The organism is Glaesserella parasuis, assembly GCF_017352235.1.
GTDB lineage: Bacteria > Pseudomonadota > Gammaproteobacteria > Enterobacterales > Pasteurellaceae > Glaesserella > Glaesserella parasuis.
On the sequence record NZ_CP071487.1, the window covers coordinates 861,150 to 976,492 of the forward strand.

A 115,343-nucleotide genomic window follows, 5' to 3' on the forward strand; every position below is an offset into this window, starting at 1 on the left:
ATCAGCTTCCATTCTCTAGAAGACAGAATGGTAAAGCAGTTTATGCGTAAGCAGAGCAAAGGCGAGACGGTGCCGAAAGGTCTGCCGATTTTAGAAAGTGAGTTAAATAAGAATATTCCTTTAAAAACCGTCGGCAAAGCGATTATGCCAAGTGAAGCGGAGATTGAAGCCAATCCACGCTCACGCAGTGCGGTGTTAAGAGTTGCGGAGAAAAGATAATGTCGAGTGAACGCTATCCTTTACGTCAAGTGATTTTAGACGATTTAACTAGCCATAATAAAGTGGCGTTATTGCTACTTGTTGGGGTGGTGATTAGTGCTGTTGCAACGATTTGGATTACGCACCAAACACGTTTATTAACAGCAGAGCAGGGAAAATTATTGCAAGTAAAACAGAAGCTTGAAAATCAGTATGTTCATTTGCAATTAGAAGAAAATTCAAAAAGTCAGAAGTTTTTAGTCGAAGCTGTTGCTGAAAAATTTGGATTACAACCAGTTAAAAAAGAACAAGAAATCATTTTAGTGGAATAAAAATGAAAAAATCAGTGAAATATAACCCTAAAAATAAAAATACGATGGGAGATGAATTAAAAGAGGTAGATATTTCACCCCAGCCTAGTTTTTTGCCTGCCCGATTTGGATTTGTTTATCTGTTTATCGGTGTAATGGCCTGTGCCTTGATCGGTCAAAGTTTTTTCTTACAAGTCACTGATTCAGAACGTTTAATCAAAGAAGCAAATGATCGCTCTTTACGGACAAAAGAGCTTCCTTTTACAAGGGGGAAAATTTTAGATAGAAATGGGCGAGTGCTTTCAATTAGTGTGCCGATGTATTCAATTACGATTGATCCTAAAGAATATTTTGATACTAAACTTCGTCGTAATAAATCGTTATGGCGAGTTTTGGCTATGGAAATGGAGGCTTCAGCCAGTAAAATTGAAGCTAGTGTGAATCGTTTTATTAAAGAAAAACCACAGAATAAAGAAAATAAATATGATCCTAGAGCGATTTTAAACAATAAAAGTGAGGATTATTGGACATTACTCGCTCGTGCAACTGCATTAGATTACAACGTATTAATTCAACGCATACGCAATAATCCAAATTCTATGTTTTTACATTTGGAAAATGAGTATGCTCAGCTTGAACGCCAAAAAATGCAAGAGTTAGCCAAAGCATTAGGTATGAAATACAGCGTAATGATGGATAAACTTTATGCTTCAGCAAATCAACGTTTTTTATATATTTCTCGTCACGAATCAGATGTGATAGGAGATTATGCTCGAGCATTAAAAATTGATGGGCTTGTATTAAAAGCAGAAACTCGCCGTTTTTATCCTCTTGCAGAAGAAATTTCCCAATTAATCGGCTTTACCGATGTTGATGATAAACAAGGTTCGGAAGGAATAGAACGTAGTTTTGATAGCTTATTAGTGGGCAAAAACGGTAAACAGGTTATCCGCAAAGATGCTCGTGGCAATGTGATTGAGCATATTCGCGATGAGAAAAAATATGATCCGCAAGATGTGATGTTGAGCATTGATGAAGAACTTCAATCTATGGTTTACCGTGAAATCAAAAAAGCGGTGATTGAAAACAAGGCAGAATCAGGCACGGCTGTTTTAGTGGATATTCAAACGGGTGAAGTGTTAGCGATGGCAAATGCACCGTCTTTTAACCCAAATAACCGTGCAGAATTCAAATCTGAATTAGCGCGTAACCGAGTGATTACCGATACTTTTGAACCAGGTTCAACAGTAAAACCACTAGTGGTATTAACGGCACTGCAAAATAAAGTGACTTATCCAAGTGAAGTCATTAGCACAAGACCTTTTGTCGTTAATGGACATACGATTAAAGATGTTGCTCCTCGCGATAGTTTAACGCTGACGGGGATCTTACAAAAATCAAGTAATATTGGGGTCAGCCGTTTAGCATTAAGAATGCCATCAACCGCATTAGTCGAAACTTATAGCAAGGTCGGTTTTGGTAAAGATACAGGCTTAGGGCTTGGTGAACAACGTGGTACAAACGGGGATCGTAAACGTTGGGCGGATATTGAGCGTGCGGCCATAGCATATGGTTATGGTTTAAACGTAACACCGCTACAATTAGCCCGAGCTTATGCAACTTTAGGAAGTTTTGGGGTTTATCGTCCTCTTTCTATTACGAAAGTCGATCCGCCGGTGTTAGGTGAGAGAGCTCTACCTGAAAAGATAACGCGTGATGTCGTGAAGATGATGGAAAGCGTTGCGCAAAAAGGTGAAGGTGGAGAACGTGCAATGATTGATGGCTATCGTGTGGCGGTAAAAACAGGTACAGTCCGTAAGTTAGAAAAAGGGCAATACGTTAAAAAATATTTTGCCTACACTGCAGGTATTGCGCCTGCAAGTAATCCACGCTTTGCATTAGTCGTGTTGACCAACGAACCTAAAGCAGGCAATTACTATGGTGGTGCCGTATCCGCGCCATTATTCTCCAAAATTATGGGGTATACGTTAAAAGCGTATAATATTAAACCGGATAATCTTTCAGAAACTCATTAAGTGATTATAGTATGAAACGTTTACTTTCATTTTTCCCGGTACTTGAAAGCTGGGCAGAATTAAAAACCTTAAACAAAATGACCTTAGATAGTCGCCAAGTTGAAAAGGGCGATCTGTTTGTTGCCTTAAAAGGACATCAAGTCGATGGTCGTCAATTTATTGAAAAAGCGATTGAACAAGGAGCTGCTTTAGTTTTAGCCGAAGCGGATGATGATGTGCAAGCGGTAAGATTGGCAGAAAAATTTGCAAAAAATCATGAAAATCAGACCGCTTGTGTGCTGGAAGTGCCGAATTTACCGAAGCAACTTTCGGCGATTGCTGGAGCGTTCTATGGCAATCCGTCAGAAAAATTAACCCTTGTCGGCATTACAGGTACCAACGGCAAAACCACTACTGCACAGCTTTTTGCACAATGGCGAAACTTGCTTGGCGGTAAATCAGCGGTGATGGGAACCATCGGCAATGGGCTATACGGGCAAGTACAAGAAGCGGTAAACACCACGGGTTCTGCCGTTGAAATTCAACGCAACCTTGCGAACTTTGTCGAATTGGGGGCAGATTTCTGTGCAATGGAAGTCTCTTCTCACGGCTTGGCTCAATATCGTGCTGAAGCGTTAGACTTCGACTTGGCGATTTTCACTAACTTAAGCCGTGATCACCTTGATTATCACAACACAATGGAAGAATACGCCCAAGCGAAATTCCGCTTATTTGGCGAGCTTTCATCAAAACAACAAGTGATCAACGCTGATGATGAAATTGGGCGTGAATGGTTAGCAAAATTGCCTGAAGCCGTCGCTGTCAGCACCGACAGCCAATTCCAACCACAACAATCCCGTTGGATTAAAGCCAAAACGGTACAGTTTACTTTACAAGGTGCGACCATTGAATTTGAAAGTAGCTGGGGCAACGGCGAACTCAAAAGCCGTTTAATCGGGGCATTTAATGTCAGCAACTTATTAACTGCTTTCGCTGGTCTATTAGCTTTGGGCTACGATTTGCAAAAATTAGTCGAAACCGCACCGCTATTAAACGGCGTATGCGGACGAATGGAATGTTTAATCAGCGAAGAAAATCCTGAAGAAAGTCCGATGGTCATTGTTGATTATGCCCATACTCCTGATGCCTTAGAAAAAGCCTTAGAGGCTGCCCGTTTACATTGCGAAGGCGAATTATGGTGTGTCTTTGGTTGCGGTGGTGATCGTGATACAGGCAAACGCCCATTAATGGCACGCATTGCTGAACAGCTAGCGGACAGAGTGATTGTAACTGATGACAACCCACGCACCGAAGATCCTGATGTGATTTTTAACGATATTATGAAAGGTTTCCGCAAGCCAAAAGCGGTGCAGTCTATGCATATCCGTCAATATGCGATTGAACAAGCAATCGCCCAAGCCGAGCCAAAGGATGTGATTTTGATTGCTGGTAAAGGACACGAAGATTATCAAATTATTGGCACGAAGAAATATCACTTTTCGGATCAAGAGTGGGCGAGGAAGTTTTTGGGGTAGTTGGAATTTAATCTATTGCACAAAATAATTTGTAGATACCATAAGACACAACAAATTTTATTTCATAAATGTGTCTAAATTAAATGCTGTCTGTTTTTGCAAAACAGCCTGTGCAATAGTGACTAATTTACGCATTAAAGCCGTGATAATCACCATTTTAGGTTTGCCGCATTCAAGCAATCGCAGCACAAACGAGCGATATACGCTGTTTTTGTAGCTGCCAAAGGCAAAGTTCATTGCAGGGCAAAAGAGTGCCTTACGAATGTCGGATTGCCCGATTTTTGAAATACCAATAACGGTATTTAAACTTTTCCCCGAACTTTTAATCATCGGGGTTAAACCTGCAAAAGTGGCGGCTGCTTTCGCGTTTTTAAAACGATTTCCATCACCTAAATGGGCAATCAGTTGAACGGCGGTTGCAAAGCCAATAGCAGGAATAGTGCAAAGTAATTTTACATTGTTTTTCAATGTATTATCTGCATTAATGCACTGTTTAATTGTTTTTTCCAAAGCCTTAATTTGCGCTTTGATGAAGGCAATCATCTGCTGTGTTGAAGCAATGCAATCGCTGTCAAGCAACATTGTTAGCCGTGTTTTTTCTTGTGCCAACTGTTTTTTCAGGTGGTCAAGTTGGCGATTTTTACGCAACAATTCCCGTTGAGCAGGTGAAATTGGCTGATAAATCGGTAATTTATGACGCTTTTCATCGGCATAATCAGCAAGCATTTTTGCGTCGATTTTGTCGGTTTTAGAGCGTAAATTATCGGTTTTCGTGAAATTTGCACTGCATTTAGGGTTAATCACGCTAACGGTGATTTGCTGTTGGAACAGAAAATCTGCCAAAGCTTCGTGATAAATATTGGTGGCTTCCATCACGCAGTGAAAAGTTTCACCAAATGTATTGAGCCATTGCATAAGTGATTGAAATCCTTCTGGATTATTTTTAAACACTTTATGCTTATGTTTGCCATTTTGTAATTTAATGGCAACATCAAATTTAGCTTTGGCAATATCAATGCCAACGTAATATAATGGGTTATCCATTTGACCTCCAAACCTTGTGAATGCGGGCTACGGAAAACGTGCCTGAGATACCATTCGGGGTGATAGTGGATGAGAAAGTAGGCTTATATCTACACTACGTGCTTAATGGCACAAGGGGCGAAGCAACTCTACTTTCTCTATAACCCCATTATGAAGGTACTCGTAATGGGGTTTTCTTTTGCCCATATTCTAATACAAGGGGCAAATTACATTTGCCCCAAAAGCAATCATAAGGAAGAGGGGCTAATGTAATTAGCCCCTACAAAAGTAGATTTTAAATAGTCAAAATAATTTATAAGTAAATAAAGATGATAAAACAAACCACCCAACAACTCGCTCAAACCCTAAAGGGTAAACTACTCGGTAGTGGCGAGGTTGTTGTTGAAAACATCAGTACAGACACCCGTCAAGCGGTCGAAAAAGGTTTATTTTTTGCCTTAAAAGGCGAAAAATTTGATGCTCACGATTATGTAGAAAAAGCGATAGAACAAGGCTGTGTGGCGTTAGTCGTTGAGAGTGAATTGGCGGTGAATGTACCGCAAATTATTGTGGAAGATACTCGCTTGGCATTAGGGCAGTTAGCAAAATGGCTGAAAGCGGAAATTAACCCAAAAACTGTGGCAATTACGGGCTCTTCAGGCAAAACCACCGTCAAAGAGATGACTGCAAAAATTTTGCAAAAAGTGACCGCTTGTGAAGATCAGGTGCTTTATACCTTTGGTAATTTAAACAATGACTTAGGTGTACCATTGACCTTATTACGTTTAACCCCTGAGCATAAATTTACCGTGGTTGAACTGGGGGCGAACCACATCGGCGAAATTGCTTATACCACCGAAATTGCACAACCTGATGCCTGTTTAGTGAATAACGTGGCATCTGCTCATCTTGAAGGATTTGGCTCGTTGGCAGGTGTGGCTCAAGCTAAAGGTGAAATTTATCGTAGCTTGAAGGCTGGTGGTAAGGCGATTGTGAATTTAGCTCATTACTATCCAGAATGGCAGAAAGAGATTGGCGATCACGAGTTACAGTCGTTCTGCTACACCGGCGAAGATAAAGACAGCTATGCAGATTTTTGGGCGGAAAATGTTGAGTTACACCTCAATGGTTCACGCTTTACCTTACATACGCCACAAGGCGAAATTGAGATCAACTTGCCTTATCTAGGCGAACATAATGTGAGTAATGCGTTAGCGGCAACAGCACTCGCAATGGCAGTCGAGGCGGATTTAACTGCGGTTAAAGCTGGATTGGAACAGCGTTCAGCGGTTAAAGGGCGTTTGTATCCGATTGAAATTAAAGAGAATGTACTGTTTATTGATGACAGTTACAATGCCAATGTGGACTCAATGAAATCTGCGGTATCAGTGTTAAAACAGTATCCGGCTTTCCGCATTTTTGTGGTGGGTGATATGGCGGAACTTGGCAAAGACAGCCCAGCTTGTCACCAAGAAGTCGCTGATTTCGTTAAACAGGCGAAGCTCGATTTAGTGGTCAGCTTCGGCAAAGAGAGTGAGGTGATTAGCGGTAATTCAGCTCACCACTTTAATGATAAAACAGCAATGGCGGCGTTTTTGCTCCCGAACATTTTGCAAAAAATCGAACAAGATCAACCGCTTGTATTATTAGCAAAAGGCTCTCGTAGCCAAAAAATGGAAGAAGTAATTGCTTCCTTATGTCGTTCTTTTGATGTTTCTTTTTAAGGATTAGCTTATGTTAGTTTGGCTTGCTGAATATCTGGTGCAATACAACACCGTGTTTAACGTGGTGTCGTACATTACTTTCCGTTCTATTATGGCGTTATTGACAGCGTTAATTATCGGCTTGTGGATTGGACCAACGGTCATTCGCCGTTTACAAATTCTCAAATTTGGACAGGAAGTTCGCCACGATGGTCCTGAAAGCCACTACAAAAAACGGGGTACACCAACGATGGGCGGTATTATGATTTTATTAGCTATCTGTGTGAGTACGTTGTTATGGGCGGATCTGCGTAACCCCTATGTCTGGTTTGTGCTATTTATCCTATTTGGTTATGGGGTTGTCGGTTTTGTAGATGATTATTGGAAAATAGCCCGTAAAAATACCGATGGCTTGATTGCTCGTTGGAAATATTTTTGGCTATCGGTGATTGCCTTAGTATCTGCTTTTGGTATGTATGCGATTGGTAAAGATACCGCTGCTACCCAGTTAGTTGTTCCTTTCTTTAAAGATGTGATGCCACAGCTTGGCTTATTCTATATTGTTCTCACCTATTTTGTGATTGTCGGAACCAGTAATGCAGTGAATTTAACCGACGGCTTAGATGGCTTGGCAATTGTGCCGATCATTATGGTCGCAGGGGCATTTGCATTAATTGCGTGGGCAACGGGGAACTATAATTTTGCACAATATCTGCACATTCCTTATATCAAATATAGCAGTGAATTAGTGATTTTATGTACGGCAATTGCAGGGGCAGGTTTAGGTTTCTTATGGTTTAACACTTACCCAGCACAAGTCTTTATGGGGGATGTCGGTTCATTGTCACTTGGCGGTGCATTGGGGGTGATTGCCGTATTAGTTCGCCAAGAATTATTACTAGTGGTGATGGGCGGTGTCTTTGTGGTTGAAGCCTTATCGGTGATTTTACAAGTTGGATCGTACAAACTTCGCCAAAAACGTATTTTCCGTATGGCACCGATCCACCACCACTTTGAACTTAAAGGCTGGCCGGAACCACGTGTTATCGTGCGTTTTTGGATTATCACCTTAATGTTGGTGTTAATTGGATTGGTGACGTTGAAATTACGTTAATTAATGTAGCAACTGTGTTTACACACAAAAAAGTTATTCAATTTTGACCCACAGATTCTGTGGATAAGTAGCGTGTAGCATCCCATTTTTCATTGCGTCTAACCAACGCATTCATAATGGTTAGCAGTTTACGCATACACGCCATAATAGCGACTTTCTTCGCTTTGCCTTTTGCAACCAATCGGGTGTAAAAGGCTTTAAAAACAGGTTCAAAGCGAATTGCCGATAGTGCTGCCATATATAAGGCATTACGAACAATCGCTCGACCACCATAGCAAAAGGATTTTCCTTTCCATTGACCGCTTTCCTGTGGATGCGGAATAACGCCAACGAGTGAGGCAATTCTTTTGCTGCTTAGCTTGCCTAATTCCGGCAGGCTTGACATCATCACGGCGACGCAATTTTTGCCAACGCCTTTGATGTCTGAGATAAGGTCAGCTTTATCACTAAAATGCTTACTTTGGTCGTCGATATCTTTATCAAGTTCGGCGATTAATTTATCAAGCATTTCAATGTGTTGTTGGATATTGTCCAACTGGGTTTCGTGGCTTTGTTGCAAACGATTTAGCTCTGCTACTCGCATATCGACAAGCTGACGACGGCGAACCACAAGGGCTTCCAGCTGTTCTTCTTGCTCAGAAAGCGGAACATACAACTGATGCTCTACTTCGCCTTTAAGCTCACAAGTGAGCCCATAGAAAGCGAGATTAACCGCATCTTTTGCATCGGTTTTGGCTCTCGTTTGAGATTTTGCAAACTCACTGGCTTTCAGTGGATTAGCAATAAATACACGATAACCTGCTCGAGCAAGGGCTTTTGCCACGGGGATTTCTAATCCACCCGTTGCTTCAAGCGTTATCAGAGCCACATTAAACTGGCTTAAATAGTCCAAGGTATGTTGAATACCTTTGGCGTTATTGGTTTCGGTTTTGGTCTTTTTCTGATGGGAAAAACCAATCACGAAATTGCGTTTAGCAACATCAATACCACAATAAATCGGAGCGTTCATCGGTAACCTGCCTTGTATTCGGGTTTATATTTCAACTGTTCGGTTTTGCTGATGAAGTTATCCACGCCTACGCTACAGAACGAGTTTTAGCTCTAGGGACACCCAAGCTGTGGATAACGTTATGGTTTATGTTGCTAGTTTACTATAATTTTAATATACAAGGGACACACTGCGTGTGTCCGTTACAGTTTTACCAATCGAGGAATAATGAAAATAAAGCGGACACACGCAGTGTGTCCCTACATCTGAAAATACCGTTTCTAGAGAACAACAAAATGCAAAATCAATATCAAGGCAAAACCATCACGATTATCGGCTTAGGCACAACAGGCTTATCTTGTGTCGAATTTTTTGCGGACAAACAGGCTCAAGTGCGAGTGATTGATACCCGTGCAAATCCTGCTGGGGTAGATAAATTATCGAGGGATATTCCACTGCATACAGGCAGTTTAAACCTTGAGTGGTTATTAAGTTCTGATTTAATTGTGATTAGCCCAGGACTTGCCTTAGCAACGCCAGAAATTCAGCAAGCTATTCAAGCAGGTGTGGAAGTGGTTGGCGATATTGAGTTGTTCTGCCGTGAAGCAAAAGCACCGATTATTGCGATTACAGGGGCAAATGGTAAAAGTACGGTAACGACTTTGACAACGGAAATGGCAAAACAAGCAGGTATCAAAGTCGGTATGGGCGGTAACATCGGCGTGCCTGCCTTGAGCTTATTGAAAAGCGATTACGAACTTTATGTATTGGAATTATCAAGCTTCCAGTTGGAAACGACTTATTCCTTAAAAGCGAAAGCAGCAACCATTTTAAATATCAGTGAAGATCATATGGATCGTTACAATAACTCCGTTGAAGAATATCGTGCAGCAAAATTGCGTATCTATCAAAATGCGGAAAATATTATTGTAAATGGCGAAGATCCACAAACTTTCCCAGAGCAAGCGATCAGATCTTTGAAAAAATTTGCAGAAAAAGATGCAGAATATACCGCTTGTAATGGTGAACTCTATTCTGGCGATGAAGCAGTTATTGCGATTAATGAGCTGAAAATCACGGGTCGTCACAATGTGATGAATGCCTTGGCTTCAATGGCATTGGCGGAAGCGGCTGGTGTTGCTCGTTCAGGGATTGTGAAAGCCCTACAAAGCTATTCAGGATTAGATCACCGTTTCCAGCTAGTACCGACGAATGATGGCGTACGCTGGATTAACGACTCAAAAGCCACGAATGTCGGCAGTACTGTGGCTGCATTAAATGGTTTACAAGTCGAAGGAACGCTTTATCTGTTGTTGGGTGGCGATGGGAAAGATGCTGATTTTTCTGAGTTAAAACCTTTTATTAATCAGCCAAATACAGTCTGTTACTGCTTTGGAAAAGATGGGGCGGAACTTGCCGCTTTAACTCAAAATAGCGTTTTAGTGGAAACAATGACACAAGCTGTCGCACAAGTTCGTTTACTATTAAAATCAGGCGATATGGTGCTACTTTCACCAGCCTGTGCCAGTTTAGATCAGTTTAAAAATTTTGAAGAGCGTGGCAGACAGTTTGTGGCGTTGGCTCAAGGGGTTATCTAATGCTAGAAAAAATTCGGATTGAGTGGGATAAGTGGACAAGATTAACGCCTGTTAATGCACTCTATGATCGAACATTGGTGTGGTTATTTCTCGCATTGCTGATCATTGGATTTGTTATGGTGACTTCAGCCTCTATTCCTGTGAGTAGTCGGCTACACGAAGACCCCTTCTATTTTGCGGTGCGAGATGGTTTTTATGTTATCGCATCTATTTGTGCTTGTACTTTCTTTGTTCAAATTCCAAGTAAACATTGGGAAAAGTATAATGGTTGGTTATTTATTTCAGCCCTACTTTTGCTTGCAATTACATTGTTTGTTGGAAAAACAGTAAATGGGGCAACACGCTGGATCCCTATCGGTCCTATTAATTTCCAGCCTGCAGAATTAGCAAAATTTGCGGTGATTTGTTACTTTGCGAGCTTCTATGTAAGAAAATTTGATGAAATGCGACAAAAAAGCATTAGTTTCATTCGCCCTATGGTAATCCTGATTTTATTTAGCTGCTTGTTGCTGGCTCAACCTGATTTGGGAAGTATAGCGGTGCTTTTTGTGCTGACATTTGCAATGCTTTTTATTATGGGGGCGAAAGTCTTACAGTTTATTTTTCTTGGTATCACAGGCGTTGTAGTCTTTGCTCTATTAGTTTTAACATCGGAATATCGCTTAAAACGCGTAACTTCTTTTATGGATCCTTTTGCTGATGCTTATGGCGATGGTTTCCAACTATCTAACTCACAAATGGCTTTCGGGCAAGGTGAGATTTGGGGACGAGGCTTGGGTAACTCCGTACAAAAATTAGAATATTTACCCGAAGCACACACTGACTTTGTAATGGCTGTTATTGCTGAGGAGTTTGGATTAGTTGGAATTGTTGTCGTTGTGCTATTATTACTCGCTTTAACTTTTAGAGCTTTAAAGGTTAGTCGGGAAGCGTTAATGTTAGAAGAGCGATTTAAAGGTTTTTTTGCTTTTGGTATTGCAATTTGGATTTTTATTCAAGGCTTTGTAAACCTTGGTGTTGCTTCGGGGTTACTGCCGACCAAGGGCTTAACTTTCCCATTGGTAAGCTATGGTGGTTCAAGTTTAGTGATTATGGCGATTGCAATTGCGGTATTAATTCGGATTGATTACGAAAACCGCTTGGATCGAATTGGTCATGCACATTTCAGCGATGATTAATATTGGAAAATAATATGACAAAAAAATTATTGGTAATGGCTGGCGGAACTGGCGGACATGTTTTCCCGGCGATTGCTGTGGTAAGAGAATTACAACAACAAGGCTGGGAAATCCGTTGGCTTGGTACCAAAGATCGTATGGAAGCAGATCTTGTGCCAAAACACGGTATTCCGATTGAGTTTATTCAAATTTCAGGATTAAAGGGCAAAGGGATCAAAGCATTACTTACTGCCCCTTTTGCGATCTTAAGGGCGGTACTTCAAGCGAAAAAAATTATTAACGCGTACAAGCCCGATGCAGTACTCGGAATGGGCGGTTATGTATCCGGACCTGGCGGTATTGCAGCGAAATTATGTGGTGTGCCTGTGATTTTGCACGAACAAAATGCGGTGGTAGGTTTAACGAATGTATGGCTTTCTAAAATTGCTCGACGTACTTTACAAGCATTTCCAACGGCGTTTCCAAATGCGGAAGTGGTGGGAAATCCTGTTCGCCAAGATCTATTTGAAATTGCACCGCCTGAACAACGTTTTGCTGAAAAAGGCTATCCGATCAATATCTTAGTGATGGGCGGTAGTCAGGGGGCATTGGTGATCAATAAAACCGTGCTGGAAGTAGCGAAAGTGTTAGGACAAAACGTATTTATTAGTCATCAAGTCGGCAAAGGCAAATTAGCCGGTGTGGAAGAAGTTTATCAAGCAACAGGTAACGGCATTGCTAGCGAATTTATTGATGATATGAAAGCCGCTTATGAATGGGCGGATTTGGTGATTTGCCGTTCTGGTGCTTTAACTGTATGCGAGATTGCTGCAGCAGGATTGTCTGCGATTTTTGTGCCGTTTCAACATAAAGATCGCCAACAATTTTTAAATGCAGAGTACCTTGCACAAGTAGGTGCTGCAATGATTATTGAACAGCAGGATTTTACCCCTGAAAGTTTATTAAAAGCATTAGAGCCGTTAATTGCCGACCGTCAAAAACTGACGGAAATGGCAATAAAAGCAAGAGCGAAAGCCACACCATTAGCCGCAAAACGAGTGGCAGAAGTGATTGTGGAAAATAGTTTGTAATCAGAAATTAGCCTTGTAGGGACACACTGCGTGTGTCCACTCTAAAAATTATCCACGGACACACGCAGTGTGTCCCTTGTATATTAAAATTATAGTAAACTAGCAACATAAACCATAACGTTATCCACAGCTTGGGTGTCCCTAGAGCTAAAACTCGTTCTGTAGCGTAGGCGTGGATAACTTCATCAGCAAAACCGAACAGTTGAAATATAAACCCGAATACAAGGCAGGTTACCGATGAACGCTCCGATTTATTGTGGTATTGATGTTGCTAAACGCAATTTCGTGATTGGTTTTTCCCATCAGAAAAAGACCAAAACCGAAACCAATAACGCCAAAGGTATTCAACATACCTTGGACTATTTAAGCCAGTTTAATGTGGCTCTGATAACGCTTGAAGCAACGGGTGGATTAGAAATCCCCGTGGCAAAAGCCCTTGCTCGAGCAGGTTATCGTGTATTTATTGCTAATCCACTGAAAGCCAGTGAGTTTGCAAAATCTCAAACGAGAGCCAAAACCGATGCAAAAGATGCGGTTAATCTCGCTTTCTATGGGCTCACTTGTGAGCTTAAAGGCGAAGTAGAGCATCAGTTGTATGTTCCGCTTTCTGAGCAAGAAGAACAGCTGGAAGCCCTTGTGGTTCGCCGTCGTCAGCTTGTCGATATGCGAGTAGCAGAGCTAAATCGTTTGCAACAAAGCCACGAAACCCAGTTGGACAATATCCAACAACACATTGAAATGCTTGATAAATTAATCGCCGAACTTGATAAAGATATCGACGACCAAAGTAAGCATTTTAGTGATAAAGCTGACCTTATCTCAGACATCAAAGGCGTTGGCAAAAATTGCGTCGCCGTGATGATGTCAAGCCTGCCGGAATTAGGCAAGCTAAGCAGCAAAAGAATTGCCTCACTCGTTGGCGTTATTCCGCATCCACAGGAAAGCGGTCAATGGAAAGGAAAATCCTTTTGCTATGGTGGTCGAGCGATTGTTCGTAATGCCTTATATATGGCAGCACTATCGGCAATTCGCTTTGAACCTGTTTTTAAAGCCTTTTACACCCGATTGGTTGCAAAAGGCAAAGCGAAGAAAGTCGCTATTATGGCGTGTATGCGTAAACTGCTAACCATTATGAATGCGTTGGTTAGACGCAATGAAAAATGGGATGCTACACGCTACTTATCCACAGAATCTGTGGGTCAAAATTGAATAACTTTTTTGTGTGTAAACACAGTTGCTACGAATACGAAGGAAAAATGTAATAATGAAAAATTTCCAAGATAAAGTTAAAAAATTAGTCGCTGAAATGCGCCGTGTAAATCAAATCCACTTTATTGGGATTGGTGGCGCAGGTATGTCTGGGATTGCTGAAGTATTATTAAACGAAGGTTATCAAATTTCGGGCTCGGATATTGCTGATGGTGCAGTCACGCAACGCTTAGCAAAAGCAGGTGCAAAAGTTTTTATCGGACATCAAGCTGAAAACATTGAAGGGGCAAGTGTTGTTGTGGCTTCCAGTGCAATTAATGAAAGCAATCCCGAAGTTGCGGCTGCAAAAGAAGCACGTATTCCTGTGATTCAACGTGCGCAGATGTTAGCGGAAATTATGCGTTTCCGTCACGGTATTGCGATTGCAGGAACTCACGGTAAAACGACCACAACCGCAATGATTTCAATGATTTATACGGAAGCAGGATTAGATCCTACTTTTGTAAATGGTGGTTTAGTAAAATCAGCGGGTAAAAATGCTCATTTAGGTGCAAGCCGTTACTTAATTGCAGAAGCCGATGAAAGTGATGCGTCATTCTTACATTTACAGCCGATGGTTTCTGTTGTGACCAACATTGAACCAGACCATATGGATACTTACGGTGGCGATTTCGAGAAAATGAAAGAAACCTATGTACGTTTCTTACGCAACTTACCATTCTACGGTTTAGCAGTGATGTGTGCTGATGATGAAACAGTGATGGAAATTGCCCCAAAAGTTGGTCGCCAAGTGATTAGCTATGGTTTTAGTGAAAAAGCCGATTACCGTATTGAAGATTATCAACAAACAGGCTTCCAAGGGCATTATACGGTGGTTTGCCCAACGGGTGAGCGTATTGAGATCTTACTAAACGTGCCGGGTAGACACAATGCACTGAATGCAACGGCAGCATTAGCGGTTGCAAAAGAAGAAGGTATTGCGAATGAGGCGATTTTGGCTGCTCTTGCAGATTTCCAAGGTGCAGGTCGTCGCTTTGACCAGTTGGGTTCGTTTATTCGTCCAAATGGTAAGGTGATGTTAGTCGATGACTACGGACATCATCCAACGGAAGTAGATGTGACGATTAAAGCCGCTCGCCAAGGCTGGGAAAATAAACGTGTGGTAATGGTATTCCAACCGCACCGCTATTCTCGTACCCGTGATTTATTCGACGATTTCGTGCAAGTGCTGTCGCAGGTTGATGCATTGATTATGCTCAATGTTTATGCCGCAGGTGAAGCACCGATTGTGGGGGCAGAGAGTAAAGATCTGTGTCGTTCAATCCGTAATCTTGGCAAAGTGGATCCGATTTTAGTGTCAGATACTTCACAACTTGGCGAAGTGTTAGATCAAATTATTCAAGATGGTGATTTAATTTTGGCACAAGGTGCGGGCAACGTGAGCAAGCTTTCGCGTGATTTAGCGGAAAGTTGGAAGGCATAAAGAACATAAGTTTCCCCCTTTGAAAAAGGGGGATTAAGGGGGATTTTAAAATGTATATTTCCCCAAAAATTAATTAAAAATCCCCCCTAGCCCCCCTTTTTCAAAGGGGGGAATAGATAAATTTATAAACCAAATAAGGTAAAAATAATGAGCTTAAAAAACGAAAAAATTGCGGTGTTATTTGGTGGCGTTTCAGCAGAACGTGAAGTTTCTCTCAATTCAGGTAAATCGGTCTTTGAAGCCTTACAGAGTTTAGGCTATAACGTTGAAGCGATTGATACAAAAGAATTTCCGATTGAAAAATTAAAAGAAAAAGGCATTCAGCGTGTGTTTAATATTCTTCACGGTGGTATCGGTGAAAATGGTGTGCTTCAAGGGGCGTTAGAGCAACTAGGTATTCCCTATACAGGCTGTGGCGTGATGGCTTCTGCGATTACCTTAGATAAGTTCCGCACCAAGCTATTGTGGAATGCAGTGGGCTTACCAACAGCGGCAATGGAAGTGGTACGCCGTGGGCAAGCGGTCAATTCCGATGAAATTATTGCAAAATTAGGTTTACCATTATTTGTGAAACCTGCGAGTGAAGGCTCAAGCGTTGGCGTAAGTAAAGTGAAAACTGCAGAACAGTTATTACCTGCAATCGAAGAAGCATTAAAATATGATTCAATTGTGTTGGTGGAAGAAAATTTAGCAGGGGCGGAATACTCTGTACCAGTACTTGATGGTGAAGTGTTACCCGCGGTACAAATTATTCCAGACGGCGAGTTTTATGACTACCACGCAAAATATATTTCGGATAATACCCAGTATGTTGTTCCAGCGTTAAATGCTGATCGCCAAGCAGAAGTCGCTAAGTTAGTGAAACAGGCTTATGATGTAGTGGGTTGTCGTGGTTGGAGCCGAATTGATGTAATGGAAGATGGCGAAGGAAACTTCCGTTTAGTTGAAGTGAATACTTGCCCAGGTATGACCAGTCATAGTATTTTCCCAAAATCAGCGGCGACTGTGGGTTATAGTTTCGAGCGTTTAGTTGAGCGTGTATTGGAGTTAAGTGCGTAATGGTTGCGGTAATACGTAAGAAACCGACTTCGGTAATTCGTACACAAGCAAGTAAGCCGAAGTATCCGATTAATTGGTTTGTTTTTGTTAAGCCTATCGTTGTGTTATTATGTTTCGGTATGGTTTATGCAATTTATACCAATTGGTCTAGTTTGCTTGCATCACTGGATAGAACGCCAATCCGTTCTTATGCATTAACGCATAAAACACAATTTACGACGAATAATGATATTCGTGAAGTTTTAGCTAAAGAACCCCTGTTAAAAGGCTATTTTGAACAGGATATTCAAGAAATTAAAGAGAAATTTCTAACAATTCCTTGGATCAGTAATGTTTCTGTGAGAAAAGTTTATCCCGATAAATTAAGTATTACGTTACTTGAACATCGTCCAATGGCTGTATGGAATAATAGTCAGTATGTTTCTGAACATGGAGTAGTGTTCAGTTTGCCGAAAGATAGGTTTGATAACACAGGCTTACCTATTTTATACGGACCAGACACAGAAAGTAAGGTTGTGCTTGAGGCTTGGGATAAAATAAAAGCAGATTTAAAATCACGTAATTTAGGATTATATTCCATTGCAATGGATAGTCGAGGAGCTTGGTCAATTCGACTTGATAATGGCGTTGAACTAAAATTAGGGCGAGGGGAATGGCTATCAAAAATCGATCGTTTTGTGACTATTTTTCCTGAAATTGATATTCCTGAGGGGAAACGTTTATCCTACGTAGATTTACGTTATGAACACGGGGCTTCCGTTGGATTTAATAATCAATAATTTATTAACTTGCAAACATAATTAATATGACAAAAGTAGCAGAATCTAGAATTAGAGTAGGTTTAGAAATTGGAACACACAAGATAGTTGCTGTGGTAGGTGAGGTATTGCCTGATGGGGTGATTAATGTGATTGGCTCTGGAATTAGCCCGTCTAAAGGTGTTCAAGGTGGTGGCGTTGTTGATTTAGATGCTGTAACAAGTGCTATTCAACGTGCGATTGAAGAAGCTGAATCGATTTCTGGATATGATATTGTATGTGTTACTCTTGCCCTTTCAGGATCTCACATTACAGCTTTTAATGAAAGTGGAACTGTGCCGTTGTCTGGTAGTGTAAGAAATGAAGATTTGGATAATGCTATTCATATTGCGCGTTCTATTAAATTACCCGATGGGCTGGAAACATTACACATTATTCCTCAGGAATATAGAGTAGATAGATTACCTGCTACTAAAAATCCCCTTGGTTTATCTGGTATGCGTTTGCAGGCTCAAGCTCATTTAATTGCTTGCCATAACGATTGGCTACGTAATTTAAAAAATGCAGTGGAGAGAAGTAAATTAAAAATTGATCAAATCGTTTTTTCGGGGCTTGCTTCAAGTTATTCTGTGTTAACAGAAGATGAAAAAGAACTTGGGGTTTGTTTAATTGATATTGGCGGTGGCACTATGGATGTTCTTGTTTATACAGATGGTGCTTTGCGTTTTAGTAAAGTTATTCCTTTTGGTGGGAATAATGTAACGGACTATATTGCTCATGTTTTCACAACCTCTCGCCAAGATGCAGAAAATATTAAAGTACAGTATGGATGTGCTATTGCACCCCCAACTCATTTTCCAGAGAAAAAAATTGAGGTGGCAGGCTTGGGTGGACGAATGCCAAGAACTTTTACAAAAAGCCAATTATCTAATGTTACATCTCAATGCTACCACGATTTACTGAGCGTAATTAATCAGGAATTATCCCAATTACGCAATGAACTATATCAAAAAGGCATAAAACAAGAATTAATTGCTGGAATTGTATTAACAGGTGGTGGCTCTCAGGTTGAAGATATTGTAGAATGTGCAAAATCTGTCTTTGGATCTCAAGTTCGAGTTGGTAATCCATTGAACATTACAGGATTAACGGATTATGTAAACAAACCTTCTTATGCAACCGTATTAGGATTGCTACAGTATAGTCATTATAATGACGTTGATAGTAGCCAAAGTGGAGAAATTAGTCATAAGGTGGGCGGCATTATTGATACATTAGGTCATAGTGCTAAAAAAGCGTATAATTGGATAAAATCAAGTTTTTAATAGGCATTAATAACAATATTAAGCCGTGAGGGAGAATCACAAATGTTTGAACCTATTTATGAAGCAACGCAAGATGCGGTTATCAAAGTTATCGGTGTCGGTGGCGGTGGTGGTAACGCACTAAATCATATGGTTAGTAACCAATCTGATGTTGGTAGTGTTGAATTCTTTTCGGTTAATACGGATGCACAAGTATTACGTAGTAGTGCCGTTCGCAATACGATTCAAATAGGTGCAAGTGTAACAAAAGGCTTAGGGGCAGGAGCAGATCCAAACATTGGTCATCAAGCAGCTGAAGAAGATAGAGAAGCATTAACGAATATGCTTACAGGTGCTGATATGGTCTTCATTGCTGTTGGTATGGGTGGTGGCACAGGTACTGGTGCAGCTCCTGTAATTGCTGAAATTGCTAAAAGCCAAGGAGCATTAACAGTTGGTATTGTTACTAAACCTTTCTCTTTTGAAGGTAGAAAACGTTCTAACTATGCGGAACAAGGGATCCGTGAACTTGCAAAACATGTGGATTCACTCATCATTATCCAAAATGATAAATTACTAAAAGTATTACCTAAAAGTGTAAAATTTAATGAAGCCTTTGGCGTTGCAAATGACGTCTTACGCAATGCGGTATTAGGTATTACGGATATGATTACTTCCGAAGGTCTTGTGAACGTTGACTTTGCAGACGTGAAAAAAGTGATGTCGGAAATGGGTAGAGCAATGATGGGAACAGGCATTGCAGAGGGTGAAAACCGTGCAGAAAATGCAGCAAAAGAAGCTGTAGCAAGCCCGTTATTGGAAGATGTTGATTTATCAGGTGCTAAAGGCATTCTTGTGAATATTTCTTCTGGCTATGATATTGAACTTGCAGAAGTCAATACCATTATGGAATATGTTACTAGCTTCGCAGATCCTGATGCAGCTATTATTTTTGGTTCTGCATTCTATCCAGAAATGGATGGTAAGATCCGTGTAACATTGGTTGCTACAGGTATCGGACAACCAGAAGAAATGCCAAAAATTCCAAGTGTGCAAGGAAGAACCGATATTTCGCAACAATCTATTATTAATAACGGATTTGGTGGTGCTCGTCAGCCTGAATTTATAAATAATATGGGCGGTTACCCAAACCAAAACCAATATACAACGCATCAAATGTCTCAGCAACCACAACAGGTTCAGCAAACAGCGCCAAGACCACAGAAAGTTGATACAGCACAGGTCTTTTCGCCGAACTCAATCCCAGGGTTTATGAGAAATGGTCAATAACCATTTCGGGAAATAAGGAAACGATATGATTAAACAAAGAACCCTTAAACAAGCAGCAAAAGTAACAGGTATTGGCTTGCACAGTGGCAAGAAAGTAACCTTAACGTTGCGTCCAGCACCGGCACATACAGGGATTATTTACGCAAGAACAGATCTTGATCCTGTCGTTTACTTCCCTGCAAGTGCTGAATCTATCCGTGATACACAACTTTGTACTTGTATGATCAATGATGAAGGTGTGCGTATTTCAACAGTAGAACACTTAAACGCAGCAATGTCTGCGTTAGGTTTAGATAACCTAATTGTAGAAGTTGATGCAGCCGAAATTCCAATTATGGACGGTAGCTCAAGTCCTTTTATCTATCTCTTATTAGATGCAGGGATTGAAGAACAAGATGCGCCGAAAAAATTTATTCGTATTAAAGAAAGTGTACGAGTAGAAGAAGGGGATAAGTGGGCTGAGTTTAAACCTTATAGCCACGGTCTGAAATTAGACTTTACTATTGACTTTACGCACCCAATGATTACCAAAGAAGTGCGTAACTACAAAATGGAATTTTCAGCACAACACTTTATTCAACAATTAAGCCGTGCTAGAACCTTTACCTTTATGAAAGATGTTGAATATCTTCAATCTATTGGTCTTGCATTAGGCGGTAGTTTAGATAACGCAATTGTTTTAGATGAATACCGCATTTTGAATGAAGAAGGGTTACGTTTTAAAGATGAACTAGTTCGTCATAAAATGTTAGACGCTGTCGGTGATTTATTTATGTGTGGCTACAATATTTTAGGTGATTTCAAAGCCTATAAATCAGGTCACAGCTTAAACAATAAATTATTACGAGCTGTGTTAGCGAATGAAAATGCTTGGGAATTTGTAACCTTTGATGATAAAGCAGAGGTTCCGCAAGGTTATCAAGTGACAGAACAGGTGTTTATTTAATAGTTATTATCATTTCTCGGAGATTTTTATTAAATTTTTAAGGTGTTTTTTCTTAAAATTCTAATTTTTAAAAATTTTTGCAGAAAAATTGCCGCTTGCTATTCCCTTATTCTACATTTTCGGCTAATCTCGCAGACTTCATTTACCTTGGTAAATGAAGTCTTTTTTATTTGTCTTACAGGAAATTTTATGAGTAACCAATCTTTATCTTCAAAAATCCTTGGCGGTAATTTAGTATTACGCATTGCCGTAGGTTTAGTGCTAGGTATCTGCTTAGCATTAGTTAGCCCAGATGCAGCCAAAAGCGTTGGGGTTCTCGGACAATTCTTTGTAAAATCATTACGTGCAATTGCACCGATTTTAGTTTTTGTTCTTGTAATGGCTTCCATTGCTAACAAAGAAGTTGGCAGCGATAGCCGCTTAAAACCTATCTTAGTGATGTATGTCTTAGGTACTTTCGTTGCAGCAGTAACAGCGGTTATTTTAAGCTATTTATTTCCAACGACACTTGAACTTGTTACCAGCCCGGAAGGGCTTGCACCGCCACAAGGCGTTGGTGAAGTATTAAAAACCGTTGTTTTCAACTTAGTCGATAACCCACTTGGTGCAATTACGAACGGTAACTTCATCGGTATTCTTGCGTGGTCTATCGGTTTAGGTATCGCATTACGCCACGCAGCACCAAGCACCAAAGTCATGTTAAACGACATCTCTGATGCTGTTTCTTTCGTGGTAAAAGTGGTAATCGCCTTTGCTCCAATCGGGGTGTTCGGCTTAGTAGCAGAAACCATGGCAACCAACGGTGCAGATGCCTTTATCGGTTATGCACGTTTATTAGCGGTATTGTTAGGTGCAATGGCAATTGTGGCATTTATCCTAAACCCATTATTAGTGTATTGGAAAATTCGCCGCAACCCATACCCACTCACCATCACCTGTTTACGTGAAAGTGGCGTGACAGCATTCTTTACTCGTAGCTCAGCAGCGAACATCCCTGTAAATATGGGATTAGCGAAACGCTTAGGTATCAAAGAAGAGATTTACTCTATCGCAATCCCACTTGGTGCTAACATCAATATGGCGGGTGCAGCGATTACTATCACCGTATTAACCTTAGCAGCAGCTTACACCCAAGGTATCGTGCCAGATTTCTCAACAGCGGTATTATTAAGTATTGTTGCTTCAATCTGTGCTTGTGGTGCATCTGGTGTAGCCGGCGGTTCATTATTATTAATCCCACTTGCATGTAGCTTGTTCAACATTCCAAACGATGTTGCAGCACAAGTTATCGGCGTAGGTTTCATCATTGGTGTTATCCAAGACTCAGCTGAAACAGCACTTAACTCATCAACGGACGTATTATTTACCGCAGCGGTAAGTATGTCTGATGAGAAAAATAACTAGAATTCTTGTATACTTTTAATAGTTAAACACTAGTAAAAGACTTAACTACATCAGTCAAGTATTTTAGATAAGCAGAAAAATAGCTGCTATAAAATTGACTATAGCCTTATATTGAAGGCTATAGTCGTTTACTAGGTCTAGATTTTTCTCTATTTTATAAATTTTCATTCTAATATTCTCCTTTCCTTTTCCCTTTCCTGTAATTTTCAGGTAAAATCCGCCGATTATTTTTCTTTTATCAATAACAATACAATAGGACATTTACTGCCCTTATGAAAATGCAGAACATTCGTAACTTTTCTATTATTGCTCACATTGACCACGGTAAATCGACTTTATCTGACCGCTTGATCCAAATTTGCGGTGGTTTGTCAGATCGTGAAATGGAAGCTCAAGTGTTAGACTCTATGGATCTTGAGCGTGAGCGCGGTATTACCATTAAAGCACAAAGTGTTACCTTAAATTATCAAGCAAAAGATGGTCAAACCTATCAGTTAAACTTTATCGATACGCCAGGACACGTCGATTTCTCTTATGAAGTTTCTCGTTCCCTAGCCGCCTGTGAAGGGGCGTTGTTGGTTGTTGATGCTGGACAAGGGGTGGAAGCACAAACTCTTGCTAACTGTTACACGGCAATTGAGATGGATTTGGAAGTGGTGCCGATTTTAAACAAAATTGACTTGCCTGCGGCGGATCCTGAGCGTGTTGCAGAAGAGATTGAAGATATTGTCGGGATTGATGCGATGGAAGCGGTGCGTTGCTCAGCAAAAACCGGTGTGGGTATCGATCTCGTTTTAGAAGAAATCGTGGCGAAAATTCCAGCCCCTGAAGGCGATCCTGATGCACCGTTACAAGCCTTGATTATTGACTCGTGGTTCGATAACTATTTAGGTGTAGTTTCCCTTGTGCGTGTCAAAAATGGGGTGTTGAAAAAAGGCGATAAAATCAAAGTGATGAGTACAGGACAGTCTTATCAAGTAGATCGTCTTGGTATTTTCACGCCAAAACAAGTTGATACTACGGAATTAAAAACAGGCGAAGTAGGTTGGGTAGTTTGTGCGATTAAAGATATTTTAGGCGCACCTGTTGGGGATACTTTAACCCATCATCACAATCCTGCAAGCGAAGTGCTACCAGGCTTTAAAAAAGTAAAACCGCAAGTTTATGCAGGTTTATTCCCGATTAGCTCAGATGATTATGAAGCGTTTCGTGATGCATTGGCAAAATTGAGCTTAAATGATGCGTCGCTTTTCTATGAGCCAGAAAACTCAACGGCATTAGGCTTTGGCTTCCGCTGTGGCTTCTTAGGCTTGTTGCATATGGAGATCATTCAAGAGCGTTTAGAACGTGAGTATGATTTGGATCTCATTACCACAGCACCGACGGTAGTCTATGAAGTGGAACAAACGAATGGCGAAATTGTCTATGTAGATAGCCCGTCGAAGTTGCCTGCGATTAACAATATTGCGGAAATTCGTGAGCCGATTGCAGAATGTAATATGCTTGTACCACAAGAGTTTTTAGGTAATGTGATTACCTTATGTGTGGAGAAGCGTGGTGTACAGACGAATATGGTTTACCACGGTAACCAAATCGCATTGACTTATGAAATCCCGATGGGGGAAGTGGTGTTAGATTTCTTCGACCGCTTAAAATCGACTTCGCGTGGTTATGCGTCGTTGGATTATGGTTTCAAACGTTTCCAGGCGGCAGATATGGTGCGTGTGGATATTATGATCAACGGCGAGCGTGTCGATGCGTTAGCGTTAATCGTCCACAAAGCCAATGCCCCTTATCGTGGTCGTGAGTTAGTGGAAAAAATGAAAGAGTTAATTCCACGTCAGCAGTTTGATATTGCGATCCAAGCGGCGATTGGTAACCATATTATCGCTCGTTCGACGGTGAAGCAGTTGCGTAAAAACGTATTGGCAAAATGTTACGGTGGTGACGTAAGTCGTAAGAAAAAACTGTTGCAGAAGCAGAAAGAAGGTAAAAAACGTATGAAATCTTTAGGTAACGTGGAAGTGCCACAAGAAGCGTTCTTAGCGATTTTGCACGTTGGGAAGGATTAGTGAATAGATATTGTAGGGACACACCGAGTGTGTCCGCATACAACATTCATATCTATTCTATTGATAAATGTTGCAATGGACACACTCAGTGTGTCCCTACATTTTGGATAGTAAATAAATTCCAAAAGGAGTGAATTTTAAATATGAGCAATATTTTAACCATTAGTTTTATTGCAGTATTGTACGGTGTTTGGAAAGTGTTGGACTCAATGCAGCTACCAAACACGATTTCCATTATATTAGTAGGTTTAGTTGTTATTTGTGGTGGCTTTTGGTCATTTTACAAATTTAGTGCTGAACCTCGCCGCTTGCGTGCGATTGAGCGTGAAGAAAAGCGTTTAGGCAAACCGCTCTCAGCAGAAGAAAAAGCCACAATTCAACCTCGTTCATTAGTGGGGGATTTTTTTGCGTCACTATTTGGGGTGTTAGCATTAGTCACTATTTTACGTTCATTTATTTTTGAGCCGTTCCAAATTCCAAGCGGTTCAATGGAGCCAACGTTACGCGTGGGTGATTTTCTGTTAGTGAATAAATTTACTTATGGAATTAAAGACCCGATTTGGCAAAATACGCTTGTTCCGATGGGTAAGCCTGAACGTGGGGATATTGTGGTATTTAAAGCTCCAAAACAGCCACACGTTGATTATATTAAGCGTGTTGTGGGTGTTGGTGGCGACCGTGTGAAATATGATTTCCATACCCGTAATTTAACCGTTGTTCACGGCGATTCAGGCAAAGAAGTGGTGTTTAAATACGAAGGCAGTGCACCAAATCCGGACTTTTTCTACCACGGTGAAATGCAAGTTGAACGCACTGAAATTGGTGATGTTGCCCACCAAATTTTAAATAATCCGCACGCTTTTAACTACGAGCCTTATTTCTTCAAACAAGACGGTATTCCTGCTGGGGAATGGGTAGTGCCAGAAGGGCATTATTTTGTAATGGGAGATAACCGTGATAACAGCGAAGACAGCCGTTTTTGGGGGTTTGTCCCTGAAAAGAATATGGTCGGTAAAGCAAGTGTTATTTGGTTAAGCCTTGATAAGAAACCGAATGAATTTCCAAGCGGATTACGTTTTGAGAGAATGTTTACGGCGATTAAATAAAGAGAACATTTCCCCCTTTGAAAAAAAGGGGGATTAAGGGGGATTTTTAAAGGGTGAATTTTATTCAATGTTAGCAAAATTCCCCCTAGCCCCCCTTTTTCAAAGGGGGGTATTCCACGAAGATACACTAAAATGCAACTAGAACGATTACAGAAAAAATTAGGTTATCAATTTGCTAACCTTGATTACCTCACCCAAGCCCTCACTCACCGTAGTGCTGCTTCCAAAAATAATGAACGCCTTGAGTTTCTTGGCGATTCCATCTTAAATTTTGCCATTGGTAAAGCCCTATATGAAAAATTCCCAAAAGCGAATGAAGGGGAATTAAGCCGTATGCGTGCGGCATTGGTGAAAGAACAGACCCTTGCGGTTGTCGCTCGTCAGTTTGAGTTAGGCGAATATATGAAATTAGGGGCTGGAGAATTAAAAAGTGGTGGCTATCGCCGAGAGTCTATTTTATCCGATTGTGTGGAAGCGATTATTGCCGCGGTATATTTAGATGCTGGGATTGATCGGGCGATGGAACGTGTGCATTGTTGGTATCAGCAACTTCTAAATGACATGCAACTAGGGGAAGCACAAAAAGATCCGAAAACTCGTCTGCAAGAGTATCTACAAGGGCGTAAGCTACCACTACCAACTTACGAAGTGATTGATATTAAAGGCGAAGCCCATAATCAAACTTTTAAAGTCAGTTGTAAAGTCGAAAAAGTTGATGAAATCTTTATCGGTAACGGCACAAGCCGTCGCAAAGCCGAGCAAGATGCGGCATTGCAGGTGATAAAGGTGTTGGGAATAAAATAGCCTAATGCAGGGTGGCTCTTGACCCACCATTTCAATTTGTATTTATTTAAGAGAACACAATGACAGATCAAAAAACATATTGCGGCTTTATTGCCATTGTTGGTCGCCCAAACGTAGGGAAATCAACGCTATTAAACAAAATTTTAGGACAGAAAATTTCGATTACATCTCGCAAAGCTCAGACGACACGTCACCGCATTTTAGGGATTAAAACCGAAGGGGCGTATCAAGAGATTTATGTTGATACCCCAGGGCTTCACATTGAAGAAAAACGAGCGATTAACCGCTTGATGAACCGTGCGGCAGCCAGTGCGATTGGTGATGTCGATATGGTGATTTTTGTGGTAGAAGGCACGAAGTGGACCGATGATGATGAGATGGTACTCAATAAATTGCGCTCGACCAAAGCCCCTGTGATTTTAGCGATTAACAAAGTGGATAATATCAAGGAAAAAGAAGAATTATTGCCACATCTGACCGCTTTATCGCAGAAATTCCCGTTTAAAGAGATCATTCCGATTTCAGCTCAACGGGGCAAAAACGTACATATTTTAGAGAAATTTGTGCGTGAGTCACTAAAAGAAGGCATTCATCACTATCCTGAAGATTATGTCACCGACCGTTCGCAACGTTTTATGGCGTCAGAAATTATCCGTGAAAAATTAATGCGTTTTATGGGTGAAGAGTTGCCTTACTCTGTAACGGTCGAAATTGAGCAGTTTAAAACTAACGAGCGTGGCACTTACGAAATCAATGGTTTGATTTTAGTGGAACGTGAAGGGCAGAAAAAAATGGTGATCGGCAACAAAGGTCAGAAGATCAAAGTGATCGGCACTGAAGCTCGTGCGGATATGGAACGCTTGTTTGATAATAAGGTCCACCTTGAGCTGTGGGTGAAAGTCAAAGCCGGCTGGGCTGACGATGAACGTGCGTTAAGAAGTTTGGGCTATATTGACGAATAATGATCGAACAGTGGCAACGTGGCTTTGTGCTACATCGCAGAGAGTACAGTGAAAGCAGTTTGCTCGTTGATTTTTTTACTGAAAATCACGGGCGAATTACCTTACTTGCCAAAGGGGCAAGACGACCACGTTCGCCATTGAAATCCATTCTCCAGCCCTTTACCCCTTTACTGCTGAAATGGACGAGCAAAGGCGATCTCAAAACACTTACCAAAGCTGAACCTGCATCTTTAACCCTCCCGATGCAAACGCTGGCACTGTATAGCGGTTTTTATGTCAATGAAGTCCTTGCAAGAGTTTTGGAAAATCACACCGCTTACCCTGAATTGTTTCAGCATTATCTACAGTGTATGACAAAGTTGGCAAGCCAGCCAAACGAGATCGAACCGATCTTACGCACTTTTGAATTTCAAACACTTAAAGCGTTAGGTTATGGGGTGGATTTTTGCCATTGTGCCGCAACAGGTAAGCCTGTCGATCCAAAAATGAGCTATCAATTTAGAGAAAATGAAGGCTTTATTGCCTCTTTATTACAAAATAACTATACCTTTATCGGCAAGGATTTATTAGCTTTTGCGGAAATGGATTTTTCAGAGAAAGAAACCTTACAATCGGCAAAACGTTTCACCCGTATTGCTTTAAAGCCTTATTTGGGATCAGCACCGCTGAAAAGCAGAGAGCTGTTTCAGTCTGTTTTACCAAACAGATTAAAAGGGTAGGTCGGACATTTATTGCCTGACATCTCGAAATCTAGCGCTATTCAAAACTAAATAAATTAGAAGGGTAGGTCGGGCATTTATGCCCGACATCCCGAAATATAGCACTACTCATAATCAAAATCTTGATTAACCCCAGCCCAATCTTTTGGATAAATACCTTGATGAACGTATTTGTGAAAGGTTGAGTATTTCCAATCAGTTACTGATGAAACGTATCCGTGTTTTACAGGATTATAGTGAATGTAGTCAAAATGTTTTTCGAAATCTTCTTCATTTTTTATACAGTGTTCCCAAAATCGTTGTTGCCAAATGCTACTTTGTCGCTTTCTTAGTTCATTGTTGGTTTTTTCTATATTGTCATAATGTTGGCAATGGTGACTTACATAACGCTTTATTTGATTCCAACGCATTGAAAAGTCTGAATCATTGTCGGGCAATTGCCAAATAGTATGTAAATGATCGGGTAAAATTACTAATGCGTTAATTTTAAAAGGATATTTTGTTGTACCCTTTTTATAGCGGTCTTAAGAGTGTGAAGGACATCAGCGTTTGTTAATATTGGGCGGCGCTGATAGGTGACTACGGTAAAGAAATATTGTGCTCCTGGTTGATAAAGTCTTCGGTATTGCATTATATCTCCTACAATTTCTATGTTTTTAGATATAAAAGGGATGAGCTTGTCGGGCATAAATGCCCGACCTACTTGGAGATTCTTTTCTTAATCATCTGTTTAAAAAGCAGGGTGGTATAAATGCCCGACCTACTTGAATATTCCTTTCTTAATCGTCTGTTTAAAAAGCAGGGTGGCATAAATGCCCGACCTACTTGGAGATTCTTTTTCTTAATCATCTGTTTAAAAAGCGGGTGGTATAAATATCCGACCTACTTGGAGATTCCTTTCTTAATCATCTCTTCAAAAAACGGATAATCCACTAAAAATGCATCGTGTCCAAAGTCGGAATGAAATTCATAAAAATCGACGGCAATGCCTGCATTTTCTAAACGTTGTTTGCTTTTGTGTAGGTCAATCTGTTTAAACAGTTGATCGCTCGTTACGCCGACAAGGGTGTAATTCGCTTTAATGCGACTGAGTGCTTCTTGCTCGTTTGCATAGGTTAAAGCAGGATCATAGAGATCTAAGGCTCTTAACAGGCGTAAGTAACTATTGGCGTCAAAGCGATCTAGAAATTTGACCCCTTGATAGCTGAGATACGATTCTACTTGGAAGTGATCGCCCCAAATCGTTCCCGTCTGTTTCACTTCTCGCCCAAAGGCTTTGGCAAGTTGTACATCGGTGCGGTAGGTGAGCATACCAAGCATTCGAGCGATTTTTAAGCCGTTATCTGGGGGCGTACTCTCATAATAATTGCCGTTGTTAAAATGGGGATCGTTTATCACCGCTTGTCGCATAACGTGATTGAAGCCGATTGCTTCTGCACTCAAGGTAAGCGAAGAACAGAGATTAACCACATTTCTCACTTGTTCCGGATAATCAATCGCCCACTGTGTCGCTTGCATTCCACCAAAAGAGCCACCCACGACCGCTTGTAGCTGAGTAATACCGAGTTTATCGATCAAGGCTTTTTGCACCTTCACAATATCTTGCACGGTGATAACGGGAAATTGACTGCCGTAGGGTTTATTCGTATTTGGATTGATAGACGCAGGGCCTGTCGTACCTTTGCAACCGCCAAGCACATTCGAGCAGATAAAAAAGTATTTATCGGTGTCAAAAGCTAATCCTGCACCGATAAAATCTTGCCACCAGCCTTTATCCGCAGGCGGTGCATAATAGGGTTCAGCGTCACCCGTCAAGGCGTGGCACAACAGCACAGCATTGCTTTTTTCAGCGTTCAATGTGCCATAGGTTTGGTAAGCGACATTGATAGGCGAAAGTGTTCCGCCTAAAGCAAGCTCAAGGGGAATATCATCAAAAAGAGTAATCTGCTGTGCCATAAAATCCTTGCAAAAAACGGTAAAAAAGCGACCGCTTGTCTTTGAATGGTTTCAAGTTTACGAATAGGAAATCGTTTCGTCAAGAAATTTTAGACATCTAAACGTCTAGATTTTTAAATGGCTAAATTAATTATTGTATTACTATGGGCACTTATGCTGTCAGAAAATCATTTTGGGATATAGAATTACTCATCCTTAGGAATAACCACAGCAGGATCCACTTTCCCTTCAAAACCATCAATCAATTTTTTTAGCCCATAATCTTCCTTGTCTGAATGAGGACTAAATAAATCGACTTCTGTATTCAATTTCGGATTACTAATTCCCACCCATTTTGCAATGCCATCGGTAAAGTTTAAGCCAGATTTCATCGCTTTATAGACTTTTCTATCGGTATCATCACTAGATATTTTAAAGAGCGGAACATCAAAGTGTAGCTTACTTTTGCCACTGCTGTTGTGGATTGCAATGTCATTTTCAGTGATATGGTGAGCTAAACCGTGATCGGCAAAATAGACCACCGAAAACGAGCGGTTAGATTGTTGCTCATTTTTGCGAAGGGTTTCATATAAGCGTTTTAACACTTCGTCGGTTTTTTTGATGGACGATGCATAGCAGTTTACGTTGAAATACTTTTTGCCTATTTTTTCATCATCAAACATTTTAGGGTAATCAGTTAAACGATCACAGCTGATGGGGTGTGAACCGTATAAATGCACCACAACAAAACGTTTGCTATGAGTTTTTTGCTCAATAATGTGTTCAAATTTAGGCAATAAATCAAAGTCACTGATATTTTGATGGAAAGAGTCCCACGATTTTAAGAATAATTTTTCGTCACTTTTGTTAGCAAGGGAGGAAACAGGTGTATCAAAAGTACCAAGATAACCTTAGTTTGATAGCCAGTAGGTTTTAATTCCTGCGGATTTAATCAAATCGATCATACCAAGGCTGTATTCCCCTTCCCACTTTTCAGTATCAGGCTTAGTGAGCATTAATTTTAATGAAGCAATGGTATTTGTTCCACCAGCGGTCAGCCCATCAATTAAAATGCCGTTGGCACTGCTCATAAACGGCGTATTTTCAGCAGGGTAGCCATAGGCGTGGTGATAATCTTTTCTGGCACTTTCGCCGATCACTAAAATGTAATCATCGTAACGGCTTTCCGCATTGAGTTGCGACGTTCTCCATTCACTTTGAATGGACATACTATTCAAGCGGTCTAATTCTGCTTTTACTTTACTAATTGCACTACTTCCTTCTTGTAGAAATTTGAAGGGCGGAGTAGAGATAAAAACTAATGCAATCCCTAAGGCAAGAAAGGTTTTATTTTTGTGGAACTGAATTTGCCATTTTTGGCTAATAAAACGAAAACCTAACAGTAATATAAAAATGCCAGTACAAGCAACAAAGTTAATCAGGGGGATTTGGCTGAAAAACTCTTTGCTTTCTTGTATATCTGTGGCAAAAACCGAAGCAACGTATTGGTACGATGGTGGGCCAAAGGTCAAGCCAACTGGCGTGTAAAGGGCATATAAAGTGACAATCGGTAAAAGCAGATAAAAGAACGCTTTTTTAGAGGCATTAGCAAATAAAATAACGAGAACCAGCAGTAGCACATTGCTGATTTCAGGAGTAGGAAAAAAGCCCGAACCAAGTAGCATTAGGTAACTAACTAAATAAGCTAAACCAAAACTAATGAGAGTAGCGAGTATCTTTGTTATATTCATTATGAGCAAAACGAAAATAAAGGGATAGCGATTTTACCGAAAATAAAGTGGAAATTCTATCCGCTTGCCTACTTTGATCTGTTCTTAAGATAATCTATAATATTTCGATTTTTTTCCCCAACCGTTACACAGAGGTCAAAATGAGCAATCCTATTTATAAACGTATTTTGTTAAAGTTAAGTGGTGAAGCATTACAAGGTGAAGAAGGTTTTGGTATTGACCCATCTATCTTAGATAGAATGGCATTAGAGATCAAAGAATTGCTTGCAATGGGTGTCGAAGTCGGCGTAGTTCTTGGGGGCGGTAACTTATTCCGTGGTGCTAAACTTGCTAAAGCGGGTATGAACCGTGTTGTCGGCGACCATATGGGTATGCTTGCAACCGTAATGAACGGTTTAGCAATGCGTGACGCCTTACACCGTGCTGATGTCAATGCAAAATTAATGTCTGCATTCCAGTTAAACGGTATTTGTGATACTTACAACTGGTCGGAAGCTATCAAAATGTTACGCGAAAAACGTGTCGTGATTTTCTCAGCAGGTACAGGTAGCCCGTTCTTTACTACAGACTCTGCAGCTTGCTTGCGTGGTATTGAAATTGAAGCTGATGTTGTCTTAAAAGCAACTAAAGTAGATGGTGTGTATGATTGCGATCCTGCAAAAAATCCAGATGCAAAACTTTATCAACATTTAAGCTATGCTGAAGTTATTGAAAAAGAATTGCAAGTGATGGATTTAGCTGCATTCACTCTTGCCCGTGACCATAATATGCCAATTCGTGTATTTAATATGGGTAAAGCTGGTGCGTTGAAACAAGTTGTGACGGGTACAACGGAAGGTACGACGATTGCTTAATTAACGCTATTCAACGAATTAATCCAACTTAACTATTTATTTAAGTTGGATTTTTTATTCTTTACTTTGCCATTTCAAATTCAATTAACATCATGAGAATATGGATTACTTTAATATGTATCTCTTGAATACGATCAGCATAACGAAAATGAGGTACACGAATCTCAATATCAGCTAGTTCTGCTATTTTTCCTCCATCCTTGCCTGTCATTGCAATAATTTTCATTCCTTTGGCTTTTGCAGCTATGATTGCATTAATAACATTTTTAGAATTTCCTGATGTTGATAAGCAAAACAAGATATCTCCTTTTTGTCCGATTGCCTCAACATAACGAGAAAAGACATATTCATATCCAAAGTCATTGCTTACGCAGCTTAAATGGCTTGGATCTGAGATTGCTATGGCTGGATATCCAGGCCTATTTTCACGATAACGTCCAGTTAACTCTTCAGCAAAATGCATAGCATCACAGTGTGAGCCACCATTCCCACAGGAAAGTATTTTTCCCCCGTTCTTAAAACTATCAGTAATCAGTAAAGCTACTTCTTGAATTAGTTTAAGATTATGTTGGTTATTAATAAAGTCATTTAATACTTGTTGCGCTTCTTGTAATTCTATTAAAATTTGTTGTTGGTACATAAGGATTCCCTCTTGTGATGAGTTAAGTCAAATAAGTCTACCACAAACCCTATAAACTTAGTACTAGGAAAATAGAATGAAATTGGGTAAAATCAATAGGTTTATGTTATTCAATCAAAGGAAAATACTATGATTAATGAAATTAAGAAAGATACTCAAGAACGAATGGAAAAAAGCCTTGAGGCCTTAAAAGGACATATTTCTAAAATCCGTACAGGTAGAGCTCAGCCTAGTTTATTAGATGCTATTCAAGTGGAATATTACGGGTCAGCAACACCATTACGTCAATTAGCTAATGTTGTCGCAGAAGATGCTCGTACATTAGCAGTCACTGTATTTGATCGTTCGTTGATTAGTGCGGTAGAAAAGGCGATTTTAACTTCGGATTTAGGGTTAAATCCTTCTTCGGCTGGAACTACTATTCGTGTTCCTCTTCCTCCATTAACGGAAGAACGTCGTCGAGATTTAATTAAAATTGTAAAAGGTGAGGGAGAACAAGGTAAAGTTTCAATTAGAAATATTCGCCGTGATGCAAATGATAAAATTAAAACTTTAGAGAAAGAAAAACAGATTAGTGAGAATGATGAGCGTAAAGCTCAAGATGATATCCAAAAGATTACAGATATTTATATCAAAAAAGTGGATGAGATTTTAGCAGACAAAGAGAAAGAATTAATGGATTTTTAACATATGAATTGGGCGGAAATTTTCCGCTCAATTTATTCTAACTGGTAGAAGAGATTTAAGATGTTGTTATGAATTTCTTTATTGGTTTCCAATGTCTACATCCTATATAAATAGAGTAAAACCGTTTCATTTTAAGAGAAAAAATGATAGAAAAAACCTTTATTGTGGGGAAAGATGCAGCTCTTGAAGAAAGCATCGAAAGATTCCAGACTAAGTTGAAAGAATTAGGATTTAATATTGAGGAGGCTTCTTGGCTTAATCCTGTACCAAATGTATGGTCAGTACATATTCGTGATGTTGATTGTCCACAATGTTTTTCAAATGGTAAAGGAGCAAGTAAGAAAGCAGCTCTTGCTTCCGCATTGGGGGAGTATTTTGAGCGTTTATCGACTAATTATTTTTGGGCTGATTTTTATTTAGGAAGGGAAATTGCTGAAGGTGAATTTGTTCACTATCCAAATGAAAAATGGTTTCCTATTGAAAATGAAACGGAATTACCTGAAGGAATATTGGATCCATTTCTACACGACTATTTTAATCCAAATGGAGAATTGACACCAGAATTTCTGGTAGATCTACAGTCTAGCAATTCAGAACGAGGAATAGTTGCATTACCTTATATTCGTCAGTCTGATGGTCATACGGTATATATTCCACAAAGCATTATTGGAAATTTATTTGTATCTAACGGGATGTCAGCTGGCAATACTAAGAATGAAGCCAGAGTGCAGGGACTATCGGAAGTATTTGAACGCTTTATCAAAAATCGTATTATCACTGAAGCAATCAGCTTGCCTGAAATTCCGCAGTGTATTATTGATGGTTATCCGACGATTAAACGTTCGATTGAGCAATTGGAGCAAGAAGGGTTTCCGATCCTCTGCTATGATGCTTCATTAGGTGGCGAATTTCCAGTTATCTGTGTAGTTTTACTTAATCCTAGGAATGGTACGTGTTTTGCTTCTTTTGGTGCTCATCCTAATTTCCAAGTCGCATTTGAGCGTACGGTAACTGAGCTTTTGCAGGGGCGTAGTTTAAAAGATTTGGATGTGTTTTCTCCACCATCATTTAATAATGATGATGTGGCAGATTATGCGAATTTGGAAACTCATTTTATTGATTCAAGTGGTCAGATTTCATGGGATCTTTTTAAATCAGAACCAGATTATAAATTTACTCACTGGGATTTTTCAGGCACAACAGAGCAGGAATTTGCTAATTTGATGGAAATTTTCAGCCGGTATAAACAAGAGGTTTATATTATGGACTATGAACATTTAGGTGTATACGCTTGCCGTATAATTGCTCCTGGAATGTCTAATATTTATCCTCCTGACGATTTGATCTATGCGAATAATAATATGGGAATGGAATGGCGTGAAATGTTGCTTGATTTACCCTATTTCCATCATGAGAAAGAAATTTATCAAGAGCTATTGGACGTGCTGGATGAGCAAGGTATTGATGATATGACACGGGTACGTGAATTTATTGGAGTGGTAGCTGAAAAAGGAAGCGCACTACAAACTTTACGTATTGGTGAATTAAAATCTATGCTTCATTTGGCTTTAGGGAATCTTGAAGAGGCATTAGATTGGGCAACTTGGACAGTTAATATGAATGCTTCTGTATTTTCAGCAGAAAGAAACAATTACTATCGTTGTTTAATTAGTGTAATTGAATTATTTTTGGATGAGGATAGGGAACCTGAGCAGTATAGAATGATATTTAACAGAATGTATGGGAAAGATGCTGTAGATTTTGTTTGGAATATAATGCAGGGAGAAAATCCGTTCCATGGTTTAATTGGTTCTGATGAAACTTTGAGGAATATGTCAGCTCATCAAAAATTACTAGATGCATACCATAAGCTACAAAAAGTAAAATAATAGAAATTACATTGATAAATGTAGTGTGATAAAAACGCCTATGAATAGATTCTATTTATAGGCGTTTGACTTTCTATTTCATTCTAGTATCTAAGGATTATGTTGGGATAAATTTAGTATCCTATCTTTCATACAATGAGCTATTTCTGTTAAATATTTTTCTTAAAAAGAGGAAAATATATTTATTGAGGACTTAAATTGCAAAACCAAAGGCATAGAATGCAACTAATGCAATAGCAATAGCTACTGTACCAACGTTCAATTTGTTAAATTCGCCTGAAATGGTACGTCCAATCACTAAGGTTGCAAAACCTAACATAATACCTGTTACGATATTTGCAGTTAAAACAATAAACACAGCACAAACTAAGCCTGACATTGCACCGATAAAGTCATCAAAGTCTAATTTAGACACATTGCTCAACATTAATAAACCAACGTACATTAATGCAGGGGCAGTAGCATAACCTGGAACTAAAAATGCGAGTGGTTGGAAGAAAAGCATTAATAAGAACAACACGCCAACAACGACCGCAGTCAAACCTGTTTTACCACCAACAGCTGTTCCTGCTGCTGATTCAATATATACTGCTGCAGGCGCGGTACCAAATAAACCTGAAAGTACACTACTTAATGAATCTGAAGTAAGTGCTTTATCACCGTTGATAATTTGCCCATCTTTATCTAGTAAATTTGCTTGACCTGCTACAGCACGAATGGTACCTGTTGCATCAAAAATAGCAGTCATTACTAAGGCAAAGACCACAGGTAAAATGGCTGCATTCAATGCGCCGACAATATCTAAATTTAAGAATTGAGAATTTTCACCAAAGGTCGGTAATTTGAATACTTCACCGCCAAATTTTACATTCGGATCGAAAATTAAACCGATGATTGTAATTGCAATGATAACCCAAAGAATAGAACCTTTAATTTGTAAACGCTCTAAACCAATGATAGCAGCTAAACCAATTAAAGACATCATTACAGGAAAAGAAGTGAACTCACCCATTTTTACCGGTAAACCCGCTTGGTTGCTGACAACTAAACCAACGCCACTTGCTGCAATCAATAAAAGGAATAAGCCGATTCCAATTCCAGCGCCGTGAGCAATACTAGATGGCAGATTACGCAAAATCCACGCGCGGATACCTGTTACAGAAACAATGGTAAATAAAACACCCATAAGGAAGATTGCACCTAATGCAACAGGAATACTAATGCCTTGACCTAGCACTAAACTGAATGCAGTAAAAGCTGTTAATGAGATAGCACAACCAATCGCCATTGGAGCATTTGCCCATAAGCCAATGAGGATTGAACCTAAACCAGCAACCAAACAGGTTGCAATAAATACTGAATCAGCAGGAAAGCCAGCCGCACTTAACATATTTGGCACAACGATAACGGAGTAAACCATTGCCAGGAAAGTAGTTAAACCAGCAATAACCTCTTGACGAACGTTAGAACCACGTTCTTCCAGTTGAAAACGAGAAAGAAGAGACATAATGGAAAAAACCTCAAGAAATATATAGTATGATTAAAGGGTCGAGGATTCTACACAAAGATAAACCAAAAAGCAATCGTTTGCGCTGCCAGTGTTGAAAATATTTAGGTTGAGTGCTATAAGAAACATATAGGTTATCTAATGTATTTAAAGTGCAAAAATAAGAGCATTAGCGTTTATTAATATCTCCTAATAAGCCTGCATAATGGATCGTTTTAGGGCTCGATTCTAATGCAATTTTGAGAGCCATTGTCAATGGAACAGAAAGTAGCATTCCTACTGTACCGAGTAACCATCCCCAGAAAAGTAGTGACAAGAATACAATGAGAGTTGAGAGACCAAGGGTTCTCCCCATCATTCTAGGTTCTAGAATATTGCTAATTACCATATTGATTGCAATGATACCGACGGATACTCCCAATCCAACAGAAAAACCATTCAATAGAAATGCTTGTACAGCAATAGGTACACCAGCAATGATTGAACCTATGTTTGGAATATAGTTGAGTAGGAAGCTTAATGTGCCCCATAATACAGCATATTGTACATCAGCTATTTCAAGTAACACCCAAATAGATATTCCAGTAAGCAGGCTTACAATCGTTTTTATGCCAAGATAGCTAATAACTCCCTGTAATACTCGGTTGATATGGCTTTCTTCCGATTCCACATCTTTATTGCCTCTAAGAGCCACGATAAGTTTATGTTTAGCGGTTGGAGCCTCAAATAACATGAACACAACGACTAATAAGAGTACAAAAATATTTGTAACGACACCTGAGAAGCTAAGTAATAAGCGACTAACAAAGTTCATAATAATGCTTGGGTCTAGCTGTTCTTGGATCTGTTCACGAGATATTGAAACCGGGATATTCCAGTTATCAACAAGGAGCATTGCGGCAGCAATACGTTCAGATAGAAGAATTTTGTATTGTGGAATTGATGCTGTAAATTCTTGTACTGTACTGTTGATTAGTCCTGCCAGAAAAAAGAATCCAAGTAAAAATAGAATAAAGAGTATAGTGATTGCCAGCCACAAAGGGACTTTATGAGAGGTTAGATATTTGATAATAGGAGAACAAATAATTGCAATAAAAAGAGATAATAAGAAAGGAATAACGATCTCAACGGATAATTTAATACCCGCCAAAATAATTACAAGAGCAGCAGTAGCTACCAGAATCTGAGTTAAAGAAGAATTTTGTTCCATATCTACGAGAATATATTGCTATGTGATTGAGTGATGGTATATCAAATGTTTGTATTTTTAGATCCGACTATGTTAATAGCTAGTGATTACTTCTTTCAACAACTCCACCGCCAAGAACGCTAAGCTAAAACGCTGTTCATCAGCCACTGTCCAGAATTGTAGTGCGTTTTCATTTTTATTGAGTAGTTGGCTAATCTGTAAGAGATTCGTTTCTTCATCTTCACCATTTTTAACAGGGGTAATTACATTATCAGAGTTAAATTTTACCCACGCTTGTTGTTGCCACTGCTCACTTAATGCGGTTGCATCTAAAGCATACTCAGATTGCGCCCTGATCATCTGTGAAATACCATAGAAAACAGGCACTTGCACGGAATGGAAAGTCACACTAGCGGTTAGATTTGGCAGAACTTTTGCAAGTTGTAACTCGAAGGCACGAGAAAACGGCAGGTGTTTTTCATCACCTTGCACATTTGCAGGCACGGCATCAAACGCCACACGTGGTTTTTTATCATCAAGGGGAATACCGTTTAACAACTGGGCGGTTTGTCCTGCTAACTCACGCACTTTTTCATCACCAAAATACGCCGATGGCAACAGTGATGTGACAAAAATATGTTGAATAGGCTGATCCAACAATGGCTTTAAGGCGAGTGCTAATTGGCTGATTTGTGGATTTGCTAAAGCAACAATATTTCGCTCACGCATATTGGCGATCATTTCGTTGTTTACACTTGGCACAATCACTGGCACATTGCCGATTAATGCAGAAATGCCGTAAAGATCTAAAATCACACAGCCTGCTTGTACCGCTTGAGCCAGCAATTCTGCATTTGCCATTTTACCTGCAAAGAGAACGTGACTAAATTGCGACCAATTGACATCTTCAACAGCGATTTGCTCAACAGCTTTTGCACCGAAACGCAGAGAATGTTCTTCGCCAAAACTTTCCAATTCAACGGCTGAAATTTGTTCAAAATCTAAACTACTTTGTTCTAAGGCTTCTAATAATTTCTCGGCTAATAAAAAATCTGCTGCAATTGCTAAACGAATGTTTGCCATTTTGTTTCTCTCTTGTCAAAATAAAGGCTAATTTTACTCTTTTTTATCGCAATTGCGAAAGGAAAAATAGACCTCAGATATTGATTTTTGAATCTCATTATATGTCGTGAATCTTTGATATGTATCATTATGAAATTTATCATTATTTCAACCACTTATCTTCATCTTGCTTATGCTCAAATTCCGCTTCAAACGTTGTATTATTTTGAGAGGAAGTTCTGTTCATTGAGCCAAAGGACATAAATTTCACACGACTTGCAAACAGTTTCATAAACATTGCTTGTAGCAATTGGCGAGTTATCGGCAATAGAAGCAATAACGCTAAAATATCGCTCAAAAAACCTGGGATAATCAGCAATACCCCTGCGATTGCAAAAAAGATCGAAGACGTCACCGCTTGTGCTGGGATCTTTCCTTGTGCGATCTCTTGGCGGATCTGTACTATGGTCATTATTCCTCTTAATTTCACCAACCATAAACCGACCGCTGAAATAGTGATCATTAATAAAATCAAGGGTAAAACCCCAATAGCAGAGCCGACGCTTACTAACAGAGAGATTTCAATGTAGATGTATAAAAATAGCCCAGCTAAAAAGAGAAGTAATGGCATAGAAATTTCCTTATAGAAGTTAGTGGCTGATTAGATAGTGATAATTTGGGTATTTTCAACCCTAGCCCCCCCACTACGCAAGTAAATTTAGTCTATTTAAAGCTAATCGTTTGCTTTTTTCATCTAGAGATAAAAAATTCATTTGTTTTATGCAAAAAATATGCTATTTATATAGCCATTCAGCTTTTATTGATAAATGAAAATGACATTACGTTCTCTTGTTAGCCTGATTATTATTAACCTCGAGGTGATTATTATCACCGCGGGGGTTAAGTTGGCTCGCAATTAGAATTGTATAATGAGATCCACAAACCCTCGCTAGTTTTAGTGAGGGTTTTTTATTGCATAAAAGCCTTAACTAAATAGCGACACAACATTAAAAGGTAATTTATGAACGGTGCAAATTTGGTCGTTGAGTGTTTGAAAGCTCACGGCGTCACTTCTCTTTTTGGCTATCCAGGTGGGGCAATTATGCCTGTCTATGATGCGATTTACGATTCAGGTTTAGATCATCTACTTTGCCGCAACGAGCAAGGTGCTGCAATGGCTGCCATCGGTTATGCTCGGGCAACAGGCAAAACAGGTGTTTGTATTGCAACTTCAGGCCCCGGTGCAACCAACCTAGTCACGGGCTTAGGCGATGCATTAATGGACTCTATTCCTATCGTAGCAATCACAGGGCAAGTGGCTTCAGCCTTTATCGGCACGGACGCTTTCCAAGAAGCAGATGTATTAGGCTTATCCCTTGCTTGTACCAAACACAGTTTCATCGTGCAAAACATTGATGAACTACCTGAAATTATCGCCAAAGCATTCCAAATTGCACAAAGTGGTCGCCCTGGTCCTGTGCTTGTTGATATTCCTAAAGATGTGCAATTCGCCCCGACATCACTTTCCCCTATCGTCTATGAAAAAGTGGCGGCTAAGGCACAAAATCCAACCGCACTTACACAAGCCAAAGCCCTGTTAGCTCAGGCAAAACGCCCTGTACTTTATGTCGGAGGTGGTGTAGGTATGGCAGGTGGAGTGCAAGCGGTCAGATCTTTCCTAGAAATTGCCAATGTGCCCTCTGTTTCCACATTAAAAGGTTTAGGCACAATTCCGCCACAACACCCACTCTATATGGGAATGATCGGTATGCACGGCACAAAAGCAGCGAACTATGCGGTACAAGAATGTGATTTACTCATCGCTTGTGGGGCAAGATTTGACGACCGTGTAACAGGCAAACTTGATACCTTCGCACCGCACGCTAAAGTTATTCATATTGATATTGATGTAGCTGAAATCAACAAGCTACGCAAAGCAGATGTAGCATTGCAAGGAGATTTAATCGAGGCAGTGACCGCACTTACCCAACCGTTAGAGATTGAGAGCTGGCGAGCTGATGTGCGTAAACTGAAAGCGGATTTTGACTTCAGCTATCAAGAAAATGCAGGCGAAGGCGAAATCGACCCTTGGGCGTTGTTACACACTCTTTCACAACGTAAACCGCAAAATGCGATTATTACTACTGACGTTGGCCAGCACCAAATGTTGTCAGTACAACATATGCAGCATTATGCTCCTGAAAACTACATCACTTCTGCAGGGTTCGGCACAATGGGATTTGGTCTGCCAGCAGCGGCGGGTGCGGTCAAAGCTCGCCCAACGGATCCAACCATTGTGATTACGGGAGATGGCTCTTTTATGATGAATATTCAAGAACTCGGCTCAATCAAACGTGGCAATTTACCTGTCAAAATTCTATTGTTGGATAACCAACGTTTAGGCATGGTGCGTCAATGGCAATCACTCTTTTTCCACGGCCGCCACAGCCAAACCATTTTAGATGACAACCCAGACTTCGTAATGCTTGCTAACGCTTTTGATATTCCAGCAGAACGCATTGAAAAAGCAGGGGAAGTTTCAGCCGCATTAGACCGCTTACTCAACAGCAAAGGAGCGTATTTATTGCACGTTTGTATCCCAAATGAAGAAAATGTATGGCCGCTCGTTCCGCCAAATGCGTGTAATACAGATATGTTAGATGAAGACATCGGGGTTTAAGGAGAAGAAAAATGCAACAATATCAATTCGTTATCAAAGCTAATAAACGCCCTGAAACCCTTGAGCGTTTACTCAGAGTAATCCGCCACCGTGGGTTTGAAGTGCTATCACTCAATGCAGAAAATAATGGTTCGGGAATTATGTTAAATGTCACCGTTCAGAGTGAAAGAGCGATGGAATTACTACTTAATCAGTTAGTGAAATTGCCAGATGTGGTGACTATTTCATAGTTATTCTGAGGAGAAAACTATGCAAATTTTAAAACGCTTTTTCTGTTACTACTTGATTTTATGTTTTATGACCGCTTGTACTAAAACAGAGTATCAAAATGAAAGTGCCAAGACAGAAACAATCCGAGCATTTTTTATTGCTGATAATAAATTATATGTTGTCGGAGATTTGCATAGTTATCAATTTGAAAGCAGTAACAAGGAGAATGCTGATTATCAAGAGTGGAAAACCACCGAATTTATCCGTTTGCTTCAATCTGAAAAAATGAAATCTGTTACTAAAGCAGAGATTATTTATATTAGAAATCAAGTAAACACCCCTAATGTTGAGTTTAGGGTAAAACTCACTTCTGTGCGTGATAATAAATCCTCAGATCAGTTTTATGACATTTATGGAAAGTTGATCAAAATTGAAAACCATGATGCAGTCCTAAGTAAAGCCAAATTAGCACAGCCATTACAAACCAAATTTGTAGCATATTCAGAAAAAACAGTTTTAGATGGTGAAGGTACTGGAATGGTTCTTGTTTGGGGAATGGTAGGCGTTGTTTTTATTCCTCTTTACATTATCTTCTCACCGCTTGTATTGATAAATAAAATATCGGATTAACGTGATGGAAAGGAGGAAATTCGATAAATAACCCATACAACAAGCGGTTTGATTCGGCAAAAAATGTGTAATAGACAAATTTGTTGCTAAAAAGTGGCTTAAAGCCTTATAGTACAAGGCTTTAAGCCCTCTTTTTGAAATATGAACAAAAAAACTGCCCATTTTGCCAAAGTCTGAAAATAAAGAATATAGCAATGATTAAGCAAAAAGTCCCCCGTGGGCGTTCCACGGGGGTATGAATGTGCTTTCAAGTAGTTGTTTATCGGATTACAATTAGAAATTGTACTTCGCACCAATATTTCCTTCTTTGTAATAGGATTTCATTGGATTATTCCATAATCTATAATAAGCGATGTTAGCATAAATATTGAAGTTTTCAGTAAGATAATACCCCATACCTAAACTAGTTTTAAATTCATATTTTGGCAATCTCATTCCATATAATTTTGTTTCAGTACTAGAAACAATATATTTTCCACTTAACATATTATTCATACTGTTCTTATTATAAAGATAAGAAACATCTAGATTTATATTAAGTTTTTCAGATAATGATTGATTTAATCTTAAGCCCAATTCATATCCATAATGGGTTTTATGATATTTATCAATACTTAATGCTAAATCTTCTTTTTCATTGATAGAATCTTGTTTTAAGCGGTTAATATGTAAAGCAATATATGGATTAAATCTTAATTTTTCATATTGTAAATTTAATCCTGTTTCATTATAAAACGAATAATTTCGTAATTTTAAATCAGCTTTAATTGCCTGCGTTCCATTAGGCAATAACAATGTTCTGTCTAATTTTCCTTTAATATCCGTGAAACTGATTTGGTTGAGATAATACCATTTATTCCAATCATATTTTCCATATAAGGCAAAGCTGTGTTGTTTTAAATCCACCTTGCCAACCTGTTGATTTTGGCTGGATAAAGGAGATAATTTTTGATGAACTCGTTGTAACCCCATACCAAATGTAAAGGCATTAAATTGTTTATCTATACCAACTAATTGTGAATCTGCACTATTTTTCAAATTGGTAAATCCAAAATTATCATTCTGATAAAGTTTTAAATTCTGTGTAGCTAACTGGGCATAAATATGATAAGACTTAATATCTTGAATATTTAAAAATTGCTGTTTAGCAATTTGTCTATTCAAGGTTTTAATACTATTTAGTGCTACCTGATGTACTGCTGGATATATTTCGCCACTTAAAGAATCTACTGCAGAAGCTACCGCTTGTGGTTTAGCATTAATAAAAGATAATGCTGCACTTCTGAGATTTCTATTTGTATTTCCTGAATCTCTAGCACTATCTAAAATAAGATCTAGACTTCTCGCAGTATAGACATTTTTTAATGAACTTTCATTAGCTGCATTTAATACAAATTCTGTATCATTTCGTTTATAGGTTGCAATAATTTCTTTATTATTCCCCTCTTTTAATTTAATTTCTTTTAAATCAATATAAGGGTTAGCCCGATCCGATATTTTGTAATTTCCATTATAATTTTGGATAGGATTTTGAGACTCAATAATAGTTTTAGTTTGAGGATCTCTTGGAACTACTTCATTAATATTTTCGACATCGGCTACAATATAGGAACCTTGTAAATTAACTGTTCCATTTACTTTTAATTTAGATTTATCTATATCAATAACCGTTCTGGCATTATTTGAAGTGGTATAATTACCATCAATAATTAATCCTTTTCCATAAACTTCCAAGGAACCTTTATTATCTACATTTTTTACTATTTTAACTTCTGTTTGAGGAGTATTTAAATTTTTCGTTAATAATGTTCCCTGTGATTGAATTTCTACCACAGATTGTGTTAATTCATTTCCAATTACCAAAGTTCCGTTTTCGATAACTGTATTTCCACTATAAGAATTTGAACCCGTGAGATAAAGTGTTCCAGTACCTTGTTTTTTAAATCCGGCGTCACCTTTAATATTATTGGACCAAGTATATTTAGTGCGGTCAGTATGATGTTTATAATCTAATTTTGCTACGACGTGGGTTTTATTATCATTGGTTAAAAGCTTTGTATCAAATCTAGCTGGTCCGTTTAATGCTCTATCTTGATTTAAAACACCCCAACCAACACGTTCATTCGGTTCTTCGGTCACATCTGACGAATTTAATTTATTTGCGGTAGATAATATAGTTTGGGTCACTAAATGATGATCCATCCAATCAAATTTTTCCCAAACATTAGCCACGGCAGCTGTAACAACAGGTGTAGCAAAAGAGGTTCCTTCTGTTCGAACTTTTCCATCAAATAAATACCATTCTCCAGGTGCAGCTATACCCCAGTTTTTAGCCCTATCACCTATTTTACTTGCATATTCCGTAAGCCCATTATTATGTGAGTTTACCGAAGTTACAACAATCCAGCCTTTTCTTGCCCCATCTCGTATTACAGGTACATGTCCTTCTACGGTTGCATATTCACTTCTTCCATTTATTTTATCTTTTCCTTCATTACCTGATGCCCAAACAAAAATGCTGTCTTTTTCCGCCATTTCAGCTAACTTAACGTATAAAGGTAAGCTCGCTAGACTTTCCCAACCTCTATTTTTTACACTATCTTTATGTGGATTATTACCATAGGAATTATTAAAAATCCTTACCCCTCTATTATAGGGTTCTTCATAATGTAGATTAGTAGCACTCATTGTACTACTTCCCTGATTTTCAGCAGAATAAGCATAAATTGTGGCATTTTTATTTTTTAAATCAATAACACCAGCCGCCATTGTTCCGTGTGATTTAGAATGCCCCTTAACTCTTCTATCCAAGCCTGCATTATAAATTATTCTGCTTTGCCCATTTGAAAATTTAAATGCCCCACCTAAATCTTCAGTTGCATTATAATCCATATCCACAATCCCAATTGTATTAGTGAATTTAGATTGTTGTTGTGTATTCTGATAATTATTTTTATCTAATTTCTCAACTTCAGGTTTAGCCCAAGGCTGATTATCCACAGGTTTTATTGATGGATTAGATTGTGTAGAAGGATTATTTTCTGGAGTTGTAGATTCTGAATTATTATTTAAATTTAAAGTAACATCATTATTTTCTACCGAATTATTTCCAGATACATTATTTTCCGTATCAGTATTTTTATTATCATCACTATTTCCAGCAGATAAATTATTATTTTCTTGATTTATATTTTCTCCAGAAACATTATCATTATGAACAACATTATTTACCGGATCAGTATTATTCGATATTTCATTATTTGTCGCTTCGCTATTTGTCGGCTCATTATTTGTTGATATTTCATTACGGTTATCCGATGAATTTACCGTATTTTCTTCTTCCGGATCTTTTTTAATTTTCTCCTCTATTTTTTCTTTTTCCTTAGAGTCTTCTACTGAAGTTTCTGCTTCGGCATTAATCGGTTGTTTCTGTTCTTCTACTTGAGGAAGTTCTTCTTGCGGAGATTCCACTTTAGATGGTTCTTCCGCAGGTAATTCCTGCTTAGTTGATTCCTCTGCTGGTAAATTTTCTTCCGCCTGTGGATTTTCCTCTGCTCTAGGAGGTTGATTTTCAGTTTCTGTTTGTGTTTTTTCTTTATTTTCTACTTTTGGCTCTTCTGTGATTTCTTCTTTTCTTTCCTCTTTTACTTCCTCTTTTGCTACTTCTTGCTTATCTGTCGTTTCTGCTGTAGCTTGTTCATTGTTAGTATTTTCCGTACTAGGTTTATCTGTAGCATTTGGACTATCCGAAGTTGTTGGGCTGTCTGAAGTGGTTGGTTCATTTGAAGTTGTTGAACTATCAGCAGAACTTGAGCTATCTGCCTTATTTGGCTCATCAGATGGCTTTTGATTATCAGAAGTTAGCGAATTATTTGACGAGGCAGAATCGCTAGAGCCATTTAAACGTTGATTAGTGTTGGAAGAATGAGAGGTAGTCGAGTTATGATTGTCTGTCTGTCTGTCTGTCTGTCTGTCTGTCTGTCTGTCTGTCTGTCTGTCAGGGAGTTTATTAAATCCATTATTTGTAGTTCCACTACTTTCAGCACTAGAATGGCTACCTATCGACGAATTAACTGGATTTTGTTCTTTATTATGTTGGGGAGAATTTCCGCCAGTGCCATCTTTCTTACAAGAGGATATCAACACAGCAGAAGATAAAAGCATAGTGGATAATATTGATTTTTTGATGTTCATAATTTGTACCACTTATTTAAAATAATTTATTTTATGAAACTTGGGTGGAGTAATTTCTCGCTTAATACTCTTTATAAAGATCGTAATTAATTTTATGTAGGCGAGCATTAGCGGATAACGAAGATTACTTTGCACCAGCCCTTATTGGGGCATTTTATCTAAAAAAATTAATTTTTTCAAAAGATAATGTGCTATTAGTTATTTATAACTTTTAGAAATAAGAGAAACGCCAGAAACAGCGTTGAAAAATCCCTCTCTCTCCAAATCTTAACTACACAATCCCCCCCTTTTCCGCTACAATCCCTATAATTTTTTGCTATATTTTAGAGAGATTTAGAATGTCAAATCCAAAAAGAAAAATACTGGTTACTTGTGCTTTGCCTTATGCTAACGGAGCGATCCATTTAGGGCATATGCTTGAACATATTCAAGCGGATATTTGGGTGCGTTTTCAGCGTATGCGTGGCAACGAAATTCACTTTGTCTGTGCTGATGACGCTCACGGCACGCCGATTATGTTGAATGCGGATAAACTCGGCATTACCCCTGAACAGTTAATCGAAAAAGCCAAAGCCGATCACATTGCGGATTTTGCCGGTTTTAATATCAGTTTCGATAACTACCATTCCACCCACAGCGAAGAGAACCGTGAATATACTTCCGCTATCTACAAAAAATTAAAAGCGAACGGTTTTATCAAGAGTAAGGTAATCTCACAGCTATTTGACCCTGAAAAAAATATGTTCTTGCCTGATCGCTTTGTTAAAGGTACTTGTCCGAAATGTAAAGCGGAAGATCAGTACGGCGATAACTGTGAAGTCTGTGCTTCTACTTATAGCCCGATGGATTTAATCAATCCACGCTCGGTAGTATCAGGCTCTACCCCTGTGGTAAAACAGTCGGAACACTTTTTCTTTGACCTACCAAGTTTTGAAGAAATGCTGAAAGCGTGGACACGCTCTGGCTCGCTTCAACCTGAAATTGCCAATAAAGTGCAAGAGTGGTTTGAGAGCGGTTTACAGCAATGGGACATCAGCCGTGATGCGCCTTACTTTGGCTTTGAAATTCCAGATAGCGAAAACAAATTCTTCTATGTTTGGCTTGATGCCCCTATCGGCTATATGGCCTCGTTTAAAAATCTTTGCGACCGCACGGGCTTGAACTTTGATGATTTCTGGAAAAAAGAGAGTGATGCCGAGTTGTATCACTTTATCGGTAAAGACATTGTTTACTTCCACAGTCTATTCTGGCCTGCAATGTTAGAAGGAAGCGAATACCGCAAACCAACAAACGTCTTTGCACACGGTTATGTGACGGTGGACGGGCAGAAAATGTCAAAATCCCGTGGTACTTTCATTCAAGCCAGTACTTATTTGAAACATATCGATCCTGAATGTTTGCGTTATTACTATGCCGCGAAACTGAACGACCGCATTGAAGATCTCGATTTCAATTTAGAAGATTTTGTACAACGGGTAAACAGCGACATCGTCAATAAATTAGTCAATTTGGCTTCTCGTACCGCAGGTTTCATCACAAAACGCTTTGAAGGCAAACTCGCTTCAACATTAGAAAATCAAGCGCTTTTTGATGAATTTGTTGCACAATCGGAGCAGATCGCCACTTATTTTGAAACGCGTGAATACAACAAAGCGATCCGTGAAATTATGGCATTAACGGATAAAGCTAATAAATACATTGACGACAAAGCCCCTTGGGTAATTGCCAAAGAAGAAGGCAAAGATGCCGAATTACAAGCGGTCTGTTCAATGGGCTTAGAGCTATTCCGTGTATTAATGAGCTATCTCAAACCAGTATTACCAAAACTCGCAGAACGTGCCGAAGCCTTTTTACAAACGGAACTGCGTTGGGACAACATCGGTTCGCCACTATTTGCCCATAGCATTGCACCGTTTAAATCGCTCTTCTCTCGCTTAGAGAAAAAACAGATTGACGCTGTGATTGAAGAAACCAAAGCACTTTTCGCCGAAAGCGTAAAAGCAGAAACTGCAAAAAAAGGAAAAGAAATGACCGCTTGTGAAACCAAAGTTGAACCGATTGCCTCTGAAATCACCATTGACGACTTCGCCAAACTCGATCTGCGTGTGGCAAAAGTATTGAAATGTGAAGCTGTGCCGAAATCGGATAAATTGTTACGTTTTGAACTTGATTTAGGCGATCACACTCGCCAAGTCTTCTCTGGTATCAAAGCGGCGTACAGCCAACCTGAAGAGCTTGAAGGCAGATTTGTGATTATGATTGCCAACCTTGCCCCACGCAAAATGTCGTTTGGTATGTCGGAAGGTATGATTTTATCTGCCGGTACAGGCGGTGCAGATCTCTATTTACTCTCCGCCGATAGCGGTGTGACGGCTGGTATGCAGGTGAGATAAATTTACTCAGGGTGGGATTTTTCACCCTGTCTTAACTCAATAATAAGGACAACAAATGATCCAACAAACTCTCGCCATTATTAAACCCGATGCGACTAAACGCCATCTTATCGGTGAAATTTTAAGTTATATGGAAAAAAATGGTTTAGCGATCAAAGCATTAAAAATGCTTCACTTAACCAAAGAACAAACGGAAGGTTTTTATGCAGAACATCAAGGCAAAGACTTTTTTGATCCGCTCGTGGCATTTATGATTTCTGAGCCTATCGTTGTTGCGGTGTTAGAAGGCGAAAATGCCGTAGAAAACTACCGCTTGTTGATGGGAGCAACCAAACCTGAAGAACGCAAACTAGGCACTATTCGTAAAATGTTTGGTTTAGGCTACCGTGAAAACGCAGTTCACGGCTCAGACTCTGAAACATCAGCAAAACGTGAAATTGCGTATTTCTTTACGCCGAGTGAGATTGTGTAAATAAAATGTAGGCGCGAATGACTTCGCCCTGACATTCCTGTAATCATTTTGGGGCAAATGTAATTTGCTCTTACAACCTTATTTATAGGGGCTGATGTAGGTTGGTATACTAGCTAATCTAATACAGCCCCAAAAGTTTTGTTAAAAAGAAGCACTGGTTGGGAAGCTTATGTGCATTTAGCCAAATTGGGGCTTGGGTTTCTTCTTCGGGGTACTTTTTTATTGGGCTAATCTACGTCAGCCCCTAAAGTTTTATGGTAAAAGGCTTCAAATCACCTTTTAAAATATGAATAAAATGATCTGACCTTCAAAAGTTATACAGCTATTCAAAGGACTGATTTCGATATTGTATCGGACTTAGTCCTTTTCGTTTGGGGTTTTGTTTTTCTGCGAAGTAGGTACTGTGATTGATGCGAAAATGATTAAACTCAGTTACATCAGACTTATCATAGTTTCGGTAGAAATCGGTGTAAACAATACTGCCGGGCTTCACTTGTTCTTGAATATCGAACCTCTTAAGATGTAGACTGTTTTGCTTGATAAGCAATCACAGACGATGGAAATAATAGGCTGCGGTAGCTTTATTTACATTTATCAACTCAGCAGCTGTTCGAGCAGTGATATCTGCTACAAACAGCTCAATAAGTTTATTTTGTTTATACTGACTTAGATAACTTTTGCTTATTGGGTTATCTTAACCTAAATAGGGATTTTAGTCGTTATCTAGGAGAGACCTATAAATTTATTAGGAGGAAGTTTCTCACCCTGCCTTAACTTGAATATAAGGATAACCAATGATCTAAAAAACTCTCGCCATTATTAAACCCGAAGTGTCTATCTCCATTCTATTAATGTAAGCGACTTACACTTTCGGCAAAAACAATCTCAACACCAATAGAGTATACATTACTTTTGCTAAAGCAAAGGTCAGAGCAAATAAGATCACGGCAAGGGATTGTTCCCATAGGGGGATAGGATCTTCAAGGCTGGTGTATTCATCAAAAGCCAACATTAGTGAAAATGAAAAAAGGCTGTAAATGAACATTATTACCCCTGAGAAAAAGGCAATTTGAATGATGTTTCGTTGGTGATACTGTTGTTTGTAGCTGACTAATGCAAATAGAAAAGCTGGGACGGTAAATAAGACAAAAACAACCAACATTCCCCCTTGGCTAAATTCGCTAAAAAGGGGTAATAGGGCAGAGCCGAGTAACTGGGTAAGTAGTGGATAAATCCATAAAATGTGTAGGCTAGTTTTTTGCATTGAGGTATTCTCTTAATAAAAATAAGGCGGATAAATTGCGTGTTTCGGCAAAATTAGGGTCGGCAAGCAGTTCGTCAATTTTGTTTAATGGATAATAGATGATGTCAAGTGGCTCTGGTTCATCACCTTCTAGCTGTGATGGGTAAAGATCTTGTGCCACAAAAAGGTGCATTAAACCATACATATGGCTAGGTCCACTATATAATGAACGTAGTGGTTCGATTGTTTTTGCTCCAAAGCCTATTTCTTCTTGTAATTCTCGATTTGCACTCAGTGCAGGATCTTCTCCACTATCCACAATGCCTTTAGGGAAGGTGAGTTCATAGCGTTCAGGCCCTACGGCATATTCTTTTACCAAGATGAGTTGATCTTGGTAGATCGGCACGACCATTACGGAAGAACGGCGTTGTGGAGTTAGACGTTCGTAAGTACGTTCTTCGCCATTTGAAAAACGTAAATCGACGGATTGCACTTCAAATATACGTGTTTTGGCAATCACTGAAACAGATTTGATTTCAGGCAGTTGTTTTGACATAAAATTTCTCAACAAGAATAGATTTGCGATATTCTAGACTATTCATTCTCAACCAACAACCAAATAAACACTCCAAAGCAATAATGCATAACGAATAGCTTTGCCTAATACGATGAAACATAGGCTTTTCCAAAAATCAAAACGTAACCAACCTGCGACACCACAAAAGAGATCGCCCACAATAGGTAGCCAGCTAAACAGTAACACCCAAACGCCGTATTGTTGGCTAAATTTAAGTGCAAATCGAATACGTTGATTTTGCTGTTCGTGATAGTTTGGGGGTGGAAAAAGTTTTGCTAGAAAATAGGTTGTTAGGCTACCTAAGCTGTTGCCTAATGTGGCACTGATAAACAATCCATATAAGGAATGGTTGTTCGCAAAGGCTTGTGTAGCAAAGGTGCTGAAGATGATTTCTGAGTTGCCAGGCAGTAGCGTAGAACTTAAAAAACTGCTGGCAAACATAATTAAACATTGATTTTCTTTGTCAAGGAAAATCCCAAGTAAAGCGGTCAAATAATCGGACATTTTTGTAACTGTTCTGTTAAATTTGTGTTTTGTTAAATTTTAATCAATGTTAAAACTTGATGTGGATCAAGAAATAATTCTACTTTATTCCGTTTATGTTGAAAATTTATTTGATGATCACTTCAACAGGTCTATAATTCTCAACAAATTTTGTAAATTTTCAAATTTTCATTTAAGGATAGTGATGTTTTCTCCAGCAGAGATGGCTAAAATCGCCGAAGATGGTGCGGTTTATAAAGCGACAAAAAATCAATTTTATTCTTTCATTTCAGCAATTACCGCAGGTGCTTATATTTCAATTGCCTTTGTGTTTTATGCAACAACACAAGTCGGTGCAGGGGAACTGCCGTGGGGCGTTGCAAAACTGATCGGCGGTGTTGTGTTCTCTCTTGGCATTATAATGTGTGTTGTTTTCGGGGCTGAACTTTTTACTTCTACGACAATGACCATTGTAGCTAAAGCAAGTAAGCGAATTAGTTTGGCTCAGATGTTTAAAAACTGGTTTGTTGTTTACGGCGGTAATTTCATCGGTGCGACCTTTATTGTGCTGTTAGTGTGGTTTAGCGGTGAAATTATGGCTGCAAATGGGCAGTGGGGCTTGACTATTTTAAAAACAGTCCAACATAAGCTCCATCATACTTGGATTGAAGCATTCAGCTTGGGGATTTTCTGTAATCTGATGGTCTGTATTGCGGTATGGATGGCGTATGCAGGTAAGAGCCTGACGGATAAAGCGTTCATTATGATTTTGCCGATAGCAATGTTTGTGGCATCTGGATTTGAACACTGTGTGGCGAATATGTTTATGATCCCAATGGGCGTGTTAATTCACGGCTCTGCAAGCCCTGAATTTTGGACAGCGATAGGGGTTGATCCTAGTCAATTCGCTGATTTAACAATGGCAAATTTTGTGGTGAAAAATTTAATTCCAGCGACCTTAGGTAACATTGTTGGTGGTGCATTTTTTATCGGTATGGTGCAGTGGTTTTTGCATCTAAAAAAACATTAATTCAAAACTTGTAAGCGGTCACTTTTCGCAGTGTTTTTGCAAAATCGCACCGCTTGCGTTCCAATTTATTACATTAACTAACGAGGACTTAAAATGACTCAACTAACCGAAGCTCAAAAGAAAGCGTGGGAAGGTTTTGCACCAGGTGAATGGCAAACTGATGTAAACGTGCGTGACTTTATCCAAAAAAACTATACGCCGTATGAAGGTGACGAATCTTTCTTAGCAGATGTAACCGAAGCAACTACAACGCTTTGGGCAGATGTGATGGAAAAAATCAAAGTGGAAAACAAAACCCACGAACCGTATGACATTGATTGCGATATTCCATCAACCATCACTTCACACGCACCAGGTTATATCAACAAAGATTTAGAGAAAATAGTAGGTCTTCAAACAGATGCACCATTAAAACGTGCAATTATGCCGTTTGGCGGTATCAATATGGTGAAAGGCTCTTGTAAAGTTTATCGCCGTGAATTAAATCCAGAAGTAGAGAAAATCTTTACTGAATATCGTAAAACCCACAACCAAGGTGTATTCGATGTTTATACTCCAGACATTTTACGTTGCCGTAAATCAGGCGTAATTACAGGTCTTCCTGATGCTTACGGTCGTGGTCGTATTATCGGTGACTATCGTCGTATGGCTCTTTACGGTGCTGACTTCTTAATGAAAGATAAAGTAAAACAGTTTACCTCTTTACAAGAGCAGTTAGAGCGTGGCGAAGATATTCAAGCGACAATCCAATTACGCGAAGAAATTGCAGAACAACACCGTGCTTTAGGCAAAATGAAAGAAATGGCAGCATCTTATGGCTTTGACATTTCAAACCCAGCAACTAACGCACAAGAAGCGGTACAATGGGTTTACTTTGCTTACCTTGCAGCAGTGAAATCACAAAACGGTGCAGCAATGTCTTTCGGTCGTGTTTCAACCTTCTTAGATATTTATATTGAACGTGACCTAAAAGCAGGCAAAATCACTGAAAAAGAAGCTCAAGAATTAATGGATCACTTAGTAATGAAACTCCGTATGGTTCGTTTCTTACGTACCCCAGAGTACGATCAATTATTCTCAGGCGACCCAATGTGGGCAACAGAAACTTTCGCAGGTATGGGCTTAGATGGTCGTACATTAGTAACCAAAAACAGCTTCCGTCTATTACACACCCTTTACACAATGGGTCCATCACCGGAACCAAACTTAACAATCCTTTGGTCTGAAAGTTTACCAGATGGTTTCAAACGCTATGCAGCGAAAGTGTCTATCGAAACTTCATCTGTTCAGTACGAAAACGACGACTTAATGCGTCCAGATTTCCAAAACGATGACTATGCGATTGCCTGCTGTGTAAGCCCGATGATCGTAGGTAAAATGATGCAGTTCTTCGGTGCTCGTGCAAACTTAGCGAAAACCTTACTATACGCAATCAATGGTGGTGTTGATGAGAAATCAGGTGACCAAGTTGGACCGAAAACTGAGCCAATTATGTCTGAATACTTAGATTACGATGATGTAATGACCCGTTTAGACAGCTTTATGGACTGGTTAGCGAAACAATATGTCACAGCGTTAAACATCATTCACTTTATGCACGACAAATATGCTTATGAAGCAGCATTAATGGCGTTGCACGATCGTGATGTATTCCGCACAATGGCGTGTGGTATCGCTGGTCTTTCTGTTGCAGCAGACTCACTCTCTGCAATCAAATATGCGAAAGTAAAACCAATCCGTGGCGACATCGAAATCAAAAATAAAGCAGGCGAAGTGGTTGGCGTAGCGAAAAACGTAGCACTTGACTTTGAAATTGAAGGTGAATACCCACAATTCGGTAACAACGATAACCGTGTAGATGACATTGCAGTTGATTTAGTTGAACGCTTTATGAAGAAAATTCAGAAGCTCAAAACATACCGTAATGCAACACCAACACAGTCTGTATTAACCATTACTTCAAACGTGGTTTACGGTAAGAAAACAGGTAACACCCCAGACGGTCGTCGTTCAGGTGCGCCATTCGGACCAGGTGCAAACCCAATGCACGGACGTGACCAAAAAGGTGCGGTAGCGTCATTGACTTCTGTGGCGAAATTACCATTTGCTTACGCGAAAGATGGTATCTCTTATACCTTCTCAATCGTACCAAATGCGTTAGGTAAAGATCTTGAATCTCAAAAACGTAACCTTGCAGGCTTAATGGACGGTTACTTCCACCACGAATCAACCATCGAAGGTGGTCAGCACTTAAACGTAAACGTAATGAACCGTGAAATGTTATTAGATGCGATGGAAAATCCAGAGAAGTATCCACAATTAACAATCCGTGTTTCAGGTTACGCAGTGCGTTTCAACTCTTTAACTAAAGAGCAACAAATGGACGTAATTACTCGTACTTTCACACAGTCGATGTAATTTAGTTTAAGCTAATAAGCGGTCAGATTTTGCAAAACTTTTGCAGAAACTGACCGCTTATTGTATCTTACGCATTAATTGCGATTAGCAGAAATGTTTAAGGACATTTGTCCTAATCGTACTTTATTTAAAGGAAAAAGAATGACTGTTTTAGCACGTTATCACTCTTACGAATCTTGTGGCACAGTAGATGGGCCTGGGATTCGTTTTATTTTGTTTTTACAAGGCTGTTTAATGCGTTGTAAATATTGCCACAACCGTGACACTTGGGATCTTGAAGGTGGGAAAGAGATCTCCGTAGAAGATCTAATGAAGGAAGTTGTGACGTATAAACATTTTATGAGAGCAACGGCCGGGGGCGTAACAGCATCAGGTGGCGAAGCCGTGTTACAAATGGAATTTGTGCGTGATTGGTTCCGTGCTTGTAAAGCTGAGGGTATTGATACTTGTTTAGATACAAATGGTTTTGTGCGGAATTATTCAGAGCTAGTCGATGAAATGCTAGATGTAACCGATCTCGTTATGCTTGATTTAAAACAGCTGAACGAAGAAATTCATAAAGATTTTATCGGTGTCTCTAATAAACGTACCTTAGACTTCGCTCGTTATTTGCATAAACGTAATCAACGTACTTGGATCCGCTATGTGGTTGTACCAGGTTATACGGATGCCGATGAAGATATTCATTTATTGGGTCAGTTTATTCAAGGTATGGACAACATAGAAAAAGTCGAACTTCTGCCATACCACCGTTTAGGCGCACATAAATGGAAAACCTTAGGGTTAGAATATGAATTAGAAGATGTGATGCCACCGACGAAAGAATCGTTAGAGCATATTAAAGGTATTATTGAAAGCTATGGGCATACGGTGAAGTATTAGCGCTTAGATGATTCTAGACCCTATCCCAAATTCTGTGTAAACACCCATTTCAACTTAACGGTGATCGTCTAGGCGATCACCAAAATCAATCATAAATCGATTCATCGCCAGTTTCCAGTTCTGAATCGGCATTGTCGATTTATTATGAATGCTATAAACACTTTAATAATCAGCTATATATTTAGATATTTGCCTTCTGGTATGGGATCTAAAGGAGGAGAAATATCAATTTCTGAATCTTCAAGTGGTTTTTCTGCTTCTTTCATATTCTCTTCATTTGACTGTGTTAAAGGCTTATCTTGTACTCTAGGCATTATTGAAGAGTCTAAGTTCTGTTTGATATCATTAGATACTTTGCTTGAGTCCACCACAGGATCTATTGATTCTTCATGTACTCCTATATTATTTTCTATATTTTGTGGTTTTTGTGTCTCTAAAACTCTAGGGATGTTTGCAATGAAGGTTTTTTCTTCTTTATTGACAAGTTTACGCCCAATTTCTACACGAGGATCTAGCCATATTGCTACTACAGCGTCATTAAATTCTTTGTTAAATTCTTCAGGAATAACAATATTATTTAATATGAAATATCCTTTATCTTCTAAAGCAATGTAACTGAGAGAATCATCTTTCTTGATATTAGGTAAAATTTTACGCAAACGATCAACCACATTATCTTGATTTTGCAGAGTGATGCCTAAATTAGACCAAGATCTAGCTAAAGAAATTGCAAAATCACGCCCTTCAACGGGCTTTTGATATTTTAGAGTCAGCATTAATGGGCGTGTGCTATTAGTATAACTGCCAGTTTCAGAGAATAATGAAATATTATAGATTTTAAATGGTCCCCAGATATAGTCTACATCATTGATCTTTAGCCATTTGGCAGAGAGGGAGGAATTAAACAGCAAAGTAGATATCAAAAAAAAGGTTAAGCGATACATAAAGTAGTATTTCCATTAAAAAACAGATTTATTTCTCATTATAACGTTAAATCCATGATTAAGACATCCTATTATTTATCATAGAAAATAAATTATAATCCTATAAAAATGGCGTGAATGGATCCTAAATATTGTTGGAAACTTATTGCGTTTTATTGAAATTGAGCAATCTAGTCTATTGAACTGTCAATAACTAGATTGCTTAGTTACGATTAGCCAGCTACCCACAATAATATAGCGAGAATTTGAGGCAAGATAATTCGACAAAACATCACTAATGGATATACCGTCGCATAAGAGAGTGCTGCTGCACCATTACCCTCTTTAATACCATTTGCAAATGCCAAAGCGGGTGGATCCGTCATTGAACCTGCAAGCAATCCACATAGGCTCAGATAATTTAATTTACCATAAATACGAGCAACCAGCCCTGTAACAATTAATGGAATAAAAGTAATTATTGCACCATAGCCAATCCACGCTAGACCATCATTACTTAATAAGGTATTCAAGAAGTTTCCGCCTGCTTTCCAACCTACAACTGCAAGAAAAAGCACGATACCAATTTCTCTTAATGCTAAGTTTGCACTTGGCGGCATAAACCAATAGAGTTTTTTGATACTTCCTATTCTTGCCAAAATTAATGCAACGACTAAAGGACCGCCAGCTAACCCTAATTTTAATGCAACGGGGAAACCTGGCAGATAAATTGGAATAGAGCCTAATAACACCCCTAAGCCAATCCCAATGAAGATAGGCAACATTTGTACTTGTTGTAATTTTTGTTGAGCGTTACCGATAATCGCCATCACAGCCTCAATATCTTCTTGGCGACCAACCAAGTTCAACACGTCACCAAATTGCAATGTCATTTGCCCGTTAGGAACTAACTCAACCCCCGCACGGTTTAAGCGAGAAATCACTACATCGTATTTCCCTTTTAACATCAATTGGCGAATTTGTTTCCCAAATACTTTTTCATTGGTAACGACAGCACGTTCTGTGCGGTACATTGTGCCTTTTGTCGAAAGTGAAACATTCACTTCTTCACCAAGAATGAGTTGCATTTTATGCAACGCAGTTTTTGTTCCCACAAGATGCAGAATATCGCCTATTTGGATTTGTAATACGAACGTTCATCGTACTTAATCCATCTTTTTTATTGTTGGTTGCAGAATCAAACTCATCGGCTTCTTTATCCACATTAATTTTAAAAATAATACGGATAAGCCACATCGCTAATAGAATCCCGATAATCCCGAAAGGATAGGCAATTGCGTACCCCATACCCATCACAGCTGTAATGGACTCACCGCCTAATTCCGTCAGGATTTGTTGCCCAGCACCTAATGATGGTGTATTAGTTACCGCACCAGAGAAAATACCCAATATCACAGGAAGAGGAACATCAAATATTTTGTGTAATAAAATCACTAAAATACCGCTTATCCCAACAATCATCACAGCAAAAGCATTGAGCTTTAATCCTGATTGGCGTAATGAAGCAAAGAAACCCGGACCAACTTGAATACCAATGGTATAGACAAAGAGAATCAGACCAAACTCTTGAATAAAGTGCAAGGTATGACCATCAAGTTTGACACCATATTGCGTCATAAAATGGGAAACCAGTATCCCACCAAATAACACACCGCCAATACCAAGGCTTACGCCCCGCACCTTAATATGCCCTATCCATAGCCCAATGACAGCAACTAAGGATAATAGGCTCACTGTTAATGCAATTTCGCTCATAAAAGCCTCACATAAAAATAAAATTGCTATAATTTTACCAAAATTTACATATAAAAAATCAGATCTAACTCAAAAAAACTACAATAAATATCTGTTTAAAAAGACATTTATCGCTTGTATCATTTTTTGTCTATATAAATTCGCTGGAATTACCTTTGAATTTGAAAGCTCTTTACGTACAGCTTTCATGTTGGCCTTCTTCTCATCTATCGGCTTATCCGCAGATTTTTCCCGTTTGAAACAAGGTGGAATCCCACTTGTCATTTTCCTCGTTATCGTGAGTATATTTATCCTTGTTCAAAATGGTGTTGGCGTTGGTTTAGCTATGCTACTTGGTATTGATCCACTTGTTGGTTTAATTACAGGTTCTATTACTTTAACTGGCGGACACGGCACAGGTGCAACTTGGGCAACGGTTTTTGCAGAGAAACATGGGCTTGCAGGTGCATTCTTCGTGGATGTAGTTAACTTAGGTGCAATTACAGCATTTATGAATTATTTAACTAGCTAAAATAGCATAGAAATCAGAGAGGTTGCTAAAATTATATAGCAACCTTTGTAGTCATGATTGTTAGTCTATTATTACCAATAAAGAGCCAGCAATTAGATTATTTATGGAAAAAACTTAATAGAGGCTCTGGGTTCTGAATATACTCAGATAGTTCTTTTTTACTAGGATAACCAATATAAGGAATTTGTCCTAGTAATGGAGCATTGATTTTTTTGCTAAGGAGTTCAATTAATTCAGCGTAGTGACGTAGCCCAGGATTTACTCGATTTGCAATCCATCCGATAAGATTAACCCCACTCTGTTGAATCGCATCCGCTGTTAAAAGTGCATGGTTAATGCAACCCTCTTTTATTCCCACAACAAGTACGACTGGCATTCTATTTTTCTTAACCCAATCAGCAAAACTTAGGTCTTTATTAATAGGTGTTAACCAGCCATAAGTGCCTTCAACAAGAACATTTGCATATTGTCGGTGTAAACGTTGAAGATCGTGATCCAGTTTATTAACAGAAATATGGCGTACTGCGTCTAGCGCTGCAAATACTGGCGTACTAGAATGGATAAAAGAATAGCTATTAATTTCTCTATATTTTACAGGAAAAGGGCAGCTGTTCTGTATAATGAGGACATCACTATTGTCTTCACAGGCATAATCATCTTGATTGGGTTCTGTGGGTAAAGAATCATCGCCACCACACGCAATAGGCTTATAACCGACAATGGGAATTTCATATTTAGATATTGTTTGTAATAGAGCCCTTGTAACGATAGTTTTTCCTACATTTGTATCTGTGCCTGTAATAAATAAACAAGACATTGTATTTTCCTGTTAATGATAAGTTAAAAAAATTTTTCAAATTCTAATCTGAAATTAAAATTAATATAATGTTTTCGATCAAATTTTCTGATAATAAAGACAATATGTTCTAAGAAAAATGTAGTTAAAGAGAATTTAAGAGGGGATTCCCTACTCTTAAATTCAATAATATATGAATACTAGGATTTTAGTAAACCAGAGGAGCCTTCCGAATAATCTTTAGGTTGATCTTCATCTGTTTGAGGTTTATTTTCAATTTTAGGCTGTTGGAAAAACTCAATTTTTGCAGAATCGGATGGTAATAATGATTCTGAACCTTTTGCTAAATGGGTATAGAGTTTCTTATAGTCTTCAGCAAGAGTCGCAAGCAATGTTGCAGATTGCTCAAAGTGTTGCTCTAATTGCTGTTTTTGCTCGTCCAATTTTTTGGTAGTTTCTTTTAAATCGGCTTCAAGCTTGAGTTGTTTTTTGACATTACTATTTGTTGCTCTCACAACAACATAGCTAATAATACAACCAACAATAAATGCTGCAATAATTGCAGTCCACACGTTACCTGACCATTGTTCCATATGCACTCCTTAAGTGGATTGAGTAAATGTCATTAATTTTTATCATGTTATTTACAGGATGAAAAGGAAAAGAAATTCATTTTTTGAAACTATCCACAAAAATAAATTTTTTATCAAAAATGGTTAGATTTTTCTCAAGGAAATCTGTATAATTCTGCCACCCTGTTTTTGTATGGTATTCCCGCCATATAAGTTTGGTCTGAATAAGACTCGAAGGGGTCAGATTCTACCGTATTAATAGGTAATATCCATTAGGATATTGGGTTTAAACTTTAAATTTTGGTATTTAATTAATGAAAACTTTTGTAGCAAAACCAGAAACAGTTAAACGTGACTGGTATGTAGTAGATGCGACAGGTAAAACTTTAGGTCGTTTAGCTACTGAATTAGCACATCGTCTTCGTGGTAAACACAAGGCTGAGTACACTCCACACGTTGATACAGGCGATTACATCATCGTTATCAATGCGGAAAAAGTAGCGGTAACAGGCAAAAAAGAAACTGATAAAATCTACTACTGGCACACTGGCTATGTAGGTGGCATTAAAGATGCAACCTTCAAAGAAATGATTGCTCGTCGTCCAGAAGCAGTGATTGAAATTGCGGTTAAAGGTATGTTGCCAAAAGGTCCATTAGGTCGTGCAATGTTCCGTAAATTAAAAGTGTATGCAGGTAACGAACACAACCACGCAGCACAACAACCACAAGTTTTAGATATCTAATCACGGAGCATAAAAATGACAGCAGCAAATCAAAACTACGGCACAGGTCGCCGCAAAAGCTCTTCAGCTCGTGTATTTATCAAACCGGGCAATGGTAACATCACCATTAACCAACGTTCTTTAGAAGTTTACTTCGGTCGCGAAACAGCTCGCATGATCGTTCGTCAACCATTAGAATTAGTTGAGTTAACAGATAAATTAGACTTATACATCACTGTTAAAGGTGGTGGTATTTCTGGTCAAGCAGGTGCAATCCGTCACGGTATTACTCGTGCATTGATCGAATACGACGAAACTTTACGTCCAGCGTTACGTGCTGCGGGCTTTGTTACCCGTGATGCTCGTCGTGTTGAACGTAAAAAAGTGGGTTTACACAAAGCACGTCGTCGTCCACAATACTCAAAACGTTAGTATTACAATTTTATATATCCTCTCTATTAAGAGAGGATATTTTCTATGGGCTCTTTTTAGTATAATGTATATGTTTAGAGCATAGCATATATAGATATAGTGTTATGTTTAGACACTACTAGAGATTGATAAGATTAGCAACAATATATTGTCAATCTTCTCCCGTCATTCCTGATTAAAGCTCAATTCTTCAATCGCCTTTAAACATTTTTGTTTTCTATTCTCTGTTTCTTGTATCTTTATTGAGAGCATATGCCTATACTCAGGGTAATGGTAATTTTGTTCAATGAGCCATGAGAGTTTTTCATTCAATGCACGCAACGCTTTATAGTATTCATGTAACTTCTGTTTCTTTGATAATGTATGAATACTCTTAGTAAATTTATATTGAGAGAAAATAGGGGAATCTGACTTTTTATCCTTGAGGTGAATACTTTTTTGTAGAGCATCATATTGTTCAATTAAACGTTGAGTATAAACTTCAGTTATTTCAGGGGAAGTTGACTGCTCAATATGTGAACATGTTTCTAGTATTTCTTGTATGAATTCTTTGACGGAGCCATGAGTAAGTTTAAAGCAGTGGCTATAGATAGAGATTTGCAGAGACAAGATGGGAGAAAAGTCGTTTAATTTTGTAATGATTGTATCTGTAAAATTACCCATTTTTTATTCTCTGTATTAAGCGTATAGATATTTTAATGTATGTACATCTCTTTTCAAATTTATTTTTGATAAAAATAATCTTTCTATTTTTTTCTAAAAATGTGATGAAACTCACATTTTTAGAAAAAAGGTTATAAATCTTTATTTGCTATGAGTTTTTTATTTTTAAATCATATAGTTATGTGATTTATTGCAATAGGAGCAATATTTTAAAAAATTATCTCTGAATACTTGTTTTGGGGTGGGGATTTATTAACTTATTGATTTTAAAGAAAATGTTTTTTTGTTTTTTTTTATGTAAGATATTGACACTACTCTACAAATTTGCAATCATACGCACGCAATCGGCATTTACCAAACTTACATGGGAAGGTAATGGCAGATATGGATCGGTTACTCTTATACCTTAATAAGAGTAATCTTAGCTAAACTAAAAACTTAAGGTGAACATTATGAAAAAAACACTAGTAGCATTAGCAGTAGCGGCATTTGCAGCATCAGCATCAGCTGTAACAGTTTATGAAAATGAAGGTACAAAAGTTGATTTTGATGGTCAATTGCGTCTTCTTTTAGAAGAACAAGCCACAAAAGAGAAAGGTCAATCTTCAACACGTGGTCACACTAACTTAAAGAATAATGGTTCTCGTTTCGGTATTTCTATCAAACATAATATCAATGAGAATCTCTACGGTTTTGGTCGTTATGAGACTCGCCTTGGCCGTAATTCTAAAAATGATGCAGGATGGGGGGATGTTACAACAGAAAAGGCTTACGTCGGTTTAGGTGGCTATGGTCATGAAATTTCTTTTGGTAAACAAGCTGTAATCGGTGATAGCATTGGTCAAGCTGATTTTGATAAAGTATACGGTGTTGGTACTGGTGGAATTAAATATTCAGCAAACAACACAAACAAAAAAGGTTTTGATATCCTTACTGACTCTTCTGATTCAGCAATTAACTATACCTATACAGGCATTGAAGGTTTGACGTTAGGTGCTAACTATAATGTTGCAAATGAGCGTAATAATAAGGGAGAAGTAAAAGTAGATTCTGCTAAATCTGGCTTTGGTTTAGGTGCTGAATACACAGCTAAGATTGCAGAAAGTCAATCTGTAACTGTGGCAGCAGGTTATACTCATGATGACTATAAATCTGGATCTTCTGGATCTGTGTCATTTAATAAGAAAGACAAAGATGGTGTATACTTTGGTCTTAAATATGTCAACGCTCCATTTACTGTAGCTGTTGATGGTGGTCATGGTGTTCTAAAAACAGATAATGTTAAAGAGAAAATTGACTTCGTAAGAACTGGTGCAAGATTTGATGTTACTCCAAAATCTGGCGTGTATGGAAACTACTCTTATGGTACTTACAAAGATAAAGCTTACAAAGCAACAGCTCATCAATTCATGTTAGGTGCAGACTATAAATTACATAAACAAGTTGTTACCTTTGTTGAAGGTCGTTTAATCAAGAACAAAGACAGTAATAACAAAAAAGTTACTGACCAAGCACTTGGTGTTGGTTTACGTGTATTATGGTAATCTAGATAGTTAGGTACTATAGTTAATTAGCTATGATTTAAGGGATAAGAGATGTAATTTCTTATCCCTTTATTATTAGTCATTTTTCTGCTTTAGCGAGTACTTTTCTACTGCAGTTAACATTCCTCTTAATAAATTTAATTCGTTGGTTTCCAATTCGGCTCGTTGATATAACCGGCGTAGTTTCAGCATAACTGCTTCGTTGCGAATAAAGCCAAGTTCTTTATATAAACGTTCGGTATGGGCAAAGAAATGTTCTAAGGCTTCTGATGTCGGGTATTCTGCAAGCGGTTGAATATCGGTTTTTTCTTGCAAATCTAGCCAAGCCATTCGGAGTTCATAACAGGCGAGTTGTACCGCCATTGCAAGATTTAACGAGCCATAGTCGGGGTTGGTTGGAAAGTTTAAGTGATAATGGCATTTTAATAATTCTTCATTGGTTAAGCCCACCCGTTCTCGTCCAAATACAATCGCTACTTTACCCTGTTCAGCACGTTGAATAGCTAATTTACCACATTGACGTGGTTCGACCAGTGAATTTTGTAGATGGCGTAATCTGGCACTTGTGCCAATAACAAGCTGGCAATCTGCGATTGCACTGTCGAAATCTGGATAAATTTGCACATTATCCAATACATCTTTTGCCCCTGCGGCAAGGGCTATTGCTTGTTCGTCAATCGCTTGTTTTGGGGCGACAAGCCTTAGCCGGCTTAGTCCCATCGTTTTCATTGCTCGTGCAGCTGAGCCGATATTACCGCTGTGAGAGGTTTCGATCAGGATTATTTGAATTTGATTAAGTAACATTTTTTATATCAATATAATAGGATAGTGTTATGCCATTTTAGCATAAAATCAAACCGCTTATTCTTGCTTTATGTAGCGTAAATGTTACAATTAAGATTCTTTTTTAACTTAGGAATGTGGAACAAATGAAAAAATTGCAATTAAAAAAATGGTTTTCAAGCCTTTTTCTCCTTTCACCATTAGTCTTTGCAGCTTCTAATGCTCAGGCTGAAGGAAAGCTGACCGTTTATTGTGGCGTGCAAAACAAGGTGTGTGAAGATCTGACGAAGCGTTTTTCACAAAAATATAATGTGGAAACTCAGTTTATTCACGGTGGAACAGGGACAATTTTAGGTAAGCTGAAAGCGGAAAAAGATAATCCGCAAGCGGATATTTGGTATGGCGGCACTATTGAGCCACATTTCCAAGCAGGGCAGATGGGGCTATTAGAAGCCTATCGTTCACCTTTACAAGCGGAGGTTTTACCTCAATTTAAAGCATTGCAAGAGAGCGAAGCAGGTAAATATACCTCGATTGCGTATTTGATGGTGCTTGGTTTTGGTATTAACACCGAAAAATTAAAGCAGTTAGGGATTGATGCTCCGAAAAAATGGGCAGATTTGCTTGATCCTCGCTTAAAAGGCGAAGTGCAATTAGCTGATCCTCGCACTTCAGGAACAATGTACACGACGATGATTACGCTTATTCAGTTAATGGGCGAGGAAAAAGCCTTTGAGTACTTGAAAAAATTAGATGGCAACATTTCTCAATATGTGAAAAGTACCTTAGTGACCTCGAACCTTTCTCGTGGAGAGAGTGCTGTGACAGTTGGCTTTGCTCACGGCTATGCTTCAGAAAAAGAGAAAGGTGCACCAGTTGATTATGTGTTACCTAAAGATGGGGTAGGTTATGCTTTAGGGGCTGCAAGTATTATTAAAGGTGCGAGAAACCTTGATAATGCGAAATTGTTTATGGATTGGGTTCTGTCTAAAGAGGTTCAAGAAATTCCTTGGCGTGACCACGGACTTTATCAAACACCAACCAATGTGAAAGCGGAAGTTGCTCCACAATCACCTAAATTAGATGGGGTGAAATTGGTTGATGTGGATTATGCCCGTTTTGGTTCAAGCGAGGAAGGGAAGCGTTTGGTAGACAAATGGCTCTTTAATATCAAATTATCGAATTGATCTTCTTTATAGAAGGAAGGGATATTTTCATTAGAGATGAGCCCTAGTATTCATTCTCATAGATCGGAGACTAGGGCATAAATTATCTTTTTAAGATAGAAGAGTATTTTTTCAGCCCTGTCCGTAAGGTACGGGGAGAACGTCAAGATAAGTAGTATGTAAAGAATTATAAGTTTGGATTGCAATGGGACAGTTTAGGTTTTGTAACACCAGCCATTTCACTTAATTCATCCATATGATTAATGGTAATATATTTACCTTGTACCGTTATGATGCCATTTTTCTGGAATCGACCAAGCAAGCGACTGATAGTTTCAATGGTTAAACCTAAGTAATTTCCAATATCACCACGGGTCATTGTTAAGCGAAATTCTCTTGCTGAAAAACCGCGTGCGGCATAACGTTGTGAAAGATTGTAAATAAACGCCGCAAGTTTTTCTTCCGCACTCATTTTAGAAAGCAACAAAATCATCTCTTGATCGCTTTTGATTTCATGACTCATCAAACGCATAATCTGATAGCGGATTTTTGGCATTTTGCCAGCTAAATCATCTAAAATATCAAAAGGAATTTCGCAGATCATCGACGTTTCAAGAGCCTGAGCAAAACCGATATGTTTCATATCCATAATCGCATCAAAGCCAACTAAATCGCCCGGTAAATGGAAAGCGGTGATTTGCTCTTCACCATTTTCACTGATGGTATAGCTTTTAATTGTACCTGAACGGATTGCGTAGATAGACTTGAGTTCATCACCTGACTGAAAGATGATTTGTGATTTTTGCACAGGTTTCTTACGTTCAATGATATTATCTAATTGAGTTAATTCATGTTCATTGAGAGTAAAAGGTAAACATAATTGACTAATACTGCAATTTTGACAGTGAATTGTGCAGGCTGTTCTTCCATTTGCTTTAAAATCAGATACAATTTTCATACGAAACCATCCTAAAATTTGATTTAAGGCAAATTTTAACATTTTTTTAGGGAATAATGAACAAGATTTATTTAGATTTGGAGTGAAAATGGCGGCAGAGAAATTGACTAAAAAGAGATTAATTCAAATTATTGTGATGTTATTTATCCTGATTTGCGCATTTTTATATCGTACTTATACGTATTCACTAAATTAGGAATGTTGCTAAATAAATTATTTTCTACAATCTTTATAAATTGCGAGTAGAATACACCATTTATTATCAATAATATTGTTTATGTCTAAAGATGCTCTATTTTCAGCCCCTATTGAGAAATTAGGGGATTTCACTTTTGATGAATCTGTTGCGGAGGTTTTTCCAGATATGATTCAACGTTCTGTGCCGGGTTATTCTAATATCATTACAGCGATTGGTATGCTTGCTTCTCGTTTTGTGACTGATCAGTCAAATGTCTATGATTTAGGTTGTTCTCGTGGGGCTGGGATTTTATCGATTCGGCGTAATGTGGAAAAAGCTGGAGTAAGAATTATTGGTGTGGATAATTCTGAACCTATGGTAGAACGCTGCCGTCGTCATTTGGAAGCCTATCATTCGGATATTCCTGTGGAAATTTTATGTGATGATATTCGTCATATTGAGATTAAAAATGCATCAATGGTTGTCCTAAATTTCACGTTGCAATTTTTGCCAAGAGAAGACAGGCTTGCTCTTTTACGTAAAATTTATCAGGGGTTAAATCCAAATGGTGTGTTGGTGTTATCGGAAAAATTTACTTTTGAAGATAACACAATAAATGAACTTCTTATTGATTTGCACCACACGTTTAAACGTGCAAATGGCTATAGTGAGCTTGAAGTAAGCCAAAAGCGTACAGCCCTTGAGAATGTGATGCGGACAGATAGTATTGATACACATAAAGCACGCCTAAAAGAAGCAGGTTTTTCACAAGTAGATCTGTGGTTTCAGTGCTTTAACTTTGGTTCTATGATTACTATTAAATAATGAAATTAGTGTAGTTGAAGCAGATTATCAACAAATTTTGTGTCTCGCTATTTTTGTACGGGCTAAACCAGCTGAAAATTTTTGGCAAATTCGGTAAACTACCTTTTATCATTTCCCTGAAAAGAGTTTCATCAATGGCTGAATATCAAAAAAATAAAGATCCTCAAAAAGATAAACAGATTGAACAGATAAACATTGCCCCTCACTCAATTGAAGCAGAGCAAGCGGTATTGGGTGGGATAATGCTGAGTAACGAGTACTGGGACAGCGTTGCTGAGCGTGTTCAGAGTACCGATTTTTACAATCACGCGCATCGTCTGATTTTTGAAGAAATGGTTTCACTATCTCGCAATAATCAGCCTATTGATATTATCACGCTTGATCAGGTGCTTAAGAATAAAGGCATATTGCAAGATGTGGGTGGTTTTGCCTATCTTGCTGAATTGTCTAAAAATACCCCAAGTGCGGCGAATATTTTAGTTTATGCGGAGATTGTCAGTGAACGGGCTATTCGTCGTGAATTGATTGCGGCGGGTAATAAAATCGCAGAAATCAGCTATAACCCTAAGGGATTGACAGTTAAAGAAGTATTAGATGAAGCGGAGAGATCCGTTTTTCATATTGCAGAAATGCGAACTGCAACTGACGAAGGGCCGAAAAAAATTGATGATATTTTGATGGAAACCTTAGCTCGCATAGAATTACTCTCTCGTTCTCAAAATAATAGCGGTGTAACAGGTGTATCAACAGGTTTTGCCGCCTTAGACCGAAAAACAGCAGGACTTCAACCTTCAGATTTAATCATTGTCGCTGCCCGTCCATCAATGGGAAAAACAACATTTGCGATGAATTTGTGTGAAAATGCAGCAATGGGAGATGTTGAGGTCGAAGATGAGAATGGCAATAAAGTTAAGCAACCGAATAAGCCTGTGCTGATTTTCAGCCTTGAGATGCCAGCAGATCAAATTATGATGCGTATGTTTGCTTCGCTTTCAACGGTCGATCAAACGCGTATTCGTACAGGGCAACTAGATGATGAGGAAATGTCTAGGGTTGGTAGTACAGTGGGAGTGTTGCAATCCAGAGGTAATATTTATATTGATGATAGTTCAGGTTTAACCCCAACGGAATTACGTTCACGCGCGAGACGTGTGTACAAGGAAAACGGTGGATTAAGTTTAATTATGGTGGACTATCTACAATTAATGCGCGCTCCTGGATTTGCGGATAACCGAACCCTTGAAATTGCAGAAATTTCTCGCTCACTGAAAGCCTTAGCTAAAGAGTTACAAGTACCGGTAGTGGCACTTTCTCAGCTCAACCGTAGTTTAGAACAACGTTCAGATAAACGCCCTGTAAACTCGGATTTACGCGAATCGGGATCGATTGAACAAGATGCGGATTTAATTATGTTTATTTATCGTGATGAGGTTTATCACGATAATCCAGATACAAAAGGAATGGCGGAGATCATCATTGGTAAACAGCGTAATGGTCCAATCGGACGAGTGCCGTTAGGCTTCCAAGGACAATATTCACGTTTCACCAATTACGAAGGCAGCTATAGACTAGAGGACGAATAAGATGTTATGTGCAATTTATAAAAGCCCTAAAAAAGAAGGAATGTATCTTTATGTGGAAAAACGGGATAAATTTGAGGCGGTACCTCTAGAACTTCGTCAAATTTTTGGTAAACCTGAGTTTGTAATGTTGTTTAATTTAGCAGGTGAGAAACAGCTTAAGCGGGTAGATAATCAAGAAGTTTTGCAAAAAATCCAAAAAGAAGGGTTCTATTTGCAGATGCCTCCGCCCCCTGAAAACTTACACGCTGAATTTGTAGCAAGACAAAAAGGGTTAAAATAATGCGTTGCCCGTTTTGTGCCACTGATGATACCAAAGTTGTAGATTCACGTTTAACAGCAGATGGCTACCAAATTCGTCGTAGACGAGAATGCCCAGTCTGTAAAGAACGTTTTACAACCTTTGAAAGTGCTGAATTACTCATTCCGCATATTGTTAAAAATAATGGTAGCCGAGAACCTTTTGATGAACGTAAATTAAGAACCAGTTTATCTCGTGCATTAGAAAAACGCCCCGTCAGCACGGACGATGTTGAGCAAGCGATCCACCGCATTGTGTTACAACTTCAAGCCACAGGGGAAAGGGAAGTTGCTAGTAAATTTGTCGGAGACTTGGTGTTAGGTGAATTAAAGTCCTTAGATAAAGTCGCTTATATTCGATTTGCGTCAGTTTATTTAAGTTTTGATGATGTAGAAGAATTTAGTAAAGAGATTGAGCGATTAAGGAACTGAATATCAATTAAGCAGAGACACCCATCAATGTCTTATTCGGCTCTTTCGCCATTTCTCGTGCTAATTTCGGCACTAAGTAACCCGATGTAATGCGTTGCAATTCACGATAAATTTCAAAGGCTCTGCTGTCTTCAATATAAAAATGGCTCGCTCCTGCTACTTTGTCTAATAGGTGCAAATAATAGGGTAAAATGCCGTAGCGAAATAATTTGTCACTCAAGGCTTTGAGTGTTTGGGCGTTGTCGTTGATCCCTTTGAGCAAGACAGATTGGTTGAGCAACACAACATTGCTTTGCTTTAGCTTCTGCATTTTTTCCGCAAAAATGTCATCTATTTCGTTGGCGTGATTGATATGCGTCACTAACACGACCTTCAAACGACTTTGTGATAGCCGTTCACATAATTCGTCTGTAATACGGTTGGGAATAACCACAGGTAAACGGCTGTGAATACGCACAGTGTTGATATGGGAAATCTGCTCTAGTTGGGTAAAAATCCAGTCAATTTCGTGGTCTTTTGCCATCAAGGGATCGCCCCCTGATAAGATCACTTCTTCCACTTCGGAATGTGCTTTTATATAGTCGAGGCTTTTCTGCCACGTTGCTTTGCCACTTTTGACTTCATCATAGGGAAAGTGGCGACGGAAACAGTAGCGACAGTTAATCGCACAGCTATTTTTTACCATAAATAACAAGCGGTTATGATATTTATGCAAAATGTTAGGGGCTGGCGAATGCTGTTCTTCCAGTGGGTCTTGGACAAAGCCATCAACATTGGTAAATTCTTCTTGTAATGTGATCGCTTGTAAAAAAAGGGGATCTGCCCGATCCCCCTTTTTCATTTTTTCGGCAAAGGGGCGTGGCACTCTTAACGCAAACAGTTTACGAGCGGTAAGATCTTGCTCAAAATCTGCAATGTTTAGCTCAAGGTAATTCAATAAATCTTCTGGTCGATTAAAGGATTCAGCCAGATCTTGTAGCCATTGAGCTTTCGTTGGTGCGTCGTAAAATGAGATGTTCAAATTTGCCCCTTTTGCTGATGAAATTACTGGCTAATCACACACTGCATTGGTGCGTTGGTTTTATCTACCATCAATGTCGGTGGTAATTGGCTATTGTTGGTTCCTACCATATATTGCACACCATTTAAGCAGTAACGCAAATAACCCGGTGTTTTCTCAATAAGGTAAGGGTCGTTTTGCGGATCGATTGCTTTAAAGGTTGGCACGGCTGGTGCTTGTTGTACCTGTTTGGTTAATTGTTCCGTTGGATTGGTTGCTGGTGTTTGAGCCTGTGCTTCCGTTGGGGAAAGTGCTTCACTTAATAAGTAACCTGCCGCCGCCCCTGTCACAAAATTGCCTAACCGGTTGCCCTGCGCCTGTTGAGCAGCACCAGCATTTGGCATTGCTTGATTTGGCGTATTATTAAAGTCCGCATCAGCTTTTTGTTGTGTTGTAGATTGCTGAACCGTTGCGGGTGTTTTTTTGCTTGAAGAAAATTTCATTCTACCTGCTTTTTTCGCCTGAACGGTTGAAACGCTAAGGGCAAGAACTAAGCCCATTAACACTGCTTTTTTCATTTTATTTCCTCATTGATTGAAAAGGTGAATTATACCTGAAACGGCTTTATCCGCCATACTTAAGAAAAATTTTAATTTTTTGCCTGCCATTTTTAGTGTATTATGTACGCCTTTTTATATCTTAGCCCTTTGGGCGTTACTTTTTATCTAAATTCTGAGGATCACAATGGCTAGTTACAGCACTAATGATTTCAAACCAGGTTTAAAATTTATCCAAGATGGTGAACCTTGCGTTATCGTTGAAAACGAATTCGTAAAACCAGGTAAAGGTCAAGCATTTACCCGTACTAAAATCCGTAAATTAATATCTGGTAAAGTATTAGAGATCAACTTCAAATCGGGCTCAACTGTTGAAGCGGCTGATATTGTAGATTACAACTACACTTACTCTTATAAAGATGAAGATTTCTGGTACTTTATGCACCCGGAAACGTTCGAACAAATTTCTGTAGATGCAAAAGCATTAGGCGACAACGATAAATGGTTAGTTGATCAAGCAGAATGTATCATTACATTATGGAATGGCTCTGCAATCGGCGTTACTCCACCAAACTTTGTTGAATTAGAAGTTATCGAAACTGATCCAGGCTTAAAAGGTGATACCGCTGGTACAGGTGGTAAACCTGCGACATTAAGCACAGGTGCAGTAGTTCGTGTTCCACTTTTCGTTCAAATCGGCGAAGTTATTCGTGTGGATACCCGTTCAGGCGAATATGTTTCTCGCGTGAAATAATCTCGCAATCCCCTGACAATTTGTTAGGGGATTTTTTTATCTTCAGCTAGCCAATCTTCGTAATTTAATAATGGTACAGGTTTAAATTCTTTGATATGTTGATAATTAAACGTAGGATCTGGCTCTCCCAATTCATCTAACCAATTCCAATTATCTTCAATTGGCTCAATAATTGCCTCATTACTTTTCTTCTCAATTTTCATTTCATCTCATCTCCGTACTAGGTACTAGACCGCTAACAAACCATATATTAATAGGTTAAATATTGTAGGGTAGGTTTTAATCCATCAATAAAATCAATATGTTACGATTATATGGTGGGTCAAGACCCACCCTACAAGCTACTTTACCACTAATCTAATATCTAATTTTTGATAGACATATACTACCCCTAATTGAGAAAGTTACAAAAAGTTTATGTCTAACAATGTGCTTTTTTATCCATAACCCCGAACTTTATAATGAAAATTTCTTCTAAGTAAGGTAAAATCTTTACACTTTCATTACTACTCACTAGAGGAACATATTATGTCAGTCGCAATTTTAGACCAACTTGAAGAAAAAATTAAACAGGCTGTTGAAACCATTCAATTACTTCAATTAGAAGTTGAAGAGTTAAAAGGTAAAAACGAGGAAGCTAATCGTGCAAATGAAACTCTGCGTCAAGAACACGAGCAATTAAAAACTGAACATCAAAACTTCCAAGATCGTTTACGCTCTCTGTTAGGGCAAATCGACAACGTTTAATCTTTGTTTGAATAAACGGCTAATACTTTTGATTAGCCGTTTTTTATTACTTCATTTATTATGGCTAAACTCTATTTTTATTACTCTGCGATGAATGCAGGGAAATCCACAACTTTACTTCAATCATCTTATAACTATCAAGAACGAGGAATGAACACCCTTGTTTATACTGCGGCGATAGATGATCGTTATGGCGTAGGGAAAGTCTCCTCTCGAATTGGTATTTCACAAGACGCTCGCTTGTTCAAAAATGATAGCAATTTATTTGATGAAATCGCCGCTTATATTGCCGATGAAAAATTGCACTGTATTCTTATTGATGAAGCACAATTTCTTACCAGGCAGCAGGTTTATCAACTGACTGAAGTGGTCGATAAATTAAAAATCCCTGTGCTTTGTTACGGCTTACGTACCGATTTCCAGTCTGAATTATTTGAGGGAAGTCGCTATCTACTCGCTTGGGCTGATCAGCTCGAAGAACTCAAAACCATCTGTTATTGTGGGCGTAAAGCAGGCTTTGTTATTCGTATGAATGAGAAAGGTGAAGCGGTAAAAGATGGAGATCAAATTCAAATCGGTGGAAACGATAGCTATCTTTCTGTATGTCGTTTGCATTATAAGGAAAAATTGGGGATATAACTTAGTTTCTATCTATTTATCTGAATAGGAATGAATTGCCAATTATATTTCAAAGGTGAAAAGCATGTAGGATACAGTGATTGCTTTGTTTTAGGGGAAGCTCTTGTAATAATTAATAACGGAAGAATGTAAAATGAGCGAAGCTGTAATTTTTGATATGGACGGTACGTTAATTGATTCCCAACCTATTTGGTATCAAGCAAGTACTGAATTTTTTCAGAAAAATCAATTTCCTGTAACCTTAGCTGAAATGATGACTCTTACAGGGTCGCCTGTTGGTACGCTGGTTGATTATGTGCTACAAAAATATGGTGAAAAAGAAAAGAGTCGTACTCAGTTAATAGAAGATTTGATGGCATATGTAGTTGGAAAGGTGCTTGAAGCGAAGCCATTAATGCCAAATGTGAAAGAGGTTTTATCTACCTTAAAACAACGGGGGATTAAAATCGCAGTTGCTTCGGCTTCGCCAAGAAATATGCTACAAGGCATTGTTGATAGCTGTGGCATAGCTGAATATTTTGATTATTTAGCTTCTGCTGAGGAATTGGAGTACAACAAGCCACACCCCGCTGTATATTTACACGCAGCAAAACAACTTGGCGTTCCAACATCTGCCTGTTTTGCCGTAGAAGATTCGGTTTTAGGTATGATTTCAGGTAAAGCAGCGAGTATGAAAACCGTTGTTATTCCTGCAAAATCGGAATGGGACGACCCTCGCTGGGCTTTGGCTGATTATAAATTAGTGAGTATGTCAGAATTACCGATGTTAATAGAATCGTAATGGTTTGATGTAAATCGTAAAGTCCCCTATTGTATGGGGAGCGTTTTGGGGAAAAATATGGATAGACATAATTTCTCAAAACTTTTTCTTTAATCCCCCCACTTTCGCTATAATAGCCCAAATTATTTAGATCAAAGAGAATTCAAATGGCAACAATTGCAAAAAATCTGCTCGTTTTAGTGGACGGTTCGTCCTATTTATATCGTGCATTCCACGCATTTCCCCCTTTAACTAACAAACAAGGTGAGCCAACAGGGGCGATGTATGGGGTGCTGAATATGTTAAAAAGCCTGATTGCACAGGTTGAGCCAAGCCATATTGCTGTCGTGTTTGATGCGAAAGGGAAAACCTTCCGTGATGAGCTGTTTGAACAGTATAAGTCTCACCGTCCGCCGATGCCCGATGAACTTCGTTCGCAGATCCAACCGTTACACGCAATAATTAAGGCATTGGGTATTCCGCTGTTGTCGATTGAAGGGGTGGAAGCTGATGATGTAATTGGAACGCTTGCAGTGCAGGCTTCACAAGCAGGTAAGCACGTTTTAATCAGTACGGGCGATAAGGATATGGCTCAACTGGTAAACGATCATATTATGCTGATTAACACGATGAACAATACCTTGTTAGATCGTGAAGGGGTGATTGAAAAATATGGCATTCCGCCTGAGTTGATTATCGACTATTTAGCCTTATTGGGCGACTCGTCCGATAATATTCCAGGGGTAAAAGGTGTTGGTGAGAAAACGGCGATTGCGTTGTTGCAAGGTATTGGCTCAATGCAAGCGATTTATGCAAATTTAGACAAAGTTGCAGAGTTATCATTTCGTGGGGCAAAAACCTTTGCACCGAAATTGGAAGCAGAAAAAGAAACAGCCGATCTCTCTTATCTGTTAGCGACAATCAAAACCGATGTTGCCCTTGATGTCACTTACGATCAGCTTGTTACTCAACCCCAACAGCGAGATCAACTGGTAGAACTCTTTGGTCGTTATGAATTTAAACGCTGGCTGAACGAAGTGATGAATGATGCTAACCCAGTGACACAAACATCGGCAGAGAAAATCCCGAACAATTATCAAGCCACACAAGCGGTCAGTTCAGAACAAAAATCTGCACCTTTTGTAAAAATTTCGATAGATCGCACCGCTTACGATTGCGTGAACAGCCCTGAGCTGTTTACCAAATGGCTGGCAAAATTGCAAATGGCAGAGCTTGTGGCGGTGGATACCGAAACGGATAATTTAGATGCAATGCAAGCAAATTTAGTCGGGATTTCATTTGGCTTGGAAAATGGCGAAGCGTGCTACATTCCGTTGGCGCATAAAGGCAAAATTACACAGCCGACCCAAGTGGATCTGTTTGGTGAAAGTGAAGCAGAACTCGATGAAGTCGAAGCGTTACTGCCTAACCAGTTGAACAAAGCGGACTGTTTGGTACAGTTAAAACCGATTTTAGAGAACCCAAATATCCGCAAAATCGGGCAGAATATCAAATACGATTTAACAATTTTTGCTCGCAACGGCATTGAGCTACAAGGGGTTGCCTTTGATACGATGTTGCAATCTTACACCCTAGACAGCACCGGTCGTCACAATATGGACAATTTGGCAGAGCGTTATTTGGGACATCAAACTATTCCTTTTGAAGAGTTGGCAGGTAAGGGCAAACATCAGCTTACATTCGATCAAATTGAACTGGATAAAGCAACAGAATATGCAGGGGAAGATGCCGAAATTACAATGAAATTACATCAACTCTTATGGTCTGAACTACAAAAAACGCCTGAATTGGTGAAACTGTTTGAGCAAATCGAAATGCCGTTGGTGAGCGTACTTTCCCGTGTGGAACGAAACGGCGTATTAATCGATCCTGCCAAACTGTTGGCACATTCAGTTGAGATTGAACAGCGTTTAAAAGAGCTTGAAACCCTTGTACATCAAGAAGCAGGAGAAGTGTTTAACCTTGCTTCCACTAAGCAACTGCAAGAGATTTTATTTAACAAACTCGGCTTACCGATTTTAAAGAAAACCCCGAAAGGTGCGCCATCAACCAACGAAGAAGTGTTGGAAGAACTGGCTCAAATGGGACACCAAGTGCCTGTGCTGTTGATGGAACATCGTGGCTTGAGCAAGCTGAAATCGACCTATACCGATAAACTACCGCAGATGATTAATGCACAAACAGGACGTGTGCATACTTCATATCATCAAGCGGTCACGGCAACAGGGCGACTTTCATCAAGCGATCCGAATTTACAAAATATTCCGATCCGCAACGAGCAGGGCAGACGTATCCGTCAAGCCTTTATTGCCCGTGATGGCTATGTGATTTTGGCGGCGGACTATTCGCAAATTGAGTTACGCATAATGGCACATCTTGCTAATGATGCAAATATGATCAAAGCCTTTGCCGAAGGTAAAGATATTCACCGTTCTACGGCGGCGGAAATTTTTGGCGTGCCGTTGGAAGCGGTGACCAGTGAACAACGCCGTAGTGCCAAGGCGATTAACTTCGGCTTGATTTACGGAATGTCTGAATTTGGCTTGGCAAATCAACTGGGCATTTCTCGTACCGATGCGAAAAAATATATGGAACTTTACTTCCAGCGTTATCCTGCGGTGCAACAGTTTATGTTAGACATTCGTGAAAAAGCCGCTGAAAAAGGCTATGTCGAAACCCTATTTGGTCGCCGTTTATATTTGCCTGAAATTAACTCAAGCAACCAAATGCGACGCAAAGCGGCAGAACGTGTTGCGATCAACGCCCCAATGCAAGGCACGGCGGCAGATATTATCAAAGTGGCAATGATCGGGATCGATCAAGCGGTGCGAAACTGTGAAGATATTGCAATGATTATGCAAGTACACGATGAATTAGTCTTTGAAGTCAAAGCCGACAGAGTAGAGCATTACACCCAACTGATTAAAGCCGAAATGGAAAAAGCAATTGAGCTTAAAGTACCATTGATTGCGGAAGTTGGAGTTGGAAGCAATTGGGATAAGGCGCATTGATAATAAAGGGGACTAAATTAGCGTCCCCTTATAACTATTTTTAATGAATCCAATGAGCTAAATTTATTTAGTCATCACTACTAAATACTCCTAAAAGCTGTAATAAGCTCACAAATAGGTTGTAGATAGACACATATAAATCAACGGTTGCACGGATATAGTTTGTTTCACCGCCGTGGATAATGTTGCTAGTTGAATATAAAATTGCAGCCGTTGAGAACACTACAAATAATGCACTGATCGCTAAACTTAACGCGGGCATTGCTAAGAAGATATTTGCCACAATACCCACTAATAACACCACGAACAATGCAATCATCATTCCCGATAAGAAAGACATATCACGTTTGGTAGTTAATACATAAGCAGAACAGCCAAAGAACACCAACGCAGTCGCTCCTAAAGCTAATGCAACCACATCGCCTAAGCCGTTACTAATATATGCATTTAAAATTGGACCCAAGCTATAACCTAAGAAACCCGTTAACGCAAAAACACTTGCTAACCCTGCTGCACTATTTGCCGTTGCATTAGTTAAGAAAAGTAAGCCATAGAAACCGACTAACATTCCCCACCAAGGTAAACGTGGTAAATTAAGTGCCATAGTAACAGATGCAACTACCGCCGAAAATACAAGCGTTAACGCAAGTAAGAAATAAGTATTACGTAATACTTTATGTGTGCTAAGAAGGGATTCACTTCTTGCGGAAGTGACTAAACGATCTTGCATAGAATCTCCTGTAAATAAATAGTTTTTGTGTTAAAAACGCCCACAAATTAGCGAGAAATCATAGAAAAGTCAATGGATTTCACAAAACAAAGGGCGTATCTCTACGCCCTTACTCTTTTACTGAACTGCCACAACCCTTCCCTCACGATAATCCACTGTCACAGGACTATTCGGCAACAATTTGCCTGAGAGAATTTGCTGTGCTAAGGTGTTTTCAAGCTCTTGCTGAATTGCACGTTTGAGCGGTCTTGCTCCAAAGAGTGGGTCAAAGCCTGCTTCGCCGATATGATCAACTGCCGCATCTGTCACCGTCACTTCATAGCCACGCTCCGCCATACGTTTAATTAAACGTTCAAGCTGAATTCTAGCAATCGCACGGATATTTTCTTTATCTAATGGGTGGAATACCACAGTTTCATCAATACGGTTGATAAATTCAGGGCGGAAATGTTGTCCAACCACATTCATCACGATAGTTTTCATTTCATCGTAACTCATATTGTCCGCATTCTCTTGAATTAAGTGCGAACCTAAGTTTGATGTCATAATGACGACAGTGTTGCGAAAATCCACCGTGCGACCTTGTCCGTCAGTTAAACGACCATCATCAAGCACCTGCAATAAAATGTTGAACACATCCGGGTGAGCTTTTTCCACTTCATCGAGCAATACGACGGAATATGGACGACGGCGAACCGCTTCAGTCAAATATCCGCCTTCTTCATAGCCGACATATCCTGGAGGTGCGCCAACTAAGCGAGATACGCTGTGTTTTTCCATAAATTCGGACATATCGATCCGCACCATCGCATCTTGGTCGTCAAATAGGAAGTTGGCTAATGTTTTGCAAAGCTCTGTTTTCCCTACGCCTGTCGGCCCTAAGAATAGGAATGAACCGATAGGGCGATTTGGATCAGACAAGCCTGCACGACTACGACGGATCGCATTTGCCACTGCATCAACGGCTTCACTTTGACCGATGACCCGTTTATGTAGCACCTCTTCCATTCGTAATAGTTTCTCTTTTTCCCCTTCCATCATTTTGGATACAGGGATACCCGTGGCTTTAGAAAGCACTTCGGCAATTTCTTCATCGGTCACTTTGGTGCGAAGTAGATGATTTTCACCGCCCTCTTCTTCACGTTTTACCGCTTCTTGTAACTGTTTTTCAAGGGCTGGGATTTTTCCGTATTGCAACTCCGACATTTTCTCAAAGTTATTCTCACGGCGAGCCTGATCCATTTCAATTCGGGCATTTTCCAACTCGGTTTTAATGTGTTGCGTGCCTAACAGAGCGGATTTTTCTGCTTTCCATACTTCTTCCAGCTCCGCATATTCACGTTCACGAGCGGTCAGATCCTCGTCTAATTTTGCAAGACGCTGACGGCTAGCTTCGTCTTCTTCTTTTTGCAACGCTTGACGCTCTAATTTCAACTGAATAATACGGCGTTCAAGTTTGTCTAACGGCTCTGGTTTAGAGTCGATTTCCATACGCAAGCTGGAAGCCGCTTCATCAATTAAATCAATCGCTTTATCGGGTAGCTGACGATCTGAAATATAGCGGTGCGAAAGAGTTGCTGCCGCTACAATCGCAGGGTCGGTAATTTGAACGTGATGGTGAATTTCGTAACGTTCTTTCAAACCACGCAAAATCGCAATGGTGTCTTCCACCGTTGGTTCATCAACCAACACTTTTTGGAAACGACGCTCCAGAGCTGCATCTTTTTCAATATACTGACGATATTCATCTAAGGTTGTCGCCCCGACACAGTGCAACTCACCACGGGCAAGGGACGGTTTCAACAAGTTACCAGCGTCCATCGCTCCATCGGTTTTACCTGCCCCAACCATCGTATGAATTTCATCAATAAACAGGATCACTTGCCCTTCTTCTTTGGCAAGTTCATTTAATACCGCTTTCAAACGTTCTTCAAACTCACCACGGTATTTTGCTCCTGCAATTAACGCTCCCATATCCAACGACAATACCCGTTTGTTCTTCAAACCCTCAGGCACTTCGCCATTGACAATACGTTGTGCTAAACCTTCGACAATCGCCGTTTTCCCCACACCAGGTTCACCGATAAGCACTGGGTTATTTTTAGTACGGCGTTGCAATACTTGCACCGTACGGCGGATCTCTTCATCACGCCCGATCACAGGATCAAGTTTGCCTGCTTTAGCCCGTTCAGTTAAATCAATAGTATATTTTTGTAACGCTTGTCTCGTTTCTTCTGCATTTTGATTATTCACGCTCTCCCCTCCACGAATTTGTTGAATGGCGGCTGTCACCTTCTCTTTGGTTAAACCTAAGTTTTTCAATAACTTGCCTAGATCACCATTATCTTCAAGTGCCGCAAGCACAAATAGCTCTGATGAAATAAAGCTATCACCAAACTGTTGCGACAATTTATCGCATTGATTTAACAAACGAAAAAGTTGTTGCGACGGCTGGGTATTGCCCCCTTGCACCTGCGGCAAGCGGCTGATAATGCCATCAAGTTCACTGCTTAAACGGTTCGGTTGCACATTTAAACTGCTAACAAGCGGTGTGATTGAGCCATCATTTTGCTTTAACAACGCAAGCATTAAATGTGCTGGTTCAATATAAGGATTATCTTTGCCAACGGCTAAAGATTGTGCATCGGCAATTGCAGATTGGAATTTGCTGGTAAATTTATCAATATTCATAGTTTCCCCTAAATTCTGTTTATTAATGTTCTGACTTCGAGATTACTCTCGCTTGACGTAACCATAAATTGGGATTGTCAAGGGGATTTCAAGAGAAAATGTGAAAGAGATCACAAAATTATGAAATCTATTGGGGGAAGAGCAGCTTTCAAGAAGCTAATGCATGGTCAATTTTTATCAGTATTCAAACGATGAAATTATAGGTCTTTAAATACGTTTAAAATTTACACTTAGGAATTCCCGCCTCTTGAGGCGGGGAGGATATCAGAATAAAACCTATCCGCTTGTAGTTTAAATTAAGGATTAGTGACTTAACATTTTGAGCAACTCTTTTGGCTCAACATAGCCAGCGATTAACTCACCTTCTTTTGTGACAATATTTGGCGTACCCGTAACCCCAAATTTAATCCCAAGCTCATAATGCTTTTTCACCATATTTGGCGTTTTTACCTGTTTTGGTAAGTTACCTTTCTCTGCTTCGTTTAACGCAAAGACTGGATCTTTTTCTGTCCAAATTGCTTCCATCTGTTTTGCCGTTTCAGTATTCATACCGCCACGAGGGAAAGCTAAATAACGAATAGTAATGCCTAAATCATTATATTCTTTGATCTTTGAGTGCAATAAATGACAATAATGGCAAGTAATATCCATAAACACAGTGACAACGTGTTTTTCATTTTTCGCAGGATACACAATCATCTCTTTTGCTAGACTATTAAGTTCTGCGAGTAATGCACGATTAGTAATATCAGTAACTTTGCCATCTTTTAATTCAAAAATCTGCCCGTGTATTACATAGCGTCCATCATTGCTAATTTGCACAACACCTTGATCAGAAATCGCTGTTTTAAAACCTGGCAAGGCAGATTCTGACAACTTCACATTGGTTGCCCCAATTTTCTCAAGCTGTTGCTGTAAGTTTTTATCATTCGCCTGTGCCGTACCTAAGATTGCAAGGCTAATTAGGGTCAATAGACTTTTTTTCATTATAAATCCTTCTAGAGTTTAAGTTTTGTTTCAATATTCCGTGCTTTCACTAAGAATGCTTTACGTTCTTTATCGGGCATACCAGATCCTATACCCGGCAATTTTACTGTCATTGGATTAACCGGTCGCCCATTGATATGAAATTCATAATGCAGATGTGCACCTGTTGAACGCCCTGTATTTCCAGACAACGCAATGCGTTGTCCTTTTTTAACACTTTGCCCAACTTTAACTAACGAACGGCTTAAGTGCATATACACCGTAGTATATTGCCCCCCATGGCGTAGTTTAATATAACGACCAGCACCGTTTGCTTGATAAGCGATATGTTCAACCACACCATCTGCAGGGGCAATAATCGGTGTTCCAGATCGAACAGCAAAATCCACCCCTTTATGAGGGGCAACTCGTCTTGTTACCGGATGTAAGCGACGAGGATTAAAATGTGATGAAACTCTTGGTGTGAATGGCAATGGGTGGCGAGCAAAGCCTTTACCTAACGTTTCACCGTGACGGTTATAATAACGTCCATTATCTGCTTGAATAGCATAATAGCTTTTCTTGCCACTGATAATATGAATGGCTTCGACATTTCCTAAATCCGTGACCTTGCCATTGATATACTCACGCTTTACTAAAATTGCAAATTTATCGCCTTTTTTCAATTTATTGGTGGCAATCTGCCATTGCAGACCGTTAGCTAACTGATTGATTTGACGTTGAGATAAACCTACCGCTTTTAAACTTGCACTAAAACTGCCATTAATGGTGCCTTTAATCACATCTTGTTGCCAAACGCCTTTTTTCTGAATTGTTTGTACCGCAAATTGATCTTGAGCTTTACGCTCAAAAATTTTCTCTTCTTTTTCTGAGATGAGCCAGTTCATATATTCTAGCTCACCGTTATTGTCTAAAATCCAGTAGAATTGTTGTCCTACTTTAAGATCGGCTAACTGTGGAAAGGTTTTTTCTAAGGCTTTTGCTGTGGCATGTGTTAATCCTGACTGTTCTAGTACATCTTTTAGCTGATCGCCTTGAGTTACGGTATAACTAAACTGATTTTGGATACGTAATGCTTGATCTGCAATATCTAACACATCTTCTAATACATTTTCTGCTTCTTCCGATAATTTTTCACTTTCAGGAACAGCTGCTTTAGGTTGCCCTTCTATTTCATCATCAACATCACTCAATTCATCTTCATAAGAGGTTGCATTTTCATCAACAGGCTCAGCATTTACTTGTTCCTGTTCCTCTTTAGCAGAGGCAGTAAAATCAATGCTGATATACTTAGGCTCACCATGAGATAATCCTGTTGAAACTTCAGGCAACGACTGAGTAGCCAACGTAATCGGGATTTCTTGAGCCTCTGAAGAATTTGAACTCGGTCTTTTTAAGGTTAAAGCGATACCGATAAAGATAGATAATATAATCACCAAAAACACAAATGCCTTTACTCTATTCTTCTTACGACGGCGATCTCTAGCAAAAATAACGTGTTGCAAAATTCTATCCTAAATAATTTTCTTCTAGTGCGAACTTGTTATAGACAAAGGAATAGGCAAAAAATTCCCATAGATTTCTTGTAAAACTGAAAAAAATCCGCTAATTTTAATTCCTTAAATCCTTAAATTTATTAATGTTATGCAGATCAAGCAAATTAAGCCGATCCACAATTTAACGAAGCCCCTTGTGCAACTGAAAGCGATTAATGTGAATTTTGGTACACAAGTTGCCCTTGAAAATATTCATTTAAACATCTACCCCAATTCTATCACAACTATCGTTGGTCCTAATGGGGGGGGTAAATCTACCCTATTAAAAGTATTGCTGAAATTACAGCCAGCAACATCAGGGCAGGTTATTCACCAACCACAGCTAAAAATTGGCTATGTGCCACAAAAATTGCATCTGGATCACTCTATTCCTATTACCGTTGAAAAATTTCTATCTCTCAAGCCTAACAGCACTAAACCCTTGATAGATGAAGCATTGTCCCTATTTGCAATCACTCACCTTGCTAAGCATAGTATGCAAAAATTATCTGGCGGTGAGTTACAACGAGTACTACTTGCACGTGCAATTTTAGACCGTCCACAACTGCTTGTCTTAGATGAACCAATGCAAGGGGTGGATATTACAGGGCAAACGGAACTCTATCAACTATTAAATAAAACTCGTGAATGGTTAAACTGTGCTATTTTAATGGTTTCTCACGATTTAAACATTGTAATGGCAAATACGGACGAAGTGCTATGCGTTAATCGCCATATCTGCTGTGCTGGTACACCTGAAAAAATTTCAAGTGACCCAAGTTTTATCTACTTCTTTGGCGATCAATTTGCGAAAAACGTGGCATTTTATTCTCATCACCATAATCACCACCACGACTTACAAGGCAATGTATGTCGTTGTAACGGACATCACTAATTGAGGCAATATGTTTGAGATTTTATTTCCTGCGTGGTTAGCAGGCGTATTTTTAACCTTCATCACCGCACCGCTTGGGGCTTTTGTCGTCTGGCGAAAAATGGCATATTTTGGTGATACCCTCTCTCACTCCGCATTACTTGGGGTTGCATTAGGGATTTTCCTACAAATCGATCCCTATATTGCTGTTATTCTAATGACCGTCATACTCGCTCTTTGCCTCGTCTGGTTAGAACAGCGCTCTACTCACTCAGTCGATACCCTATTAGGCATTATCGCCCATTGCAGTTTATCCTTAGGCGTTATCACCATCAGCCTATTAGACAATGTTCGTGTTGATTTAATGTCCTACCTATTTGGTGATCTTCTTGCAATTGGTTTTAACGACGTACTCTTTATCGGCATCGGGGTTATCGGCATTGCGACACTACTGGCTCTGTATTGGAAAAAGCTACTCGCCATCACAGTCAGCCCTGAATTAGCTCAAATTGAAGGCCTAAATGTCGCACGCCTACGCCTCTTATTAATGTTGCTCACCGCATTAACCATTGCATTAAGTATGAAATTTGTCGGGGCTTTAATCATCACCTCACTACTGATTATCCCCTCTGCAACTGCAAGACGCTTTGCCAAAACCCCTGAAACAATGGTTATTTACGCCATCGGATTAAGCATATTATCGGTCAGTGGCGGATTATTACTCTCTGCCCTCAAAGATACACCAGCAGGACCTTCAGTGGTTGTTTGTGCAGGAACACTCTTTTTACTCTCATTAATTAAAAAAGAGGCGAATTAAGATCAATAAAATATAATTTTCCTATTGAATTTTTTGTCAAATTTCGCTTAAATCTCACCGCTTGTTAATGATAACAAGCGGTGGGATTTTTATATTTTTTTGAAGTAAATAAAGAAGTAAATTATGTGTCAATTATTAGGAATGAATTGTAATACGCCGACCGATATTACTTTCTCGTTTGAAGGATTTCGACGGCGTGCAGGTTTAACCGACCACCATACCGACGGCTTCGGCATTGCCTTTTTTGAAGGCAAAGGTGTGCGTATTTTTAGAGACAATTGCCCAGGTGCCTCATCACCAATGGCAGATCTCGTCAGTCAATATCGAATTAAATCCTTTAACGTTATCGCCCATATCCGTAAAGCAACCTGTGGCGATGTCAATTTAGAAAATACCCACCCATTTATCCGCGAAATTTGGGGTGAAAACTGGGTATTCGCCCACAACGGCACGGTTGATGTCAAAGTTTGCCCGAATAATCACTATCAGCCTATAGGCTCAACGGACTCTGAAGCCGCATTTTGCTGTATAGTTGCCAGCCTAAAACAACGTTTTCCACAAAAACCAAGTGAAAAAGAGATTTTTGACGCAATTGTAGATATTGCCAGTGAAATCGCTAAACACGGCGTATTTAATTTTATTCTTTCCAATGGGCACTGGATGATCGCACGTTGCTCAACAAACTTACATTATATCTGTCGCAAAGCCCCATTCGGCACAGCATTGCGTGATGATGATGTAATGATTGATTTCCGTGAATATACGGAAGAAAGTGATAAAGTCACCATTATTACAACCCAGCCTCTCACAAAAAATGAGAACTGGACAAAAATGAAAAATGGGGGCTATGTCTTCTTTAAAGATGGTGATGTACTCTTTGAAATTGAAGGTACACTACCTGAATGTAACCCTCACGTTTAAAATAGATTGCCCCTTTCTATACTCAAAAGGGGCAATTTACTTTTCTACTTAATCGGCGTTGCCGTGCGTTCTAACACTTCGAGCAACTCACTGATATTCTGTTTACCTTGTGTTTTAAGCCACTGGCGAGCGGCTTCAACACCTTCGGCTTTGTAGGCTTCCGCGCCACCAGCCCAAGTCGCACGTCCGCACAGTACGCCGTTAAACCGGCTGCCTGCTTGGTGAGCAAATTCAAGGGTTTGTTGGAACAGTTTGGCTGAAACGCCTGCACTTAGGAAAATAAACGGCAGATCCGTTGCTTCGCTTTGTGCTTTGAAGAATGCAGCGGCTTCCGCTTGACTGTAAAGCACCTCACCGTCAGTAAAGCCTTCCACATAACTCATCACCACAGGCGCTTCCACTTTCAAGACATCTACCCCAAAACGTTTATCCGCAAAGAACTTCATCGCTTCGATTACTTTGCGAGGTTTGACTTTGGCGTTATAGACTTTATCTTCGTTTGAACCGTCGTAGGTCAAGATCTCTAAGAACAGCGGAATTTGTTCTGCATTACACTCAGACGCCACACGTTCAACAAAAGCGGCTTTGCGGTCGTTGATTTCGTGCGGTTCATCAATGTCAAAATAGATCAATAATTTAACCGCTTGTGTGCCTTTTTCTTTTAAGCGATGAACAGAAGCATCATTGATCAAATCAGGAAAATGTCCGGCAATACTTTTATCGTAGCCTGTTTTTTCGTATGCCATAATTAATCCGCAATTTGCATCACGTTTCTCTGAAGCCGCCCAGCCAAATTCTGGATCAAGCAAGATCGACGACGCATAGGGGGTTAATTCTTGAGAAATCAAGGTTTTAAATTCGCTGACCTGTTGAGCGGTTATATCATCGCCCATCATTCGGCGTAACGCACCACGTTGGTCAATCGCAAGGGCAGCAATAATGCCCTCTTTGGTGCAAAGTTTTTTCATTAAATCTTGTTTAGACATACTACTACTCCTATTCATCATCGCCTAACGCTAAGTTTTTAAGTTGTTGAGCCACATCGTGAATTTGTTCTTTGGCATTTTCCAGTAAGCCGTCCGTGTCTTCTTCACTCACATAGCTAATCACCATCGGTAAATTCATTCCGCTATATAACCCTGATAATTTCGGCAAGTAACGCATTGCCACATTACACGGCGTACCGCCCATAATGTCGCAAAAAACCACAATCTCACCGCTTGCATTCGCCAGTGCTTGCTCAAATTTCACTTGGAAATCTTCATTGCCTTCGTGTGGGTATAAGCAGACGGTTTGAGCATTGTCGATTTTGCCTAAAATCATTTCGGCAGTATCCAGTAAGCCTTCTGCAAACTCTCCGTGACTGATTAAAATTAAGCTCATAGTTGCTCCTTTTGGTAGTTTTGAATTTTTTATTCCCCCCTTTGAAAAAGGGGGGCTAGGGGGGATTTTAAGATAGTGCGATTAACTGTTTAGATCTTTAAATCCCCCTCAATCCCCCTTTTTCAAAGGGGGAAGTTTGACGATATTTTTTTGGGTTGTCCTTATAAGTTCTTCGTATTCAACTCTTTATAAATCGGCTTATCGCTAAATGTTAAGCTATCGATCTTCACCCCTTCTGTTTCAAAGACGATAATCTCATTCTCGCCTTTATGCAGTAACGGAGCTGGTAAATAGAGATAACAAGTCGGACCTTCATTCCAGTAATGCCCTAAGTTCTCACCATTTACCACAATCACCCCCTTGCCGAACGCACGGGTATCAATAAAGGTATCTTGCGGTTCTTGGTCTAGGTGTAACTTAAATTGATAGAACGAAGGCGTTTGGCTATCTTTTTCGCCATCAAAATCAATCTCTTCCAAGCGGTCAAAATCAATCGCATAATGTTGCCAGCCTGTGTGGAAATGCAGATCAAGCACAGCCCCTGCACCGATACCTTTATGTTGTGTCGCTGCAAGTAGCTTACCGCCGTAATTCACTCGTCCCATATTTTCCACTAATAGATCAAGTTGGAACTCGCCATTTGGTGTCTGTAACATCACTTCATTGCCGATCTCGTGTTGATACTGGGTGGCAACTTTTTGTTTATCGTTGAAAATCTGAATGCGATCTCTGCCTTGGTAAATTCTCAGCTTGATCTCACCGCTATATGCTGTCGGTTTGGCTCGATAAAGCAGATAACCGTAGTAATGCCCTAGCTGTTCCATTGTTTGAGTGAACGGACTTTCGTAGCATTCGCTGATTGTGTCTAAAGTACCAAACAGCGACACTTCATTTTGCACAGCAAGCGGTGGGTAAGCGGTGATATTTGGCAAAATCGGATCAACAATCGGGCTGGCATCAGGGTACTGCCCTAGCACTTTTTGTAGCAGGTAGAATTTCTCTGACGGTTCGCCCCATTCGTGAACAGGGGCATCATAGTCGTAGCTGGTTACTTGCGGTAAATCGGTGTCTAACCGTGCGGAACAGCCGTTCCAAAAGCCAAAATTCGTTCCGCCTTGAAACATATAGAAATTGATACTTGCCCGTTCGAGTAACTCTTTGGTGCAGTCCGCTAAATCTTGAGCATCACGGCGGATCACAGGCTCTTTCCAGCGGTTAAACCAGCCGTCCCAAAATTCCATACACATCAACGGGTAAGATTTGCCGTGCTTGTCGATATAGCATTGTAACTCATCTAAATTTTCATTGGAACGAGAGCCGAAGTTCCCCGTCGGCAAAATATCATCTTCGATCAACGCCCCTGCTTCTAAGGCGTTCTGCCACGCACCGTCTGATGTGAAAAGCGGTACGTTCACCCCGTGAATTAACATCAACGCCCGAATAGCTCTTAGGTAGTTTTTATCATTGCCGAACGAGCCGTATTCGTTCTCGATTTGCATCATTAGAATATTACCGCCTTGGGTAATTTGGTAAGGGGCAATGCGTGGAAGCAGTTCTTGAAAATAGCGGTCGATTTCAGCGATAAACAGCGGATCGTTTTGGCGTAAGCGGATATTTGGAATATTGAGCAACCACGCAGGCAATCCGCCAAACTCCCATTCCGCACAGATATAAGGTGTTGGGCGAAGAATAACGTACAACCCTAGATCTTTTGCTGTTTGCAAAAATTTGACTAAATCTGCCCGCTTGCTGAAGTTAAATTGATCAGGCTGTGGCTGATGTAAGTTCCACGGCACATAGGTTTCAACCGTGTTACACCCCATTGCCTTTAGGTTGTAGAGCGTTTTGTACCAGTATTCTGGCACGATACGAAAGTAATGTACTGCACCTGACAGAATTTTGAACGGTTTTCCGTTGAGTAGGAAATCCTTTTCACCGATTTGGAAAGGCATAGTTCACCTCGCTTGAAAGATATAAAACCGAATAAATCTAGGAAAGAGTGATTGGGTTTTAGATCTTAGTTATTTGTAACATTTTGAATGAATTTGACCGCTTGTTTTAGGACGCCAAGCGTGGCGTCGCTACATTCGATGGTATTGTAGCAACTGTGTTTACACACAAAAAAGTTATTCAATTTTGACCCACAGATTCTGTGGATAAGTAGCGTGTAGCATCCCATTTTTCATTGCGTCTAACCAACGCATTCATAATGGTTAGCAGTTTACGCATACACGCCATAATAGCGACTTTCTTCGCTTTGCCTTTTGCAACCAATCGGGTGTAAAAGGCTTTAAAAACAGGTTCAAAGCGAATTGCCGATAGTGCTGCCATATATAAGGCATTACGAACAATCGCTCGACCACCATAGCAAAAGGATTTTCCTTTCCATTGACCGCTTTCCTGTGGATGCGGAATAACGCCAACGAGTGAGGCAATTCTTTTGCTGCTTAGCTTGCCTAATTCCGGCAGGCTTGACATCATCACGGCGACGCAATTTTTGCCAACGCCTTTGATGTCTGAGATAAGGTCAGCTTTATCACTAAAATGCTTACTTTGGTCGTCGATATCTTTATCAAGTTCGGCGATTAATTTATCAAGCATTTCAATGTGTTGTTGGATATTGTCCAACTGGGTTTCGTGGCTTTGTTGCAAACGATTTAGCTCTGCTACTCGCATATCGACAAGCTGACGACGGCGAACCACAAGGGCTTCCAGCTGTTCTTCTTGCTCAGAAAGCGGAACATACAACTGATGCTCTACTTCGCCTTTAAGCTCACAAGTGAGCCCATAGAAAGCGAGATTAACCGCATCTTTTGCATCGGTTTTGGCTCTCGTTTGAGATTTTGCAAACTCACTGGCTTTCAGTGGATTAGCAATAAATACACGATAACCTGCTCGAGCAAGGGCTTTTGCCACGGGGATTTCTAATCCACCCGTTGCTTCAAGCGTTATCAGAGCCACATTAAACTGGCTTAAATAGTCCAAGGTATGTTGAATACCTTTGGCGTTATTGGTTTCGGTTTTGGTCTTTTTCTGATGGGAAAAACCAATCACGAAATTGCGTTTAGCAACATCAATACCACAATAAATCGGAGCGTTCATCGGTAACCTGCCTTGTATTCGGGTTTATATTTCAACTGTTCGGTTTTGCTGATGAAGTTATCCACGCCTACGCTACAGAACGAGTTTTAGCTCTAGGGACACCCAAGCTGTGGATAACGTTATGGTTTATGTTGCTAGTTTACTATAATTTTAATATACAAGGGACACGACGCCTCGTGTCCCTTTTAAATTACCCTTTCGCCAACAATCCAGCCCAAGAGAGCAAGATACAGAGTGCGATGATGATCATAATCGCTTTGTTAGAGTTCATTTTCGGTCTGCCGAGTAACCAGTAGATGAAGAACACCACTAACGCAGGGACTAATCTTGGTAAGATAAGGTCTAAGTTCGCTTGGGCGGAAACGACTTTCTCACCGATAGTAGCGACAAACGGTACTTTGACATTCACCATCGTGGCACACATTACCCCCACAACGAATACCCCAAGCACTGTTGCGGCGTTGGTTAGTGCGTTCAAGCGGTGACTTAGGTTGGTCACTAAGTTTACCCCTTCACGATAAGCGATTTTGAGTTGCACCCAACGGAATACCATTGTTGCAATCGCTACCGCAACCCATAAGCCGACACCAAGCGGATTGCCGTTTACTGCCATTGTTGCGGCAATCGCCCCCATAATTGCTGGGACGAGTGAGCCGAATAGGGCATCACCGATAGCGGCAAATGGTCCCATTAAACCTGATTTGATACCTGCAACGGCTTCAAGTGATTTCACCCCTTGTTTTTCTTCAAGTGCCAAGTCGATACCTTTAACAATAGTGTTAAAGAATGGGCTGGTGTTGAAGAATTGGTTGTGCATCACCATCATTTTTTGTAATTCAGGTGTGTTGTCGCCGTACATTTTGCGTAGCTGTGGCAACATAATCCATAAATAACCTGAACCTTGCATACGTTCGTAGTTCCAACCAACTTGGTTGAAGAATAAGTTACGGATATTGATTTGGCGGAAGTCCGCATCTGTTAATTTATAGCCTTTTGGATTTCCGACTTGTTGATTAGAGTTCGTCATCTTCAATTTCTCCTTTGTCAGAAGTGGTATTTTGTTTTGCAACTGGGGCTGAGCCACCTTCTACGCTACGTTGGTAAACAATGTAGGCGAATGCAAATCCGATTGCTGCCATTGCAAGCATTGGTACGCTGCTGATTGAGTTGCTTACACCTGTTGATGCACCGACAGCATTGATGTTACCGAAGAGAGTAATGAAGATTGCTGTGAGTGAGAATGCAAGGATTAAGTATGCAATGTGACGTTTTGTCGGTAAGTAACGAAGTAAGATTGCGAAACCTAACGCTGGTAATACGCCACCTGCAAGGGTTAAACCATCTGCGATAACTTTTAAGAAGCCTGTTTGCATTGCTTCTGCTAGGCTTGCCACAAATGGACCACCAAACACTAACGCTAAGAAGATTGGTAATGCACGAGATAGACCCCAAGCGATTGCACCGCAGAGATAGTTTACCGTGATTGCACTATAAGCGTGGTCTTGGATATTTTTGTCGATACGGTGAGCGAAGAATACGTTAGACATTCTCGCTAAAATATCGGTATAAACCATTAACGCTGCGATTGGTACAGCTAAGGTTGTTAAGGCTAATTGTGGATCCATTCCAGCTGCAACAGAGAATGCAGTTGCGATAACAGTACCTGAGTTTGCATCAATACGAGATGCACCACCGAAGGTACCTACACCTAAAATGGTTAATTGCATTGAACCACCGATTAACAATCCAGTTGTCAAATCGCCCATAATTAAACCTGTGATAAAGCCTGCAAACACAGGTGAACCAGCACTAGATACAATCGTGATTTCATCTAGGATTTGATAGAACGCATAAAGCGTTATCAAAAGTATTTGCCACCATTCGATCATAATCGTTACTCCTCTATAAAAGTTTCATTAAATCGACTTTTTCTTCATTAGGCACTAACTGAGCGGTGAGCTTCACGCCTTTTTCAGAAAGTTTTCTAAACACTTCCACATCGTCTTCAGTCACGTGTACTGTTTTTCTGATAGGACGTGTTAGATCCGTTTTAGGCATATTCCCTGCATTGACTTCCGGCAGATTTACGCCTGCCTCCACAAGCTGTAAGATCGTTTGTGGGGTTCTTGTTACCAACAAAACACGTTGAGAGTCATAACGCCCTTCGTTAATGTTGGCGGCTGCTTTTTCCACAGGTAAAACACTTAAATTCACCCCTGCTGGGCAAGCCAAGCGTAAGCCTGCTTTATCAATGTCATTATTTGCCGCGACTTCATCGACGACCATAATGCGAGTGATATTGAGATAAGACGTCCATAAGTTTGCCACTTGACCGTGGATTAAACGTCCATCAATGCGTACATTTAAAATTGCCATTTTTGCCTCCTGTATATCAATATGGATAAATCGTTACACCTTGCACCACACGATTAACCTCGCCTGTCGGACAAGGGTTATCCGTGGTGTAGCCGAGATAGAGCGAGCTATAAAACGAGTAAAGTTGCCCAATCACTAAGAATGGGAAAATCCGTGCTGCGTCATCTAATTTGTGAATTTCAGCTCGGATCGAACCGCTTGTATCGCCTAGTAACACCACTTCTCTGGCTTTTTTATCTCTGATTAACTCTTGATACAGGTCACGGTCATATTGTGCGGTATAAGGTTGCTGAGATAAGAAGATAAAAATGAGCGTTTCATCTTGAACAAGGGATTTTGGTCCGTGGCGGAAGCCCATTGACGACTCAAAGAAGCCAAGACGTTCACCAGCGGTGAGTTCAAGTAATTTTAAAGAGGTTTCACGGGCAAGCCCTTGGAAATGCCCACTGCCTAAATAGACGATCCGTTTTAATGGCAGATGGGCTAAACGTTGGATTTCGAGCAGATCCTGTTCTAATAACTGCTCTGTTACCGATATAGCACCTTCAACCCAGCTATCATCAAACACATCAGGTAAAAATGCTACTAATGCGGCTAACATCATATTGCTGGCACTGGAAGTCATTGCAAAACCTTTATCGTGGGTTGATTCTGGTAATGCTAATGGGTAAGCGGTCGGATCTTGCTGACATTTTTTAAATAATGCCCCATTGACATTATTCGTTATGGTTAAATGGTACGCTTCCTCGACAATCTCATCGACAAGCTCTACTGCACCAATACTTTCAGGGCTATTGCCTGAACGAGCAAAAGAAACTAAAAGTGTTGGTTTATCTGAAAAAAGATATTGATAAGGATTGGATACAAGATCGGTACTTGCAATCGCTTCGACAGCACAGCCTAAATGCTGGCTTAATATCGGTGCAACAACCTCACCAATAAAAGCGGAAGTACCAGCCCCCGTAAAAATAACACGAAGTTCGCCTTGTTTTGCATATTCAACAAGAGGCTGAAGAAATGGAATAACAAGTGACGATTTCACAATAGAAACCGTTTCACGCCAGGTCGCCGGCTGTTGGGCAATTTCCTTTGCCGTCCAAAAAGCGTTCTGTTTTTCTAATGTTTGGTTAGCAATATTGAGGATCATTGCATTTCCCTCACAAATAAATGGATTTATTTATAAGGAAAGAGAATGAAACTACGCAATTAACACTTGCACCCCGACATTTTCGAGATACTCTCGATAACTTAGAGGAATTTTATTATCCGTGACTAACACATCTATTTGATTGGCTTGGCAAATAACAAAATGGCTATATTGACCAAATTTGCTTGAATCAGTCACCACAATCACCTGATCCGCCGCATCGCACATTAAGCGATTTAGCTGAGCCTCTTGCTCGTTAAAGGTTGTGACCCCTTTTTGTAAGTCAAAACCATCAACACCCAAAAAGACTTTATCAAAGCGATAATGTTGCAAATTCTTATCCGCCATTACTCCCGAAAACGACATCGCATTTTTCCGTAAAACACCACCCGTCATTCTTACTTCCACATTCGGACAAGAAACCAACGCCATTGCGACATCAAGCCCATTTGTCAATACTGTCAAGTTAAGATCACCGATAGCACTTACGATTGCTTTCGTTGTCGTTCCAGAGTCCAAAATCACCTTCTCACCCTCTTTTAACAAAGAAGCGGCAAGATGACCAATCTGTTGTTTGAGTTCGGGATAATTATTGCGTTTATCCGCAATAGAAAGTTCCGCCATTAATCTGGAATTTAATACCGCAAAACCGTGCGATCTTGTAATATAGCCTTGTTGCTCTAACACATTAAGATCCGAACGGATAGTAACCGTCGAAACCCCGAAATGCTGAGACAATGCTTCAACTCGATGACTGCCTGTTTTTTGCAATAACGCCAAAATATCAGAACGTCTTTCTACGCTACTTTTCATTTTCTCTCCTACATCAAAACAACCACTGCATACTACGATTGCTTTCGAAAGTAAGTTTATACCCCTTAAAAACAAAAACAATCGAAAATATTCGAAAATGAGATAAAGATCACAAAATTTACATTTGGTGTTTTAAGCAAGAAAATGTTTTGTCACGTTTATAGTAATTTGGGCTTGGAAAGTTTCCTACTATACTTCTATACCAAGACTAAGTGATTGTGATATTCGTGCTCAAAATGGTTACTATCATTTTGAGTTATGGTGATATAATCAAAGTAATGAATGATGAACTTTCAGTAACTTATTGATTGATAATGAATTTTAGATAAAGAGAGATGTTATGACATATTGGTTCAAAAATGTAATGATTTACCGTTTAACTAGTGAATTACGCTTCACCAGTAGTGAATTAGACGCACAATTACAGCAAACAAAATTCACCCCTTGCCAACAAAGCGATATGCAAAAATTTGGCTGGTCGTCACCGCTTGCAGGAAGTGAACTGTTGCACTTTGCACAGGGTCAGCAGTTCCTACTGGTTTCCCATAAAGAAGAAAAATTATTGCCAGCTCACGTTGTCAAAAAAGAAACGGAAAATCGTATTGAAGCCTTAGAACAAAAAGAACAACGCAAGCTGAAGAAAACGGAAAAGCAGGCGATCAAAGATGATGTAGTGGCAATGTTATTGCCCCGTGCGTTTAGTAAACATCAATTTACGGCGATTTGGCTAGACTTAGATAAACAGCTCGTTTATGTAGATAGTGGCTCGGCAAAACGTGCCGAAGATACCCTTGCTTTATTACGCAAATCCCTTGGCTCTCTGCCTGTTGTGCCGATTTCCTTCACGCTACAACCGAGCGAAGTGATGACAAATTGGGTGGCAAAAGGGCATACACCAAGCTGGCTGACACTTCTAGAAGAAGCGGAATTAAAATCTTTTGATACCGACAGCGTAATCCGTTGTAAACGCCAAGATTTAGAAAGCGACGAAATCAGCCAACATTTACAAGCGGGTAAATTTGTCACAAAACTTGCGTTAGATTGGGAAAATCATTTTTCTTTTGTGTTGAACGAAGATGCCACTCTTGCCCGTGTCAAATTTGCCGATGAAGTGCGTGAAAAGAACGATGATATTTTGAAAGAAGACAAAGCCCAACGTTTCGATGCGGATTTTCTGTTAATGACGGAAGAATTACGTCTGTTTACAGAAAAATTGACGGAAGAGTTTGGGGGGGTAAATTCCTTGTTATCTTTTTAGCTGGTCTACTATTTCTCAGCCAATATTTTTATTTGGAAACTTGATTGTTTTTTTCGAGCTAGAATGGTTCTATTTTAGAACGATTCGCTTTTTTTGCTGGGCGTTCTTAAAGTATGACACTCAAACTCGATCTTTTTTTGAAGATCGGGTTGATTATTCTTTAGTTGGTGCTGAATTATAATTTAACTATTCTATCATTTTGTTTAATAGTAGAATGATGAAAGATTGTGGAATAGATGTTATAGAGGGTTATGCAAACATTTTTTTTTCGTCATTCATTGACTTGGGTTATTTTTGCTTTTTTAGGCTTTTGCTTTTTCCCAGTAAAAGCATTGCAATATGGACTGTTTGGAGCAACTTCAGCCGAATTTCAACAGGCGATGGGGTGGAATGATATTAACCTTACTTGGATATGGTTTTTTCCCCTACTGTTTTATCTGTATCCGAACAAAACACCCTCAACATTACGAAGTAAATGTGAGTTATTTGGGGCAGTTGGGCTGTTTCTCTTTATCTTTCTTTCCGCAATTTTAGCAAAAATCAGCTTAGGTTATGCGGTCTTTTTCTTAATTGTTGCGTTGATTGCGTTAGCGACAAATGCCCTTGCTGAATTAAAAATAATGCAGGGTGACAGATTTATTATTGCCTCATTGATTAGCATTATTTTGTTGATCTTTTTCTTTATGGTCTATCCAACACTGGCAATTTTCATCTCAATGTTTTACGACGGCAGTGAATTTGTACCAAGTCAAGTGTTGTCTATCTTACAACAGCCTTATGTATTAAGAGTGATTGGTAATTCATTAAGTGTTGCGACAACTGTTGGGATTTTATCTACGTTGTTTGGTTTAGCCTTTGCTCTTTATACCACACGGATTGCAAAACGCACGGCGTTTATTGGTAAAATTTTCTCTATCTTACCCCTTGTAACACCGCCATTTGTTGTTGGCTTAGGTGTCACCCTTATGTTAGGACGTTCGGGCTATGTGACTGCTTTTTTAGTCGATTATCTTGGCTTTAGTAATAACTGGCTTTATGGTTTTACAGGGATAGTGATTGCCCATACCCTCGCTCTGACCCCAATGTCTTTTATGATTTTAGACGGTGCATTAAAATCTATTCACCCATCTGTTGAGGAAGCCGCTTATACTTTACGATCTAACCGCTATCAAGCCTTCTTCTATATTATTTTTCCATTACTCAAGCCAGCGTTAGCCAACTCGTTTTTAGTTGTGGTGATCCAATCGCTTGCAGACTTTAGCACCCCTTTAGTTTTAGGTGGAAGTTTTGATGTTATTGCCACTCAAATCTATTTCTACATTGCAGGTTCACAATTAGATTATGCCTCAGCAAGTACATTAGGGGTGATCTTGTTACTCTTTTCCCTTACGATTTTTGTGGTGCAATATCTCTGGATTGGCAATCGATCTTATATCACCGTATCAGGTAAATCCTATCGAGGCGATGTACAAGCATTACCAAGCGGTATGAAATGGGCAATTATTTGCACTTTAGGTTTTTGGGTTCTGTTTAACTTTGTACTATACGGTAGTATTTTTTACGGTAGCTTTACCGTAAGTTGGGGAATAGACCACACATTGACATTCAATAACTACCTCAATCTTTTTGGACAAGGGTTTAATAGTGGAGCGTGGCCATCTTTAATCCAAACGGTTATTTTTGCTGCTAGTGCAGCACCGATTACGGCTATTTTTGGTTTGTTGATTGCTTATATTACTGTTCGCCGTGATTTTAAAGGGAAAAAGCCCTTAGAATTTCTGACGTTACTTTGTTTTGCCGTACCAGGAACAGTGACTGGGGTATCCTATATTCTGGCTTTTAACCATCAACCTATTTACCTGACAGGAACAGGGCTTATTATTATTTTGTCTATGGTGATGCGGAATATGCCAGTAGGAATGAGGGCGGCTATTGCTGGATTAAGACAGTTAGATAAAGCCTTAGATGAAGCCTCGCTCTCACTGAAAGCTGGAACATTAAAAACAATCTGCTTTGTCGCTTTACCGCTTTTAAAACCGGCGTTACTTTCTGCCTTAGTTACGAGTTTTATTAGATCAATGACAACAGTCAGTGCGATCATCTTTTTAGTTACAGCAGACACACGCGTCGCAACCCCATATATTTTAAATCGAGTAGAGGATGGGGAATATGGAATGGCGATTGCCTATGGCTCAATGTTGATTGTAGTTATGCTGGCAATGATTTTCTTATTTGATTGGCTTGTTGGCGATACGCATATAGCCCGTTCAAAGCAAAAAGATGAATTTGGAGAGAAAAATGGAACAAAAAAATGATTTTCTCGTGTTGAAAAATATCAGCAAATCTTTTGGTAAACATAGGGTTATAGATAACTTAAACTTTTCAATTAAACAAGGCACAATGGTCACGTTACTCGGTCCTTCTGGCTGTGGCAAAACCACTGTGTTACGTTTAGTTGCAGGTTTAGAAAGCCCCACAGCAGGACAAATTTTTATTGACGGCGAAGATGTTACCCACAACGCAACGCAACAGCGAGATATTTGTATCGTATTTCAGTCTTACGCACTTTTCCCACATATGTCGATTGGTGAAAATGTGGAATATGGGCTAAAAATGCAGGGTGTATCCAAAGAAGAGCGAAAACAGCGAGTAAAAGAAGCATTAGAGTTAGTCGATCTGATAGGGTTTGAAGATCGCTATGTCGATCAAATTTCAGGCGGACAGCAACAACGAGTGGCATTAGCAAGAGCGTTAATTCTCAAGCCTAAAGTTCTCTTATTTGATGAGCCTCTAAGTAGTCTAGATGCGAATTTACGCCGTTCAATGCGAGAAAAAATCCGCGAGTTACAACAACGGCTCAATATTACTTCACTCTATGTTACTCACGATCAAAGTGAAGCTTTTGCAGTGTCTGATGAAGTGATTGTGATGGATCAGGGTACCATTATGCAAAAAGATACGGCTAAAAATCTCTATTTACAGCCAAACTCTCTCTTTGTTGCTCATTTTATGGGGGAATCAACCATTTTTTCAGGAAAACGACAAGGCAATCAAATTAATATCGGTGAGTTTGCTTTTACCCTTGAAAATGCAGCACGTTTTCAAGTACCTGATGGGGATTGTCTTGTCGGATTACGACCAGAAAGTATCCGCTTGTTAAGTGATGGAACTGCAGCTCAATATTGTGAAATTAAGCAGGCTGTCTATATGGGAAACCATTGGGAAATTACCGCACTTTGGCAAGGGAAAATATTAATGATTAACCTTAACCCAGAAGATTATGATGAATCCCAAAGAAATTGTTATATAGAAATAAAAAATAAAGGGGTGTTTTTGTTGAAAGATAATGCTTAAGCATATTTTGACTAAAAATCTAGCATTCATTCTTAATTTCTAAAAAAAAGAGTTGCACGGATTTTTTTATCCCCTATAATGCACCACATCAGACGCGGGGTGGAGCAGCTTGGTAGCTCGTCGGGCTCATAACCCGAAGGTCGTCGGTTCAAATCCGGCTCCCGCAACCAGTTTTAAGGCTCATTGTTTTGGTTAAGACGATGAGTTTTGTTCTATCTAGGCATTTGAAATTGTAAAATGTTAGATAAAACAAACCGCTTGAAGCCTCAACTGTTGTAGTTTGAGGCTTTTTTGTGGCTACATAGTCAGCTTTGTTGTGTTAAAGGGACTTTTTCAAGTCCTTTTTTTATATCTGTCAAATGGAGGTTTCCTTGGCAACATTAGAACAAAAATTACAAGAGCTTGTCGCCGATCCCATTGATGCAATGGGATTTGAACTTGTCGGCGTTGAGTGCCAACGTGCAGGTCGTTTTTTAACTGTACGCTTATATATTGATAAAGAAGGCGGTGTTACGGTTGATGATTGTAGCGATGTTAGCCGTCAAGTGAGTGCGATTTTTGATGTGGAAGATCCGATTGCGGATAAATATAACCTAGAAGTATCTTCCCCTGGGTTAGATCGTCCATTATTTACATTAGCCCACTATCAACGCTTTGTTGGGCGTGAAATTGTTGTTCATTTACGCATTCCAATGTTAGATCGCCGTAAATGGCAAGGTGAATTAGTGAGTGTTGAAGGTGATTTAATTACCTTAAAAGTTGATGGTAATTTACAGGCTTTTGCCTTTGGCAACATTCAAAAAGCAAATTTAATCCCCGTTTTTAATTTCTAAGGAAATCAAAACCAATGAGTAAAGAGATTTTATTAGCCGCAGAAGCGGTATCCAATGAAAAATTATTACCAAAAGATGCCATTTTTGAGGCACTTGAAACCGCATTAGCCATTTCAACGAAAAAGAAAGCGGCTGCAGAACGTGAAGATCGTAAAACGGGCAACGGCATTGATATTGATGTGCGTGTAGTGATTGACCGTAAAACAGGAGCATTTACTACTTACCGCCGTTGGTTAGTGGTAGAAAAAGTGCATCACCACACTCGTGAAATTACTTTAGAAGCGGCTCAATTTGAAGACCCGAACATTCAATTAGGTGACTATGTTGAAGATGAGATTGAGTCTATCGCATTCGACCGTATAACAATGCAAACCGCTCGCCAAGTGATCACCATGAAAATTCGTGAAGCGGAACGTAATAAAGTGATTGAACAATTCCGTTCAGAAGAAGGCAAAATTGTTATCGGTACTGTAAAAAAAGTAAGTCGTGAAAGTATTATTCTTGAGCTTGCAGGTAAAAAGGACGATACCACTAAAGCTGAAGCAGTGATTGTGCGTGAAGATATGTTACCGCGTGAAAACTTCCGCCCAGGTGACCGAGTGCGTGGTGTACTTTATGCAATTAAGCCCGAGTCAAAAGGTCCTCAACTATTCGTTACTCGTGCAAAACCAGTGATGTTACAAGAGTTATTCAAACTTGAAGTACCTGAAATCGGTGAAGAAGTGATTGAAATCAAAGGGGCTTCTCGTGATCCAGGCTCTCGCGCCAAAATTGCCGTGAAAAGCAATGATAAACGTATCGATCCAGTAGGTGCTTGCGTCGGTATGCGTGGTGCGCGTGTACAGGCAATTACTAACGAACTTGGCGGTGAGCGTGTAGATATCGTGTTGTGGGACGACAACCCAGCACAATTTTTGATTAACGCAATGGCACCTGCTGATGTTAGCTCAATCGTTGTTGATGAAGACAATCACTCAATGGATATTGCTGTTGAAGCAAACGCACTTGCACAAGCTATCGGTCGTAATGGTCAAAATGTACGTTTAGCCACCCAATTAACAGGTTGGACATTAAATGTGATGACAACCGATGAGTTAGAAAAAAAACATCAAGCAGAAGACAATAAAGTGATTAATCTCTTTATGGACGCTTTAGAAATTGATGAAGAATTTGCTCATCTTTTAATTGAAGAAGGCTTTACCTCATTAGAAGAAATTGCTTATGTACCAGTTAAGGAACTGACAGCAATTGATGGCTTAGAAGATGAAGATCTAGTTGAAGAACTTCAAGTGCGTGCTAAAAATGCGATCACAGCTAAAGCGTTAGCGGAAGAAGAAGCATTAAAACAGGCACATATTGAAGATAAATTGTTAAATCTTGAAGGTATGGATCGCCATATCGCCTTTAAATTAGCAGAAAAACAGATTACCACTCTTGAAGACCTTGCAGAGCAAAGTGTTGATGATTTAGCTGATATTGAAGAATTAACCGCAGAAAAAGCCGCAGAATTAATTATGGCTGCTCGTCAAATTTGCTGGTTTAGCTAAAAACAGGGAGAGAAAGAATGAGTGAAAATGAAATCAAAACAGACGCACCGAAGAAATTAAGTTTACAGCGTCGTACTAAAACAACCGTGAGCGGTACGACTGCAGGCGGTAAAGCAAAAGAAGTGCAAGTGGAAGTGCGTAAATCTCGCAAAGTGGATACTGAAGCAGCTAAAAAAGCCCAAGAAGAAGCACTAAAAGCTAAACAAGAAGCGGAAGCTAAAGCGAAAGAAGAGGCTAAAAAAGCAGAAGCTGCCAAAGCCGAAGAAGCAAAAAAAACGGTACATCAAGTGCCTGTAATGCCAAATAAACAACCAAAACCAGCGCAACCAAAAGCAGAAGCTCAACCAAAACAAGAAAAAGCGGTTGATCCTGAAAAAGAGGCAAAACGTAAAGAAGAAGCTGAATTGCGTCGTAAGCAAGAAGAAGTGGCTCGCCAAAAAGCGGAAATGGACGCAAAACGTGCAGCAGAAAATGCTCGCCGTTTAGCAGAAAATACTCGTCGTTTAGCAGAAATTGCCCGTGAAGAAGCGATTGAAAATGGTGAAGACTATGAAGATGACCGCTTTACTTCTAAATATGCGTTAGAAGCAGAACGTGATTCTGAGCGTCGTAGTGAAGGCAATCGTGGACGTGGCAAAGGCGGTGTAGCGAAAACCAAAAAAGGCGGACGTGATGATGAAAACGGCAGTAAAAATGAACGTCAATCTGACCGCCGTAACCAAAAAGATACCAAAGGCAAGGGTAAACACGCGAAGAAAGGCAGTGCATTACAACAAGCCTTCACTAAGCCAGCTCAAGCAGTTACGCGTGATGTGGTGATCGGTGAAACTATTACTGTGGCAGAACTTGCGAACAAAATGGCAGTAAAAGCGACCGAAATCATCAAAACAATGATGAAAATGGGCGAAATGGTGACCATTAACCAAGTGATTGACCAAGAAACTGCACAGCTTGTTGCAGAGGAAATGGGACACAAAGTTATTCTGCGTAAAGAAAATGAGTTAGAAGAAGCGATCTTAGAAGATCGTGACTTACACGCAGAAAAAGTAACCCGAGCGCCAGTTGTGACCATTATGGGACACGTTGACCACGGTAAAACCTCATTATTAGACTATATCCGTAAAGCGAAAGTAGCAGCAGGTGAAGCTGGTGGTATTACTCAGCATATCGGTGCATATCACGTTGAAACCGACGACGGTAAGATGATTACCTTCTTAGATACACCAGGACACGCGGCATTTACCTCAATGCGTGCGCGTGGTGCGAAAGCAACAGATATCGTTGTTCTTGTAGTAGCAGCTGACGATGGCGTAATGCCACAAACCATTGAAGCAATCCAACACGCGAAAGCAGCTGGTGCGCCGATCGTGGTTGCGGTAAACAAAATTGATAAACCAGAAGCAAACCCAGAGCGTGTAGAGCAAGAGTTATTACAACACGAAGTGATTTCTGAGAAATTCGGTGGTGATGTTCAATTTGTTCCTGTCTCAGCGAAAAAAGGAATGGGGATTGACGACTTACTTGAAGCCATTCTTCTTCAATCGGAAGTATTAGAATTAAGTGCGGTAAAAGAGGGTATGGCAAGCGGTGTGGTTATCGAATCTTACCTCGATAAAGGTCGTGGCCCAGTTGCAACTATCCTTGTTCAATCAGGTACGTTAAACAAAGGCGACATCGTACTTTGTGGCTTTGAATATGGCCGTGTTCGTGCAATGCGTGATGAAAATGGTAAAGACATTGAATCAGCTGGTCCATCAATTCCTGTGGAAGTATTAGGACTTTCAGGCGTACCAGCCGCAGGTGATGAAGCGACAGTGGTGCGTGATGAGAAAAAAGCACGAGAAGTGGCGTTATACCGTCAAGGTAAATTCCGTGATGTGAAATTGGCTCGCCAACAAAAAGCGAAACTTGAAAATATGTTTAGCAATATGGCGGAAGGCGATGTTGCAGAATTGAACGTGATTGTGAAAGCAGACGTACAAGGCTCTGTAGAAGCGATTGTTCAATCTTTACACGAGCTTTCAACAGCAGAAGTAAAAGTGAAAGTAGTTGGCTCTGGCGTAGGTGGTATTACGGAAACCGATGCAACCTTAGCGGCAGCGTCTAACGCTATTGTACTTGGCTTTAACGTCCGTGCAGATGCCTCAGCACGTCGCATTATCGAAAGCGAAAACATTGATTTACGTTATTATTCAATCATTTATGAGCTATTAAACGAAATCAAAGCAGCAATGAGCGGTATGTTACAACCTGAATTTAAACAAGAAATCATCGGCTTGGCAGAAGTGCGTGATGTCTTCCGTCACCCGAAATTCGGTGCAATTGCAGGTTGTATGGTCACTGAAGGTATCGTCAAACGTAACAACCCAATCCGTGTATTACGTGATAACGTCGTAATTTTTGAAGGCGAGTTAGAATCTCTGCGTCGTTTCAAAGACGACGTTTCAGAAGTCCGTAACGGTATGGAATGTGGTATCGGCGTGAAAAACTACAATGATGTAAAAGTCGGCGACCAAATCGAGGTATTCGAAGTGGTTGAGATTAAACGTTCGATTTAATCTATTGATATTAGGGCAAATGTCATTTGCCCCTACAAATTTAACGGCATAATGATTTCTCGTTATGCCGTTATTTTTTATTCTTCCAACAAAAATTTCTGTTAGAATAAATGCAACCCTATTCAACATTGGAGGTAATATGGCTCAAATTTATATTCAATCGGATTACTTTCATCAACAAATGGCGTGTATTGTGCAAGCAATTCAATCAGGAATGGAAAAACAAGCACTAATTTCTTACGTTCAAAACGTAGAAAAACAAATTGCCGATAAGGTGGAAGAGCCTGCATTTAACTACGATCTAGAAAGAATGAAAGCACACGTTGAAAGTGAAACTATTGAAATGCCTTCGGACTTAACAAGTGCAAAAGCAATTAAGGAGTGGTTACTTAATGGCTAACTTGACAATTGAATATGGCTCACTTTTTCGTAAAGAATTTGCCAATTTTCCAGTAAAAGACCAAGATGCGATCGTTGAATTCGTTGAGCATATTCTGAAATTCGGTTTTACCAACCTTGAAGGCAGGAATAAATCTTCCGACAACGTGCATAAAAACGATCCGCACTTTGCTCAAAAAGTAAAATATGCGCGAGAAAATCATCTATGGCATTACCACATTGGTATCCTTGCCTTTGATTTAAGTAAACCTTTTGGCGATAGAACGTCTGAATATGTGCTGCATTATCAGCGTTTTAGTGATCGAGTAAAAATAGTCGATTATTCAGCTCACCCGCCTTTTAATTTACCCACAGCTTCTTACCTTAGATAAATGACATTACTGGTATCCTTTAAGAGTGGAAAAAAGTGTCAGTTTATGTAAATTCAAAGCCCCCCGTCAGAACAAAATCAATAGGATTTCCACAACTATCTACTGCTAAATGAATTTTTGTGCTATTACCTGCCACACTTTTGCCAATCGCTTGCGGATTTTGACCGCTTGCACCTGTTGCATGCTGGTGAGCCTTGATGACACTGCTATCAATAAAAATCCATTCAGAATCAATATATTGTCTAAATGACTTTAGCACTTATTAGATTTCCGCCTATTATTTCTAACTTTTATTGATAAAAGTTGAAAAATTCTTGTTATTTTATCTTTAGTTTTGTGTGACCCATTGTTTTTTTTTTTTACAATGGAGTGGGGGCAGGTATTTTTGAGATTCCCCCACTTGTGGGGGAAGTAGCTTGTAGGGTGGGTCTTGACCCACCATGTAGCCGTAACATATTGATTTTATTGGTGGGTTAAAACCCACCCTACAATATTCAATCCATCTAATATATGGTTTGTCAAGGAGTTAACTTCCCCCGCTTGCGGGGGAAGTGCCCGAGCGAAAGCGAGGGCGATGGGGGCATTTGTACATCCTGAAAATGTAAATAAAGGTTTACGATGTTTTATTAGGAAAAACAGTAGAGAAGGTTATTATGAATAAAATATTTAGAGTTATTTGGAGTCATGCTCAACAGGCTTGGGTGGTTGTGTCTGAGTTAGTAAAGTCTCATACCAAAACATCCACTTACACGGATAAAAGAGCTCAAGTATGCACCTCAGATTATTTTTTAGATAAACAGCAAGATAAATTTAAATTAAGTCTTTTAAGTCTAGTATTACTAGGTATATTTTTTAGTCCATCAGCTGCTGCTAACACAACAAATACCGCACAAGCATATCTTCAAGATGGTGCTACTACATCGAATAATGGATATGACGCCGGTACTATTGGTATTGGTAAAGAGAGTAAGGCTTCGTATGGTGCTATTGCTATCGGTCAGAAGTCAAAAGCTGAAGCTAGGCATAATATTGCGATAGGTTATGACACACAAGCAGGAGACCACAAAGACCACGTAAACTCTGTTGCGGTAGGCAACAATATTAAAATAGATGGGAAGGAAGCAGTTGCCATCGGGAGTGCTTCAAAAGCGGGAAAGGGATCTGTTGTCTTAGGCAGACAAGCCAGTGCGGCAAATATTGAACAAGCAGTTGTAATAGGTCACTCTGCTACTGCAAGTAAGGCAAAATCTATTGTTATCGGGGCAAATGCCAAAGCGGAGGGGTATGGCTCCATATCAATCGGTGGAGATGATTTAAAAACAACGAAATATCAACCTGATGATACAGTCCAAGGCCAAGTCCAATCCCAAGACCAATCCCAAACACCAAAAATAACAACTGCGAGTGGTGGAGCCTCTATTGCTATTGGGGGTGGTTCTTTGGCTAAGGGCGAAGGATCTATTGTTTTAGGTCCTTTAGCATCTGCAAGTAAAGATGAAGGCATTGCTATCGGTGCGAATAGTAAGTCTACCAATGAGTACGGTATTGCGGTTGGTGGTAGTGCAACTGCTAATGGAAACTACGCCGTTGCTCTTGGTTGGAACTCGAAAGGTGTTGGGACAGATTCCATTGCGATAGGTAAGTCTGCGACAACAGCAGGGGCATCTTCTGTTGTTGTGGGTGCCCATATCGATGTGACAGGTCAAAACTTAGTGGTAGTTGGAAGCCAAGCAACTGCTGAAAGTCATGCTACTGCCTTGGGTTATATGGCCTCTGCTGGTGGTAGGAGCTCTGTTGCTGTGGGTGAAAGAGCCAAAACAAATGGTAGTGCTGCTAGAGCAACCGCACTTGGTAATAATACCGTTGTCACCGTGGGTGGCGGTGTGGCATTGGGTTATGGATCTAGAGCAGAAACGAGAGGGGGTATTGAAGGGGCAAAACAGTCTTATTCTGTAACAACAGGGACAAGCACTGACGCTAACGGCTTTAAATCTACAGAAAGTGTTGATAACAATCCTAATCCTATTCCTATTGGTGCGGTTTCTGTGGGTAATGACAACATCAAACGCCAAATCGTCAATGTGGCGGCTGGTACACAAGATACCGATGCAGTAAACGTGGCACAGCTTAAATCGCTCACCATGCAAATAGGAAGCGATAACGGCGGTAGTGGCAAGGTAGGCATTTGGGAAGGTAAGCTCACTGTAAAAGGAGAAAATGGTATTACTTCCTATGCTCAGGGCAGTACGATTACGGTTAAATTAGAGAAAGATCTCAAAGATAAAATTGATAAGATTGCCGCTATGGGTAAGTTAATTAAAAGTGCGGAAAAAGAATCAAATGGCAATCTAAAAATTACCTATACAGATAATTCGCATAGCATTATCGAGAAAGGTGAAAAAGGAGATCGTGGCGAAACTGGCCCTGCGGGTCCAGCAGGTCCAGTAGGTCCAGCTGGACCACAAGGTCCAAAAGGACCTAAGGGCGATAATGGTGATCCAGGACCAAAAGGCGAAGCTGGTCCAACAGGTCCGAGGGGTCCGGCAGGTCCAGCGGGTGCTCAGGGCATACAAGGTCCAAAAGGAAATGATGGAGCTCCAGGTGCTAGGGGAGAGAAAGGTGAAACTGGCCCTGCGGGTCCAGAGGGACCTAAGGGTGAAACTGGCCCTGCGGGTCCAGCGGGACCTAAGGGTGAACCGGGTCCTAAAGGTGAACAAGGTCTTCCAGGACCTGCGGGTCCAGCAGGGGCTAAGGGTGACAAAGGTGATACGGGTCCAGCAGGACCACAAGGACCTACGGGTCCAACGGGACCACAAGGACCTACGGGGCCAACGGGACCACAAGGACCTACGGGGCCAACGGGACCACAAGGACCTGCGAGTCCAACGGGATCACAAGGCCCTGCGAGTCCAACGGGATCACAAGGACCTGCGGGTCCAACGGGTCCAGCAGGACCACAAGGACCTACGGGTCCAACGGGGCCTGCGGGTCCAACGGGACCACAAGGACCTGCGGGTCCAGCAGGACCACAAGGACCGCAGGGTCCAGCAGGACCACAAGGCCCTGCGGGTCCAGCAGGACCACAAGGCCCTGCGGGTCCAATGGGGCCAGCTGGTCCAAAAGGAGAAAATGTGGGAAGTGGTTTAGGTTTGAAAGATGATGCTGAATCAAATAAAACGGCACTTACCCCTACAGATGCACAAAAAGCTATTGCTGGTGATAACAAAGACGGTAAAGGCGGCTTATTGGCTCAAACGGGTAATGCGTTAAATAATGTAGCGACAGTAAAAGACTTACAAGCCATTGCACAAGCGGGCTTAGACTTGACGGGTAACAACGCCGATACCACTGTACATCGTCCATTGGGTACGAAGTTAACCGTTGAGGGTGAAGGCAAATGGAATGGTAAGGACTCAGCGGCTAATAACCTTTATGTGGAAGCGCAAGAGGCAGATAACAAACTTGTTGTGAAAATGAACAAGGATTTAACGAACTTAAATTCTGTGACTTTAGGCACTGCGACAATGACTGGTGATAAGAATACAATCAACCTTACTGGTGCAGGAGAGAAAGTCGAGGAAGAGTTTGTTAAATGGGACCCAGTGACTAAACAACCTATTCTTGATGAGAATGGCAATCTCCAGAAATATAAAGAGAAAGTTGATCCTCGTGTGAAACTGAGTGGTATTGCTGATGGTGATATTTCACCAAATAGTACTGATGCAGTGAATGGTCGCCAAGTTTATGTTTTAACCAATCGTATCAGGTTCTTCCACACCAATGATGGTCATAATGCAGAGGAGCAAATTAACCATAAGTCGAATACAGTGGACTCAATAGCTTCAGGTTCATACTCTACTGCAGTTGGTTACAAAGCTCACGCGAAAGGGGATAGAGCGGTCGCATTTGGTAACAGTACATTAGCTGGCATACAATCGGTGGCTATTGGTAACGTTGCAATTGCTTCAGGCGAAAAATCGATAGCTATTGGTGATAATGCTAAGGCTGTGGGCAACCAATCTATCTCTATCGGTACGGGTAACGTAGTGAACGGCAATAACTCCGGTGCATTTGGTGACCCAAGTGTGATTAATGCTGATAACTCTTATTCTGTGGGTAACAATAATACGATTGAGAACGAAAATGTCTTTGCATTGGGTAACAAGATTACCAATACAACCAACAACTCGGTATTCTTGGGAACAAACTCAGGCTATGTGGCAGCAGGTGCAACCACTGCGGGAGCGGGTGCTTTAGAAAGCCAAGTAACAGGTGGTGTGTATAACGCTTATGCCGGCGGTAAAGCAACTGAAGTGAAAGGCGTGGTGAGCGTGGGTAATGTAAACAGCGATGGTACAATGGAAACTCGCCGTATTCAAAACGTTGCACCTGGTTTAATCTCTGAGCAAAGTACCGATGCGATTAATGGTAGCCAGTTGTATAATGTTGCACATAGATTGGGTGCGAAGTTAGAGAGAGAAGGGCGTCAACTTCGTGCGGGTATTGCTGCAACAACAGCTATGAGCAATATTCCACAAGTGACTTTACCAGGTAAAAGCACATTGGGTGCTGGTATTGGTACTTTCGAGGGACAAAATGCAGTTGCTGTTGGATTCTCAAGAATGTCTGATAATGGTCGTGTGATTCTTAAAGTTTCTGCAGGTGCAACTTCGCAAGGCAAATACAATGCTGGTGCAGGTATTGCATTACAGTGGTAAGATATTAAATATCTGAGTAAATATTAATAATAAAGGCTGCCTTCAAGTGTATTGATGGCAGCCTTTGATTCTTTGTGTGATTTTTAATAGGATGGTGCTGGTTAAGTCTGTTAGAGGTGTATTTTCTGTTCTTGCATAAGCTGACTAAAAAATTCAATCGTCACTTTAACTTTAGGCGAAAGATAACGGCGATTTGGATAGAGTAAACTAATATCTAATAACTCTTGCTCAAGATGGGGCAAAATCGGTATCAGCTCACCAGAAGCAAGTTCATCTTTGAGTAAAAATTTAGGGATATTAATGATCCCGTGTCCTGCTCTTGCCATTTGCACCAACGCATAGCCATTGTTGCTATAAACTTGGCTTTGGGGTTTAAATTTAATTTGATGACCGTTTTCATTAAATTGCCATAAAGTTTGGTTTTCATAGAGCAAACATTGATGTTGCTGTAATTCCAAAGCGGTTTGTGGCGTGCCAAATTTTTCAAAATAGCGAGGGGAAGCCACGATCAGATGTTGTGCTTGTGCGATCCGTTTTGCCACGATAGAACTATCTTCGAGCTTACCGATACGCAAAACAAGATCATAACCCTCAGCCACGACATCAACACGACGGTCGCTAAATTCCAAATTCAGTTGCAGATGTGGATAGGTTTCGGTAAAACGGTGTAAATGTGGGGCAACAAAACGGGAGCCAAAATCCATCGGCAACGACATTGTGAGCTTCCCTTGTAGTGTTGAGGTAATGTTCGTTACACAGGCTTCAGCATCTTTGAGTTCGTTTAAAATGGGCTGACAGCGTTGGTAAAAAAGTAAACCTGCTTCCGTTGGACTGATACGGCGTGTGGTACGTTGTAATAAGCGAACGTTGAGGTGTTCTTCTAATTGAGCAACTAGTTTACTCGCCATTGCAAGAGAAATCTGCTCTTGTTGTGCCGCTTGGGTAAAACTTTGGGTTTCAATGACTTTACAAAATAGGTTTATTGCCTTGAGTTTATCCATAGATGTTAGCTTGATATTGTCTTTTAGGGAAATGCTTGCTATTGTTACAAAAATTTTGATGCAATTCAATTTTAATATTTACTTTTAAGAAATAATTTCAATATTATTTATATTATTATTTAATTTAGGTATTCTCAATGGGAAAATCATTAGTAATTGTCGAGTCGCCAGCTAAAGCTAAAACAATTAATAAATATCTAGGCAGTGACTTTGTGGTGAAATCAAGTGTCGGACATATCCGTGATTTACCAACAAGCGGTGCGGAAAAAGAAGAAAAAACCGAAAAGGCCAAAGCGGTTTCGACTAAAGGTATGACGGCAGAACAAAAAGCCTTAGTAAAATCAGAGAAAGAACGTACCGCTTTAGTGAAGCGTATGGGCGTGGATCCTTATCACGACTGGAACGCAACTTACCAAATTTTACCAGGTAAAGAAAAAGTGGTTTCAGAGCTGAAATCCCTTGCTAAAAAAGCCGATCATATCTATCTCGCCACCGACTTGGATAGAGAAGGGGAGGCGATTGCGTGGCATTTGCGTGAGGTGATTGGCGGTGAGAACGAGCGTTTTAGCCGTGTCGTATTCAATGAAATTACTAAAAATGCGATCAAACAAGCCTTTGAAAAGCCTGAACAGCTCAATATGGATAGAGTAAATGCTCAACAAACACGTCGTTTCTTAGATCGTGTGGTGGGCTTTATGGTGTCGCCGTTGCTCTGGAAAAAAGTGGCTCGTGGCTTATCGGCTGGGCGTGTGCAGTCTGTGGCGGTGAAATTGTTGGTTGAGCGTGAACGTGAAATCAAAGCGTTCCAGCCTGAAGAGTTTTGGGATATTTTAGCTAAAACGTCTGCGAAAAAAGGCGATCTCGCTTTAGAACTTGTACAGCATAAAGGCAAAAAATTCTCAGCGAAAAACCAAAAAGAAGCAGAACAAGCGGTAAAATCTTTGCAAAATTCTGCATTTATCGTCACTGAAATTGATAAAAAGCCGACTTCATCGAGAGCAAAAGCGCCGTTTATCACTTCCACCTTACAACAAACGGCAAGTACCCGTTTAGGCTTTAGCGTGAAGAAAACGATGATGTTGGCACAGCGTCTATATGAAGCAGGCTACATCACCTATATGCGTACCGACTCAACTAACTTGAGCCAAGATGCATTGACGATGGCTCGTAGCTATATCGAAAAACAATTTGGTGAGCGTTATTTACCTGAAAAACCGAATTTTTATGCCAGCAAAGAGAAAGCGCAAGAGGCTCACGAAGCCATTCGTCCGTCTGATGTGATGGTGAAAATGCAAGATCTAAGCGGTATGGAAAAAGATGCAGAACGCCTATATGACCTGATTTGGCGACAATTCCTTGCTTGCCAAATGACTCCAGCGGAATATGACTCAACCAGTTTAACGGTAACAGCAGGGGATTACGAACTCAAAACCAAAGGGCGTGTATTACGTTTTGACGGTTGGACAAAAGTACTGCCAATTCAAGGCAAAACAGCGGAAGATCAAGAGTTGCCAGAAGTCAGTTTGAATGAAACTTTGAAACTGAACGCCGTTGAACCTAGCCAACACTTTACCAAACCGCCGGCACGTTATAGCGAAGCGGCGTTGGTGAAAGAGTTGGAAAAACGTGGGATCGGTCGTCCATCAACCTATGCCGCCATTATTTCGACCATTCAAGAGCGTGGCTATGTGCGAGTAGAAAACCGCCGTTTCTATGCAGAGAAAATGGGTGAAATCGTGACAGATCGCTTAAACGAAGCCTTTAGCGATTTAATGAACTACGATTTTACAGCAAATATGGAAGATACTCTCGACCAAATTGCGTCGGGCAATAGCAACTGGAAAGTCGAATTAAACCGCTTCTTTGCCGATTTCTCAGAAAAATTAACCACTGCAGAGCTTGATGAACTGGAAGGCGGAATGCGTTCGAATAATCTAGTGGCAACAGACATTCACTGCCCGACTTGCCAACGCCAAATGGCGATCCGCACCGCAAGTACTGGTGTGTTCTTAGGCTGTACAGGCTATGCTTTGTCACCCAAAGAGCGTTGCAAAACCACGATCAACTTAATTCCAGAGGCGGAATTGCTGAATGTGTTAGACGAAGATTCGGAAACGAACGCATTAATGAAACGCAAACGTTGCCCGAAATGTGATACGGCAATGGATAGCTATGTGATCGATCCACAACGTAAAATTCATATTTGCGGTAATAACCCGAACTGCGACGGCTATGTGATTGAAGAAGGCTCTTTCAAAATCAAAGGGTATGACGGCCCGATTGTCGAATGTGACAAATGCGGTTCGGATATGCACTTAAAACTTGGACGTTTCGGCAAATATATGGGCTGTACCAACTGTGACAACACTCGCAAAATTCTCAAAAATGGCGAAGTCGCCCCCCCACGAGAAGAACCAGTGGCATTCCCAGAGTTAAAATGCGAAAAATCGGACGCTTATTTTGTGCTACGAGATGGCGCAAGCGGTGTGTTTATGTCGGCTCACAACTTCCCGAAATCCCGTGAAACACGTGCCCCGAAAGTGGCAGAATTAGCCTTATACCGTGATCGTTTGCCTGAAAAACTGCAATACCTTGCAGACGCACCACAACAAGACCCTGAAGGCAATGAAGCCATTATCCGCTTTAGCCGTAAAGAAAAACGTCAGTATGTTACCTCTGAGAAAAACGGCAAGGCAACCAAATGGATTGTGGATTACCTTGATGGCAAGTGGATAGAAAGACATAGATAAAGGTAGAGGGCTAAGTCTGGTGGGATACGATACTTAGCCCTTTGATTTATTTTTCAATAAATAGATTACTTTGTTGAATAAGTTGTAAAAACAGGGCGAGTGGCGGACGGCTAGTCTGTTTTTCGCCTTGTAGATCAAAATGTTCAAAATCGCCTTTACGGTTGATATGAAATTGCTCACCACTTGGCATTATCGCTACATTCCATTTATAGTTTGAGGCTAGAAGCCATTTTCGGCTATTTTCTTTCGTTAAATCAATACCTTGTGCATAATCGCTAATTGGCGATGTTACCCCGAAGAACTGGCTTAACAGTGTTGGAGCTATGTCTAAATGGCTAGAAGGTAAGCTATAGGTGCGGTTATCACCTTGCCAGTAGATAAGCATTGGTACTTGGATCCGAGCTTGTGCAAAACTGTTGTCGCTAGTGACCGCTTGTTCAGCAATATCAGAGGTAATCACAATTAAAGTACTTTGGGCTAAGCCTTGTTGTTCAAGGGTTTGCCAAATTTCATTGAATTGCCAATCTAAATTTTTGCTTTGTTGGGCATAGTCTATGCCTGAAGGAAGTTGTAGATCTAGATAGCTAAAAAATGCTTTGTCGCTACGTTTGCCGATCCAGTTTTTCCATTTCTCAATGGCTTCAAGATTGCTTTTTGTTTTAGGTAATTTGAAATGGGCAAATAAGGCTCTGTGGTAAATCGGTTCTGCAAAGCCGTTGTGTGAAAATAGCCCAAATTGGTAGTTTAGCTGTTGTAAACGAGCGATCAGTAGCGAAGGGGCTTTTTCGTTCAAAATTGCGTCTAAATAGCGTCCACTTAATCCGTAAAATAGTCCAACGATGCTACCGCTTAGGCTATCACTGCTGTTGTAATGTTGGGTGAAACGGCGAGCATTTTGGCTGACTTGGTAAAGCGATGGCATTGTTTCTGCGGTAATCGCTTCATTTTTTAAG

Annotated in this window: 96 protein-coding genes, 1 tRNA gene and 5 pseudogenes (2 of these 102 cut by a window edge); 61 read left to right on the top strand and 41 right to left on the bottom strand. The window is 39.9% G+C overall.

Features of this window, described 5'->3' with window-relative positions:
- The 4 genes in view from rsmH to murE are tightly spaced (at most 11 nt apart) and all read left to right on the top strand, a layout consistent with a single transcriptional unit that may run on beyond the window.
- Positions 1-219 carry the 3' portion of a 16S rRNA (cytosine(1402)-N(4))-methyltransferase RsmH gene (gene rsmH / locus J1G47_RS04410; RefSeq protein ID WP_207326783.1) on the top strand. Its footprint begins 720 nt before the window's first position, so 219 of the gene's 939 nt are visible here — the last part of the coding sequence; the start codon falls outside the window, past its left edge; the stop codon is at positions 217-219.
- The gene (gene ftsL / locus J1G47_RS04415) at positions 216-530 is read left to right on the top strand and encodes a cell division protein FtsL (RefSeq protein ID WP_035490396.1); all 315 of its coding nucleotides are present in this window, start codon (positions 216-218) and stop codon (positions 528-530) included. Before rsmH ends, ftsL begins: the two co-directional genes overlap by 4 nt.
- 2 nt (positions 531-532) lie before the next feature.
- Positions 533-2,545, top strand: coding sequence for a penicillin-binding transpeptidase domain-containing protein (locus J1G47_RS04420; protein WP_407926574.1), 2,013 nt, complete (start codon positions 533-535; stop codon positions 2,543-2,545).
- Between the two features lie 11 nt (positions 2,546-2,556).
- Positions 2,557-4,059, top strand: a complete 1,503-nt coding sequence (gene murE, locus J1G47_RS04425) for a UDP-N-acetylmuramoyl-L-alanyl-D-glutamate--2,6-diaminopimelate ligase (protein WP_207326784.1) — start codon at positions 2,557-2,559, stop codon at positions 4,057-4,059.
- Positions 4,060-4,116: 57 nt separating this feature from the next.
- On the opposite strand, the gene J1G47_RS04430 is transcribed toward murE, so the two are convergent.
- Entirely contained in the window at positions 4,117-5,103 is a 987-nt protein-coding gene (locus J1G47_RS04430; protein WP_005714908.1) for an IS110 family RNA-guided transposase, read from the bottom strand.
- Between the two features lie 308 nt (positions 5,104-5,411).
- On the opposite strand from J1G47_RS04430, the gene murF reads away from it, so the two are divergent.
- Both murF and mraY read left to right on the top strand, forming a co-directional pair.
- Positions 5,412-6,806 (top strand): UDP-N-acetylmuramoyl-tripeptide--D-alanyl-D-alanine ligase, encoded by a 1,395-nt coding sequence (gene murF, locus J1G47_RS04435; RefSeq protein ID WP_207326785.1) that lies wholly within the window; start codon positions 5,412-5,414, stop codon positions 6,804-6,806.
- A 10-nt stretch (positions 6,807-6,816) separates the two neighbouring features.
- Complete coding sequence (gene mraY / locus J1G47_RS04440) at positions 6,817-7,899, top strand: phospho-N-acetylmuramoyl-pentapeptide-transferase (protein WP_207326786.1); 1,083 nt, start codon at positions 6,817-6,819, stop codon at positions 7,897-7,899.
- Between the two features lie 37 nt (positions 7,900-7,936).
- Here mraY and J1G47_RS04445 read toward each other — a convergent pair whose 3' ends face one another.
- Positions 7,937-8,908, bottom strand: coding sequence for an IS110 family transposase (locus J1G47_RS04445; protein ID WP_012621529.1), 972 nt, complete (start codon positions 8,906-8,908; stop codon positions 7,937-7,939).
- Positions 8,909-9,183: 275 nt separating this feature from the next.
- On the opposite strand from J1G47_RS04445, the gene murD reads away from it, so the two are divergent.
- The 16 genes from murD to recO all read left to right on the top strand — a co-directional run bounded on the left by murD (position 9,184) and on the right by recO (position 27,849).
- On the top strand, positions 9,184-10,485 hold the full coding sequence (gene murD / locus J1G47_RS04450) for a UDP-N-acetylmuramoyl-L-alanine--D-glutamate ligase (RefSeq protein WP_071610122.1): 1,302 nt from the start codon (positions 9,184-9,186) through the stop codon (positions 10,483-10,485).
- Positions 10,485-11,663 (top strand): putative lipid II flippase FtsW, encoded by a 1,179-nt coding sequence (gene ftsW / locus J1G47_RS04455; protein ID WP_207326787.1) that lies wholly within the window; start codon positions 10,485-10,487, stop codon positions 11,661-11,663. Before murD ends, ftsW begins: the two co-directional genes overlap by 1 nt.
- A 14-nt stretch (positions 11,664-11,677) precedes the next feature.
- Entirely contained in the window at positions 11,678-12,733 is a 1,056-nt protein-coding gene (gene murG / locus J1G47_RS04460) for an undecaprenyldiphospho-muramoylpentapeptide beta-N-acetylglucosaminyltransferase (RefSeq protein ID WP_112063006.1), read from the top strand.
- Between the two features lie 237 nt (positions 12,734-12,970).
- Positions 12,971-13,942: an IS110 family transposase gene (locus tag J1G47_RS04465; protein ID WP_012621529.1), complete on the top strand. Its 972-nt coding sequence runs from the start codon at positions 12,971-12,973 to the stop codon at positions 13,940-13,942.
- 55 nt (positions 13,943-13,997) lie between these two features.
- Complete coding sequence (gene murC, locus J1G47_RS04470; RefSeq protein WP_012621564.1) at positions 13,998-15,425, top strand: UDP-N-acetylmuramate--L-alanine ligase; 1,428 nt, start codon at positions 13,998-14,000, stop codon at positions 15,423-15,425.
- A gap of 147 nt (positions 15,426-15,572) precedes the next feature.
- Positions 15,573-16,484, top strand: a complete 912-nt coding sequence (locus J1G47_RS04475; RefSeq protein ID WP_021114252.1) for a D-alanine--D-alanine ligase — start codon at positions 15,573-15,575, stop codon at positions 16,482-16,484.
- Complete coding sequence (locus J1G47_RS04480; protein ID WP_012621565.1) at positions 16,484-17,263, top strand: cell division protein FtsQ/DivIB; 780 nt, start codon at positions 16,484-16,486, stop codon at positions 17,261-17,263. Before J1G47_RS04475 ends, J1G47_RS04480 begins: the two co-directional genes overlap by 1 nt.
- A gap of 26 nt (positions 17,264-17,289) precedes the next feature.
- A complete protein-coding gene (gene ftsA / locus J1G47_RS04485) occupies positions 17,290-18,567 on the top strand; it encodes a cell division protein FtsA (protein ID WP_005711202.1) in 1,278 nt (425 codons plus the stop codon).
- A gap of 42 nt (positions 18,568-18,609) precedes the next feature.
- Entirely contained in the window at positions 18,610-19,836 is a 1,227-nt protein-coding gene (ftsZ, locus tag J1G47_RS04490; protein ID WP_005711204.1) for a cell division protein FtsZ, read from the top strand.
- Between the two features lie 25 nt (positions 19,837-19,861).
- Entirely contained in the window at positions 19,862-20,782 is a 921-nt protein-coding gene (gene lpxC / locus J1G47_RS04495; RefSeq protein ID WP_012621566.1) for a UDP-3-O-acyl-N-acetylglucosamine deacetylase, read from the top strand.
- Positions 20,783-20,971: 189 nt separating this feature from the next.
- Positions 20,972-22,186, top strand: a complete 1,215-nt coding sequence (sstT, locus tag J1G47_RS04500) for a serine/threonine transporter SstT (protein ID WP_012621567.1) — start codon at positions 20,972-20,974, stop codon at positions 22,184-22,186.
- Between the two features lie 278 nt (positions 22,187-22,464).
- Positions 22,465-24,258: a translation elongation factor 4 gene (gene lepA, locus J1G47_RS04505; protein ID WP_041603206.1), complete on the top strand. Its 1,794-nt coding sequence runs from the start codon at positions 22,465-22,467 to the stop codon at positions 24,256-24,258.
- A 143-nt stretch (positions 24,259-24,401) separates the two neighbouring features.
- A complete protein-coding gene (gene lepB / locus J1G47_RS04510) occupies positions 24,402-25,364 on the top strand; it encodes a signal peptidase I (protein WP_012621569.1) in 963 nt (320 codons plus the stop codon).
- A gap of 132 nt (positions 25,365-25,496) precedes the next feature.
- Positions 25,497-26,168 (top strand): ribonuclease III, encoded by a 672-nt coding sequence (gene rnc, locus J1G47_RS04515; protein WP_012621570.1) that lies wholly within the window; start codon positions 25,497-25,499, stop codon positions 26,166-26,168.
- A gap of 59 nt (positions 26,169-26,227) precedes the next feature.
- On the top strand, positions 26,228-27,130 hold the full coding sequence (gene era / locus J1G47_RS04520; protein WP_005711218.1) for a GTPase Era: 903 nt from the start codon (positions 26,228-26,230) through the stop codon (positions 27,128-27,130).
- Positions 27,130-27,849, top strand: coding sequence for a DNA repair protein RecO (recO, locus tag J1G47_RS04525; RefSeq protein ID WP_021109381.1), 720 nt, complete (start codon positions 27,130-27,132; stop codon positions 27,847-27,849). The genes era and recO overlap by 1 nt, the downstream gene beginning before the upstream one ends.
- Positions 27,850-27,953: 104 nt before the next feature.
- Here recO and J1G47_RS04530 read toward each other — a convergent pair whose 3' ends face one another.
- The 3 genes and pseudogenes from J1G47_RS04530 to J1G47_RS04540 form a co-directional block, all read right to left on the bottom strand.
- A complete protein-coding gene (locus tag J1G47_RS04530) occupies positions 27,954-28,334 on the bottom strand; it encodes an REP-associated tyrosine transposase (RefSeq protein WP_207326846.1) in 381 nt (126 codons plus the stop codon).
- 397 nt (positions 28,335-28,731) lie between these two features.
- Entirely contained in the window at positions 28,732-29,805 is a 1,074-nt protein-coding gene (gene metX, locus J1G47_RS04535; protein WP_160437319.1) for a homoserine O-acetyltransferase MetX, read from the bottom strand.
- Positions 29,806-29,990: 185 nt separating this feature from the next.
- Positions 29,991-31,535, bottom strand: a pseudogene (locus J1G47_RS04540) (phosphoethanolamine transferase).
- A gap of 140 nt (positions 31,536-31,675) precedes the next feature.
- Here J1G47_RS04540 and pyrH point away from each other — a divergent pair.
- Complete coding sequence (gene pyrH / locus J1G47_RS04545; protein WP_005711225.1) at positions 31,676-32,389, top strand: UMP kinase; 714 nt, start codon at positions 31,676-31,678, stop codon at positions 32,387-32,389.
- 61 nt (positions 32,390-32,450) lie between these two features.
- On the opposite strand, the gene lpcA is transcribed toward pyrH, so the two are convergent.
- The gene (gene lpcA, locus J1G47_RS04550; protein WP_207326788.1) at positions 32,451-33,029 is read right to left on the bottom strand and encodes a D-sedoheptulose 7-phosphate isomerase; all 579 of its coding nucleotides are present in this window, start codon (positions 33,027-33,029) and stop codon (positions 32,451-32,453) included.
- Positions 33,030-33,158: 129 nt separating this feature from the next.
- Between lpcA and frr the strand changes: the two genes are divergently transcribed.
- Entirely contained in the window at positions 33,159-33,716 is a 558-nt protein-coding gene (gene frr / locus J1G47_RS04555; protein WP_005711232.1) for a ribosome recycling factor, read from the top strand.
- Between the two features lie 143 nt (positions 33,717-33,859).
- Entirely contained in the window at positions 33,860-35,605 is a 1,746-nt protein-coding gene (gene ycaO / locus J1G47_RS04560; protein WP_207326789.1) for a 30S ribosomal protein S12 methylthiotransferase accessory factor YcaO, read from the top strand.
- 193 nt (positions 35,606-35,798) lie between these two features.
- Here the strand turns inward: ycaO and J1G47_RS04565 are convergent, their stop codons facing one another.
- The 4 genes from J1G47_RS04565 to J1G47_RS04580 form a co-directional block, all read right to left on the bottom strand.
- Positions 35,799-37,112 (bottom strand): NCS2 family permease, encoded by a 1,314-nt coding sequence (locus tag J1G47_RS04565; protein ID WP_010785828.1) that lies wholly within the window; start codon positions 37,110-37,112, stop codon positions 35,799-35,801.
- Positions 37,113-37,281: 169 nt separating this feature from the next.
- Positions 37,282-38,322 carry an AI-2E family transporter gene (locus tag J1G47_RS04570; RefSeq protein WP_010785827.1) on the bottom strand — a complete coding sequence of 347 codons (1,041 nt, stop codon included), beginning with the start codon at positions 38,320-38,322 and terminating at the stop codon, positions 37,282-37,284.
- Positions 38,323-38,394: 72 nt separating this feature from the next.
- Entirely contained in the window at positions 38,395-39,384 is a 990-nt protein-coding gene (locus tag J1G47_RS04575) for an oxidoreductase (RefSeq protein WP_207326790.1), read from the bottom strand.
- 142 nt (positions 39,385-39,526) lie between these two features.
- On the bottom strand, positions 39,527-39,994 hold the full coding sequence (locus tag J1G47_RS04580; RefSeq protein WP_021115755.1) for an FxsA family protein: 468 nt from the start codon (positions 39,992-39,994) through the stop codon (positions 39,527-39,529).
- A 390-nt stretch (positions 39,995-40,384) separates the two neighbouring features.
- On the opposite strand from J1G47_RS04580, the gene ilvG reads away from it, so the two are divergent.
- The 3 genes from ilvG to J1G47_RS04595 are packed head-to-tail and all read left to right on the top strand — an operon-like array spanning position 40,385 to position 42,883.
- Positions 40,385-42,043 (top strand): acetolactate synthase 2 catalytic subunit, encoded by a 1,659-nt coding sequence (ilvG, locus tag J1G47_RS04585; RefSeq protein ID WP_207326791.1) that lies wholly within the window; start codon positions 40,385-40,387, stop codon positions 42,041-42,043.
- An 11-nt stretch (positions 42,044-42,054) separates the two neighbouring features.
- The gene (gene ilvM / locus J1G47_RS04590) at positions 42,055-42,273 is read left to right on the top strand and encodes an acetolactate synthase 2 small subunit (protein ID WP_160434965.1); all 219 of its coding nucleotides are present in this window, start codon (positions 42,055-42,057) and stop codon (positions 42,271-42,273) included.
- A gap of 19 nt (positions 42,274-42,292) precedes the next feature.
- Positions 42,293-42,883, top strand: a complete 591-nt coding sequence (locus J1G47_RS04595) for a hypothetical protein (RefSeq protein WP_160434966.1) — start codon at positions 42,293-42,295, stop codon at positions 42,881-42,883.
- 273 nt (positions 42,884-43,156) lie between these two features.
- On the opposite strand, the gene J1G47_RS04600 is transcribed toward J1G47_RS04595, so the two are convergent.
- On the bottom strand, positions 43,157-47,077 hold the full coding sequence (locus J1G47_RS04600; protein ID WP_207326792.1) for a S8 family serine peptidase: 3,921 nt from the start codon (positions 47,075-47,077) through the stop codon (positions 43,157-43,159).
- Between the two features lie 338 nt (positions 47,078-47,415).
- Here J1G47_RS04600 and metG point away from each other — a divergent pair, with 338 nt between their 5' ends.
- Both metG and ndk read left to right on the top strand, forming a co-directional pair.
- The gene (gene metG, locus J1G47_RS04605; protein ID WP_160414720.1) at positions 47,416-49,470 is read left to right on the top strand and encodes a methionine--tRNA ligase; all 2,055 of its coding nucleotides are present in this window, start codon (positions 47,416-47,418) and stop codon (positions 49,468-49,470) included.
- Between the two features lie 55 nt (positions 49,471-49,525).
- Positions 49,526-49,942 (top strand): nucleoside-diphosphate kinase, encoded by a 417-nt coding sequence (gene ndk, locus J1G47_RS04610; protein WP_012621579.1) that lies wholly within the window; start codon positions 49,526-49,528, stop codon positions 49,940-49,942.
- 376 nt (positions 49,943-50,318) lie between these two features.
- On the opposite strand, the pseudogene J1G47_RS04615 reads toward ndk, so the two are convergent.
- The 4 genes and pseudogenes from J1G47_RS04615 to J1G47_RS04630 all read right to left on the bottom strand — a co-directional run.
- A pseudogene (locus tag J1G47_RS04615) lies at positions 50,319-50,627 on the bottom strand (IS1595 family transposase); the annotation flags it as partial.
- A gap of 177 nt (positions 50,628-50,804) precedes the next feature.
- Positions 50,805-51,206 carry a hypothetical protein gene (locus J1G47_RS04620; protein ID WP_010785818.1) on the bottom strand — a complete coding sequence of 134 codons (402 nt, stop codon included), beginning with the start codon at positions 51,204-51,206 and terminating at the stop codon, positions 50,805-50,807.
- Positions 51,193-51,741 carry an ADP compounds hydrolase NudE gene (gene nudE / locus J1G47_RS04625; RefSeq protein ID WP_075605328.1) on the bottom strand — a complete coding sequence of 183 codons (549 nt, stop codon included), beginning with the start codon at positions 51,739-51,741 and terminating at the stop codon, positions 51,193-51,195. Before nudE ends, J1G47_RS04620 begins: the two co-directional genes overlap by 14 nt.
- 48 nt (positions 51,742-51,789) lie before the next feature.
- Positions 51,790-52,266: a YqaA family protein gene (locus tag J1G47_RS04630; RefSeq protein ID WP_010785816.1), complete on the bottom strand. Its 477-nt coding sequence runs from the start codon at positions 52,264-52,266 to the stop codon at positions 51,790-51,792.
- Between the two features lie 184 nt (positions 52,267-52,450).
- On the opposite strand from J1G47_RS04630, the gene focA reads away from it, so the two are divergent.
- From focA to pflA, 3 genes are all read left to right on the top strand, one after another.
- Entirely contained in the window at positions 52,451-53,275 is an 825-nt protein-coding gene (focA, locus tag J1G47_RS04635) for a formate transporter FocA (RefSeq protein WP_005711261.1), read from the top strand.
- Between the two features lie 93 nt (positions 53,276-53,368).
- Entirely contained in the window at positions 53,369-55,693 is a 2,325-nt protein-coding gene (pflB, locus tag J1G47_RS04640) for a formate C-acetyltransferase (protein ID WP_012621582.1), read from the top strand.
- A 141-nt stretch (positions 55,694-55,834) separates the two neighbouring features.
- Positions 55,835-56,575, top strand: coding sequence for a pyruvate formate lyase 1-activating protein (pflA, locus tag J1G47_RS04645; protein WP_010785813.1), 741 nt, complete (start codon positions 55,835-55,837; stop codon positions 56,573-56,575).
- A gap of 173 nt (positions 56,576-56,748) precedes the next feature.
- Here the strand turns inward: pflA and J1G47_RS04650 are convergent, their stop codons facing one another.
- Both J1G47_RS04650 and J1G47_RS04655 read right to left on the bottom strand, forming a co-directional pair.
- Positions 56,749-57,519 carry a hypothetical protein gene (locus tag J1G47_RS04650; protein ID WP_035494280.1) on the bottom strand — a complete coding sequence of 257 codons (771 nt, stop codon included), beginning with the start codon at positions 57,517-57,519 and terminating at the stop codon, positions 56,749-56,751.
- A gap of 212 nt (positions 57,520-57,731) precedes the next feature.
- Positions 57,732-59,274: pseudogene (locus J1G47_RS04655) on the bottom strand (putative transporter).
- On the opposite strand from J1G47_RS04655, the pseudogene J1G47_RS12095 reads away from it, so the two are divergent.
- Positions 59,264-59,719, top strand: a pseudogene (locus J1G47_RS12095) (sodium/glutamate symporter); the annotation flags it as partial. The pseudogenes J1G47_RS04655 and J1G47_RS12095 sit on opposite strands and share 11 nt — an antisense overlap.
- 163 nt (positions 59,720-59,882) lie before the next feature.
- Here the strand turns inward: J1G47_RS12095 and bioD are convergent.
- The gene (gene bioD / locus J1G47_RS04665) at positions 59,883-60,602 is read right to left on the bottom strand and encodes a dethiobiotin synthase (RefSeq protein WP_075620696.1); all 720 of its coding nucleotides are present in this window, start codon (positions 60,600-60,602) and stop codon (positions 59,883-59,885) included.
- A gap of 179 nt (positions 60,603-60,781) precedes the next feature.
- Complete coding sequence (locus tag J1G47_RS04670; RefSeq protein WP_012621588.1) at positions 60,782-61,174, bottom strand: YhcB family protein; 393 nt, start codon at positions 61,172-61,174, stop codon at positions 60,782-60,784.
- Positions 61,175-61,467: 293 nt separating this feature from the next.
- Here J1G47_RS04670 and rplM point away from each other — a divergent pair, with 293 nt between their 5' ends.
- Complete coding sequence (gene rplM, locus J1G47_RS04675; protein WP_010785807.1) at positions 61,468-61,896, top strand: 50S ribosomal protein L13; 429 nt, start codon at positions 61,468-61,470, stop codon at positions 61,894-61,896.
- 15 nt (positions 61,897-61,911) lie between these two features.
- Entirely contained in the window at positions 61,912-62,307 is a 396-nt protein-coding gene (gene rpsI, locus J1G47_RS04680; protein ID WP_005711273.1) for a 30S ribosomal protein S9, read from the top strand.
- A 165-nt stretch (positions 62,308-62,472) separates the two neighbouring features.
- Here rpsI and priC read toward each other — a convergent pair whose 3' ends face one another.
- Complete coding sequence (gene priC / locus J1G47_RS04685; RefSeq protein ID WP_005711274.1) at positions 62,473-62,970, bottom strand: primosomal replication protein PriC; 498 nt, start codon at positions 62,968-62,970, stop codon at positions 62,473-62,475.
- Positions 62,971-63,422: 452 nt separating this feature from the next.
- On the opposite strand from priC, the gene J1G47_RS04690 reads away from it, so the two are divergent.
- Complete coding sequence (locus J1G47_RS04690) at positions 63,423-64,514, top strand: porin (protein WP_207326793.1); 1,092 nt, start codon at positions 63,423-63,425, stop codon at positions 64,512-64,514.
- A gap of 75 nt (positions 64,515-64,589) precedes the next feature.
- Here J1G47_RS04690 and trmJ read toward each other — a convergent pair whose 3' ends face one another.
- Positions 64,590-65,318: a tRNA (cytosine(32)/uridine(32)-2'-O)-methyltransferase TrmJ gene (gene trmJ, locus J1G47_RS04695; protein ID WP_038514222.1), complete on the bottom strand. Its 729-nt coding sequence runs from the start codon at positions 65,316-65,318 to the stop codon at positions 64,590-64,592.
- 125 nt (positions 65,319-65,443) lie between these two features.
- Between trmJ and J1G47_RS04700 the strand changes: the two genes are divergently transcribed.
- Positions 65,444-66,484, top strand: a complete 1,041-nt coding sequence (locus J1G47_RS04700) for an ABC transporter substrate-binding protein (RefSeq protein WP_160414732.1) — start codon at positions 65,444-65,446, stop codon at positions 66,482-66,484.
- Positions 66,485-66,650: 166 nt separating this feature from the next.
- Here J1G47_RS04700 and J1G47_RS04705 read toward each other — a convergent pair whose 3' ends face one another.
- Positions 66,651-67,421: an FNR family transcription factor gene (locus J1G47_RS04705; protein ID WP_005711282.1), complete on the bottom strand. Its 771-nt coding sequence runs from the start codon at positions 67,419-67,421 to the stop codon at positions 66,651-66,653.
- 277 nt (positions 67,422-67,698) lie between these two features.
- Between J1G47_RS04705 and cmoA the strand changes: the two genes are divergently transcribed.
- The 4 genes from cmoA to nrdR all read left to right on the top strand — a co-directional run bounded on the left by cmoA (position 67,699) and on the right by nrdR (position 70,736).
- Positions 67,699-68,424: a carboxy-S-adenosyl-L-methionine synthase CmoA gene (gene cmoA / locus J1G47_RS04710; protein WP_160441925.1), complete on the top strand. Its 726-nt coding sequence runs from the start codon at positions 67,699-67,701 to the stop codon at positions 68,422-68,424.
- Positions 68,425-68,558: 134 nt separating this feature from the next.
- Positions 68,559-70,007 (top strand): replicative DNA helicase, encoded by a 1,449-nt coding sequence (locus J1G47_RS04715; protein WP_012621592.1) that lies wholly within the window; start codon positions 68,559-68,561, stop codon positions 70,005-70,007.
- Position 70,008: 1 nt separating this feature from the next.
- Positions 70,009-70,287 carry a YcgL domain-containing protein gene (locus J1G47_RS04720; protein WP_010785801.1) on the top strand — a complete coding sequence of 93 codons (279 nt, stop codon included), beginning with the start codon at positions 70,009-70,011 and terminating at the stop codon, positions 70,285-70,287.
- Positions 70,287-70,736, top strand: a complete 450-nt coding sequence (gene nrdR / locus J1G47_RS04725; RefSeq protein ID WP_010785800.1) for a transcriptional regulator NrdR — start codon at positions 70,287-70,289, stop codon at positions 70,734-70,736. The genes J1G47_RS04720 and nrdR overlap by 1 nt, the downstream gene beginning before the upstream one ends.
- Positions 70,737-70,743: 7 nt before the next feature.
- Here nrdR and epmB read toward each other — a convergent pair whose 3' ends face one another.
- Positions 70,744-71,757 carry an EF-P beta-lysylation protein EpmB gene (gene epmB, locus J1G47_RS04730; protein WP_207326794.1) on the bottom strand — a complete coding sequence of 338 codons (1,014 nt, stop codon included), beginning with the start codon at positions 71,755-71,757 and terminating at the stop codon, positions 70,744-70,746.
- A gap of 23 nt (positions 71,758-71,780) precedes the next feature.
- Positions 71,781-72,314: a hypothetical protein gene (locus tag J1G47_RS04735; RefSeq protein ID WP_207326795.1), complete on the bottom strand. Its 534-nt coding sequence runs from the start codon at positions 72,312-72,314 to the stop codon at positions 71,781-71,783.
- A 166-nt stretch (positions 72,315-72,480) separates the two neighbouring features.
- On the opposite strand from J1G47_RS04735, the gene efp reads away from it, so the two are divergent.
- Positions 72,481-73,047 (top strand): elongation factor P, encoded by a 567-nt coding sequence (gene efp, locus J1G47_RS04740; RefSeq protein ID WP_010785797.1) that lies wholly within the window; start codon positions 72,481-72,483, stop codon positions 73,045-73,047.
- A gap of 23 nt (positions 73,048-73,070) precedes the next feature.
- Here the strand turns inward: efp and J1G47_RS04745 are convergent, their stop codons facing one another.
- Positions 73,071-73,250: a hypothetical protein gene (locus tag J1G47_RS04745; protein WP_016528143.1), complete on the bottom strand. Its 180-nt coding sequence runs from the start codon at positions 73,248-73,250 to the stop codon at positions 73,071-73,073.
- A 325-nt stretch (positions 73,251-73,575) separates the two neighbouring features.
- Between J1G47_RS04745 and zapB the strand changes: the two genes are divergently transcribed.
- The 4 genes from zapB to polA all read left to right on the top strand — a co-directional run bounded on the left by zapB (position 73,576) and on the right by polA (position 78,225).
- On the top strand, positions 73,576-73,794 hold the full coding sequence (gene zapB, locus J1G47_RS04750) for a cell division protein ZapB (protein WP_005713860.1): 219 nt from the start codon (positions 73,576-73,578) through the stop codon (positions 73,792-73,794).
- A 60-nt stretch (positions 73,795-73,854) separates the two neighbouring features.
- Entirely contained in the window at positions 73,855-74,433 is a 579-nt protein-coding gene (locus J1G47_RS04755) for a thymidine kinase (protein WP_010785795.1), read from the top strand.
- A gap of 133 nt (positions 74,434-74,566) precedes the next feature.
- Positions 74,567-75,214, top strand: coding sequence for a hexitol phosphatase HxpB (gene hxpB, locus J1G47_RS04760; protein WP_207326796.1), 648 nt, complete (start codon positions 74,567-74,569; stop codon positions 75,212-75,214).
- Positions 75,215-75,360: 146 nt separating this feature from the next.
- Positions 75,361-78,225, top strand: a complete 2,865-nt coding sequence (polA, locus tag J1G47_RS04765) for a DNA polymerase I (RefSeq protein WP_160439020.1) — start codon at positions 75,361-75,363, stop codon at positions 78,223-78,225.
- Between the two features lie 67 nt (positions 78,226-78,292).
- On the opposite strand, the gene J1G47_RS04770 is transcribed toward polA, so the two are convergent.
- From J1G47_RS04770 to mepM, 4 genes are all read right to left on the bottom strand, one after another.
- Positions 78,293-78,955 (bottom strand): Bax inhibitor-1 family protein, encoded by a 663-nt coding sequence (locus tag J1G47_RS04770; protein ID WP_016528139.1) that lies wholly within the window; start codon positions 78,953-78,955, stop codon positions 78,293-78,295.
- Between the two features lie 117 nt (positions 78,956-79,072).
- The gene (clpB, locus tag J1G47_RS04775) at positions 79,073-81,646 is read right to left on the bottom strand and encodes an ATP-dependent chaperone ClpB (RefSeq protein ID WP_207326797.1); all 2,574 of its coding nucleotides are present in this window, start codon (positions 81,644-81,646) and stop codon (positions 79,073-79,075) included.
- A 303-nt stretch (positions 81,647-81,949) separates the two neighbouring features.
- The gene (gene dsbC, locus J1G47_RS04780) at positions 81,950-82,633 is read right to left on the bottom strand and encodes a bifunctional protein-disulfide isomerase/oxidoreductase DsbC (protein WP_160414504.1); all 684 of its coding nucleotides are present in this window, start codon (positions 82,631-82,633) and stop codon (positions 81,950-81,952) included.
- Positions 82,634-82,644: 11 nt separating this feature from the next.
- On the bottom strand, positions 82,645-84,138 hold the full coding sequence (gene mepM, locus J1G47_RS04785) for a murein DD-endopeptidase MepM (RefSeq protein WP_010785789.1): 1,494 nt from the start codon (positions 84,136-84,138) through the stop codon (positions 82,645-82,647).
- Between the two features lie 139 nt (positions 84,139-84,277).
- On the opposite strand from mepM, the gene znuC reads away from it, so the two are divergent.
- The 3 genes from znuC (at position 84,278) to J1G47_RS04800 (ending at position 86,780) form a co-directional block, all read left to right on the top strand.
- Positions 84,278-85,063, top strand: a complete 786-nt coding sequence (znuC, locus tag J1G47_RS04790; RefSeq protein WP_207326798.1) for a zinc ABC transporter ATP-binding protein ZnuC — start codon at positions 84,278-84,280, stop codon at positions 85,061-85,063.
- A gap of 10 nt (positions 85,064-85,073) precedes the next feature.
- Positions 85,074-85,859, top strand: a complete 786-nt coding sequence (znuB, locus tag J1G47_RS04795; RefSeq protein ID WP_026916713.1) for a zinc ABC transporter permease subunit ZnuB — start codon at positions 85,074-85,076, stop codon at positions 85,857-85,859.
- A 123-nt stretch (positions 85,860-85,982) separates the two neighbouring features.
- Positions 85,983-86,780, top strand: coding sequence for a class II glutamine amidotransferase (locus J1G47_RS04800; RefSeq protein ID WP_160414743.1), 798 nt, complete (start codon positions 85,983-85,985; stop codon positions 86,778-86,780).
- A 44-nt stretch (positions 86,781-86,824) separates the two neighbouring features.
- Here J1G47_RS04800 and lacD read toward each other — a convergent pair whose 3' ends face one another.
- The 9 genes from lacD to agaR form a co-directional block, all read right to left on the bottom strand.
- On the bottom strand, positions 86,825-87,766 hold the full coding sequence (lacD, locus tag J1G47_RS04805) for a tagatose-bisphosphate aldolase (protein WP_075605339.1): 942 nt from the start codon (positions 87,764-87,766) through the stop codon (positions 86,825-86,827).
- 10 nt (positions 87,767-87,776) lie between these two features.
- Positions 87,777-88,163 carry a PTS sugar transporter subunit IIA gene (locus J1G47_RS04810; RefSeq protein WP_010785784.1) on the bottom strand — a complete coding sequence of 129 codons (387 nt, stop codon included), beginning with the start codon at positions 88,161-88,163 and terminating at the stop codon, positions 87,777-87,779.
- A gap of 161 nt (positions 88,164-88,324) precedes the next feature.
- Positions 88,325-90,115 carry a glycoside hydrolase family 35 protein gene (locus J1G47_RS04815; protein WP_207326799.1) on the bottom strand — a complete coding sequence of 597 codons (1,791 nt, stop codon included), beginning with the start codon at positions 90,113-90,115 and terminating at the stop codon, positions 88,325-88,327.
- A 178-nt stretch (positions 90,116-90,293) separates the two neighbouring features.
- A complete protein-coding gene (locus tag J1G47_RS04820; RefSeq protein WP_012621529.1) occupies positions 90,294-91,265 on the bottom strand; it encodes an IS110 family transposase in 972 nt (323 codons plus the stop codon).
- Positions 91,266-91,455: 190 nt separating this feature from the next.
- A complete protein-coding gene (locus J1G47_RS04825) occupies positions 91,456-92,292 on the bottom strand; it encodes a PTS system mannose/fructose/sorbose family transporter subunit IID (RefSeq protein WP_005713835.1) in 837 nt (278 codons plus the stop codon).
- Positions 92,279-93,154, bottom strand: coding sequence for a PTS mannose/fructose/sorbose/N-acetylgalactosamine transporter subunit IIC (locus J1G47_RS04830; RefSeq protein ID WP_012621601.1), 876 nt, complete (start codon positions 93,152-93,154; stop codon positions 92,279-92,281). The genes J1G47_RS04825 and J1G47_RS04830 overlap by 14 nt, the downstream gene beginning before the upstream one ends.
- Before the next feature lie 13 nt (positions 93,155-93,167).
- Positions 93,168-93,641: a PTS system mannose/fructose/N-acetylgalactosamine-transporter subunit IIB gene (locus J1G47_RS04835; RefSeq protein WP_016528132.1), complete on the bottom strand. Its 474-nt coding sequence runs from the start codon at positions 93,639-93,641 to the stop codon at positions 93,168-93,170.
- A 16-nt stretch (positions 93,642-93,657) separates the two neighbouring features.
- Positions 93,658-94,788 carry an SIS domain-containing protein gene (locus tag J1G47_RS04840; RefSeq protein ID WP_207326800.1) on the bottom strand — a complete coding sequence of 377 codons (1,131 nt, stop codon included), beginning with the start codon at positions 94,786-94,788 and terminating at the stop codon, positions 93,658-93,660.
- A 51-nt stretch (positions 94,789-94,839) separates the two neighbouring features.
- The gene (gene agaR, locus J1G47_RS04845; RefSeq protein WP_207326801.1) at positions 94,840-95,601 is read right to left on the bottom strand and encodes a transcriptional repressor AgaR; all 762 of its coding nucleotides are present in this window, start codon (positions 95,599-95,601) and stop codon (positions 94,840-94,842) included.
- A gap of 340 nt (positions 95,602-95,941) precedes the next feature.
- Here agaR and rdgC point away from each other — a divergent pair, with 340 nt between their 5' ends.
- The 9 genes from rdgC (at position 95,942) to J1G47_RS04890 (ending at position 105,921) form a co-directional block, all read left to right on the top strand.
- Positions 95,942-96,859 carry a recombination-associated protein RdgC gene (gene rdgC / locus J1G47_RS04850; RefSeq protein WP_005713829.1) on the top strand — a complete coding sequence of 306 codons (918 nt, stop codon included), beginning with the start codon at positions 95,942-95,944 and terminating at the stop codon, positions 96,857-96,859.
- A 251-nt stretch (positions 96,860-97,110) separates the two neighbouring features.
- Entirely contained in the window at positions 97,111-99,174 is a 2,064-nt protein-coding gene (locus tag J1G47_RS04855; RefSeq protein WP_207326802.1) for an ABC transporter permease, read from the top strand.
- Positions 99,158-100,213 (top strand): ferric ABC transporter ATP-binding protein, encoded by a 1,056-nt coding sequence (fbpC, locus tag J1G47_RS04860; protein WP_207326803.1) that lies wholly within the window; start codon positions 99,158-99,160, stop codon positions 100,211-100,213. Before J1G47_RS04855 ends, fbpC begins: the two co-directional genes overlap by 17 nt.
- Before the next feature lie 93 nt (positions 100,214-100,306).
- A tRNA-Met gene (locus J1G47_RS04865) sits at positions 100,307-100,383 on the top strand.
- A 201-nt stretch (positions 100,384-100,584) separates the two neighbouring features.
- The gene (gene rimP, locus J1G47_RS04870; RefSeq protein WP_005713825.1) at positions 100,585-101,046 is read left to right on the top strand and encodes a ribosome maturation factor RimP; all 462 of its coding nucleotides are present in this window, start codon (positions 100,585-100,587) and stop codon (positions 101,044-101,046) included.
- Between the two features lie 14 nt (positions 101,047-101,060).
- Positions 101,061-102,593, top strand: coding sequence for a transcription termination factor NusA (gene nusA / locus J1G47_RS04875; RefSeq protein ID WP_005713823.1), 1,533 nt, complete (start codon positions 101,061-101,063; stop codon positions 102,591-102,593).
- 17 nt (positions 102,594-102,610) lie between these two features.
- Entirely contained in the window at positions 102,611-105,151 is a 2,541-nt protein-coding gene (gene infB, locus J1G47_RS04880) for a translation initiation factor IF-2 (RefSeq protein WP_207326804.1), read from the top strand.
- Between the two features lie 139 nt (positions 105,152-105,290).
- Positions 105,291-105,551, top strand: a complete 261-nt coding sequence (locus J1G47_RS04885; protein WP_005713820.1) for a hypothetical protein — start codon at positions 105,291-105,293, stop codon at positions 105,549-105,551.
- Positions 105,544-105,921 (top strand): hypothetical protein, encoded by a 378-nt coding sequence (locus J1G47_RS04890; protein WP_159179893.1) that lies wholly within the window; start codon positions 105,544-105,546, stop codon positions 105,919-105,921. The genes J1G47_RS04885 and J1G47_RS04890 overlap by 8 nt, the downstream gene beginning before the upstream one ends.
- Before the next feature lie 58 nt (positions 105,922-105,979).
- Here the strand turns inward: J1G47_RS04890 and J1G47_RS04895 are convergent.
- Positions 105,980-106,180 (bottom strand): annotated as a pseudogene (locus J1G47_RS04895) (IS5/IS1182 family transposase); the annotation flags it as partial.
- A 394-nt stretch (positions 106,181-106,574) separates the two neighbouring features.
- Here J1G47_RS04895 and J1G47_RS12025 point away from each other — a divergent pair.
- Positions 106,575-110,639: a YadA-like family protein gene (locus tag J1G47_RS12025; protein ID WP_207326805.1), complete on the top strand. Its 4,065-nt coding sequence runs from the start codon at positions 106,575-106,577 to the stop codon at positions 110,637-110,639.
- A 110-nt stretch (positions 110,640-110,749) separates the two neighbouring features.
- Here J1G47_RS12025 and J1G47_RS04905 read toward each other — a convergent pair whose 3' ends face one another.
- On the bottom strand, positions 110,750-111,640 hold the full coding sequence (locus J1G47_RS04905) for a LysR family transcriptional regulator (RefSeq protein WP_207326806.1): 891 nt from the start codon (positions 111,638-111,640) through the stop codon (positions 110,750-110,752).
- A gap of 137 nt (positions 111,641-111,777) precedes the next feature.
- Between J1G47_RS04905 and topA the strand changes: the two genes are divergently transcribed.
- Positions 111,778-114,390 carry a type I DNA topoisomerase gene (topA, locus tag J1G47_RS04910; protein WP_207326807.1) on the top strand — a complete coding sequence of 871 codons (2,613 nt, stop codon included), beginning with the start codon at positions 111,778-111,780 and terminating at the stop codon, positions 114,388-114,390.
- Between the two features lie 46 nt (positions 114,391-114,436).
- Here topA and J1G47_RS04915 read toward each other — a convergent pair whose 3' ends face one another.
- Positions 114,437-115,343 carry the 3' portion of a DUF3413 domain-containing protein gene (locus J1G47_RS04915; RefSeq protein ID WP_075592207.1) on the bottom strand. It continues 830 nt past the right edge of the window, so 907 of the gene's 1,737 nt are visible here — the last part of the coding sequence; the start codon falls outside the window, past its right edge; the stop codon is at positions 114,437-114,439.

Excerpts from the sequence above, each read along its gene's own strand:
- lpxC (WP_012621566.1), top strand. The coding sequence starts at position 19,862 with ATGATTAAACAAAGAACCCTTAAACAAGCAGCAAAAGTAACAGGTATT.
- J1G47_RS04705 (WP_005711282.1), bottom strand. The coding sequence starts at position 67,421 with ATGAAAATTGTATCTGATTTTAAAGCAAATGGAAGAACAGCCTGCACA.
- efp (WP_010785797.1), top strand. The coding sequence starts at position 72,481 with ATGGCTAGTTACAGCACTAATGATTTCAAACCAGGTTTAAAATTTATC.
- J1G47_RS04885 (WP_005713820.1), top strand. The coding sequence starts at position 105,291 with ATGGCTCAAATTTATATTCAATCGGATTACTTTCATCAACAAATGGCG.
- dsbC (WP_160414504.1), bottom strand. The coding sequence starts at position 82,633 with ATGAAAAAAAGTCTATTGACCCTAATTAGCCTTGCAATCTTAGGTACG.
- ndk (WP_012621579.1), top strand. The coding sequence starts at position 49,526 with ATGATCCAACAAACTCTCGCCATTATTAAACCCGATGCGACTAAACGC.
- bioD (WP_075620696.1), bottom strand. The coding sequence starts at position 60,602 with ATGTCTTGTTTATTTATTACAGGCACAGATACAAATGTAGGAAAAACT.
- murF (WP_207326785.1), top strand. The coding sequence starts at position 5,412 with ATGATAAAACAAACCACCCAACAACTCGCTCAAACCCTAAAGGGTAAA.
- J1G47_RS04445 (WP_012621529.1), bottom strand. The coding sequence starts at position 8,908 with ATGAACGCTCCGATTTATTGTGGTATTGATGTTGCTAAACGCAATTTC.
- topA (WP_207326807.1), top strand. The coding sequence starts at position 111,778 with ATGGGAAAATCATTAGTAATTGTCGAGTCGCCAGCTAAAGCTAAAACA.
- metX (WP_160437319.1), bottom strand. The coding sequence starts at position 29,805 with ATGGCACAGCAGATTACTCTTTTTGATGATATTCCCCTTGAGCTTGCT.
- mraY (WP_207326786.1), top strand. The coding sequence starts at position 6,817 with ATGTTAGTTTGGCTTGCTGAATATCTGGTGCAATACAACACCGTGTTT.
- J1G47_RS04630 (WP_010785816.1), bottom strand. The coding sequence starts at position 52,266 with ATGTCCGATTATTTGACCGCTTTACTTGGGATTTTCCTTGACAAAGAA.
- J1G47_RS04745 (WP_016528143.1), bottom strand. The coding sequence starts at position 73,250 with ATGAAAATTGAGAAGAAAAGTAATGAGGCAATTATTGAGCCAATTGAA.
- frr (WP_005711232.1), top strand. The coding sequence starts at position 33,159 with ATGATTAATGAAATTAAGAAAGATACTCAAGAACGAATGGAAAAAAGC.
- J1G47_RS04810 (WP_010785784.1), bottom strand. The coding sequence starts at position 88,163 with ATGAGCTTAATTTTAATCAGTCACGGAGAGTTTGCAGAAGGCTTACTG.
- J1G47_RS04820 (WP_012621529.1), bottom strand. The coding sequence starts at position 91,265 with ATGAACGCTCCGATTTATTGTGGTATTGATGTTGCTAAACGCAATTTC.
- J1G47_RS04670 (WP_012621588.1), bottom strand. The coding sequence starts at position 61,174 with ATGGAACAATGGTCAGGTAACGTGTGGACTGCAATTATTGCAGCATTT.
- clpB (WP_207326797.1), bottom strand. The coding sequence starts at position 81,646 with ATGAATATTGATAAATTTACCAGCAAATTCCAATCTGCAATTGCCGAT.
- murG (WP_112063006.1), top strand. The coding sequence starts at position 11,678 with ATGACAAAAAAATTATTGGTAATGGCTGGCGGAACTGGCGGACATGTT.
- J1G47_RS04600 (WP_207326792.1), bottom strand. The coding sequence starts at position 47,077 with ATGAACATCAAAAAATCAATATTATCCACTATGCTTTTATCTTCTGCT.
- ilvM (WP_160434965.1), top strand. The coding sequence starts at position 42,055 with ATGCAACAATATCAATTCGTTATCAAAGCTAATAAACGCCCTGAAACC.
- J1G47_RS04570 (WP_010785827.1), bottom strand. The coding sequence starts at position 38,322 with ATGGAACAAAATTCTTCTTTAACTCAGATTCTGGTAGCTACTGCTGCT.
- J1G47_RS04700 (WP_160414732.1), top strand. The coding sequence starts at position 65,444 with ATGAAAAAATTGCAATTAAAAAAATGGTTTTCAAGCCTTTTTCTCCTT.
- polA (WP_160439020.1), top strand. The coding sequence starts at position 75,361 with ATGGCAACAATTGCAAAAAATCTGCTCGTTTTAGTGGACGGTTCGTCC.
- ilvG (WP_207326791.1), top strand. The coding sequence starts at position 40,385 with ATGAACGGTGCAAATTTGGTCGTTGAGTGTTTGAAAGCTCACGGCGTC.
- zapB (WP_005713860.1), top strand. The coding sequence starts at position 73,576 with ATGTCAGTCGCAATTTTAGACCAACTTGAAGAAAAAATTAAACAGGCT.
- J1G47_RS04830 (WP_012621601.1), bottom strand. The coding sequence starts at position 93,154 with ATGATCGAATGGTGGCAAATACTTTTGATAACGCTTTATGCGTTCTAT.
- murE (WP_207326784.1), top strand. The coding sequence starts at position 2,557 with ATGAAACGTTTACTTTCATTTTTCCCGGTACTTGAAAGCTGGGCAGAA.
- J1G47_RS04475 (WP_021114252.1), top strand. The coding sequence starts at position 15,573 with ATGAGCTTAAAAAACGAAAAAATTGCGGTGTTATTTGGTGGCGTTTCA.
- J1G47_RS04715 (WP_012621592.1), top strand. The coding sequence starts at position 68,559 with ATGGCTGAATATCAAAAAAATAAAGATCCTCAAAAAGATAAACAGATT.
- J1G47_RS04890 (WP_159179893.1), top strand. The coding sequence starts at position 105,544 with ATGGCTAACTTGACAATTGAATATGGCTCACTTTTTCGTAAAGAATTT.
- rplM (WP_010785807.1), top strand. The coding sequence starts at position 61,468 with ATGAAAACTTTTGTAGCAAAACCAGAAACAGTTAAACGTGACTGGTAT.
- J1G47_RS04420 (WP_407926574.1), top strand. The coding sequence starts at position 533 with ATGAAAAAATCAGTGAAATATAACCCTAAAAATAAAAATACGATGGGA.
- murC (WP_012621564.1), top strand. The coding sequence starts at position 13,998 with ATGAAAAATTTCCAAGATAAAGTTAAAAAATTAGTCGCTGAAATGCGC.
- J1G47_RS04650 (WP_035494280.1), bottom strand. The coding sequence starts at position 57,519 with ATGTATCGCTTAACCTTTTTTTTGATATCTACTTTGCTGTTTAATTCC.
- trmJ (WP_038514222.1), bottom strand. The coding sequence starts at position 65,318 with ATGTTACTTAATCAAATTCAAATAATCCTGATCGAAACCTCTCACAGC.
- focA (WP_005711261.1), top strand. The coding sequence starts at position 52,451 with ATGTTTTCTCCAGCAGAGATGGCTAAAATCGCCGAAGATGGTGCGGTT.
- ftsW (WP_207326787.1), top strand. The coding sequence starts at position 10,485 with ATGCTAGAAAAAATTCGGATTGAGTGGGATAAGTGGACAAGATTAACG.
- murD (WP_071610122.1), top strand. The coding sequence starts at position 9,184 with ATGCAAAATCAATATCAAGGCAAAACCATCACGATTATCGGCTTAGGC.
- J1G47_RS04690 (WP_207326793.1), top strand. The coding sequence starts at position 63,423 with ATGAAAAAAACACTAGTAGCATTAGCAGTAGCGGCATTTGCAGCATCA.
- nudE (WP_075605328.1), bottom strand. The coding sequence starts at position 51,741 with ATGTCAAAACAACTGCCTGAAATCAAATCTGTTTCAGTGATTGCCAAA.
- J1G47_RS04835 (WP_016528132.1), bottom strand. The coding sequence starts at position 93,641 with ATGGCAATTTTAAATGTACGCATTGATGGACGTTTAATCCACGGTCAA.
- metG (WP_160414720.1), top strand. The coding sequence starts at position 47,416 with ATGTCAAATCCAAAAAGAAAAATACTGGTTACTTGTGCTTTGCCTTAT.
- J1G47_RS04575 (WP_207326790.1), bottom strand. The coding sequence starts at position 39,384 with ATGGCAAACATTCGTTTAGCAATTGCAGCAGATTTTTTATTAGCCGAG.
- J1G47_RS12025 (WP_207326805.1), top strand. The coding sequence starts at position 106,575 with ATGAATAAAATATTTAGAGTTATTTGGAGTCATGCTCAACAGGCTTGG.
- pflB (WP_012621582.1), top strand. The coding sequence starts at position 53,369 with ATGACTCAACTAACCGAAGCTCAAAAGAAAGCGTGGGAAGGTTTTGCA.
- J1G47_RS04735 (WP_207326795.1), bottom strand. The coding sequence starts at position 72,314 with ATGAAAAAAGCAGTGTTAATGGGCTTAGTTCTTGCCCTTAGCGTTTCA.
- recO (WP_021109381.1), top strand. The coding sequence starts at position 27,130 with ATGATCGAACAGTGGCAACGTGGCTTTGTGCTACATCGCAGAGAGTAC.
- nusA (WP_005713823.1), top strand. The coding sequence starts at position 101,061 with ATGAGTAAAGAGATTTTATTAGCCGCAGAAGCGGTATCCAATGAAAAA.
- J1G47_RS04565 (WP_010785828.1), bottom strand. The coding sequence starts at position 37,112 with ATGTCTCTTCTTTCTCGTTTTCAACTGGAAGAACGTGGTTCTAACGTT.
- J1G47_RS04720 (WP_010785801.1), top strand. The coding sequence starts at position 70,009 with ATGTTATGTGCAATTTATAAAAGCCCTAAAAAAGAAGGAATGTATCTT.
- lpcA (WP_207326788.1), bottom strand. The coding sequence starts at position 33,029 with ATGTACCAACAACAAATTTTAATAGAATTACAAGAAGCGCAACAAGTA.
- J1G47_RS04905 (WP_207326806.1), bottom strand. The coding sequence starts at position 111,640 with ATGGATAAACTCAAGGCAATAAACCTATTTTGTAAAGTCATTGAAACC.
- J1G47_RS04855 (WP_207326802.1), top strand. The coding sequence starts at position 97,111 with ATGCAAACATTTTTTTTTCGTCATTCATTGACTTGGGTTATTTTTGCT.
- fbpC (WP_207326803.1), top strand. The coding sequence starts at position 99,158 with ATGGAACAAAAAAATGATTTTCTCGTGTTGAAAAATATCAGCAAATCT.
- ftsZ (WP_005711204.1), top strand. The coding sequence starts at position 18,610 with ATGTTTGAACCTATTTATGAAGCAACGCAAGATGCGGTTATCAAAGTT.
- J1G47_RS04770 (WP_016528139.1), bottom strand. The coding sequence starts at position 78,955 with ATGCAAGATCGTTTAGTCACTTCCGCAAGAAGTGAATCCCTTCTTAGC.
- znuC (WP_207326798.1), top strand. The coding sequence starts at position 84,278 with ATGCAGATCAAGCAAATTAAGCCGATCCACAATTTAACGAAGCCCCTT.
- J1G47_RS04825 (WP_005713835.1), bottom strand. The coding sequence starts at position 92,292 with ATGACGAACTCTAATCAACAAGTCGGAAATCCAAAAGGCTATAAATTA.
- lepB (WP_012621569.1), top strand. The coding sequence starts at position 24,402 with ATGAGCAATATTTTAACCATTAGTTTTATTGCAGTATTGTACGGTGTT.
- sstT (WP_012621567.1), top strand. The coding sequence starts at position 20,972 with ATGAGTAACCAATCTTTATCTTCAAAAATCCTTGGCGGTAATTTAGTA.
- priC (WP_005711274.1), bottom strand. The coding sequence starts at position 62,970 with ATGGGTAATTTTACAGATACAATCATTACAAAATTAAACGACTTTTCT.
- ftsA (WP_005711202.1), top strand. The coding sequence starts at position 17,290 with ATGACAAAAGTAGCAGAATCTAGAATTAGAGTAGGTTTAGAAATTGGA.
- rpsI (WP_005711273.1), top strand. The coding sequence starts at position 61,912 with ATGACAGCAGCAAATCAAAACTACGGCACAGGTCGCCGCAAAAGCTCT.
- lepA (WP_041603206.1), top strand. The coding sequence starts at position 22,465 with ATGCAGAACATTCGTAACTTTTCTATTATTGCTCACATTGACCACGGT.
- znuB (WP_026916713.1), top strand. The coding sequence starts at position 85,074 with ATGTTTGAGATTTTATTTCCTGCGTGGTTAGCAGGCGTATTTTTAACC.
- era (WP_005711218.1), top strand. The coding sequence starts at position 26,228 with ATGACAGATCAAAAAACATATTGCGGCTTTATTGCCATTGTTGGTCGC.
- hxpB (WP_207326796.1), top strand. The coding sequence starts at position 74,567 with ATGAGCGAAGCTGTAATTTTTGATATGGACGGTACGTTAATTGATTCC.
- J1G47_RS04800 (WP_160414743.1), top strand. The coding sequence starts at position 85,983 with ATGTGTCAATTATTAGGAATGAATTGTAATACGCCGACCGATATTACT.
- pflA (WP_010785813.1), top strand. The coding sequence starts at position 55,835 with ATGACTGTTTTAGCACGTTATCACTCTTACGAATCTTGTGGCACAGTA.
- lacD (WP_075605339.1), bottom strand. The coding sequence starts at position 87,766 with ATGTCTAAACAAGATTTAATGAAAAAACTTTGCACCAAAGAGGGCATT.
- J1G47_RS04840 (WP_207326800.1), bottom strand. The coding sequence starts at position 94,788 with ATGATCCTCAATATTGCTAACCAAACATTAGAAAAACAGAACGCTTTT.
- J1G47_RS04595 (WP_160434966.1), top strand. The coding sequence starts at position 42,293 with ATGCAAATTTTAAAACGCTTTTTCTGTTACTACTTGATTTTATGTTTT.
- pyrH (WP_005711225.1), top strand. The coding sequence starts at position 31,676 with ATGAGCAATCCTATTTATAAACGTATTTTGTTAAAGTTAAGTGGTGAA.
- cmoA (WP_160441925.1), top strand. The coding sequence starts at position 67,699 with ATGTCTAAAGATGCTCTATTTTCAGCCCCTATTGAGAAATTAGGGGAT.
- J1G47_RS04580 (WP_021115755.1), bottom strand. The coding sequence starts at position 39,994 with ATGCCATTACTTCTCTTTTTAGCTGGGCTATTTTTATACATCTACATT.
- J1G47_RS04815 (WP_207326799.1), bottom strand. The coding sequence starts at position 90,115 with ATGCCTTTCCAAATCGGTGAAAAGGATTTCCTACTCAACGGAAAACCG.
- infB (WP_207326804.1), top strand. The coding sequence starts at position 102,611 with ATGAGTGAAAATGAAATCAAAACAGACGCACCGAAGAAATTAAGTTTA.
- J1G47_RS04465 (WP_012621529.1), top strand. The coding sequence starts at position 12,971 with ATGAACGCTCCGATTTATTGTGGTATTGATGTTGCTAAACGCAATTTC.
- agaR (WP_207326801.1), bottom strand. The coding sequence starts at position 95,601 with ATGAAAAGTAGCGTAGAAAGACGTTCTGATATTTTGGCGTTATTGCAA.
- J1G47_RS04620 (WP_010785818.1), bottom strand. The coding sequence starts at position 51,206 with ATGCAAAAAACTAGCCTACACATTTTATGGATTTATCCACTACTTACC.
- ycaO (WP_207326789.1), top strand. The coding sequence starts at position 33,860 with ATGATAGAAAAAACCTTTATTGTGGGGAAAGATGCAGCTCTTGAAGAA.
- nrdR (WP_010785800.1), top strand. The coding sequence starts at position 70,287 with ATGCGTTGCCCGTTTTGTGCCACTGATGATACCAAAGTTGTAGATTCA.
- J1G47_RS04430 (WP_005714908.1), bottom strand. The coding sequence starts at position 5,103 with ATGGATAACCCATTATATTACGTTGGCATTGATATTGCCAAAGCTAAA.
- J1G47_RS04755 (WP_010785795.1), top strand. The coding sequence starts at position 73,855 with ATGGCTAAACTCTATTTTTATTACTCTGCGATGAATGCAGGGAAATCC.
- rdgC (WP_005713829.1), top strand. The coding sequence starts at position 95,942 with ATGACATATTGGTTCAAAAATGTAATGATTTACCGTTTAACTAGTGAA.
- rnc (WP_012621570.1), top strand. The coding sequence starts at position 25,497 with ATGCAACTAGAACGATTACAGAAAAAATTAGGTTATCAATTTGCTAAC.
- J1G47_RS04480 (WP_012621565.1), top strand. The coding sequence starts at position 16,484 with ATGGTTGCGGTAATACGTAAGAAACCGACTTCGGTAATTCGTACACAA.